Source organism: Mesorhizobium sp. M0340, from assembly GCF_040321535.1.
GTDB lineage: Bacteria > Pseudomonadota > Alphaproteobacteria > Rhizobiales > Rhizobiaceae > Mesorhizobium.
Window position 1 is genome coordinate 54,136 of sequence record NZ_JAMYRR010000010.1, and the last position, 113,682, is coordinate 167,817.

At 61.1% G+C, this 113,682-nt stretch carries 107 protein-coding genes, 1 tRNA gene and 10 pseudogenes (2 of these 118 cut by a window edge); 55 read left to right on the plus strand and 63 right to left on the minus strand.

Annotation, left to right across the window (positions count from 1 at the left end):
- The 3 genes from NKI79_RS16400 to NKI79_RS16410 form a co-directional block, all read left to right on the plus strand.
- On the plus strand, positions 1-253 hold the 3' end of the coding sequence (locus NKI79_RS16400) for an EAL domain-containing protein (RefSeq protein ID WP_352802762.1). Its footprint begins 641 nt before the window's first position; only the last 253 of its 894 coding nucleotides appear in the window; the start codon falls outside the window, past its left edge; it ends in the stop codon at positions 251-253.
- Positions 250-1,104, plus strand: a complete 855-nt coding sequence (locus NKI79_RS16405; RefSeq protein WP_352506737.1) for an EAL domain-containing protein — start codon at positions 250-252, stop codon at positions 1,102-1,104. The genes NKI79_RS16400 and NKI79_RS16405 overlap by 4 nt, the downstream gene beginning before the upstream one ends.
- A gap of 262 nt (positions 1,105-1,366) precedes the next feature.
- Entirely contained in the window at positions 1,367-1,975 is a 609-nt protein-coding gene (locus tag NKI79_RS16410; protein WP_254819266.1) for a glutathione S-transferase family protein, read from the plus strand.
- A 174-nt stretch (positions 1,976-2,149) separates the two neighbouring features.
- Here NKI79_RS16410 and NKI79_RS16415 read toward each other — a convergent pair whose 3' ends face one another.
- Positions 2,150-2,350, minus strand: a complete 201-nt coding sequence (locus NKI79_RS16415; protein ID WP_352637184.1) for a hypothetical protein — start codon at positions 2,348-2,350, stop codon at positions 2,150-2,152.
- Positions 2,351-2,622: 272 nt separating this feature from the next.
- Entirely contained in the window at positions 2,623-2,835 is a 213-nt protein-coding gene (locus NKI79_RS16420; RefSeq protein ID WP_023678332.1) for a cold-shock protein, read from the minus strand.
- 299 nt (positions 2,836-3,134) lie between these two features.
- Here NKI79_RS16420 and NKI79_RS16425 point away from each other — a divergent pair, with 299 nt between their 5' ends.
- Positions 3,135-3,461 (plus strand): hypothetical protein, encoded by a 327-nt coding sequence (locus tag NKI79_RS16425; protein WP_352802764.1) that lies wholly within the window; start codon positions 3,135-3,137, stop codon positions 3,459-3,461.
- Positions 3,462-3,513: 52 nt separating this feature from the next.
- Here the strand turns inward: NKI79_RS16425 and NKI79_RS16430 are convergent, their stop codons facing one another.
- Positions 3,514-4,083, minus strand: a complete 570-nt coding sequence (locus NKI79_RS16430; protein ID WP_352802765.1) for a methylated-DNA--[protein]-cysteine S-methyltransferase — start codon at positions 4,081-4,083, stop codon at positions 3,514-3,516.
- Positions 4,084-4,290: 207 nt separating this feature from the next.
- Here NKI79_RS16430 and NKI79_RS16435 point away from each other — a divergent pair, with 207 nt between their 5' ends.
- The 6 genes from NKI79_RS16435 (at position 4,291) to NKI79_RS16460 (ending at position 9,552) form a co-directional block, all read left to right on the plus strand.
- Positions 4,291-5,067 carry a transglycosylase SLT domain-containing protein gene (locus NKI79_RS16435; RefSeq protein ID WP_352802766.1) on the plus strand — a complete coding sequence of 259 codons (777 nt, stop codon included), beginning with the start codon at positions 4,291-4,293 and terminating at the stop codon, positions 5,065-5,067.
- Positions 5,060-5,548, plus strand: coding sequence for a GNAT family N-acetyltransferase (locus NKI79_RS16440; protein WP_352802767.1), 489 nt, complete (start codon positions 5,060-5,062; stop codon positions 5,546-5,548). Before NKI79_RS16435 ends, NKI79_RS16440 begins: the two co-directional genes overlap by 8 nt.
- A gap of 161 nt (positions 5,549-5,709) precedes the next feature.
- Positions 5,710-6,456 (plus strand): DUF899 family protein, encoded by a 747-nt coding sequence (locus NKI79_RS16445; RefSeq protein WP_352802770.1) that lies wholly within the window; start codon positions 5,710-5,712, stop codon positions 6,454-6,456.
- 258 nt (positions 6,457-6,714) lie between these two features.
- Positions 6,715-7,098 carry a DUF6152 family protein gene (locus NKI79_RS16450; protein WP_352802772.1) on the plus strand — a complete coding sequence of 128 codons (384 nt, stop codon included), beginning with the start codon at positions 6,715-6,717 and terminating at the stop codon, positions 7,096-7,098.
- Positions 7,099-7,566 carry a DUF6644 family protein gene (locus tag NKI79_RS16455; protein ID WP_352802775.1) on the plus strand — a complete coding sequence of 156 codons (468 nt, stop codon included), beginning with the start codon at positions 7,099-7,101 and terminating at the stop codon, positions 7,564-7,566.
- A 138-nt stretch (positions 7,567-7,704) separates the two neighbouring features.
- Positions 7,705-9,552 carry an ATP-dependent nuclease gene (locus NKI79_RS16460; RefSeq protein WP_352802777.1) on the plus strand — a complete coding sequence of 616 codons (1,848 nt, stop codon included), beginning with the start codon at positions 7,705-7,707 and terminating at the stop codon, positions 9,550-9,552.
- Between the two features lie 164 nt (positions 9,553-9,716).
- Here the strand turns inward: NKI79_RS16460 and carB are convergent, their stop codons facing one another.
- Together carB and NKI79_RS16470 are read right to left on the minus strand one after the other, a co-directional pair.
- Positions 9,717-13,220 (minus strand): carbamoyl-phosphate synthase large subunit, encoded by a 3,504-nt coding sequence (gene carB, locus NKI79_RS16465; RefSeq protein WP_352802779.1) that lies wholly within the window; start codon positions 13,218-13,220, stop codon positions 9,717-9,719.
- Positions 13,221-13,405: 185 nt separating this feature from the next.
- Positions 13,406-14,287, minus strand: a complete 882-nt coding sequence (locus tag NKI79_RS16470; RefSeq protein ID WP_352802782.1) for an SH3 domain-containing protein — start codon at positions 14,285-14,287, stop codon at positions 13,406-13,408.
- 262 nt (positions 14,288-14,549) lie between these two features.
- Between NKI79_RS16470 and NKI79_RS16475 the strand changes: the two genes are divergently transcribed.
- The gene (locus tag NKI79_RS16475; protein WP_352802785.1) at positions 14,550-16,988 is read left to right on the plus strand and encodes a DNA/RNA non-specific endonuclease; all 2,439 of its coding nucleotides are present in this window, start codon (positions 14,550-14,552) and stop codon (positions 16,986-16,988) included.
- A gap of 87 nt (positions 16,989-17,075) precedes the next feature.
- Here the strand turns inward: NKI79_RS16475 and NKI79_RS16480 are convergent, their stop codons facing one another.
- The gene (locus NKI79_RS16480) at positions 17,076-17,822 is read right to left on the minus strand and encodes a metallophosphoesterase family protein (protein WP_352802788.1); all 747 of its coding nucleotides are present in this window, start codon (positions 17,820-17,822) and stop codon (positions 17,076-17,078) included.
- Positions 17,823-17,916: 94 nt separating this feature from the next.
- A complete protein-coding gene (locus tag NKI79_RS16485; RefSeq protein ID WP_352802791.1) occupies positions 17,917-18,273 on the minus strand; it encodes an ArsR/SmtB family transcription factor in 357 nt (118 codons plus the stop codon).
- Between the two features lie 193 nt (positions 18,274-18,466).
- Here NKI79_RS16485 and NKI79_RS16490 point away from each other — a divergent pair, with 193 nt between their 5' ends.
- A complete protein-coding gene (locus NKI79_RS16490) occupies positions 18,467-19,645 on the plus strand; it encodes an MFS transporter (protein ID WP_352802793.1) in 1,179 nt (392 codons plus the stop codon).
- 37 nt (positions 19,646-19,682) lie between these two features.
- Here NKI79_RS16490 and NKI79_RS16495 read toward each other — a convergent pair whose 3' ends face one another.
- Positions 19,683-20,141 (minus strand): MarR family winged helix-turn-helix transcriptional regulator, encoded by a 459-nt coding sequence (locus NKI79_RS16495; RefSeq protein WP_352802796.1) that lies wholly within the window; start codon positions 20,139-20,141, stop codon positions 19,683-19,685.
- A gap of 195 nt (positions 20,142-20,336) precedes the next feature.
- Here NKI79_RS16495 and NKI79_RS16500 point away from each other — a divergent pair, with 195 nt between their 5' ends.
- Complete coding sequence (locus tag NKI79_RS16500) at positions 20,337-21,128, plus strand: SDR family NAD(P)-dependent oxidoreductase (RefSeq protein ID WP_352704206.1); 792 nt, start codon at positions 20,337-20,339, stop codon at positions 21,126-21,128.
- A gap of 18 nt (positions 21,129-21,146) precedes the next feature.
- On the opposite strand, the pseudogene NKI79_RS16505 reads toward NKI79_RS16500, so the two are convergent.
- Positions 21,147-21,745: pseudogene (locus NKI79_RS16505) on the minus strand (LysE family translocator).
- A 92-nt stretch (positions 21,746-21,837) separates the two neighbouring features.
- Here NKI79_RS16505 and NKI79_RS16510 point away from each other — a divergent pair.
- Positions 21,838-22,743: a LysR family transcriptional regulator gene (locus NKI79_RS16510; protein ID WP_352802799.1), complete on the plus strand. Its 906-nt coding sequence runs from the start codon at positions 21,838-21,840 to the stop codon at positions 22,741-22,743.
- A 14-nt stretch (positions 22,744-22,757) separates the two neighbouring features.
- Here NKI79_RS16510 and NKI79_RS16515 read toward each other — a convergent pair whose 3' ends face one another.
- Positions 22,758-23,411, minus strand: coding sequence for a dihydrofolate reductase family protein (locus NKI79_RS16515; RefSeq protein ID WP_352477810.1), 654 nt, complete (start codon positions 23,409-23,411; stop codon positions 22,758-22,760).
- 150 nt (positions 23,412-23,561) lie between these two features.
- Positions 23,562-24,929, minus strand: a complete 1,368-nt coding sequence (locus NKI79_RS16520) for an Nramp family divalent metal transporter (protein ID WP_352802802.1) — start codon at positions 24,927-24,929, stop codon at positions 23,562-23,564.
- 235 nt (positions 24,930-25,164) lie between these two features.
- On the opposite strand from NKI79_RS16520, the gene mntR reads away from it, so the two are divergent.
- The 3 genes from mntR (at position 25,165) to NKI79_RS16535 (ending at position 28,167) form a co-directional block, all read left to right on the plus strand.
- The gene (gene mntR / locus NKI79_RS16525) at positions 25,165-25,620 is read left to right on the plus strand and encodes a manganese-binding transcriptional regulator MntR (protein ID WP_254820344.1); all 456 of its coding nucleotides are present in this window, start codon (positions 25,165-25,167) and stop codon (positions 25,618-25,620) included.
- A 207-nt stretch (positions 25,621-25,827) separates the two neighbouring features.
- Positions 25,828-26,748, plus strand: a complete 921-nt coding sequence (ypfJ, locus tag NKI79_RS16530; RefSeq protein WP_352802805.1) for a KPN_02809 family neutral zinc metallopeptidase — start codon at positions 25,828-25,830, stop codon at positions 26,746-26,748.
- Positions 26,749-26,898: 150 nt separating this feature from the next.
- Entirely contained in the window at positions 26,899-28,167 is a 1,269-nt protein-coding gene (locus NKI79_RS16535; RefSeq protein WP_352704214.1) for a TCR/Tet family MFS transporter, read from the plus strand.
- A gap of 55 nt (positions 28,168-28,222) precedes the next feature.
- Here NKI79_RS16535 and carA read toward each other — a convergent pair whose 3' ends face one another.
- Positions 28,223-29,431, minus strand: a complete 1,209-nt coding sequence (gene carA / locus NKI79_RS16540) for a glutamine-hydrolyzing carbamoyl-phosphate synthase small subunit (protein ID WP_352802934.1) — start codon at positions 29,429-29,431, stop codon at positions 28,223-28,225.
- Between the two features lie 326 nt (positions 29,432-29,757).
- Here carA and NKI79_RS16545 point away from each other — a divergent pair, with 326 nt between their 5' ends.
- Positions 29,758-30,207: a GatB/YqeY domain-containing protein gene (locus NKI79_RS16545; protein WP_254820347.1), complete on the plus strand. Its 450-nt coding sequence runs from the start codon at positions 29,758-29,760 to the stop codon at positions 30,205-30,207.
- A 56-nt stretch (positions 30,208-30,263) separates the two neighbouring features.
- Positions 30,264-30,821: a GNAT family N-acetyltransferase gene (locus NKI79_RS16550; protein WP_352802808.1), complete on the plus strand. Its 558-nt coding sequence runs from the start codon at positions 30,264-30,266 to the stop codon at positions 30,819-30,821.
- Positions 30,822-30,823: 2 nt separating this feature from the next.
- Here the strand turns inward: NKI79_RS16550 and NKI79_RS16555 are convergent, their stop codons facing one another.
- The 3 genes from NKI79_RS16555 to NKI79_RS16565 all read right to left on the minus strand — a co-directional run bounded on the left by NKI79_RS16555 (position 30,824) and on the right by NKI79_RS16565 (position 34,143).
- Positions 30,824-32,005, minus strand: coding sequence for an MFS transporter (locus NKI79_RS16555; RefSeq protein WP_352802811.1), 1,182 nt, complete (start codon positions 32,003-32,005; stop codon positions 30,824-30,826).
- A gap of 128 nt (positions 32,006-32,133) precedes the next feature.
- Positions 32,134-32,343, minus strand: coding sequence for a DUF2061 domain-containing protein (locus NKI79_RS16560; RefSeq protein WP_023678301.1), 210 nt, complete (start codon positions 32,341-32,343; stop codon positions 32,134-32,136).
- Between the two features lie 135 nt (positions 32,344-32,478).
- Positions 32,479-34,143, minus strand: coding sequence for a Na/Pi cotransporter family protein (locus NKI79_RS16565; RefSeq protein WP_352802814.1), 1,665 nt, complete (start codon positions 34,141-34,143; stop codon positions 32,479-32,481).
- A gap of 377 nt (positions 34,144-34,520) precedes the next feature.
- Here NKI79_RS16565 and NKI79_RS16570 point away from each other — a divergent pair, with 377 nt between their 5' ends.
- From NKI79_RS16570 to NKI79_RS16590, 5 genes and pseudogenes are all read left to right on the plus strand, one after another.
- Positions 34,521-34,907, plus strand: a complete 387-nt coding sequence (locus tag NKI79_RS16570) for an RcnB family protein (protein WP_352802817.1) — start codon at positions 34,521-34,523, stop codon at positions 34,905-34,907.
- Positions 34,908-35,061: 154 nt separating this feature from the next.
- Positions 35,062-37,023 (plus strand): DNA primase, encoded by a 1,962-nt coding sequence (gene dnaG / locus NKI79_RS16575; protein ID WP_352802820.1) that lies wholly within the window; start codon positions 35,062-35,064, stop codon positions 37,021-37,023.
- Positions 37,024-37,398: 375 nt separating this feature from the next.
- Positions 37,399-39,420, plus strand: a complete 2,022-nt coding sequence (gene rpoD, locus NKI79_RS16580; RefSeq protein ID WP_023678297.1) for an RNA polymerase sigma factor RpoD — start codon at positions 37,399-37,401, stop codon at positions 39,418-39,420.
- A gap of 207 nt (positions 39,421-39,627) precedes the next feature.
- Complete coding sequence (locus NKI79_RS16585; protein ID WP_352450720.1) at positions 39,628-39,921, plus strand: GYD domain-containing protein; 294 nt, start codon at positions 39,628-39,630, stop codon at positions 39,919-39,921.
- A 107-nt stretch (positions 39,922-40,028) separates the two neighbouring features.
- Positions 40,029-40,408 (plus strand): annotated as a pseudogene (locus tag NKI79_RS16590) (thiol-disulfide oxidoreductase DCC family protein).
- A 45-nt stretch (positions 40,409-40,453) separates the two neighbouring features.
- Here NKI79_RS16590 and NKI79_RS16595 read toward each other — a convergent pair.
- Complete coding sequence (locus tag NKI79_RS16595; RefSeq protein ID WP_352477790.1) at positions 40,454-40,651, minus strand: hypothetical protein; 198 nt, start codon at positions 40,649-40,651, stop codon at positions 40,454-40,456.
- Between the two features lie 174 nt (positions 40,652-40,825).
- On the opposite strand from NKI79_RS16595, the gene NKI79_RS16600 reads away from it, so the two are divergent.
- On the plus strand, positions 40,826-41,506 hold the full coding sequence (locus tag NKI79_RS16600) for a PadR family transcriptional regulator (RefSeq protein ID WP_352477788.1): 681 nt from the start codon (positions 40,826-40,828) through the stop codon (positions 41,504-41,506).
- A gap of 114 nt (positions 41,507-41,620) precedes the next feature.
- The gene (locus NKI79_RS16605; protein ID WP_023678291.1) at positions 41,621-41,911 is read left to right on the plus strand and encodes an HlyU family transcriptional regulator; all 291 of its coding nucleotides are present in this window, start codon (positions 41,621-41,623) and stop codon (positions 41,909-41,911) included.
- Positions 41,912-41,916: 5 nt separating this feature from the next.
- On the opposite strand, the gene NKI79_RS16610 is transcribed toward NKI79_RS16605, so the two are convergent.
- From NKI79_RS16610 to NKI79_RS16620, 3 genes and pseudogenes are all read right to left on the minus strand, one after another.
- The gene (locus tag NKI79_RS16610) at positions 41,917-42,123 is read right to left on the minus strand and encodes a hypothetical protein (RefSeq protein WP_352802822.1); all 207 of its coding nucleotides are present in this window, start codon (positions 42,121-42,123) and stop codon (positions 41,917-41,919) included.
- Positions 42,104-42,253, minus strand: a pseudogene (locus NKI79_RS16615) (hypothetical protein); the annotation flags it as partial. The gene NKI79_RS16610 and the pseudogene NKI79_RS16615, both read right to left, overlap by 20 nt.
- 50 nt (positions 42,254-42,303) lie before the next feature.
- On the minus strand, positions 42,304-42,948 hold the full coding sequence (locus tag NKI79_RS16620) for an FMN-dependent NADH-azoreductase (protein WP_254820355.1): 645 nt from the start codon (positions 42,946-42,948) through the stop codon (positions 42,304-42,306).
- Positions 42,949-43,058: 110 nt separating this feature from the next.
- On the opposite strand from NKI79_RS16620, the gene NKI79_RS16625 reads away from it, so the two are divergent.
- Positions 43,059-44,015, plus strand: coding sequence for a LysR family transcriptional regulator (locus NKI79_RS16625; protein ID WP_352477784.1), 957 nt, complete (start codon positions 43,059-43,061; stop codon positions 44,013-44,015).
- Here the strand turns inward: NKI79_RS16625 and NKI79_RS16630 are convergent.
- Positions 43,948-44,574: a TetR/AcrR family transcriptional regulator gene (locus tag NKI79_RS16630; protein WP_352477782.1), complete on the minus strand. Its 627-nt coding sequence runs from the start codon at positions 44,572-44,574 to the stop codon at positions 43,948-43,950. The genes NKI79_RS16625 and NKI79_RS16630 overlap by 68 nt on opposite strands.
- A gap of 66 nt (positions 44,575-44,640) precedes the next feature.
- On the opposite strand from NKI79_RS16630, the gene NKI79_RS16635 reads away from it, so the two are divergent.
- Together NKI79_RS16635 and NKI79_RS16640 are read left to right on the plus strand one after the other, a co-directional pair.
- Positions 44,641-45,063, plus strand: coding sequence for a VOC family protein (locus NKI79_RS16635; RefSeq protein WP_352477780.1), 423 nt, complete (start codon positions 44,641-44,643; stop codon positions 45,061-45,063).
- Positions 45,064-45,181: 118 nt separating this feature from the next.
- Positions 45,182-46,093: an arginase family protein gene (locus NKI79_RS16640; RefSeq protein ID WP_352477778.1), complete on the plus strand. Its 912-nt coding sequence runs from the start codon at positions 45,182-45,184 to the stop codon at positions 46,091-46,093.
- Positions 46,094-46,211: 118 nt separating this feature from the next.
- Here NKI79_RS16640 and NKI79_RS16645 read toward each other — a convergent pair whose 3' ends face one another.
- Positions 46,212-47,159: a S1C family serine protease gene (locus NKI79_RS16645; protein ID WP_254820361.1), complete on the minus strand. Its 948-nt coding sequence runs from the start codon at positions 47,157-47,159 to the stop codon at positions 46,212-46,214.
- A gap of 169 nt (positions 47,160-47,328) precedes the next feature.
- Between NKI79_RS16645 and NKI79_RS16650 the strand changes: the two genes are divergently transcribed.
- From NKI79_RS16650 to NKI79_RS16660, 3 genes are all read left to right on the plus strand, one after another.
- Positions 47,329-48,198, plus strand: coding sequence for a S1C family serine protease (locus NKI79_RS16650; RefSeq protein WP_352477775.1), 870 nt, complete (start codon positions 47,329-47,331; stop codon positions 48,196-48,198).
- A gap of 7 nt (positions 48,199-48,205) precedes the next feature.
- Positions 48,206-48,838 carry a helix-turn-helix transcriptional regulator gene (locus tag NKI79_RS16655; RefSeq protein WP_254820363.1) on the plus strand — a complete coding sequence of 211 codons (633 nt, stop codon included), beginning with the start codon at positions 48,206-48,208 and terminating at the stop codon, positions 48,836-48,838.
- A gap of 114 nt (positions 48,839-48,952) precedes the next feature.
- On the plus strand, positions 48,953-49,819 hold the full coding sequence (locus NKI79_RS16660; RefSeq protein WP_352477773.1) for an SDR family oxidoreductase: 867 nt from the start codon (positions 48,953-48,955) through the stop codon (positions 49,817-49,819).
- A gap of 53 nt (positions 49,820-49,872) precedes the next feature.
- Here the strand turns inward: NKI79_RS16660 and NKI79_RS16665 are convergent, their stop codons facing one another.
- Together NKI79_RS16665 and NKI79_RS16670 are read right to left on the minus strand one after the other, a co-directional pair.
- Complete coding sequence (locus NKI79_RS16665; protein WP_254820365.1) at positions 49,873-50,388, minus strand: TIGR00645 family protein; 516 nt, start codon at positions 50,386-50,388, stop codon at positions 49,873-49,875.
- Between the two features lie 237 nt (positions 50,389-50,625).
- On the minus strand, positions 50,626-51,891 hold the full coding sequence (locus tag NKI79_RS16670) for an OmpA family protein (protein ID WP_352477771.1): 1,266 nt from the start codon (positions 51,889-51,891) through the stop codon (positions 50,626-50,628).
- 75 nt (positions 51,892-51,966) lie between these two features.
- Between NKI79_RS16670 and NKI79_RS16675 the strand changes: the two genes are divergently transcribed.
- From NKI79_RS16675 to NKI79_RS16685, 3 genes are all read left to right on the plus strand, one after another.
- A complete protein-coding gene (locus NKI79_RS16675) occupies positions 51,967-52,788 on the plus strand; it encodes a hypothetical protein (RefSeq protein WP_352477770.1) in 822 nt (273 codons plus the stop codon).
- Between the two features lie 273 nt (positions 52,789-53,061).
- Positions 53,062-53,508, plus strand: a complete 447-nt coding sequence (locus tag NKI79_RS16680) for a YcgN family cysteine cluster protein (RefSeq protein WP_254820372.1) — start codon at positions 53,062-53,064, stop codon at positions 53,506-53,508.
- Positions 53,509-53,753: 245 nt separating this feature from the next.
- Positions 53,754-54,113 (plus strand): hypothetical protein, encoded by a 360-nt coding sequence (locus NKI79_RS16685; protein WP_023678277.1) that lies wholly within the window; start codon positions 53,754-53,756, stop codon positions 54,111-54,113.
- Between the two features lie 132 nt (positions 54,114-54,245).
- On the opposite strand, the gene NKI79_RS16690 is transcribed toward NKI79_RS16685, so the two are convergent.
- Positions 54,246-54,956, minus strand: a complete 711-nt coding sequence (locus tag NKI79_RS16690) for an SIMPL domain-containing protein (RefSeq protein WP_352802824.1) — start codon at positions 54,954-54,956, stop codon at positions 54,246-54,248.
- A 180-nt stretch (positions 54,957-55,136) separates the two neighbouring features.
- On the opposite strand from NKI79_RS16690, the gene NKI79_RS16695 reads away from it, so the two are divergent.
- Positions 55,137-55,212, plus strand: a tRNA-Ile gene (locus NKI79_RS16695).
- A 21-nt stretch (positions 55,213-55,233) separates the two neighbouring features.
- Here the strand turns inward: NKI79_RS16695 and NKI79_RS16700 are convergent.
- The 3 genes from NKI79_RS16700 to NKI79_RS16710 form a co-directional block, all read right to left on the minus strand.
- Positions 55,234-56,451 (minus strand): tyrosine-type recombinase/integrase, encoded by a 1,218-nt coding sequence (locus NKI79_RS16700; protein ID WP_352646903.1) that lies wholly within the window; start codon positions 56,449-56,451, stop codon positions 55,234-55,236.
- Positions 56,452-57,117: 666 nt separating this feature from the next.
- Positions 57,118-58,431 carry an HlyD family type I secretion periplasmic adaptor subunit gene (locus tag NKI79_RS16705; RefSeq protein ID WP_352802825.1) on the minus strand — a complete coding sequence of 438 codons (1,314 nt, stop codon included), beginning with the start codon at positions 58,429-58,431 and terminating at the stop codon, positions 57,118-57,120.
- The gene (locus tag NKI79_RS16710; RefSeq protein WP_352802828.1) at positions 58,406-60,175 is read right to left on the minus strand and encodes a type I secretion system permease/ATPase; all 1,770 of its coding nucleotides are present in this window, start codon (positions 60,173-60,175) and stop codon (positions 58,406-58,408) included. The genes NKI79_RS16705 and NKI79_RS16710 overlap by 26 nt, the downstream gene beginning before the upstream one ends.
- Before the next feature lie 134 nt (positions 60,176-60,309).
- Here NKI79_RS16710 and NKI79_RS16715 point away from each other — a divergent pair, with 134 nt between their 5' ends.
- Positions 60,310-60,603, plus strand: a complete 294-nt coding sequence (locus tag NKI79_RS16715; protein WP_352802830.1) for a hypothetical protein — start codon at positions 60,310-60,312, stop codon at positions 60,601-60,603.
- On the opposite strand, the gene NKI79_RS16720 is transcribed toward NKI79_RS16715, so the two are convergent.
- Positions 60,568-61,368, minus strand: a complete 801-nt coding sequence (locus NKI79_RS16720) for a M10 family metallopeptidase C-terminal domain-containing protein (protein WP_352802833.1) — start codon at positions 61,366-61,368, stop codon at positions 60,568-60,570. The two genes, NKI79_RS16715 and NKI79_RS16720, sit on opposite strands and share 36 nt — an antisense overlap.
- 362 nt (positions 61,369-61,730) lie before the next feature.
- Between NKI79_RS16720 and NKI79_RS16725 the strand changes: the two are divergent.
- A pseudogene (locus NKI79_RS16725) lies at positions 61,731-62,237 on the plus strand (transposase domain-containing protein); the annotation flags it as partial.
- Positions 62,238-62,266: 29 nt separating this feature from the next.
- Here NKI79_RS16725 and NKI79_RS16730 read toward each other — a convergent pair.
- The 9 genes and pseudogenes from NKI79_RS16730 to NKI79_RS16770 all read right to left on the minus strand — a co-directional run.
- Positions 62,267-62,533 (minus strand): annotated as a pseudogene (locus tag NKI79_RS16730) (hypothetical protein); the annotation flags it as partial.
- Between the two features lie 8 nt (positions 62,534-62,541).
- Complete coding sequence (locus tag NKI79_RS16735; RefSeq protein ID WP_352516375.1) at positions 62,542-63,504, minus strand: LysR family transcriptional regulator; 963 nt, start codon at positions 63,502-63,504, stop codon at positions 62,542-62,544.
- A gap of 67 nt (positions 63,505-63,571) precedes the next feature.
- Positions 63,572-64,360 (minus strand): ABC transporter permease, encoded by a 789-nt coding sequence (locus NKI79_RS16740; RefSeq protein ID WP_352450738.1) that lies wholly within the window; start codon positions 64,358-64,360, stop codon positions 63,572-63,574.
- A gap of 3 nt (positions 64,361-64,363) precedes the next feature.
- Positions 64,364-65,275: a nodulation factor ABC transporter ATP-binding protein NodI gene (gene nodI / locus NKI79_RS16745; protein ID WP_352802835.1), complete on the minus strand. Its 912-nt coding sequence runs from the start codon at positions 65,273-65,275 to the stop codon at positions 64,364-64,366.
- Positions 65,276-65,318: 43 nt separating this feature from the next.
- Positions 65,319-65,564: pseudogene (locus tag NKI79_RS16750) on the minus strand (carbamoyltransferase N-terminal domain-containing protein); the annotation flags it as partial.
- Between the two features lie 35 nt (positions 65,565-65,599).
- Positions 65,600-66,196 carry a nodulation methyltransferase NodS gene (nodS, locus tag NKI79_RS16755; RefSeq protein WP_352802937.1) on the minus strand — a complete coding sequence of 199 codons (597 nt, stop codon included), beginning with the start codon at positions 66,194-66,196 and terminating at the stop codon, positions 65,600-65,602.
- A gap of 79 nt (positions 66,197-66,275) precedes the next feature.
- Positions 66,276-67,601 carry a chitooligosaccharide synthase NodC gene (gene nodC / locus NKI79_RS16760; protein ID WP_352802837.1) on the minus strand — a complete coding sequence of 442 codons (1,326 nt, stop codon included), beginning with the start codon at positions 67,599-67,601 and terminating at the stop codon, positions 66,276-66,278.
- A 14-nt stretch (positions 67,602-67,615) separates the two neighbouring features.
- On the minus strand, positions 67,616-68,275 hold the full coding sequence (gene nodB / locus NKI79_RS16765; RefSeq protein WP_352802839.1) for a chitooligosaccharide deacetylase NodB: 660 nt from the start codon (positions 68,273-68,275) through the stop codon (positions 67,616-67,618).
- Entirely contained in the window at positions 68,272-68,865 is a 594-nt protein-coding gene (locus NKI79_RS16770) for a NodA family N-acyltransferase (RefSeq protein WP_352802842.1), read from the minus strand. Before NKI79_RS16770 ends, nodB begins: the two co-directional genes overlap by 4 nt.
- Positions 68,866-69,133: 268 nt before the next feature.
- On the opposite strand from NKI79_RS16770, the gene NKI79_RS16775 reads away from it, so the two are divergent.
- Positions 69,134-70,156 carry a LysR family transcriptional regulator gene (locus NKI79_RS16775; protein WP_352802844.1) on the plus strand — a complete coding sequence of 341 codons (1,023 nt, stop codon included), beginning with the start codon at positions 69,134-69,136 and terminating at the stop codon, positions 70,154-70,156.
- Between the two features lie 93 nt (positions 70,157-70,249).
- On the opposite strand, the pseudogene NKI79_RS33235 reads toward NKI79_RS16775, so the two are convergent.
- The 4 genes and pseudogenes from NKI79_RS33235 to NKI79_RS16790 form a co-directional block, all read right to left on the minus strand.
- Positions 70,250-70,493 (minus strand): annotated as a pseudogene (locus NKI79_RS33235) (IS1634 family transposase); the annotation flags it as partial.
- Between the two features lie 414 nt (positions 70,494-70,907).
- Positions 70,908-71,939 (minus strand): LacI family DNA-binding transcriptional regulator, encoded by a 1,032-nt coding sequence (locus NKI79_RS16780; protein WP_023678260.1) that lies wholly within the window; start codon positions 71,937-71,939, stop codon positions 70,908-70,910.
- A 302-nt stretch (positions 71,940-72,241) separates the two neighbouring features.
- Positions 72,242-73,570: a dicarboxylate/amino acid:cation symporter gene (locus NKI79_RS16785; RefSeq protein ID WP_352802847.1), complete on the minus strand. Its 1,329-nt coding sequence runs from the start codon at positions 73,568-73,570 to the stop codon at positions 72,242-72,244.
- A 54-nt stretch (positions 73,571-73,624) separates the two neighbouring features.
- Entirely contained in the window at positions 73,625-74,101 is a 477-nt protein-coding gene (locus NKI79_RS16790) for a hypothetical protein (protein ID WP_352802850.1), read from the minus strand.
- A 469-nt stretch (positions 74,102-74,570) separates the two neighbouring features.
- Between NKI79_RS16790 and nifA (NKI79_RS16795) the strand changes: the two genes are divergently transcribed.
- From nifA (NKI79_RS16795) to NKI79_RS16805, 3 genes are all read left to right on the plus strand, one after another.
- The gene (gene nifA, locus NKI79_RS16795; RefSeq protein WP_352843504.1) at positions 74,571-76,343 is read left to right on the plus strand and encodes a nif-specific transcriptional activator NifA; all 1,773 of its coding nucleotides are present in this window, start codon (positions 74,571-74,573) and stop codon (positions 76,341-76,343) included.
- Positions 76,344-76,578: 235 nt separating this feature from the next.
- Positions 76,579-77,718, plus strand: a complete 1,140-nt coding sequence (gene hisC / locus NKI79_RS16800; RefSeq protein ID WP_023678255.1) for a histidinol-phosphate transaminase — start codon at positions 76,579-76,581, stop codon at positions 77,716-77,718.
- A 91-nt stretch (positions 77,719-77,809) separates the two neighbouring features.
- Entirely contained in the window at positions 77,810-78,850 is a 1,041-nt protein-coding gene (locus NKI79_RS16805) for an LLM class flavin-dependent oxidoreductase (protein ID WP_023678254.1), read from the plus strand.
- A 246-nt stretch (positions 78,851-79,096) separates the two neighbouring features.
- On the opposite strand, the gene NKI79_RS16810 is transcribed toward NKI79_RS16805, so the two are convergent.
- The 18 genes from NKI79_RS16810 to NKI79_RS16895 form a co-directional block, all read right to left on the minus strand.
- Positions 79,097-79,300: a hypothetical protein gene (locus NKI79_RS16810; RefSeq protein ID WP_352802852.1), complete on the minus strand. Its 204-nt coding sequence runs from the start codon at positions 79,298-79,300 to the stop codon at positions 79,097-79,099.
- A 159-nt stretch (positions 79,301-79,459) separates the two neighbouring features.
- Positions 79,460-81,355: an ABC transporter ATP-binding protein gene (locus NKI79_RS16815; RefSeq protein ID WP_352523376.1), complete on the minus strand. Its 1,896-nt coding sequence runs from the start codon at positions 81,353-81,355 to the stop codon at positions 79,460-79,462.
- Positions 81,355-83,223 (minus strand): ABC transporter ATP-binding protein, encoded by a 1,869-nt coding sequence (locus tag NKI79_RS16820; protein WP_352802854.1) that lies wholly within the window; start codon positions 83,221-83,223, stop codon positions 81,355-81,357. Before NKI79_RS16820 ends, NKI79_RS16815 begins: the two co-directional genes overlap by 1 nt.
- A 72-nt stretch (positions 83,224-83,295) precedes the next feature.
- Complete coding sequence (locus tag NKI79_RS16825) at positions 83,296-84,201, minus strand: SIR2 family NAD-dependent protein deacylase (protein ID WP_352802856.1); 906 nt, start codon at positions 84,199-84,201, stop codon at positions 83,296-83,298.
- Positions 84,202-84,239: 38 nt separating this feature from the next.
- Positions 84,240-84,452, minus strand: coding sequence for a putative nitrogen fixation protein NifT (nifT, locus tag NKI79_RS16830; protein ID WP_023678250.1), 213 nt, complete (start codon positions 84,450-84,452; stop codon positions 84,240-84,242).
- Complete coding sequence (locus NKI79_RS16835) at positions 84,449-84,769, minus strand: nitrogen fixation protein NifZ (protein ID WP_031256099.1); 321 nt, start codon at positions 84,767-84,769, stop codon at positions 84,449-84,451. The genes nifT and NKI79_RS16835 overlap by 4 nt, the downstream gene beginning before the upstream one ends.
- Before the next feature lie 99 nt (positions 84,770-84,868).
- Positions 84,869-85,063 carry a 4Fe-4S dicluster domain-containing protein gene (locus tag NKI79_RS16840; RefSeq protein WP_023678248.1) on the minus strand — a complete coding sequence of 65 codons (195 nt, stop codon included), beginning with the start codon at positions 85,061-85,063 and terminating at the stop codon, positions 84,869-84,871.
- Between the two features lie 31 nt (positions 85,064-85,094).
- Positions 85,095-86,573 carry a nitrogenase cofactor biosynthesis protein NifB gene (gene nifB / locus NKI79_RS16845; RefSeq protein WP_352480512.1) on the minus strand — a complete coding sequence of 493 codons (1,479 nt, stop codon included), beginning with the start codon at positions 86,571-86,573 and terminating at the stop codon, positions 85,095-85,097.
- A 238-nt stretch (positions 86,574-86,811) separates the two neighbouring features.
- On the minus strand, positions 86,812-88,575 hold the full coding sequence (nifA, locus tag NKI79_RS16850; protein WP_036238852.1) for a nif-specific transcriptional activator NifA: 1,764 nt from the start codon (positions 88,573-88,575) through the stop codon (positions 86,812-86,814).
- Between the two features lie 181 nt (positions 88,576-88,756).
- Positions 88,757-89,056 (minus strand): ferredoxin family protein, encoded by a 300-nt coding sequence (locus tag NKI79_RS16855; RefSeq protein WP_023678245.1) that lies wholly within the window; start codon positions 89,054-89,056, stop codon positions 88,757-88,759.
- An 11-nt stretch (positions 89,057-89,067) separates the two neighbouring features.
- Positions 89,068-90,375, minus strand: coding sequence for an FAD-binding protein (locus tag NKI79_RS16860; protein ID WP_023678244.1), 1,308 nt, complete (start codon positions 90,373-90,375; stop codon positions 89,068-89,070).
- Positions 90,376-90,384: 9 nt separating this feature from the next.
- Entirely contained in the window at positions 90,385-91,494 is a 1,110-nt protein-coding gene (locus NKI79_RS16865; RefSeq protein WP_352480509.1) for an electron transfer flavoprotein subunit alpha/FixB family protein, read from the minus strand.
- 18 nt (positions 91,495-91,512) lie between these two features.
- Positions 91,513-92,364, minus strand: coding sequence for an electron transfer flavoprotein subunit beta/FixA family protein (locus NKI79_RS16870; RefSeq protein ID WP_352480508.1), 852 nt, complete (start codon positions 92,362-92,364; stop codon positions 91,513-91,515).
- Positions 92,365-92,552: 188 nt separating this feature from the next.
- Positions 92,553-92,933, minus strand: coding sequence for a nitrogenase stabilizing/protective protein NifW (gene nifW, locus NKI79_RS16875; RefSeq protein WP_352480507.1), 381 nt, complete (start codon positions 92,931-92,933; stop codon positions 92,553-92,555).
- On the minus strand, positions 92,930-94,138 hold the full coding sequence (gene nifV, locus NKI79_RS16880; protein WP_352516051.1) for a homocitrate synthase: 1,209 nt from the start codon (positions 94,136-94,138) through the stop codon (positions 92,930-92,932). Before nifV ends, nifW begins: the two co-directional genes overlap by 4 nt.
- Positions 94,135-95,352, minus strand: coding sequence for a cysteine desulfurase NifS (gene nifS, locus NKI79_RS16885; RefSeq protein ID WP_352802859.1), 1,218 nt, complete (start codon positions 95,350-95,352; stop codon positions 94,135-94,137). The genes nifV and nifS overlap by 4 nt, the downstream gene beginning before the upstream one ends.
- Positions 95,303-95,548, minus strand: coding sequence for a NifU family protein (locus tag NKI79_RS16890; RefSeq protein ID WP_352480504.1), 246 nt, complete (start codon positions 95,546-95,548; stop codon positions 95,303-95,305). The genes nifS and NKI79_RS16890 overlap by 50 nt, the downstream gene beginning before the upstream one ends.
- A gap of 264 nt (positions 95,549-95,812) precedes the next feature.
- Positions 95,813-96,133: a HesB/IscA family protein gene (locus NKI79_RS16895; protein ID WP_023678237.1), complete on the minus strand. Its 321-nt coding sequence runs from the start codon at positions 96,131-96,133 to the stop codon at positions 95,813-95,815.
- 588 nt (positions 96,134-96,721) lie between these two features.
- On the opposite strand from NKI79_RS16895, the gene hemP reads away from it, so the two are divergent.
- Together hemP and NKI79_RS16905 are read left to right on the plus strand one after the other, a co-directional pair.
- On the plus strand, positions 96,722-96,826 hold the full coding sequence (hemP, locus tag NKI79_RS16900) for a hemin uptake protein HemP (RefSeq protein ID WP_352480503.1): 105 nt from the start codon (positions 96,722-96,724) through the stop codon (positions 96,824-96,826).
- A 32-nt stretch (positions 96,827-96,858) separates the two neighbouring features.
- Entirely contained in the window at positions 96,859-97,926 is a 1,068-nt protein-coding gene (locus tag NKI79_RS16905; RefSeq protein ID WP_352802862.1) for a hemin-degrading factor, read from the plus strand.
- 124 nt (positions 97,927-98,050) lie between these two features.
- On the opposite strand, the pseudogene NKI79_RS16910 reads toward NKI79_RS16905, so the two are convergent.
- Positions 98,051-98,391, minus strand: a pseudogene (locus NKI79_RS16910) (hypothetical protein).
- 447 nt (positions 98,392-98,838) lie between these two features.
- Here NKI79_RS16910 and NKI79_RS16915 point away from each other — a divergent pair.
- The 9 genes and pseudogenes from NKI79_RS16915 to NKI79_RS16955 form a co-directional block, all read left to right on the plus strand.
- Positions 98,839-100,056: a cytochrome P450 gene (locus NKI79_RS16915; protein WP_352787183.1), complete on the plus strand. Its 1,218-nt coding sequence runs from the start codon at positions 98,839-98,841 to the stop codon at positions 100,054-100,056.
- 40 nt (positions 100,057-100,096) lie between these two features.
- On the plus strand, positions 100,097-100,309 hold the full coding sequence (locus tag NKI79_RS16920; RefSeq protein WP_031195447.1) for a ferredoxin: 213 nt from the start codon (positions 100,097-100,099) through the stop codon (positions 100,307-100,309).
- Between the two features lie 212 nt (positions 100,310-100,521).
- On the plus strand, positions 100,522-101,166 hold the full coding sequence (locus NKI79_RS16925; protein ID WP_352802865.1) for a nuclear transport factor 2 family protein: 645 nt from the start codon (positions 100,522-100,524) through the stop codon (positions 101,164-101,166).
- 1,506 nt (positions 101,167-102,672) lie between these two features.
- Positions 102,673-103,329, plus strand: a complete 657-nt coding sequence (locus tag NKI79_RS16930) for an antitoxin Xre/MbcA/ParS-like domain-containing protein (protein ID WP_352571072.1) — start codon at positions 102,673-102,675, stop codon at positions 103,327-103,329.
- Between the two features lie 317 nt (positions 103,330-103,646).
- Positions 103,647-104,798 (plus strand): porin, encoded by a 1,152-nt coding sequence (locus NKI79_RS16935; RefSeq protein ID WP_352571074.1) that lies wholly within the window; start codon positions 103,647-103,649, stop codon positions 104,796-104,798.
- Positions 104,799-104,898: 100 nt separating this feature from the next.
- Entirely contained in the window at positions 104,899-105,111 is a 213-nt protein-coding gene (locus tag NKI79_RS16940; protein ID WP_352571075.1) for a hypothetical protein, read from the plus strand.
- A gap of 113 nt (positions 105,112-105,224) precedes the next feature.
- Positions 105,225-105,440 (plus strand): annotated as a pseudogene (locus NKI79_RS16945) (IS5/IS1182 family transposase); the annotation flags it as partial.
- A 357-nt stretch (positions 105,441-105,797) separates the two neighbouring features.
- A complete protein-coding gene (locus tag NKI79_RS16950) occupies positions 105,798-106,418 on the plus strand; it encodes a nitrogen fixation protein NifQ (RefSeq protein WP_352802869.1) in 621 nt (206 codons plus the stop codon).
- A gap of 180 nt (positions 106,419-106,598) precedes the next feature.
- Positions 106,599-107,314 (plus strand): annotated as a pseudogene (locus NKI79_RS16955) (ABC transporter permease); the annotation flags it as partial.
- A gap of 236 nt (positions 107,315-107,550) precedes the next feature.
- Here the strand turns inward: NKI79_RS16955 and NKI79_RS16960 are convergent.
- The 3 genes from NKI79_RS16960 to NKI79_RS16970 form a co-directional block, all read right to left on the minus strand.
- A complete protein-coding gene (locus NKI79_RS16960) occupies positions 107,551-108,768 on the minus strand; it encodes an MFS transporter (RefSeq protein WP_352571079.1) in 1,218 nt (405 codons plus the stop codon).
- Between the two features lie 58 nt (positions 108,769-108,826).
- Entirely contained in the window at positions 108,827-110,263 is a 1,437-nt protein-coding gene (gene rpoN, locus NKI79_RS16965; protein ID WP_352787187.1) for an RNA polymerase factor sigma-54, read from the minus strand.
- Between the two features lie 68 nt (positions 110,264-110,331).
- A complete protein-coding gene (locus NKI79_RS16970) occupies positions 110,332-110,865 on the minus strand; it encodes a peroxiredoxin (RefSeq protein WP_352571083.1) in 534 nt (177 codons plus the stop codon).
- A 1,336-nt stretch (positions 110,866-112,201) separates the two neighbouring features.
- On the opposite strand from NKI79_RS16970, the gene NKI79_RS16975 reads away from it, so the two are divergent.
- Positions 112,202-112,375 (plus strand): hypothetical protein, encoded by a 174-nt coding sequence (locus NKI79_RS16975; protein WP_352571129.1) that lies wholly within the window; start codon positions 112,202-112,204, stop codon positions 112,373-112,375.
- A 175-nt stretch (positions 112,376-112,550) separates the two neighbouring features.
- On the plus strand, positions 112,551-113,682 hold the 5' portion of the coding sequence (locus NKI79_RS16980) for a cytochrome P450 (RefSeq protein WP_352802873.1). Its footprint extends 71 nt past the window's final position; the window shows 1,132 of its 1,203 coding nt (coding positions 1-1,132); the start codon lies at positions 112,551-112,553; the stop codon falls past the right edge of the window.

A 113,682-nucleotide genomic window follows, 5' to 3' on the forward strand; every position in this document is an offset into this window, starting at 1 on the left:
CGAAGAGCAAGGCATCCGAACGGTATTCGAGGGCATCGAGACGGGCTGGCAGCTCGAGCTTGCCGAAAAATCGGGCGCCTCGATGGTGCAAGGCTATGTGCTGGCGCGCCCCGAGCTTGCGCCGACCAGCTTCCACGTCTTCGACAAGAGCGGGCAGGCGGCCGCGGTGTCGGCCGATGCTGAGAAGGTTTCTGCGGCCGTTTCGCCATCGCGGCGGCCGATGCGGGCCTTTGGCCGCAGGGTGACATCGTGACCGGGCGGGCCGACATGCGGCGCAAGGTCGGCGAGGCGATCTTTGCCGACGAGGTCGGCATCGAATATGGCGTCTACGGCGCATTCCGGCTGAGGAGCGCCTACCAGCCGGTCTTCGCGCCGCGCGGCAGGTTTCTCGCCGCCGTCGCGGTCGAGGGACTGATCGAGCCGCATCGTGCAGGCAGGCCGGTGGCGCCGCAAATCTTCTTCGAAGGCGTGCCGGCAGCGGATCGGCTGTTTGTCGAAACCATGTGCCGGGTGCTGCATTTGCGCAACTTCCGCAACATCGGCGTCGACGGGCTCGACCTGTTCTTCAACTACAATCCGCTGATCAACGATGACCCCGCACGGGCGCTGGCCGAAATCAGGCTGATGACCAGGCATCTGGCGGATTTCGGCCTGCATCCCGGCATGCTGGTCTGCGAGATCACCGAGCAGGCTGCCGGCGACAAGGTGCTTGTCAGCCTGGCGCGCGAGATGCGGCGCGACGGCGTCCGCATTGCCATCGACGATTTCGGCACAGGGCATTCTACCGAAGAAAGGGTCGCCCTCGTGCAGCCCGACATCGTCAAGATCGACGGCACCTGGTTCGCCGAATTCTGCCGCCATGCCGCCGCCGAGCGGTTTTTCCGGCCGCTGGTTTCGACGCTGCACGATCGCGGCGCCAAGGTGCTGGTCGAAGGCGTCGAGAACGCCACGCATCTGCGCGTCGCGCTGGATGGCGGCGTCGACCTGCTGCAGGGCTTTTATCTTGCCCGGCCGGCGCTGGCCGGAACGCTGTTCGACGAGGAGCCGCTGTCGATCGACAGGCTGCTTGGCAGGGACAGCAACGTCATCCCCTTGTTCGGCTAGGATATGCCGATATTCAAGTGATGCCGGCCTGCGAACGGGGGGGCCTGCGCTTCCGGTGCTCACGTACCCAAAAAGTACGCTCCGCTCCGGTTCTCGGAACCCGCCCTTCTCGGCTCGGCCTGACTTGAATCTCGACACATCCTGAAATGCATCAGCGGCGCTGATGGTTACGCCAAAACAAATCACTGGATGAAGCCGCCACTGCCGCGATAGAGGCTGGATCAAGCCCTGAGACGGGTGGTTGCGAGCAAGGGGAGCATCGATGATACTCTATGGAATGATCGACAGCGGCAATTGCTACAAGCCGCGCCTGTTGATGGCCAAGCTCGGCATCCCCTTCACCAATGTCGAGGTCAGCTCGCATACCGGCGACACGCGCAAGCCCGACTATGTCGCCAAGAACCCGAACGCCATGGTGCCGCTGCTCGAACTCGACGACGGCCGGCGGCTGGCCGAATCCAACGCCATTCTGCTTTACCTCGCCGAAGGCACGCGGTTTCTGCCGGCGGACAGATACGAACGCGCGCTGGCCTATCAGTGGCTGTTCTTCGAGCAATACAGCCATGAGCCCTATATCGCCGTGCGCAGGGCGCTGCTGACCTTCCCTGAAAGAGCCAAGGATGCGACGCCCGAGCGGCTGGCGCTGACGCTGGAGCGCGGCAACAAGGCGCTCGGCGTCATGGACAAGCACCTGGCCGGGAGCAGCTTCTTCGCCGGCAATGCGCTCAGCGTCGCCGACATTGCGCTCTATGCCTATACGCATACGGCCGAGACGGGTGGGTTTCAGCTCGACGCCTATCCGGCGGTCGCGGCCTGGCTAAAAAGGGTCGAGGCCGATCCGGGGCATGTGCCGCTGGAGTGGTTGCCTTAGTTCTGTCCTCACGCTTGTCGCCGCTTCGCGGCTCGCTCCGGACGGGGCGCGCCAAAAGGCGCGGCGCCCGGTCGGGCTTGTGGCCTTCGGCCGATGGCGTGAATGCTCGCACGCCTTTGCTCAACGAGGGCAGTTTTGCGTAGGCCTCCCAAAACGAGGGAGTGGCAAAATGATTCACAGAGGCCGGGTCCGGCCGGCGCGATGATCAGCCAAGGCCTGCTCGGCAAGCTTGTCCAGTCTGCCGCCCTTGGCGTCGGCTTCGAACTGACGGTCCCACATGTCGGCCTGCAGCGCCTCGAACCATGCGGCAAACGCCTTGAGCTCTTCGGGGCTTAGTTCGGCGACGGATTTCTCAATCTGTTCAAGCTTGCTCATGAATTAATAGTACCACCGCCAAAAACACCACGAAGTGGGACTATAGGCCCAAGGCAGCGGTTCACTGGAATCCAGACAGCAAAAAGGCGGGACAAAATCCCGCCTTCCCATGCTTGGTAGCCTGATCGGGAGCGTTTTGGCCGGGCCGGCAGCGATCTGCTGCTTCGGCTTGTCGGGGTCTTTCGCTCCGGCGCGCTTCTCGCGCGACCGCCAGTACATCCGTGACTTGCCGCGCGCCCCGGGCTATCGCCCGGCGCACGCCATTCGCAAAATCAGGCTGCCTTGCTCAGAGATCCAGCGGACGACTTGCCAGTGCGGCGGTCCTGCTCGATCTCGAAGTTGATCTTCTGGCCTTCGACCAGGGTCGACAGTCCAGCACGCTCGACTGCGGAGATGTGAACGAAAACGTCCGCGCCGCCGCTGTCAGGCTGAATGAAGCCGAAACCCTTGGTGGAATTAAACCACTTGACCGTACCTGTTGCCATTTCGATAGTCCTTTACGTTTGCTTTAGTTTGACTGGACCGAAACCCAGCCGGTTTGTATCGAGATTTTGGAGATAGAACGTCAGCAAACGCGAATATCGCGAGGCCCGGATCGATCGGCCGAAATATCAATGGACCGCATATAGTATGCCTTCGCGCAAAAAACAAGACGGGGCGGAAAATGGCGCGGCGGCAACGCTGCCCAACGGCCGCCCCAATCGCGTGGGAGCGTCGTCGTTGCGCGCCTGACGCGGGAGGATCGCGCCGGCTTCGGGCGCGACCGGGTTTTGGCGAGAGGGACATGAAAATTGTTCTGCTTGCCGCTTGCCTGACGCTGGTGGCCGCCGAGGCGCAGGCGGTCTCGCGCTATGACCCTACCCGCATGAGCTGCGACAAGGTGCAGGCGACGATCGCGCGCGAGGGGGCGGTCATCCTGCGCTACAGATCGGCGCGCGTGCCGGGCCTGGCGCTCTACGACCGCTATGTGCGGAGCCAGCAATTCTGCGACATCGGCGAGGTCAGGGCGCGGGCCTCGGTGCCGAGCGCCGATACGAATTCGTGCACCGTCTACAAGTGCAAGCGGGTGGAGATCGACCGGCGCTTCCGCCGGCGCCTGTTTCCGGATTAGGCTGGTCGAGATGGTGCGCGGGGATGCCGGCCTCACCTGAATATCGACACAGCTAAAACCCGAACGACACCTGCGCCGGCGGCGGCGGACCGACGCGTACGCCTTCCATTGCCAGCATCTTTTCCTTGGTGGCCGAGCCGCCGGGGGCGGAAAATCCGCCGATCTTGCCGCCGGCGGCAAGGATGCGATGGCAAGGGATGACCAGCGGCACCGGGTTGGCGCCGAGTGCCGCGCCCGTCTCACGCGCCAGCCCGGCATGGCCGGCGCGTTTGGCCAGTTCGCCATAGGTGGTGGTTTCGCCGAAGGCGAGCTTTCGCGCCGCGTCATAGATCGCCAGGCGGAACTCGTCGACGCCGCTAAGATCGACCGGCACGCCGGAGAAATCGATATCCTCGCCAGCGGCATAGGCCTTGATCGAGGCGATCAGTTCGGCAACCCATTGCGGCTCGGGCTTCGCTGCCTGGTCGGCGGCGGCATGGCGCAGCAGCCGTCGCTCGACCGCATCGCGATTGCGCTGCGGCAGGCAGAGCCGGGTTAGCCCGGCTTCGCTCCAGGCGATACCCATGTAGCCGAGCACGGTTTCGAAGACCGCGTGGCCGGCGGTGGCATGAGAGGCGTCCATGGCGTGCTCCTTTCCGGAATCCTTCGAAGTACAAATCCAGAACAATATCGCATTTCCCGGCCCGGATCGCCACCCGAAAACCACCGTCTAGCGCGGATTGCCCGGGGAAAGATGCTGGTGTAAGGACTTCTTAACACCCGACGAACCGGACCCGAGCGCCGCTTGCCAGCAAAATTCCTCTTTCCCGTTCTAGCGGCGGTGTTGGCCGTGGCCGCTCTCAGCGGCTGCACCTCGACTTCGCCGGCGACCCCGGCGCCTGCCTTCACGGAAAATTCTGACAACACCGATGAGGGCTTCACGCTGGCGCTGCCCGACACTGTTTCGGTGCTGCCGGAACCGTCCGGCCTCGCCCAGACAGCAGCACTGCCGGTCGAGCCGGCCGCCGCCTTTGCCGGGCCGACACCGCTGGCGGCAACTGCTCCCGCCGTCATGACCACCAATGCCCAGCCAGCCATCGCAACGGCCGCTGTCGCCATGCCGGTCACCGAACAGACTGCAGCCATGCCCGGCGTCCAGCCGGTTTCCTACACGGTGCCGCAAAACCCGGCCGTTCTGGCCGCGACCGACCCGGCGGAGGGCCAGTCGAACGCCGGCGCCCGCAGCGAGATCGAGCGGCTGATCGAGAAATATTCCGCGCTGTACGAGGTGCCGGTCGATCTGGTGCGCAGCGTCGTCAACCGCGAGAGCACCTTCAACCCGAAAGCCTACAATCACGGGCATTGGGGGCTGATGCAGATCAAGAACGCGACGGCGCGCGGCATGGGCTATGACGGGCCGGCGAGCGGCCTGTTCGACGCCGAGACCAACCTGAAATATGCAGTGAAATATCTGCGCGGCGCCTGGCTTGTGTCGGGCGGCAATCCCAAGCGCGCCGACCGGCTCTACCAGAGCGGCTATTATTACGACGCCAAGCGCAAGGGGATGCTGAGCGAAACCGGCCTCGGCAGCGACCGCCTGCGCCGCCGTATGCAGCCCGATGCCTGAGCCGCGCCCACCGGCGCCGAACGATATAAGACTGCGCAAGATCCTCGACGACACGCTTCTGGTGCCGCGCTGGCCAGAAGGTTTTTTCATGCGTGGCTTCGAAGCCGCCGATGCGCTCGCTTTGCATGCACTGTTGACCGCGGTGTTCGACGACGGCGCCGATGGGCCGTTCGACGAATGGTGGCCGCGCATTTCGGGCGACGCGGAATTCGATCCCGCTTTGTGTTTCCTGGTCATCGACGGCAAGGGGCGGCTGGCGGGCGCGGCGCTCTGCTGGGCGACGGGGTTCGTCAAGGATCTTGCCGTTCATCCCGAGGCGCGCGGCAAGGGCATAGCCGAGGCGCTGATGCGCCACGCCTTCGCGGTGTTTCAGGCAAGGGGCGCGGCGCATGTTGATCTCAAGACCAACACCGTCGAGAACGCGGCCGCGGTCAGGCTCTATCAGCGGCTGGGGATGATCGAGGTGGATTCGGCGGGGTGAGGAGCGCCGTTCGTCCTTTTTGAAGGCGGCAACCCGGGTTCTTGTCGCCACGGCGCCTGCGCAAAAATGTCGGAACCGTTTCGCGCGATGCGTCCTTGGGAGGCAAGGCGCGTTGCCACGAACGGCGCGCCGCCAAAAAAGCACGGCAGATGGAGATGACGATGATCACCTTTCCCAACGAGTCCCAGGAATACCGCATCGCCCGCGAAAAACTGCTGCAGCAGGAGATCGAGCTGCGCCGCGCCATGGAGGATGTGGCGGTCGCCCGCCGTGCGCTGCCGCCGGGCGGGCTGGTGCCGCAGGACTATGTCTTCGACGGCCTGGGGCCGGACGGCAAGCCCGCCAGGGTCAAGCTTTCGGAACTGTTTGCGCCGGGCAAGGACACGCTGATCGTCTATTCGATGATGTTTCCGCGCCATCCGCAGGAGACGCGCGACGTGGCGACGAGCGGCGGCACGGCGAAGCTGCCCAGACCGGACCAGCCTTGCCCGTCCTGCACGGCGCTGCTCGACCAGTTCGACGGCGCCATTGGCCACCTCGAGGCCGCCGGCTACAATTTCGCTGTCGTGGCCAAGACCGCGCTGGAAAACCTGCTGACGCTCGGCCGCGACCGCGGCTGGAAAAATATGCGGCTGGTCTCGTCGGCCGGCAACAGCTTCAAGCGCGACTATCACGCCGAGGCCGAGGATGGCGCGCAGCTCCCCATGCTGTCGGTGTTCCACCGCGACGGCGACGGCATCCGCCACTTCTGGAGCTCCGAACTCGGCTTCGCGCCGCCCGAACCCGGCCAGGACCCGCGCGCCATAGGCACCTGCGAGATCCTGTGGAACCTGATGGATTTTACCCCGGAGGGCAGGGCGCAGAGCTGGCAGGAGCAGCTGCAGTACAGAGAGGCTTGCTGCCACTAGCGTAGCTCGGCGCCGCCCTCATCGGCCTGCCGGCATCTTCTCCTCGTAGAGGGACGGGAGAGGGGGGCTGGCGGCAAACTCAGCTCCCTTTCTTCAACTCTGGAGATTGGCGAAATCCTTGGCGACGGCAACCTTTCTCCCCGTCGCTATACGGGGATAAATGCCCGGCAGGGCAATGAGGGGCGGCGCAGACCTTATGTGATTTGACGCTGCGGCGCGCTGACCTACCCTCTAATGCCGGAACCGAGGAGACGAGCGATGCGGTCACCTTACATCGGGAGCGTCATGCTGGCAGCGGCGGTGATGCTTGCCGCCGGCACCGCGGCCTACGCCCATCACGGCTGGTCGTGGACGCAGGACGGGTTTTTCGAACTCCGGGGCAGGATCACGGCCATCTATATCGGCAATCCGCACGCTACGCTCGATGTCGACGCGAAGGGAGAGGCCTGGCGGGTGGAGATGGCGCCGCCGTCGCGCACGATCGCCGCCGGCTTCACCGAGGAGGTTGCCAAGGTCGGCGACGAGGTGACCGCGATCGGCCACCGCTCGCGCGACGAGAGCGAAAAGCGCATGAAGGCAGTCCGCGTCATCGTCGGCGGCAAGACCTATGACGTCTATCCCGACCGCGTTCCGCCGGCCTGAATGGACGGGTTTTTCGCCGGCATCGAGCAACTCGCTTTGGTGCGGGGACTGAAGGCCTCCTTTTTCGCCTACCCCATGGTCAACGCGCTGCACATCATGTCGATCGGCGCACTGCTGACCAGCGTCTGGCTCATGGACCTCAGGATCCTGGGCGCCTTTCGCTCGCTGCCGCAGGCGGCATTCATCGCGTTGCTGCGCCGCACTGCATTTGCCGCGTTCGGCGGTGCGCTGGTCACGGGCTCGCTGCTGTTTTCAGTCAGGGCGAGCGAATATGTGGCGATGCCGGTTTTCCTCGCCAAGATGGCGCTCATCCTGCTTGCCGGCGCCAACTTCCTTGCGTTTGTGCGGTTCTGCCGTGCGGGAGACAGGGAGGGGGCGACAGGTGGAGTCGCTACAATCCTGGCAATGGTTTCGCTGGTGCTGTGGGTGTCCGTGCTCTTCGCCGGACGGTTCATTGGTTTTCTTTGACTAGGTGTTTGATCCCGTTTGTGCGGTCAAGCGGCGGTTTACCCGGTGCTTAACGTCCGACGCCCCCAATGTGCGTCACAGATGCTGTTTGTTGGCTAGAATGTGTAGTAGTCTCTGAGCTTCTCAGGGGGGATAGCCATGAATCTCATTCAGGAAATTGAAATTGCCTACTTTCGCAGTTTTTACAAGGTTACATTGTATAAATGTAGTGATCTAAATATAATATTTGGCAAGAACGATGTAGGAAAATCTAATATAGTCAGAGCGCTAAACTTATTTTTCAACAACAAAACAGATCATATTAATGATTATAATTTTGGTATCGATTTTTCGGACAAGCGCTTGACGGAGTCGCAAAATTCGGACGATGTCCGGAAATTTATCTATGTAAAGATTACATTTGCCACCCCAAAGAATTATCAAAGGTCTCTTGGTGAGCGGTTTTATGTAAAAAGGCAATGGACCGTTTCTCGTGGAAACGATTACCACGAAGAGGTATCTTCGCACATTCGGGAAAATCAAAGGCATATAGTTACAAGATTTTTAAATCTCTTTAGGTTCATCTATATACCGGCAATAAAGGACCCTACGATTTTTAGAAGCCTACTTTTTAACATTTATGAGACACTATCAGGCTCTGAGGATTTTGTTTCTGCCGTCGGTGATTTTGCCGGTCGAGTGCAACGTTTAACGAGTAGCCTTTTTTCAGAGCTTCCCAAAGAAATAGCGCACGAGACGAAGATATCTTCACCTAGTAAAATGGACGAGTTGTTCCAAACTTTAGATTTCGAAACGATAAGCGCTGCGGGAGGCATTTCAAAATCCCTTACTACGCAGAGAGGAGATGGAATAAAAGCTCGTCACATTCCTGAATTGCTCAATTTCATCTCAAAGAGAGACCGCTTCCAATTTCACATATGGGGCTTCGAAGAGCCTGAAAATTCATTGGATTTTGTAGCTGCGGAGGCGGAAGCTGCACGCCTTTTGAAAATTGCCACAGGAGGGGACGTTCAGATATTCATTACGACACATAGTCCCTCTTTTTATAATCTGACCTCTGAACGAATTACCAGATTTTACGTTACGAGAGAGTCGGAGGAAGGAGGTGCGACCATTGTACAAGGAAAGAACCTGGAGCGGTTTGACGCTACGACGGCGATCGGCGAAGGTTTCTATCTGCCTGCTGTAGCCAAGGCGCTGGAGTCGTATTCAGCGCAACAAGCAGAAATGATTAAGTTTAAGGATGAGATCGAAGGCGTTCGTGCTGAGTTGTTGGAAATTAGGTCGCCAATCTTGCTCACAGAGGGCAAGACTGACGAAATAATTCTTTGTGAAGCGTGGAAGCGCCTTCGAAAAGGAAAACAAACATTTCGTATTAAAAGTTGCGATACCAGCGATGGTAGCGGCGGAGGTGCGGCGGGCGCATCCAAACTTTCACTGTGTCTAAAGGCTGTTACCGCCGACAATCCTCATGTTGTAATCGGCTTATTTGACCGCGATGAGAGCGGAATTAAAGAATGGAAATTGGACAACAATTTTGTAGCAAATGATCTATTCTCTGGAGTAAAGGCCTCCAAGAACGGACGGTCGTTCGGACTTCTTCTACCTATTCCCGACTTTAGAGAACTCTGCGCATTAAATGAAAACATGCCGATCGAATTTCTGTTTGCCGATGAGTATCTGACGGTGGTCGTTGACGGGCGGAAGCTTGTACTTACTCCTCTTATGGCTTCCAGAAAGCTAGGAAGCGAAACAATCCGCGTTCCGTTGGCTGGTGGAACGGAAGTTCAATCAATAGATGAGAATTCAAAGATGGCTTTTGCCAGAGCCGTCGTGCCGAATCTGCCAGACGAGGCGTTCTCTGCATTTGGTGCCGTGTTTGAGGCAGTGGAGGCAATTATATCGGGCACCGAAATTTCTTCTCCTGCCGTGGAGCCGCGGATTAGGGCGGCGCATCGCCCAAGCATTAGAGATATGGCTGGATAAAGCACTGCCGAGCGTTAGCTCTCAAACGCTCCTTCATGGCGCAGTGGATCGGCGCGTGAGCGCCGAAACGAACGAGAGATGACGGGAATGCAACGTCGGCGAGACAGCGCCCCCCTCTGGCCTGCCGGCCATCTCCCCCACAAGGAGGGAGATTGGCTAATCACCTACGCAAAATACTCCTGCAGCGGGCGTACTTCCAGGCTCCCCGCCCTCAGCGCGGCAATCGCCTCCGCCACCGCGGCCGCACCAGACAGCGTCGTGTAATACGGCACCTTCTGCATCAGTGTCGCCCTGCGCAGCGATTTTGAGTCCGAGACCGCCTTCTGGCCGTCCGTGGTGTTGAAGACGATCTGCACCTGGCGGTTGCGGATGGCGTCCTCGATGTGGGGGCGGCCTTCCAGTACCTTGTTTATCTTCTCCGCGGCGACGCCGTTCTCGGCGAGGAAGCGGGCGGTGCCGGAGGTGGCGAGCACTTTGAAACCCTGACCGGCGAGGCGCTTGACCGCCGGCAGGATGCCTTTCTTGTCCTCGTCGCGCACCGAGACGAACAGCGTGCCCGCGCGGGGGAGATCAACACCCGCCCCGAGCTGGCTCTTGGCGAAGGCGAGCGCGAAGTCGCGGTCGAGGCCCATGACCTCGCCGGTCGAGCGCATTTCCGGGCCGAGCAATATGTCGACGCCGGGGAAACGGGCGAACGGGAACACCGCTTCCTTGACCGCGATGTGGCCGGGATTGCGTGGGTCGGGCATGGCGCCGTAATGGGCGAAGGCGTCTTCCAAGCTTTCTCCGGCCATGATGCGGGCGGCAATCTTTGCAATCGGCCGGCCGATGGTCTTGGCGACGAAGGGCACGGTGCGCGACGCGCGCGGGTTGACCTCCAGCACATAGACGGTGCCGTCCTTGATCGCATATTGCACGTTCATCAGGCCGCCGACATTGAGCGCGCGGGCAAGTGCGGCCGTCTGGCGCTCCAGCTCGTCAACGAGCTCCGAGGGCAGCGAGTGCACCGGCAGCGAGCAGGCACTGTCGCCGGAATGGATGCCGGCCTCCTCGATGTGTTCCAATATGCCGGAGACGTAGGTCGACTTGCCGTCGCAGAGACAGTCGACGTCGACCTCGATGGCGCCTGAGAGATAGGTATCGAACAGAAGCGGGTTCTTGCCGAGCAGCGTGTTGATCTGGCCGGTCTTGTCGTTGGGGTATTTCTGCTTGATGTCCTCCGGCACCAGGCCAGGCACGGTGTCGAGCAGGTAGGATTGCAGCATGCTCTCATCGTGGATGATCTGCATGGCGCGGCCACCCAGCACATAGGACGGGCGCACCACCAGCGGGAAGCCGAGCTCGCCGGCGACGAGGCGGGCCTGCTCGACGGAATAGGCGATGCCGTTCTTCGGCTGGCTGAGGCCGAGCTTGTGCAAGAGCTTCTGGAAGCGGTCGCGGTCCTCGGCCAGATCGATCATGTCGGGCGAAGTGCCGAGGATCGGGATGCCGGCCTTCTCCAGCGCATCGGCGAGCTTCAGCGGCGTCTGGCCGCCGAACTGGACGATGACGCCGACCAGCTCGCCCGAGGCCTGTTCGGTGCGCAGGATCTCCAGCACATCCTCCGGCGTCAGCGGCTCGAAATAGAGCCGGTCGGAGGTGTCGTAGTCGGTCGAGACGGTCTCCGGGTTGCAGTTGATCATGATCGCCTCGAAGCCGGCGTCGCGCAGCGCAAACGCGGCATGGCAGCAGCAATAGTCGAACTCGATGCCCTGGCCGATGCGGTTGGGGCCGCCGCCGAGGATGACGACTTTTTTGCGCGACGAGACCTGCGCCTCATTGGCGAGACTGCCGGCGAACGGCACTTCATAGGTCGAATACATGTAGGCGGTGGGCGAGGCGAACTCGGCGGCGCAGGTGTCGATGCGCTTGTAGACCGGATGAACGTCGAGCGTACGCCTAATCTTCTCGATTTCTTCGACGTCTTTCCTGACCAGGGAGGCGAGGCGGGCGTCGGAGAAACCCATCGCCTTCAGCATGCGCAGATTGGCGGCGTCCTCGGGAATGCCGTGCTCGCGGATGCGATCCTCCATGGCGAGGATGCCGGCGATCTGCTCAAGGAACCACGGGTCGATCTTGCACATGGCGTGCACGTCTTCCAGCGAAGTGCCCATGCGGATTGCCTGCGCCACCATGCGCAGCCGGTCTGGCGTCGGCGTGCCGAGTGCGGCGCGAATGGCGTTGCGGTCGTCGACGTGGCTGGCTGGCGCGCTGCCGTGGCCGATGCCGGGGATCTCGATCTCGTCCAGACCCGTCAGTCCGGTTTCCAGCCCGCGCAGCGCCTTCTGCAGCGATTCCTGGAAGGTGCGACCGATGGCCATGACCTCGCCGACCGACTTCATCGAGGTGTTCAGCACCGGCTCGGCGCCGGGAAACTTCTCGAAGGCAAAGCGCGGGATCTTGGTGACGACATAATCGATGCTCGGCTCGAACGACGCCGGCGTCGCGCCGCCGGTGATGTCGTTCTCGAGCTCGTCCAGCGTGTAGCCGACGGCGAGCTTGGCGGCGATCTTGGCGATCGGGAAGCCGGTCGCCTTGGAGGCAAGGGCGGACGAGCGCGAGACGCGCGGGTTCATTTCGATGACCACCAGACGGCCGTCCGCCGGATTGACGGCGAACTGCACGTTGGAGCCGCCGGTCTCGACGCCGATTTCGCGCAGCACCGCGATCGAGGCGTTGCGCATCATCTGGTATTCTTTGTCGGTCAAGGTCAGGGCAGGGGCGACGGTGATCGAATCGCCGGTGTGCACACCCATCGGGTCGATGTTCTCGATCGAGCAGACGATGATGCAGTTGTCCGCCTTGTCGCGGACGACCTCCATCTCATATTCCTTCCAGCCGAGCACGCTCTCCTCAATCAGCACTTCGGTGGTCGGCGAGGCATCGAGACCGGACTGGACGATCTCGAAGAATTCGGCGCGGTTGTAGGCGATGCCGCCGCCGGTGCCGCCCATGGTGAAGGAGGGGCGGATGATGGCGGGCAGGCCGACATGGTCGAGCGCCTGTGCTGCAATCGCCATGGCATGGCTGATATAGCGCTGCTTGCGGTCGCCCTCGCCTAGGTTCCAGCGGGTTTCCAACGCGTCGAGCGCGGCGTCGAGGTTCTCGGGCTTCTCAGCCTTGAGCGCGGCGCGCTCGGCCTCGTGCGTCTTGCGGTCGGCATTCTTGACGTCGGTGGCGTTGGCCAGCATCGACTTCGGCGTTTCCAGGCCGATCTTGCTCATCGCCTCGCGAAACAGTGCCCGGTCCTCGGCCTTGTCGATTGCGGTGGCGTCGGCGCCGATCATCTCGACATTGTAACGGTCGAGCACGCCCATGCGGCGCAGCGACAAAGCGGTGTTGAGGGCGGTCTGGCCGCCCATGGTCGGCAGCAGCGCGTCGGGCCGCTCCTTGGCGATGATCTTGGCAACCACTTCCGGCGTGATCGGCTCGATATAGGTGGCATCGGCCAGCTCCGGATCGGTCATGATGGTGGCCGGATTGGAGTTGACCAGGATGACGCGAAAACCCTCTTCCTTCAGCGCCTTGCAGGCCTGGGTGCCTGAATAGTCGAACTCGCAGGCCTGGCCGATGACGATGGGGCCGGCCCCGATGATCAGGATCGACTTGATGTCGGTGCGTCTTGGCATATCGAAGGTCCGTTCGGCAGGCGGCTTGCACGAAAAACCGGACGGGAAGACCCGGCCGGTTGTGCTCGCGATTCTGGTATCAGGCTAGGAGGGCCTTATAGGGAAGAGTTTTGCCGGATGTAACCCCGAAAATGCGGCAGTAGGGCAGAGGTTCGGGCGGCCTTTAAACATATTGCCCTACTGCCCTACTGCCTCATTCCCCTACCACTATCCCCCAGCGCGAACTGATCCGTAATCTCGAAGCGCTCGGCAACGCCGACGCGGATCATGTTGAGGCTGCCTTCGCGCGTGAAGCGGAATTCGCCCGGCCCATTCGAACCGGCCGGCTTGCCGGCCTGGAAGCTGATGATGCGCGTGCCGCCGTCGGGCCATGTCACCGTCACGTCGGTTTTGTCGCCGGTGCGCGCGACGCCTGCCTTGCAGTTGGTCATCGGCTGGCCGAAATAGCGCGCGCAAGGAATGACGTTGCCGGCACCTGGGAATGGTGTCCCCGGCGGCTGCAGCCGTGCAACGGTCTGTGCGTCGGCCGGAGGCGCCGCATTGGTCGCGCCGAAATTCTGGACGGGACCCACTGCCGCGGGCGCCGATCCATCAACCTGTCCAGTCGAGGGATTGCCAGCGGCAAGGGCCAGGCGGTAAGCGTCCTCGATAGCCACCCTGCCTATCGCGTCAGCGGTGTTCAGCGACGTTTCGGGAGCAGTTGCGCCGAGGCGCGTTGTCAGATCGGGCAGCGGTTGAGAGGCAGGGCTCTCCGCATTGGCCGCTGCCTGGGGCGTCACTTGCCGGGGATTGATGGGGTCGAGGTAGCGTGCGGGTGCCCATCCGCTCAGCTTCGGGTCGTCAATGTCTTCGACCTTGCACCACTTGTAGCCGCTGACGTCGCCGCAGCCGAGATTTTTCACGCTCGATCCACTCGGCAACCGCGCCTCGATCTTGCCCATGGCCGACGCCGTGGCGCGCACGTTCAGGAGGTCATCGGGAGCGAGACCCGTCACAATCGAGATGATGGGCTCCGGCTCCTGGCCGTTGGCCGGCAGCTCCGCCAGCATCAGCGGAGCGGCAACCATCGCAAGCAGCGTCGTCGGGAGTGTTACTGTGCGCCTAATCATCTGCCATGGGCGGTAGGTTCAATTGCCGAAGGCGCGGCCAGGCACGAAAGCGCCATCGCACGCCAGCCGGTTTTTATAGGCGACGAGACGGCGCTGTGTAAGCCCGAAAAGGGGCCGCGCGATGAATCGGACCAGGCCACTTCCGTGAACTAACAGTCGGCAAAATATTGCACATTTCATGTAAATATGCACTCTCTCAAGTAAGGTTGAGGAGAGCAATATGGTCGACCTTGAAATATTCGCGCAAGTGGAAAACATAGTTCGCCAGCGTATCAAGAAAACGCGCGCCGAAATTGAGGCTTCACTTGGTCACATCGCCAACGGCAATCCGCTGGCCGCCGAACAGACCCTCTCCAGGCGCCTCGACAGGTTGCAGGTAAAGGCGTCGCTCAGCCGCACCGAAGCGGAGATGATATCGGCAGCAATCGACATGAGATCTGCCGGGGAAAGAAAGGTGGCCGCCAAACAGCCAGGACCGGAGGCAATTCTCGGCCCAACGCTCGATTTCATCGGGGTCGCATTTCTGGAGCGTGGGCGCCGTGCTGCCGATGCGGTCGGCCGCGTTGCCTTTCTCAACGGCAATCCGCAAGGATCGGGTTTTCTGGTCGGGCCAAGGCTGTTCCTCACAAACAACCATGTGATTTCGTCGCCGGCGGATTCCCGGCGCTTCCAGGTCCAGTTCGATTATGAGCAGGACGGTGCAAATGCCGTGCGCACGCCGACGACGTTCCTGTTCGATCCTGAATCCTGTTTCGTGACCGATAGCATAGAAGGTCTGGACTATACGCTGATCGGGGTCGGCGAGCGGCGTTCCGGCCCAAAGGAACTGGGGGAGTTCGGTTTTATCTCGCTGTCGGACGCGCGCGACAAGCATATGCTCGGCGAAATCGCCAACATCGTCCAGCATCCCGATGGCCGCTTCAAGGAACTGGTGCTGCGTGAAAACCGGCTGGTGGCCCGCGACGAAACGGTTCAAGTGCTGCACTATGTTGCCGATACCGAACAGGGTTCGTCCGGTTCACCGGTCTTCAACAACGAATGGGAGCCCATTGCCCTGCACCATTGGGCCGGCCCGTTCCACGAGGTGACGGGCATAGCTGGCTACGCGCTTGCGCGCGAGATCAACGAAGGCATACGGATCAGCGCCATCGTTGACGATCTGGGCGCTAGAAAGTCCAGGCTGCCGGGCTCGTCGGCATCGGCGGTTTCGGAAGCTCTGGCGATTTGGTCCGGCACGCCGCGCATGATGGATGAGACAGTTCGGCTGAACGCCGATAATCGCGGAGACGTGCTGGACAAGCCGGTGCAGCGGACTGAACCGGATCGCGGCCCGCCGGCGACGAGACATAATGCCGATGGCTCGGTCACGTGGACTTTTCCCGTCGAGATAAATGTCCGGGCGCCGTTGATCGACCGCGACGGAGGCGATGCGAGACGAAACGACGGTCCAGCAAGCGAACCCGCCAAGGTCGTGGCCATCGCCGAGGCCGCGGGTTGGAAAACAGAGGATTTCGACGATCGTGGACGGTATGAGCCCGGCTTCATACCGGGCTTTGTCCTGCCAATGCCGACGGTCGCCAATTCACCCTACCGGTTGGCCAAAAACCTTCTTGCCAAACCCGGCGAGGACCCACACGAATTGCGCTACCATCATTTTTCGATCTTGATGAACGCCGATCGCAGGCTTGCCTTCGTCACCGCCTGCAATATCGATGGATCCCGTACCAAGGCGGTCAATCGTGAGGACAAGACGGTCATCGACAACCCGTCGCTTGTCGACTTGGGGGTGGAGTCGATTTCCGGGTCGGAAGCCAGCGATGCTTTCCGGCCCGATCGCCGCATCGACCTTGGCGAGCAGATGACCCGGGAATTCTATTCGAGCCAGAATGTGCCCGGATTTCCCGTCGCAAAATCCAAGGAACGAATCGCTCGAATGTTCCAGAAGGGCCATATTACACTTCGCGGCGACCCCGCATGGGGCGTCGATCAGGAGGCGGTCGCGGCAGAACGCGACACGTTCTTTTATACCAATGCTGCGCCGCAAGTCGGCTTCTTCAATCAGGGAAGCTCGCTTGACCATCCCGGCTCCAAGGGGAAGCTGAGATGGCGCGCGGTGGAAACCTATGTGCTGCGCAACGCCTATACGACGCGAGGCCGGGTCACGGTGTTTGCCGGGCCAGCGTTCCGCGAGGACGATCCTCCCTACCGCTTCGACAGCCATGTTCCGCTGAAGTTCTGGAAGATCGCGCTGTGGTCCGATCAAGCTGGCCTGCGCGCCATCGCGCTGCTGGCGGACCAGAAGCCGGTTTTGGAAGTGATGCCCGAAGCGTTCGGCGAGCGTGCCGAGGCATTCGATGACCCGCTTGAAATTGCCAGGGTATCGGAGTTTCTTTCGACGGTGGCCGAGATCGAAGAGCTGACCGGCCTGAACTTTGGCCAGCAGGTGCGCGACGCCGACATTCGGGCCGGTTCCGAATCGGCTCCAGCACAGACTTTCAACCCAAGGCATCTAACGCCCAGTACGTCACGGCCAAAGGCTTCACCGCCCAAGGCTTCGGAGACCAAGACTTCGACGCCCAAGACTTCGGCGGCCAAGACTTCGGCGGCCGGCGCCCGACGTCCTGCCAACCGATCGAAGCGATCCGCGTCCGACAACTGAAGATTGCGGCTTCTGCCGCTCGAAGGCGGTCATCGGTTCAGCCCGGCATGACCAAGCTCAGTCCGGCGGCATGAACGCGTTCCGCGTTCAGCTGGACATAAATCCGGTGCGCAGCGCGTGAGCCCATTCGGGTCGCCCCGCCTGCTCGGCCTGACGCGCCGCCGCCTCATGGTCATAGTCGACGGCGAGGGATTCGAAGCGATCGCGGTGCAAGTCGACGATACCATAGCGGGCGTGCGGTGAGCCTTGCTCGGAGACATGCGCCGGTGGGGTCGAATCGTCATAGGCCGGGCAGCCGATGCTGCCCGGATTGAAAATGACCGGACCGCCGGGAATGCGGATCAAATCGCTGCGGTGGCTGTGGCCGCAAAGCATGATGCGGCAGGCGGGATCGACCGCGCCGAGGCGCCGCTCGATTGCGGCCAGCGGGGCGCGCACCAGCCGGCCCTCGACGATCGCGTCAGTCAGGTATTTTTCGTCGTGGTCGGGCCGGGCATGGAAGGCGATCACGCCGTGCGCCACCTCCAGCGTGACGGGCAGCGCGAACAGCGCCTCGCGCTGGGCTGCCGTCAGCCGGTCCTGCGCGTAGCGGTCGGACGGCCACATGGTCTCGTCGGCAGTGTCGCGGGCAACGCGGCGGTCGTGATTGCCGCGTACCGTCGGCAGGTCGAGCGCCTCGAGCCGCTCCATGGTCTCGCGCGGCCACAGCGGGCCGGAAACGCAATCGCCGAGATTGACGATGAGGTCGGCGCCGCCGCGCTGCCGCAGATCGTCGAGCACGGCGTCGAGCGCCAGGACATTGCCGTGGATGTCGGCGAGGACGGCAATGCGCATGGCAGGCTCCGTTAATTGGAATGGCTGGAGGGCAGGTGAAGCTACTTTGCTCGTCTCGCGAAGCGGGCGAGAGCGGAACCCAGCTTCGCGCCGGTCAGGCGCGGACTTCGATCTCGTGGCCGCCGACCGCCGGCAACGATGCGTCGTCGCCGGCCGCGGCAATAACGCTGTCGAGCAAGCCAGGGAAGCGGCGGTCGAGATCGTCACGGCGCAGCGTGATCAATCGGCTGGTGCCAACCGCCTCGGTGCGGGTGACGCCGGCCTCACGCAGCTTGGCCAAATGGTAACTCAGATTGGTTTTCGAGGCGAAGTCGAGGAACCGGCTGCAATTCAGCGGCACGCCCTCCTTGCTCGCGAGATAGCCCACGATGGCCAGTCGCGTCGGGTCGCCGAGCACAGCAAGCACGTTCGCCAGGCTGATCTGGTCGGCGGTGGGATGGGGCAAGGTCATGCCCAGGAATTAAGCACATTTGGAGCCGATTTCAACGCATCTCCTCTCGTGGCCAATGGACACATAGTTTCGTCCCGTCGCCCGGTCCTGACACCGGGCTGTCAGGATGGTTCGGCTATTTTGCAGCGGCTTTATTGACATCATGCCCTGTTATGTCCAATTGTTCAATAACTTTTGAACTAAGGAAATTGCCATGGATAAGCGCCTCATCTGGCTTGCGCTCGGATCGTTCACGATTTCGACCGAAGGTTTCGTCATCTCCAGCCTTTTGCCCGATATTGCAAAGGATGCCGCCATCTCCGTCCCGCTCGCTGGCACGCTGATCACCGCGTTTGCGCTCGCCTATGCGATCGGCACGCCGATCCTGGCGACGCTGACCGGCGAATGGGACCGTCGCCGCGTCATTCTGTGGACGCTGGTGTTCTTCGTGTTGGGCAACGTCGCCGCGGCGCTGAGCTCTTCCTTCGAATTGCTGTTGATCGCGCGCATCGTCATGGCGCTGTCGTCAGGCCTGTTTGCGGCGACCGCACAGGGAACGGCCGTTGCGCTTGTCGACGATCATCACCGCGCCCGCGCCATCGCCGTGGTCGTCGGCGGCACTACGGTTGCGGTCGCGGTCGGAGCACCGCTCGGCGCGCTCGTTGCGACGGTTGCCGGCTGGCGCGGCACCTTCTTTGCCATTGCCGGCCTTGGCGCGCTCGCCGGCGCGATCCTGTGGTACCGGCTGCCGCGCGGCATCGTCGGCACGAGGCTGCCGCTCCGCATGCGGCTGGCAGCGGCACTTCGCCCCGGCGTCATGCCTATCCTGGTGACGACCATCCTGGCCCTGATCGGCGCCTTCACCGTCTTTGCCTTTGTCGCGCCGCTCGCCATCGAAGGCGGCGGACTGAACCCGATCGCGCTTCCCGGAATGCTGCTCGCTTTCGGCGTTGGCGCGGTCATCGGCAATATCGGCGGCGGTCAGGCCGCCGACCGTTTCGGCGCGACGCGCACCGTCTGCTGGTCGCTGGCGCTAAGTGCCGCCATGCTGGTCACGTTTTCGCTGATCCCGATGTTCCTGCCGCGCGAGATCGCCGGGCCGGCGCTCATGGCCTTGATGGTGCCGTGGGGCATCGTCGGCTGGGCGTTCCCGCCGGCACAGGCCAGCCGTATCATCAAGCTGGCGCCCGATGCCGCGCCCATCGTGCTGTCGCTGAACGCTTCGGCGCTCTATCTCGGCGTCGCACTGGGTGCCGTTGTCGGCGCCGCGGTGCTGCGCTATGGCGCACCGGCCGACCTCGGCGTGGTCGCGGCGGCATTCCCGATCATCGGTCTGGGCGTAGTGCTGGCGGGCCACCTGGCGGCGCGACCGGTGGCGATGCCGGCCGAATAGGGCTGTTAGCGGAGCTTGTCTGCCGGCCGCCGATAATTCAACTCGCGGCCGGCGGTACGTCAAAATCAAGTGCGGCGATTTCGTCCAGCGCCGCTCGCAGGCTTGCCGCCTGTTTTTTTCCAAACATCTCCTCGAAGCGCTGCTGAGCGACCTGCCACAGCTTCAGAGCTTCTTCGAGCTTGATCCGGCCCTGCGATGTCAGCCTGACGCGCCTGATGCGGCGGTCGGCAGGGTCGGCGAAGGTCTCGATATAGCCGTCCCTGCTCAGCGGCTTCAGCGTATGACCGAGGGCCGACAGGTCCATGACGAGAGCCGCGGCAATGGCACCCATCGTCGGTTCGTCGCCGACGTGGATCTGGTAGAGCAGGCCCTGCTGCGTGGCCTTCAGACCCGATGGGGCCAGCACATCGTCATAGAACTGGCCCAGTTTCCGCGTCGCGCGGCGCAGCATGGCGTTGTTGCAAAGCGCCAGGCCGGGCAGGGTGGTTTGGGACATTGGCGGATTTCCAATGAGGGACCGGAAGGGCCCCTCGATGCAAACCAGAAATAGTCCTTGCTTCCCGGATTGACAAGATGGTGGCATATGCCTACGTTCCGATGGTGGCATATGCCAGTAATTCGTGTGCCAGTCGAAGCAGGGGTGTTGCCCTGCGGCACCGGCATTTGGAATCGAACCAGAAGGAACAAGACAATGAGCAATCAGGACAAAGGTACTGCGGTCGTCACCGGCGCCTCGTCCGGCATCGGTGCGATCTATGCCGACCGGCTCGCCGGCCAAGGTTATGATCTGGTGCTGGTGGCGCGGCGCGCCGATCGGTTGGAGGAATTGGCGGAGAGGCTCCGCTACGCGTATGGCAAAAAGGTCAGCGTCATCGGCGCCGACTTGGCCGACGACGGCGATCTGCGACGGGTCGAGCAGGCGATATCAACCGACGACAGCGTGACGCTGCTGGTCAACAATGCCGGCCTTGGCGGCGCGCAGGTGGTGGCAACGGCTGAAGCCGATGTCGCCGAGCGCATGATCAAGGTCAATGTCGTGGCGCTGACTCGGCTGACGCGCGCGGTGCTGCCGGGGCTGCTGTCGCGCAACCGCGGCGCCATCGTCAACATCGCCTCGGTCCTTGCCTTCGATACCTCGTTCGGCGGCATCTACAGCGGCACCAAAGCCTACGTCGTCAACTTCACCGAGGCCTTGCAGCGGGAAGTCGCCGGCACGAAGGTCGCCGTGCAGGTGGTCTTGCCGGGGGCCACGCGGACAGAATTCTGGGAAGTTGCGGGAAGCGATATTGCCAATGTGCCGCAAGAGATCGTGATGACGGCCGACGATCTGGTCGATGCAGCGCTGGTTGGCCTGGCAAAGGGTGAAGCGTTCACGGCACCGGGTCTTGCCGACGTTGCCGGGGTGGATGCCTTTCTTGGCGTTCGGCAAGGCTTTTTCGGCAGTCTTCTGGCCGGCAAGCCGGCGGCGCGTTACACTGCCTGACATAGCTAAAGACTAACCTTACGCTGTCCGCCACATCGGAATGATCGAGGCGGCCAGCAGCAGGCCAAGCACGGCGTTGAGCATGCGCCACTGCCGCTCGGTTCGCAGCAACCGGGCGAGCAGCGTGCCCGCCACGCACCATGCCGCCAGGGACAGAGCCGCTGCAAGGCCGAAGACGGCGCCGAGCAGCAAGGCGAGCTGCAGCGGCCCTTTGGCGAGCGCGGCAAAAGATGCCGCCGCTCCCAGCCCCATGGCCCAGCCCTTTGGGTTCATCCATTGCAGGCCGGCGCCGCCCAAAAAGCTGTTGGCTTTGCCATGGCCACATCCAGATTGGGCGGACCGCTGCGGCCGATCTTGAGGGCAAGCCATACCAGATAGAGGGTACCGGCCATTTTCATTGCCAGTTGCAGCGAAGGAGCGGCGGCCAGCAGACCAGCGAGCCCGGCAGCACCTGCCGCAGCCACTGTGGCCAGGCCGGCCGCACTTCCGGCCATCAGCGGGATAGAGCGGCGAAACCCGAACCGCGCGCCGGACGCCGTCGACAACGTCGTGGCCATGCCGGGCGTTGAGGTAGAGACCAGCGCGAACAGGACGAGGGGAAGGACGGTTTCAAACATGCTGCTTCCTTTGAAGCCTGCACGGTAAGCTGTTTTGCTCATCAGTAAATGCGATGTTTGCTATGACATGCATTAGCAAATATAATGGCTTGATGCTCCGCAACCTCGACACTGTCCTGATCCGAACCTTTGTCACCGTTGCCGACAGGGCCAGCATGACGGCGGCGGCCAACGCGCTGCATTTGACGCAAGGTGCCGTCAGCCAGCAGGTCAAGCGTTTGGAAGAGGTTCTCGGCTGTAGGCTGTTCGACCGCGATCGGAGCGGATTGCGGCTGACCCGCTCCGGCGAGCGGCTGTTCGGCAAGGGCAAGCGCCTGCTTTCGCTCAATGACGAGATCCTGGCGGAGATGGCGGGCGATGCAGTTGCCGGTCAGGTGCGGCTTGGCGTGCCGTACGACCTTGTCGGCACCTTGCTTGCACCGGTGCTCAAGGCCTATGCCGAGGCGTATCCGCAGGTCGAGATCTCGCTTGTCTGCGCCTCGTCGCCGGAGCTGGCTGCGGCCTTGGCGGCCGGCACGATAGAGCTCGCGGTGATCGAGGAGCCGGTCGGTCGGTCGGCCGGCGAATGCCTTGTTGTCGACCGGCTGGTCTGGGTCGGCGCCAAAGGCGGCGGCGCCCGCAGCAAACGCCCCTTGCCGGTTTCGATGGTCGCCGAGACCTGCGCGTTCCGTCCGGTTGTACTGGAGGCGCTTAACGAGCACGGGCTGGCATGGCGCACCGTATTCGAAAACGGCAGCATCGACGCGACGACGGCGACAGTGCGTTCGGACTTGGCCGTCACCACCTGGTTGGCGTCGACCGTACCTGCGGACCTCGATATTTTGGCCAACGATCCGGATTTGCCGTCATTGCCGAATTTTGCAATCAATCTGCATTTGCCGAAGCACAGCGTTGCGCCTGCCGTACTGGCATTCGCGGGCCACCTCCGCGATGGATTGGCACGGCGACGAGAGGGCTTAAAACAGCAAAAAGGACGGCCAGTGTTCAGCCGTCCTTGATCGCCCTGCGGCATCTACTTCCAGTTCTTGCGCCGCTCGATCTCGGCTTCGGAAGGCTGTTCCGGGGCAAAGGACCCGGTCTTGATCTCGCCGGAGCGCTCATAGCTCGCCATGAGGACGCCGGTGGTCGATGCCTGCGAACGGGTCAGCTTGAAGGCGGCAGGCATCGCGCCGCTGCCGAACAGTTTTTTGCCCTTGCCCAGCACCAGCGGGAAAATCAGCAGGCTGATCTCGTCGATCAGGTCATTGGCGAGCAAGGTCTGGATCAGCTCGCTCGATCCCTGAATGAGCAGGTCGGGGCCGTCCTCCTGCTTCATCCGGCGCAACGTCGCCACGACATCGCTGCCGAGCGGCTGGCTGTTTTGCCAGGACAGCGTATCTGGCCTGTGCGTAGCCACATATTTGGTGACGGCGTTGAAGCTGTCGGCGATCGGGTCATTCTTCTGGTAGGGCCAATGGGCGGCGAAGATGTCGTAGGTCTTGCGGCCGAGAAGCAGCGCGAACGGTTTTGAAAACGTCTCGCCCATGGCGGCACCCATCACGTCGTCCCAGTAGTGGAACGTCCAGCCGCCAAATTTGAAGCCGCCGACAGGGTCCTCTTGCGGGCCGCCGGGCGCCTGCATGACGCCGTCGAGGCTGACGAATGTTGCGGCGATGATCTTCCTCATTGGAGCTCCCTTTCGCTGATCCGTGCCGTCATGGCCGGACTTCGAGCCAAGGACGGGCAGACAGACATTTGTCCGACAGCGGCCGGCAAATTTCCAGGGCTGGAAGGACGGATGATTGCCGACGTTGTTGGGTCAGTTTGGAGCAGACGCTCAGCCTAAACCGACGACCGTGTCGTAGAGCAGCTTGAAGTTGAGCACCAGGATGAGGGCGGCAACCACCCAGGCCAGCACGGCAACGGCGCGGGAAATGGCGAAATTGCCCATTTTGCGCTTGTCCGAGACGAACTGCACCAGCGGGACGACCGCGAAGGGAAGCTGCATCGACAGGATCACCTGGCTGAAGACCAGCAACTGGCCGGTGCCCTTCTCGCCATAGAGGGCGGTGACGACCACCACCGGGATGATGGCGATGCCGCGCGTCAGCAGGCGGCGCGCCCATTGCGGGATGCGCAGCCGCAAGAAGCCTTCCATCACGATCTGGCCGGCCAGCGTCGCCGTCACCGTCGAGTTCAGGCCGGAGGCAAGCAGCGCCACCGCAAACAGGATGGAAGCGATGCCGAGGCCAAGCAGCGGCGACAGAAGCTCGAACGCCTGGCCGATCTCACCCACGTCATGATGGCCGGTGCCGTGGAAAGCCACCGCCGACACGATCAGGATGGAGGCATTGACGAACAGCGCCAGTATCAGCGCGATGGTCGAGTCGGTCGTCGCCCATTTGATGGCGTCGCGCTTGCCGCGATCGGTGCGCTCGTAGGCGCGGGTCTGCACGATCGAGGAGTGCAGATAGAGATTGTGCGGCATCACCGTGGCACCGATGATGCCGATGGCGATGTAGAGCATGGCCGGATTGGTGACGATCTCGGACGACGGCACGAACATGGCGTGCAGGATGGAGCCGACTGGCGGCGCGGCAGCAAAGATCTGAATGGCGAAGCAGCCGAAGATGACAATCAAAAGCGCTATGATGAAGGCCTCGAGGAAACGGAAGCCCTTGTTCATCAGCAACAGCAGCAGGAAGGCATCAAGCGCGGTGATGATGGCGCCGCCGATCAGCGGAATGCCGAACAGCAGTTGCAAGGCGATCGCCGTGCCAATGACCTCGGCTAGGTCGCAGGCGATGATGGCTAGTTCGCAAGCGACCCACAGCATGAAATTGACCGGCCGCGGGTAATAAGCGCGGCACGCCTGCGCAAGGTCACGGCCGGTGGCGATACCGAGCCGGGCGGCGAGCGCCTGCAGCAGGATCGCCATCAGGTTCGACAACATGATGATGAACAGCAGCGTGTAACCGAACTGGGCACCGCCGGCGAGGTCGGTCGCCCAATTGCCCGGATCCATGTAGCCGACCGAAACCATGTAGCCCGGCCCCATGAAGGCGAACAGCCGGCGAAGCCAGATCCCCGAATGCGGCACCGCGATCGTTGCGTTGACTTCGCGAAGGCTGGGCTGCTCGTCGTCCTCCGGGCGGGCAAATCGCCACATGGACCGGGGGGCTGAGGTGGCTTCGGCTTCCGACATGAAATGGCTTTCCACTGGAACGATCGATGTTCTCTCTCTATCTATGCCACGGCTGAACATTATGCAATATGCTATATTTCATTGTCGGAGCTTTTTCGTGTAGCCGCTTGGCCGTGCGGCCGGACCGCAGTGACCGCCGGTTGCGCCGGTCACCGAATGGAAATAAACGGCCAGAACAAATAGGGTTCCGTGTTATGACTGCAATGTCGATTCAAACTGCCGGGAGGAGCGCGTATTGGCGCTGAAGAAAAGACCGGTTCCTCGCGAAAAGCCGCTGCCTGATGCAGAAATCCACTCGGAAGGCTTCAGGCAGACGCGTGAAGCGCGCCGCAGCGCGCTGGTCGAGGATTATGTCGAGCTCATCGCCGACCTGATCGAGGACGGCAACGAGGCGCGCCAGGTCGATATCGCGGCACGGCTCGGCGTCGCTCAGCCGACGGTGGCGAAAATGCTGACGCGGCTGTGCGCCGACGGGCTGGTCTCCCGGAAGCCTTATCGCGGCGTGTTCCTGACCGAGGCCGGCCGCAAGGTTGCGGAAGAGAGCCGCATTCGCCACCAGACGGTCGAGGCCTTCCTGCGTTCGCTCGGCGTCAGTGCCGAGACGGCGCGCATCGACGCAGAGGGCATCGAGCATCATGTCAGCGCCGAGACGCTCGAAGCCTTTCGCAAGGCAATAATCGCCGCCCGCTGAAAAACACGTGGCGCGACTCGCTTCCCACGAGCAGGGCGATCGCCACAGACCTTGCGATGTTCGGCCAGAGCAAACAAGCGTCAGCAAGCATTGCTTGTTCGCACCAAAAATACTGTGACTTGGCGTAACCGTTGAGATAATTGTGGTCGTGTCCGATCGAACCGGGATACGGCCGATCGGCCGGAAAATTGCATCACGGGGGTTGCCATGCTCTGGAAGGGCCGTCGTCAGAGTGACAATGTCGAGGACGAGCGCGGCCAGAGCGGCGGGCTTGGCGGTGGACCGGGGCAGTTTCGCATCCCGATCGGCGGTCGCGCCGGCGGCGGCGGCATGTCGGGCATCATTATCGTAGGGTTGATTTTCCTGGCGGGGTGGTATTTCGGCTTCGACCCGAGCCAGATCCTCGATGACAGCGGCTTGCAGCCCGGTGGCGGCGGCCAGATCACCGACAATAGTGGCAGCCAGGGCGGCGGCACCGGTGCGCCCGCGTCCGACGAGATGAAGCAGTTCGTGTCGACCGTGCTGGCCGAGACCGAGGATACCTGGACCGGTATTTTCCAGTCCGAGGGCCTGACCTATCAGGATCCAAAGCTGGTCCTGTTCAGCGGCCGGATTCGCTCCGCCTGCGGCTCTGCCTCGTCAGCGGCCGGACCATTCTACTGTCCCAACGACCGCAAGGTCTATCTCGACACCACCTTCTTCCAGCAACTCGATCAGCAGTTCGGTGCCTCCGGCGATTTCGCACAGGCCTATGTGATCGCGCATGAGGTCGGCCATCACGTGCAGAACCTCGTCGGCATCCTGCCCAAATTCGACCAGATGCGGCAGAATATGAGCGAAGCCGACGCCAACCACATGTCGGTGCAGGTCGAGTTGCAGGCCGACTGCTTTGCCGGCATCTGGGCGCATTTCACCGGTCAGAAGGGCATCTTGGAACAGGGCGACATGGCGGAGGCACTGAACGCCGCCAAACAGATCGGCGACGACACGCTGCAGAAGAAGATGCAGGGCTACGTCGTGCCGGAAAGCTTCAACCACGGCACGTCGCAGCAGCGGCAGACCTGGCTGGCGCGAGGTTTCCAGAACGGCAAGCTTTCGGACTGCGACACGTTCAACAACCCGATCTGAGCCGACGGTTTTCTCGTAATCCGAGAGACTGGATCGCAGTCAGGGGATGTCAGGATGAAAGCACTCTGCCCGTTCCCTCATTGTTCCCAGCGATGTGCTCGCCTATAAAGTGTGTCCCCGTTCGCTCGGGCGGCCCGAGGAGATACCATCATGATAGACCCCAAAACCGCCAGGCGGGGCCTTGCGCTTGTTTTCACCACCCTGCTGCTCGACGTCATCGGCTTCGGCATCATTATGCCGGTGCTGCCGGCCTATCTCAGGGAATTGACCGGCGTCGGCATCAGCGAGGCGGCTATCGAGGGCGGCTGGCTGTTCTTCGTCTATGCGGCGATGCAGTTCGTTTTCGCACCAGTGATGGGCGGGTTGAGCGACCGGTTCGGTCGGCGGCCTATCCTGCTCGCCTCGGTGCTGACGTTCGCTATCGACAATCTGATCTGCGCAATCGCCTGGTCCTATCCGATGCTGTTCATCGGCCGCGTGCTGGCCGGCATTTCCGGCGCCAGTTATTCCACGACATCGGCATTCATCGCCGATATCTCGACCGACGAAAATCGTGCGAAGAATTTTGGGCTGCTCGGCATTGCTTTCGGCGTCGGCTTCGTCATCGGGCCGGTTCTGGGCGGGTTGCTCGGCACGTTCGGGCCACGTGTGCCGTTCTATTTCGCTGCAGGGCTTGCGTTCGCAAACTTTCTGATCGCGCTGTTTCTGTTGCCGGAAACACTTGATAACAAGCACCGTCGCCGCTTCGAGTGGAAACGCGCCAACCCGGTCGGCACGCTCGTCCAGATGCGCAACTACGAAGGTATCGGCTGGATCGGACTTGTCTTCTTTCTGATGACGCTGGGGCACATGATGTATCCTGCGGTCTGGTCGTTCGTCTCCAGTTATCGCTATGGCTGGAGCGAACAACAGATCGGCTTCTCGCTCGGCGCTTTCGGCCTGTGCGGGGCGATCGTCATGGCGACAGTCCTGCCGCGCGTGATCCCTAAGCTTGGCGAGTGGAAGACGGCGGTAATCGGTCTGGCATTTACCGCACTCAGCGCCTTAGGCTACGCCTTCGCGTCACAAGGCTGGATGATCTATGCAGTGATCGTCGTCGGGTGTCTCGAGGCGTTGGCCGACCCGCCGCTCAGAAGCCTTGCGGCCGCCAAAGTGCCACCTTCCGCCCAGGGCGAACTCCAGGGCGCAATGACCTCGATCTTCTCGATCACCTCGATCATCACACCGCTGCTTTATACGGCGATCTTTTCCTGGTTCACGGGGCCGAACGCGCCCGTAGCTTTCGGCGGTGCCCCGTATCTGCTCGGCGCGATTTTCCTCACGCTGGCGCTCGTCGTCTTCGTCACCAGGGTGGCCAAGCCGACGCCGAAGGAAGTCAAACGCATGCACGCGCAGGAAGCGGTGACGGACGGGGCTTGATCGGCGCCGGGAGCCCGGCCGGCGCCGTCAGTCAAATCCGTTTTTACGCAATGCGCTAAACACGCTCGACCAGTGCCGGCTCGCCGCGCTTTTCGCGGATCAGGTTGACGAAGCGGCGAAACAGATAGTGCGAATCCTGCGGCCCGGGCGAGGCTTCGGGATGATGCTGGACCGAAAAGACCGGTCTGCCGGTGAGCGCAATGCCGCAATTCGAACCGTCGAACAGCGAGACATGGGTTTCCTCGACGCCGCTCGGCAACGAGTCGGCGTCGACGGCAAAGCCATGGTTCATCGAGACGATCTCGACCTTGCCGGTGGTGTGGTCCTTGACCGGATGATTTGCGCCGTGGTGGCCCTGATGCATTTTTGCAGTCTTGCCGCCCAGCGCCAGCGCCAGCATCTGGTGGCCGAGGCAGATGCCGAAGAGTGGGATATCGGTCTTCAAAAGATCCTGAATGACCGGCACGGCGTAGTCGCCGGTTGCTTCCGGATCGCCAGGGCCGTTGGATAGAAAAATGCCGTCGGGCCGCATCGCCAGGATCTCGTCGGCGCCGGTTTTTGCCGGCACCACGGTTACCTTGGCGCCGAGGCCGGCCAGCAGGCGCAATATGTTGCGCTTGACCCCGTAGTCGACGGCAACGACGTGCATCGACGGGTCAGCCTGTTCGCCAAAGCCCTCGTTCCAGGCCCAGGGCGTCTCGCGCCAGACCGAGGATTGGCCGGAGGTGACCTCCTTGGCCAGATCAAGCCCGATAAGCCCCGACCATGCGGCGGCGCGGCGCTTGAGATCATCGACGTCGAAGATACCGTCGGGCGCGTGCGCGATGACGGCGTTTGGCATGCCCTTTTCGCGGATCAGCGCGGTCAGCGCCCGCGTGTCGATGCCTGAAAGTGCGACGATGCCGCGCTTCTTCAGCCACTGGTCGAGACCGGTTCCGGCGCGATAATTCGATGGGTTGGTGACGTCGGCCTTGAACACGGCGCCGACGGCGCCGGCGCGGGCCAGCGGGTTGAGGTCCTCGATATCTTCGTCGTTTGTGCCGATATTGCCGATATGCGGAAAGGTGAAAGTGACGATCTGGCCGGCATAGGATGGGTCGGTGAGGATCTCCTGATAGCCGGTCAGCGCAGTGTTGAAGCAGACCTCGGCGACGGCGGAGCCGGCGGCACCCAGACCGCGACCCTCGATGACGGTGCCGTCGGCCAGCACCAGCAGGGCAGTCGGCTTGTCGGTGGCCCAAGGGGGGGGCGATGCGGCGGTCATCGTTGCCACGGCGGCACTCCTAAAGGTGCGCCCTCAGTCGGCGCAACAAAAAGCGCGAAGCGGCGATCTCACAGCCTCGGCGCGCCAAGTTTTCACTTGTGCATGTCGTTGCCCCAAACAGCTACGCACTTTTGGGCGACGTGCACTAGAATTCAGTTCATGCAAGGCCCAGTACATAGGGGAAGGCGCCAAGACGGTCAATGATGCCAGGAAGTGCGAGCCCGGATTTATTTCGTCGAACAATATCAGGGATTTGCCGGTAGTATCGCATTTGCGTTGGGCTTTCGGCACGGCTATTGTCCGCCGCATTCGAAGGAGAAAGCACTATGCGAGGCAAAATCGCCGAATCCCTGAAGAGCGCGATGAAGGCGCAGGACAAGCGCCGGCTGCCGACATTGCGGCTGATCCAGGCGGCCATTCACGACCGCGACATCGCCAATCGCGGCGCCGGCAAGGAGCCGGCCAGCGACGACGAGATCCTGCAGATCCTGGCCAAGATGGTGAAGCAGCGCGAGGAATCGGCCAAGGCGTTCGATGACGGCAAGCGGCCGGAGCTTGCGGCGCAGGAGCGCGACGAGATGGCCATCATCCGCGACTTCCTGCCGACGCAACTGGGCCAGGTTGAGACGGAAAGCGCCGTTCGTTCCGCGATTGCCGAGACCGGCGCCAGCGGCGTCAAGGACATGGGCAAGGTGATGGCGGCGCTCAAGGAGAAATACGCCGGTCAGATGGATTTTTCAAAGGCGAGCGGCATCGTCAAGAGCCTACTCCAGTAAGCTGCCGAAGGCCCTTGCCGTCGCGCCCGCAATCCGGCAGCCAAAAGCTCGCGCCCGTGATCGAACTCGTCAAACCGGCGCTTGAACACCTGCCGTCCTACAAGGCGGCTCTCGAGCGCGGCTGGTCGCCGGACAATGTGCGGCTGCTCGACGCGACGCGCGAGCAGCTTGTGGCTATCGAAAAGGATCCAGCGACTTTCCTTGGCGATCTCGACGATTCCGATGGCAAGGGACCGCCGATCACCTTGCCCGACGGTTCGACGGTGCCGCGGCTGCCCGGATTCCGGCGCTGGATCTGGGACGGGGAAGTCGCAGGCTCAATCGGCTTGCGCTGGCAACACGGCACCGCGGCGCTGCCGTCGCATGTGCTCGGCCACATCGGCTATGCGGTGGTGCCGTGGAAACGGGGACGCGGCTATGCGACCGAGGCCCTGCGGCTGATGCTGGTGGAGGCGAGGGCTGTTGGCCTGCCCTTCGTCGAAATCACCTGCAAGCCTCACAATGTGCCCTCGCAGAAGGTCGTTCTGGCCAATGGCGGCCGGCTCGTCGGGCGTTTCTTCGAGGACGCCGCCTATGGCGGCGCGGAAAGCCTGCGCTACCGGATCGATCTGTAGCCCTATTCGGCGGCAGCCGGCAGCGGCGGCGCAGCCCGGCTTCGCCATTCCCAGACATGCGAGGCAAGCGCAACCGCGACCGCGACCAGCATGGCGACCGCGCCAACCACCGGCAGGCTGCGATAGCCATAGCCGGCATTGAGCATGGCCGCGCCGAGCGATGCGGCGAGCGCGATGCCGACATTGAAGCCCGACGGAATGAGCGACGAGGCAAGATTGGAGGCGTCCGCGGTCCAGGTCAGTATGCGGGTCTGGATCGGCGTGCCGATGGCGAAGTTGAGGGCGCCCCAGACGAAGATCGCTATCACCATCGGCAGTGGGTAAGAACTGACGGCATAGATCAAGGCGAGCATCACCGCCTGCAGGAAAAGCATGGCCATGAGCGACGGCATTAGCTTCCAGTCGGCGAGCCGCCCGCCGACGAAGACGCCGATCGTTGCGCCGACCCCGTTGAGCAAGAGCACCCAAGGTATCCATTTCTCGTCGAGGCCTGTGACCTCAAGCAGCGTCGGCGTGATATAGGTGAACAGGCCGAACTGGCCGATCATCAGCATCAGCATGATAATGAGCGAGGTCCAGACCTGCTGACGTGCGAGCACGCGGACCTCGCTTCCAAGGCTCACTGACGGGCTCGACGATCCCGTCTTGCGCGGCAGCAGGGCGCCGATTGCCGCGAAGGCCACCACACCGAGCGCGCACATCACCCAGAATGTTGCACGCCATCCCCAGATGTTGCCGATTGCCGTGCCGGCCGGAACGCCGATGACGTTCGATACGGTGAGGCCGGACAGGATCAGCGCCACCGCCATGCCGCGCTGGTCCTCGCGCACGAGGCCGACGGCCACCACCATGGCAACGCCGAAATAGGCGCCATGCGCCACGGCCACCGCTATCCGCAACAGCAGCATCGAGGCGAAGTCGGGCGCCAGCGCGCAGGCGGCCTGGCCGATGGTGAAGGCTGCAGTCAGTCCAAGAAGCAGGGCCTTGCGGGAGAACCTTTTTGTGGCGAGCGCCAGCAGCGGGCCGCCGACTGCAATGCCGCCGGCATAGCCGGAAACGAGATAGCCGGCGGTCGGAATCGCGACGCCAAGGCCATCCGCCACCTGCGGCAGCACGCCGGCGATGACGAATTCGGTGGTGCCGAAGGCGAAGGCAGCTATGAACAGGGCAATGAGGGGCAGCATGGCGCGAAGGAGATCCTCGGATAAGCTGGCCTCAAACCACGGATGCGGGCAGCGGGCAATCCAGAAATTGTCGACGCCGCTTTAGCTTTTCTTGATCGTCGGTCTGGCGCCAGCCGCGGAGGCAAGAGCTAGGCGGCTGCCTTCCTCCCGTAAGGAATTTTCAGCCACGCCCGTTCGTGAAGATAATAGAGCAGCGACTTGGTGACGACCTCGGTCAGGCCGATGGCCGCGGCGAGCTTGATGCTTCCGGTCACGACGAGCGAGATGATCATCGTGTCGATGGTGCCGGTGACGCGCCAGGAAAGCGCCTTGGCGAAACTGCGAGAATGGGTGTCCATCGACTTTCCTCCCGGTAGATATGGGACGATCCTTTAGCCGACAGACGGGAAAACGCGCAAAGATAATTTTTGCGCATTAGCCCACAGCAATTTTCATAGGCGATGTTCTTAAGCTACCTGGCCTGTGGACGCAATCTATCCAGCCTTCAGCCGCGAACCGGTGAGCAGACCGCGCTCCTCAAGCACGGGATAGGCCATCGAGGCGAGCAGCGAGTTGATCTGCTTGAGGTCCCGAATGGTGTCGAGATGGATGGAACTGGTCTCGACACTCTTGGCGGTGCCGTCGCGCAGCCGCACGAAATGGCTCTGGCTGGTTTCCTTCTCGCGGTCGCGCAGCCGGTCCTTTTCCAGCACCAACTGGCGAGCGGTCTCCGGATCGCGAGATACCAGCACGTTGAAGGCAAGCCTGGCATTGGCAAGCACCAAGGCATGGAAGGCGCAAAGCTCACGCCATCCTTCCGGCGTAAACTCCAGCCCGCGCTCGAATTTCTTCTTCACGTGGACCAGCATGTTGCGCACAATGATGTCGCCGACCTGCTCCAGCTTGACGCAGGCGCCGATCAGCTCCTGGCAACGCAGGGCCTCGTCCTCGCTCAGCGGGTTCTTGGTGACCCTGGCCAGATAGAGCTTGATTGCCGCGTGCTTTCTGTCGACACGGTCGTCGAGTGCGGCCAGCGCGCCAATCTTGTCGGCATCGGCGCTCTCATAGAGCTCGATGATCCGTTTCAGCATGATCTCGACCGTTTCGCAGACCCGCACCACCTCGCGGGTGGCGTTGGCTAATGCCTGGCTCGGCACGTCGAGCGCACTTTCGTTGAGCGCGGAAAGCTCAACGACGTCGAGCGCGTTGGCGGGCTGCGGCTTGGTGCCCAGCGCCACGATCTTTTCCGAGGCGCGATAGACCAGGCGCGCCAGCGGCACGCCGGCGATCAGGATCAAGATGTTGAAGGCGATGTGGGCATTGACGATCTGCTCGGGCACGGTGCCGCCCAAGAAGGCGACCGGCGGCTTGAACGTCAGGAACAGGATCAGCATGATCAGCGAACCCATGCCGCGCATCAGGAGATTCCCGATCGGCACGATGCGAACGCCGGGCTCTGCGTTGCGGGTTAGAAGCGGCGCGATGATCGAAGAGCCGAGATTGACGCCGAGCACCAGCACAATGCCGAGTTCGGGCGGGATGAAACCGCGGCCGGCGAGCGTCACCATCAGCAGCACCGCGGCAATCGAGGAATGGAACAGCCAGGTGACCAACGCTGCCAGAAGATAGGCGGTGACCGGATCGCCGGAGAAGTAATCAACGATGAGCGGCATCAGCGTGCTCTGGCGCAGCGGCTCCGACGCCTGGCCGATCATCTCCAGCGACAGAAGCAGCAGGCCGATGCCGACCAGGATGCGGCCGAACTGGCGCCAGTCGCGCCGCTCGGTGGCCATGAACATGACGGTGCCGGCGACCAGGCAGACCGGCACCAGCAGCGACAGATCAAAGGTAAGCAGCTTGACCACCAGCGCCGAGCCGATCTCGGCGCCGCGCACCGCAAGCTGGCCCGACATGCCGCTGACGATGCCGGAGCCGGCGAATGAGCCGACCAGCAAGGTGACGGCGGTCGAGCTTTGCAGTGCGACCGCCAGGCCGCAGCCGGCCAGAACCGCCATGAACGGATTGCGCATGGTGGCGCGCAGTTTGTGGCGCAGCACATCGCCGTAGGCGCGCTCGACGCCGGTCTTCACCAGACGGGTGGCAAACAGCATCAGTGCCACCGCACCGGCAAGGTGCAGCAAGACGACCGAGCCACTCATGCCAGGCCCCGCAACGCGACAGGTGCCAGCGACGCGGGCGCGGTGAAGTCAAAAGGGCAAAAGTGGGCGCGAATCGTGGACATTGCAGGGGTTGATACTACTCCGACTTATTTTAGCCGAATAATAAATTTTGCCCGATTCGGACGCGTGTTGCCACACGACGGGGCGTGTCGGAAATGGATGGCTGACAAAATGGTTGCATAGCCTGCGGGGTTGCGGAAGGTCATGCGTCCATTCTCGAACGGTCACTTTAAAGGTATCGCTGAATTAGTCGTGCTAAATATAAGAAATCATTACGAAAACGTAATCTATGCATTCAGTTTCGGTTCATCCTTCCGGCTCTATTCCGAGGCATCGACAACCAAGGAGTACCCGCCATGAAACGTATCATTCTTTCCGCCATTGCCTTCTCGATGCTGGCTGCAACCGCCTTGCAGGGCCAGGCTGCACCCCTGAACACACCAAACGCGCCGCAGTCGAACTACAGCCAGGTCGACTGGCAGAAGCCCGGCAGGCATGTGAACAAGCATGTCGACGTGACCAAGCGCGTCGTAGTGAAGAAGACGAAGATCGTCGTGAGGCGCAGCCATTGGCGCAACGGCCAGAGATATTCGAGCTGGAAGCGTCATCAGCCGATTCGCGATTATCGCCACTATGGCCTGCGCCGTCCGGGTCCCGGTCAGGAATGGATCCGGGTCGGTAACGACTATCTGCTGGTAAGCGTTCTCTCCGGCGTGATCTTCGGTGCCATCGCCGCGCAGTGAGCGGAACGGCTGACCGGCGCTGCGCCGGTTTAGATCACGAAGGCGGTCCGCGGGCCGCCTTCTCTTTTTGACCTGTGAAAACCGGGTATGGTCGCCATTAGGAGTCGTCGGGCTTCGCCCGTGTGATTATATGAAGCCCAAACGAGCTGTCCCCATGCGCTTTCCGCCTGCTTTCCTCGACGAGATACGCGACCGCATACCGATTTCTTCGGTGATCGGCCAGCGCGTCGCGTGGGACAGGAAGAAGACCAACGCGCCGCGTGGCGATTATTGGGCGTGCTGTCCGTTCCATGGCGAGAAGAGCCCGTCCTTCCATTGCGAGGACAAGAAGGGCCGTTATCACTGTTTCGGCTGCTCGGTTTCGGGCGACCATTTCAAGTTTTTGACCGAACTCGATGGGATAAGCTTTCCCGAGGCCGTCGAGAAGATCGCCGACATGGCCGGCGTGCCGATGCCGGTTCGCGATGCCGATGAGGAACGGCGCGAAAAGGAACGCGCCAGCCTGACCGATGTCATGGAGATGGCGACGGTGTTCTTCCAGGAACGGCTGCAGGGACCGGAAGGGGCAAAGGCCCGCGCCTACCTGCGCGACCGGGGGCTGACACCGGCGACGCAGCAGTCTTTCCGCCTCGGCTATGCCCCCGACAGCCGCAACGCGCTGAAGGAGCACCTTGCCGCCAAGGGTGTCCCCAAGGCCGACATCGAGGCGTGCGGGCTGGTGCGACATGGCGACGACGTGCCGGTTTCCTATGATTGGTTTCGCGACCGCATCATGTTCCCGATCCCGGATTCCAGGGGCAAGATCATCGCCTTCGGCGGGCGGGCACTGGCGCCGGATGCGCTGGCCAAATACATGAACTCGCCCGATACGGAGCTCTTCCACAAGGGCAACGTGCTCTACAATTTCGCCCGTGCGCGCCAAGCGCTCGGAAAGGGAGCGCTGGCCAAGGGCGGCACGGTCATTGCCGTAGAGGGCTACATGGATGTGATCGCGCTGGCGCAGGCCGGCTTCGAGAACGTGGTGGCGCCGCTCGGCACCGCATTGACTGAAAACCAGCTCGAACTTCTGTGGCGCATGGCCGGCGAGCCGGTGCTGTGCTTCGACGGCGACCAGGCCGGGCTGAAGGCAGCATGGCGCGCCGCCGACATGGCGCTGCCGGCGGTCCAGGCGGGCCGCTCCGTGCGCTTCGCCCTGCTGCCGGAGGGCAAGGATCCCGACGATCTGGTCAAGGGTGACGGACCGGATGCGTTCCGCGCCGTGCTTTCCGAGGCGCGGCCGCTGGCCGACCTCTTGTGGATGCGCGAGACCGCCGGCGGCATCTTCGATACGCCGGAACGGCGGGCGGAGCTCGAAAAGACGCTGCGCGAACTGACCAGCCGCATCCGCGACGAGAGCCTTCGCTATCACTACCAACAGGAAATGCGCGAGCGCGTGCAGAGCTTCTTCGGTGCCCAGCGCGGACGCCGGGGACGTCAGGACGGACGGCCCGGTGAGCGCTTCCCGGGCAGGGTCTCAGCACCCGGCGGACAGTTTGCACGTGGCGGCGGTGCCGGTGGGCGCACCGCGATCACCGAAAGCCTCGGCCGCTCGGCGCTGGTCAAACGCGGCGGCGAGGGCATGTCGGTGCGCGAGGCGACGATCATTACGGCCCTCGTCAACCATCCCGTGCTGATCGACGAGAATTTCGCCCATGTCGAGTTCCTCGATCTCGCCAATTCCGATCTGAAGCGGCTGCACGCGGCCATCCTTGACGCCATGGCGCACGATATGGCCAACAACCGCGAGGCTGTAATCGCGACGATCGAGCGGGCCGGCTGTGGTGAGATCTGGCAGCGCGCGGTGGCGCTGATCAAACGTGCGCGGCAATGGCCGGCGCTGGAAACGGCAGCACTCGACGATGCTCGTGATGCGTTCAGCCAAGCTCTCCACTTGCAGCGCAGCGCGCGCACCTTACATAAGGAGCTGAAGCAGGCGGAAGCAGCGCTCGCCAGCGATCCCACGGACGAAAATTACCGGCACCTGGTCGAAATCCAGGCGCAATTTCGTGATGTGCAGGCAACGGAAGCGCTGATCGAAGGGTTTGGCGTATCGTCGGGCAGAGCTGGGCGCGTTTAGATCGAAGCCTCCAGAAGACTGAAATGTAAGGACGTGCTTGCGCGTTGGAATCAAGCGTGCGGTGCTCTAAGTCGGGTAATTGATTCGCTTTTTTCATGCGAATCATGCGAGAGGCGCTTGACCTTCCGGCAGAATGGCGGAATCAGGTCGATTCGAAACGTTAACCCGCCCCGGCATCGACGGGAATGCAGCGATGTAAGGTACTGATCACTGGACAGGCAGTCTGCTTGCCACAGATATCAGGGTTAATCTGGACTTAACGAGAGATGCAGTTACTGGCCCGGTAAAGCGCGTTCTGGAAAGAGCGCATCCATTTTGACCGGACCGGCAGCTTACGCGGCTTTGATACTCAGCCGCTTGGAGAAAATAAAGACTATGGCGACAAAGGAAAAGGAAGAAGTCGAGACCGAACGCGAGGCCGCGACCGATGGCCCTCTGCTCGACCTTTCCGACGATGCTGTCAAGAAGATGATCAAGGCCGCCAAGAAGCGCGGCTATGTCACCATGGACGAGCTGAATTCGGTGCTGCCCTCGGAGGAAGTGACCTCCGAGCAGATCGAGGACACGATGGCCATGCTTTCCGACATGGGCATCAACGTGGTCGAGGACGACGAGCAGGGCGAGGAGCCCGAAGCCGCCGATACTGCCGCTGACGCCGAGGAAGACGCGAACGAACTCGCCGAGCAGACCGGCACCGCCGTCGCCGCCACCACGACCAAGAAAGAGCCGACCGACCGCACCGACGATCCGGTCCGCATGTATCTGCGCGAGATGGGCTCAGTCGAGCTTCTGTCGCGCGAGGGCGAAATCGCGATCGCCAAGCGCATCGAGGCCGGCCGCGAGACGATGATCGCGGGCCTGTGCGAAAGCCCGCTGACCTTCCAGGCCATCATCATCTGGCGTGACGAGCTCAACGAATCGAAGATCCTGCTGCGCGAGATCATCGACCTCGAGGCGACCTATGCCGGGCCGGAGGCCAAGCAGGCGCCGGTTGTCGAGCGTATCGAGGAAGCCAAGACCGAGGAAAAGTCGCGCCGTTCGCGCGAGGACGAGGACGACATCACCAACGTCGGCGGCGACACCCGTGGCCTGGTGGACGATGACGAGGAAGACGATGACGAGGCGAGCCTGTCGCTTGCGGCGATGGAAGCCGAACTGCGCCCGCAGGTGATGGAGACGCTCGACGTCATTGCCGACACCTACAAGAAACTGCGCAAGCTGCAGGACCAGCAGGTCGAGAACCGGCTGGCTGCCGCCGGCACGCTGTCGCCCAGTCAGGACCGCCGGCTGAAGGAATTGAAGGACCAACTGATCAAGGCGGTGAAGTCGCTGTCCTTGAACACGGCGCGCATCGAGGCGCTGGTCGAGCAGCTCTACGACATCAACAAGCGCTTGGTGCAGAACGAAGGCAAGCTGCTCAGGCTGGCCGAAAGCTATGGTGTGCGCCGCGAGGAATTCCTCAAAGAATATCAGGGCTCGGAGCTCGATCCCAACTGGACTCGCTCGATCGGCAATTTGACTTCACGCGGCTGGAAGGAATTCACCAAGAACGAGAAGGACGCCATCCGCGACCTGCGCGCCGAGATCCAGAACCTCGCCACCGAGACGGCGATTTCGATCCAGGAATTCCGCAAGATCGTCAACCAGGTGCAGAAGGGCGAGCGCGAAGCCGCGATCGCCAAGAAGGAAATGGTCGAGGCCAATCTGCGCCTCGTCATTTCCATCGCCAAGAAATACACCAATCGCGGCCTGCAGTTCCTCGATCTGATCCAGGAGGGCAATATCGGCCTGATGAAGGCGGTCGACAAATTCGAATACCGCCGCGGCTACAAGTTCTCGACCTACGCGACGTGGTGGATCCGGCAGGCGATCACCCGTTCTATCGCCGACCAGGCGCGCACCATCCGCATTCCGGTGCACATGATCGAAACGATCAACAAAATCGTGCGCACCTCGCGCCAGATGCTGCATGAGATCGGCCGTGAGCCGACGCCGGAAGAGCTGGCGGAAAAGCTCGCCATGCCGCTGGAAAAAGTGCGCAAGGTGCTGAAGATCGCCAAGGAGCCGATCTCGCTCGAAACGCCGGTCGGCGACGAGGAGGATTCGCATCTCGGCGACTTCATCGAGGACAAGATGGCGATCCTGCCGATTGACGCGGCGATCCAGGCCAATTTGCGCGAGACGACGACGCGTGTATTGGCCTCGCTGACGCCGCGCGAAGAGCGCGTGCTCAGAATGCGCTTCGGCATCGGCATGAACACCGACCACACGCTTGAAGAGGTCGGCCAGCAATTCTCGGTCACCCGCGAGCGCATCCGCCAGATCGAAGCCAAGGCGCTGCGCAAGCTCAAACACCCGAGCCGGTCGCGCAAGCTGCGGAGCTTCCTCGACAGCTGAGGCCGGGTGACGGAGAAGCAGTTTCAAGGGCGCCGGTGGCGCCCTTTTCCGTTTGGGCACAGGCGATCACGATTGAACGCGCCGCTCTTGCGGGTCGTGCACTACGAGAGGATAATTCCGCGACGGACGCATTCTCTGGGCGACAAACCCGGATGCCCGCCCCGGCGGTTGGACGCCGCGCTCCGTGGCACCGGAGGGAGGTGTGCCATGACAACTTACATCGTGCTGATCAACTGGACGGAGCAAGGCGCCAAAAACGTGCGCGAATCGCCGAAGCGGCTCGATGCCGCCAAGAAGCTGCTGGGCGACATGGGCGGGTCCTTCAAGGCATTTTATCTCACCATGGGGGATTGCGACATGGTGGCCGTGCTCGAAGCGCCCGACGATGCCGTCCTGGCTCGTTTCTCGCTGATGCTGGCGACGGCCGGAAACGTCAGGACGCGGACACTCAAGGCTTTCCCGGAGGATGCCTATCGCGAGATCATCACCTCGCTCGGGTAAGTTGCGCTCCAGGCCTAGCCGGCCATTTCGCGGCTGTCGTGTTGCGTTGCGGCGCAATGGCGTTTGCCGGATAGTCGGTGCGCGCCCCTCTGGTGCCGTTTCGAAACATGAGCAAGCCTCTGCTGACCGTCTGGTATAATACGCGCTGTCCGGTCTGTGATGCCGGCATCAGCCGGCAGAAACGGCGGCTGATCGAGGCGGTCAAGGCCGGTCGGATCGAATTTCGCGACATCAATACCGAACCGACGGCGTTGGCCCGCTACGGCATAGGGCTGGAGGATATCCGGCGTCGGCTGCATGCGACCGACGCCGGTGGCAAATTGCTGGTCGGCGCCGATGTTGCAGTTGCGGTGTGGCTGATAACGCCGGGCGAGGGCTGGTTGGCGACGCTGTTCGGCAATCCCGCCGCACTGCCGTTGACGCGCTATGCCTATGATCGTTCGCCGATCTGCTCTATGCCTGGAACCGGCGCAAAGGCCGCTGGTAACAGGTATCCATTCCTCCCGCACCGAGCGTTTCGCATGCCCCGCTATCAAGCCGCGGGGTCGCGAAGCCAGCCGACGATGCGGCGCACCGCAGGCAGCACCAGCAGCAGCGTCGGAGGCAGCTTTCTGCGCGAGGTTTTCACATTCGTCTGGGATTTCGCCGAAGCATCCGGTTCGTCACCTTTGCATCCATTCGCCGGTCTTCGGCGTAACTGCCCGGAACGGGGGTGGATGCGTTGCTTCACGTTAGACGCCTGGGGAGTGGCCTTCGGCCCCTCGCGCGCTTCCTAACCGCCCTTGCCGGCGAAAACCAATCCTGCTGGCGCTTATCTTCAGATACATCGTAAGATATATCTTGACCCCGCCGCTGTGAATACGTAGGTGAGATATATCTTAAGACATAACTCAAGGAGCAAACAATGCACAAAGACAGTCATTTCGGGGGTGATCGTTTTGGCGAACACGCCGAGCGCGTTTTCATGCATATGGCCGGCAAGTTCGGCGGACGCGGCGGCGGCTTCGGCCCGTTCGGGCATGGCACGAGAGGCGGACGCGGCGGGCCGGGCGACATGTTCCGCGCCGGGCGCATGCTGGCCGACGGCGACCTCAAGCTGATCACGCTGTCGCTTCTGGCCGAGGCGCCCCGGCACGGCTACGACATCATCAAGGCGCTGGAGGAGCGCACCAGCGGCTTCTACAGCCCGAGCCCCGGCGTGGTCTACCCGACGCTGACCTTCCTGGAAGAGGCCGGCTACGCCGTTTCTGCGGCGGACGGCAACAAGAAGGTGTTTTCAATCACCGAGGCTGGGCAGGCGCACCTCAACGAAAATCGCGAGATGATCGACCACGTGCTCGAACATCTCGAGCGCTTCGGCCGCAAGATGGCAAAGGCGCGCGACTGGTTCGGCTGGAACGATGACGGCGACGGTGGCCGGCGCGGCCGCGGCCGCTCGGAAAAGCGCGACAAGTTTCGCGCCGTGCGCCACCGGCTGCGCGCCGCGCTCGGCGAAATCGTCGATGCGCCTGAAGCAAAGCAGGCCGAGGCAATCAGCATATTGGAAGCTGCCGCAGAGGCCTTGGAAGCGTTGTCGCGCGACTGACCTCTGAGTGCCAAGCCAGTTGCGGCCCTTGCCCGCTCGGCCAAGGACCGGTACTGAAAATCATCCTGCACCGCGCTATGTGGTGCAGGATGATTGCCGTTGGAGGATACCCCCATGTCTTTTCTGAAGCGTCTTTTCGGCGGAGGCAACGAAGCCGCCGAGCCAAAGACAGCGGCGCCGGCAAAGCAGATCGAGCACAAGGGCTTTTTGATCAGCGCCACGCCCTACAAGGCGGAGGGCCAGTACCAGACCTGCGGCGTGGTTTCGAAGGAGATCGACGGCGTGATGAAGGAGCACAAATTCATCCGCGCCGACCGCTTTGCCGGGCTTGACGACGCTGTCGACATCTCGATCAAAAAGGGCATCCAACTGGTCGACGAGCAAGGCGAAAAGATCTTCGGGTAGATCGGCTACGACAGCCTTGGGTCGATTGGCCCGCTTTCCAACGCCAGCACGGCGAAGACACACTCGTGAACCCGTAGCGGCTGCTTGGCGACAAATCGCGTTAGCGCTTCGTGGCCAAGCGCGAACTCTCTGAGCGCCAAGGCTGCGCTTGCCGGCCAGGCCGCGTTCTCGGAGGCGCACGAGATTGTTGGGCGCGTCATATTCGGGACCATAGATGATGCGCAAATATTCCGGGCCGCGGACCTTCAGCGCCGGCTGGATGAGCCCCTTCTTGCCACGGCTGACGAATAACCAATGGCAGTTGTGTGGCCCACCACAATAGGTTGTCGCCAACGACAACAAGGGCAGGCGCCGGGCGCCTGCTCTTGTACAATTCAGACGATGCTGACGCTTTACGCCGCGGTGGCGACGCGCTCGGCATTACCGGTCGCGGCCACAATGGCGTCGACCTTGGCCGAGGCCTTGGCCAGCGCTGCTGCCACCGCATCGGCGCCCATCCCGACTCCTTCGATGCGGATGACCTCGACATCGTTCATGCCGAGAAAGCCGAGTACGCTGCGCAGGTAGGGAATGGCGTGATCGAACTGCACGGCCGCACCTTCGGAATAGATGCCGCCCGAAGCCAGCACGATATAGACCTTCTTGCCGGTGACGAGGCCCTTGGGGCCGTTCTCGCCATAGGCAAAGCTCTTGCCGGAACGGGCAATGTGATCGACCCAGGACTTCAGCGTCGAGGAGATGTTGAAGTTGATGAAGCCGGTGGCGAGAATGACGGTGTCGGCCGCAAACAGCTCGTCCAGCACCGTGTCGGAAACGCCGACGACCTCAGCCTGGCGCTGGCTGCGTGCTTCGACCGGCATATATATGCCGGTCGAATAGTCGGGGTCGATATGCGGCAGCGGGTTGGCTACGAGGTCGCGGGCGACAAGCCTGGCCGAGGGATTGGCGGCAAGCAGCTTCTCGGCGAGTTCGGTGGCGATGCGGGTCGAGTGCGAGGCGGCGCCGCGTGGGCTGGATGTGACAAGAAGGATCGACATGATGGGTCTCCGGGGTTGGACTTAAAATCTCCCGGCAAATATGTGTGCGCAGACCCATTTGAAAAACTGGTATATTTTGTATATGATCCATCTAAATTGTGGATTGAACGATGCAACCGAACCCGACGCTTGACCAACTGCAGATACTGGTTGCGGTGGCCGAGACCGGCAGCTTCTCGGCCGCCGGGCGCAAATTGAATCGCGCGCAATCGGTGATCAGCTACGCTATCGCCAACCTCGAAGCGCAGCTCGGGCTGAAGCTGTTCGAGCGCGAGGGCACGCGTGAACCGCAACTGACCGATGTCGGCAAGGCGACGCTGGAAGATGCGCGACGCATGGTCGGCGTGCTGCAACGCATCCGCTCGCGTGTCGACGGATACCGGCAGGGATTGGAGGCTGAAGTTACGCTGTCGGTCGACGTGACACTACCGTCGCCGGTGCTGGTTCGGGTGCTAAAGGCATTCGAGGCGCAGTTCCCGGCAGTGACGCTGCGTCTGCATATCGGCTCGCTTGGCCTGATCCTCGATCATGTTGTCGGCGGACAGGCCGATCTCGGCATCGGGGGGCTTCTGGGTGAGACGGACGTGAATCTGCTTCGCATCGGCTTCATCTCCCTGGTGCCAGCTGCAGCGCCTGAACACCCGCTGGCGCTGCTGCCGAGACCAGTGGCGCTAGAGGATGTCCGCGAACACATCCAACTGGTCGTCTCGGACCAATCCGAGCGTACGCGCGGGCGTGACTATGGCGTCTTCGCCTACCGCACGTGGCGGCTGACGGATGTGCGCACCAAGCACGTGCTGATGCGCGAGGGGCTGGGCTGGGGCGGGCTGCCGCGATGGCTGATTGCCGATGATCTGGCGAACGGCCGGCTCGTCGAACTCGATCTCGAGCCTTACAGCGAAGTCCGCTCGCCGCTCTATGCCATGCATCGCGCCGATCGCAGCCCGAAACCGGCGGCCGCCTGGCTGATCGACCAGTTCAAGCGCCAGCTCGGCTGTTTCAACGAGTTCGAGCCGGGTGAGATGCCTGCGAAGGAGCCGGAGACAGGCCGTCGATCAGCGCCATGAGAACGGCGCGATAGTCCTCGATCGAGGCTCCAGCTTCAATGGCGAGCGCTGCGCGGTCGAAGGCAGCGGCGAGCAAAGCGGTCAGTGCTTCCACAGGCAATCTCTTCATGGAGTGCGACCGCATCGCGGCGATAAGGCCCTCGCGCAGCGAACGGTTGCCATGGCGATTGTCGATCGCATCCATGGCGGCGCGGCCGAGCACGGCCGGGCCATCAAGCAGCAAGAGTCGAGTTCGGCCGGGGGCACGCATGGCAGCCAGATAGGCATCCGAGCCGGCAATCAGTGCATCGCGGGCAAATAGCGAAGGCGGCGACGCCCGTTCGATCTCTTCCGAGACGGCTTGCGCCTCCTGTTCGACCACAGCGGCAAACAGCGCCTGCTTGTCGGTAAAGTGATGATAGAGCGCGCCGCGCGTGACCCCGGCAGCGGCGACGATCTCGGGTGTGCTGGTCTCGGCATACGATTTTTCGGTGAACAGTTTTCGCGCCGCGGCGATGAGCTCGGCGCGTGTCGCCTCGGTGCGATCGCGGTTGGAGCGGCGAGCGGATCCCTGTTGCATACATGCAGCCTGTATGTTAGTTCAATTTAGATGCAGACTGTATGTTATTCGCCGGGAGAAGGAAAGATGAGGACGACGAGCTATTATCCGGTGCTGATGACGAGCGACGTTGCCGGCACGGCAGCCTTCTATGTTGCGCATTTCGGCTTCAAGCCGCTGTTTGAGGCCGACTGGTACGTGCATCTGCGCTCAGCCGAAGACCGCCGCGTCAACCTCGGCATCGTCCAGGGCGATCATGAGACGATCCCGGAGGAAGGGCGGGGCCGCACGTCTGGCCTGCTGATCAACTTCGAGGTCAGGGATCCGGATGCCGTCTATGAGCGGATCACCGCCGCCGGGCTACCGATCCTGCGAACGCTGTGCGACGAACCCTTCGGCCAGCGCCACTTTATCACCAGGGATCCCAACGGCGTGCTGATCGACGTCATCAAGCCGATCCCGCCGAGCCCGGAATTCCTAGCGCAATATGCCGATGGCGCGGCGGGCTGAGCGAGACAGCGGCCGCTGGCAGGAACTGTCCGCAGACGCGAGGTGAGGGCTTTAGCCGCGTGGCCGGTCACGCCTTTGCGGTTTATGCTTAGGGGTTAATCAACCCTGGGCCTTCTCCATGCGTGAAATCTGCCTTGTCCGCGCACCCTCCAACCTTGGCCTCCGCCCGCTCCGGCCGGGGCATATTCCGGGGACCTGGCGCGCGCCGCAGGCGCTTACCGAAGCCGGCTTGGTCGAGATGCTTTCGCCCGCCAAAGTGGTTGATCTTGATCGGCCCGCCTATAGCACCGAGCCACAGCCGGGCACCCGGCTGCGCAACGGCAACGCCATACGCAGCTTCAATCTCGCACTCGCCGAAATCGTTGCCGGCGCGCTGGGACGAGGCGAGTTCCCGCTGGTCGTGGGCGGCGACTGCGCTGTCCTGCTTGGCGCGCTGGCCGCAGCACGGCGATCTGGTCCGGTTGCGCTGGTCCATGTTGATGGCCACAGCGATTTCCGCCATCCGGGCAATTACGACGTCAACGCCTCACTCGGCTCGGCCGCCGGCATGGACCTTGCGCTCGCAACCGGACGTGGTGAGCCGTTGCTGACCGACTGGCCCGGCATCGCAAGACCGCTTGTCGCGGACGAACAGGTGATACAGATCGGCGAACGCGAGAACCGCAACGCCAACTTCGCCTGGCCGGACATCCATTCGACCGCGATGACGTTGATCGACGTCTTTGCCGTGCGCGAGCTTGGCGCGGCGAAGGTCCTGGACAAGACCTGGAGCACGTTGGCGCGAACCGGCTGGCCCCACTGGGTGCATTTTGACGTCGATGCGCTCGATCAGACAGTAATGCCGGCAGTGGATTCACCGGGCAGCCCCGGCATCGATCCTGACGATCTCGTCGACATTCTCACGGCGCTGGTGGCGGATCCGCGCTGCACCGGAATGGATATGACCATTTTCGATCCGGATCTCGATCCGACCGGCGAACTGGCCGCGCTGCTGGTTTCGCTGCTTGGCCGGATCTATGCGCCGCGATAGAGCCTGCCCATCCCGATAGGTTCGGGATGGGCTCTATCTTGTTTGACCATGATGTTGTCCGAAAAACCGGTTCCCACTTTGCTGCGCTGACCTTCGGTTCGGGATCAAGGTCGAGCACTCAGCTTCGCGCCACTGGCATTACCGTGACCTGAGTAATGCCGGAGCGGCGCACCACCGTGCACAGCGTCTCGTGGCCGATGCGCTCGGCGTCGAGCATGCGCACCAGATCGTCGACACCGGTGACCGGGCGGCCGTCGATGGCGGCAATGATGTCGCCTTCCCTGAGGCCGGCCTTGTCCGCCGGGCTGTTCTTTTCGACGGTGCGCAGGCGCACCGCCGTGCGGCTCGATACTTGCGACAAAAGAGCTGCGCGGCGCGGCAGGTTGGTGGTGTCGGCTGAAACGCCAATGAAGGCACGGCGCACGCGGCCGAAGCGGATGATTTCCGAGATGACGAAATTGGCCGTGTTGGAGGCAACCGCGAAGGCGATGCCTTGCGCACCATGGATCATCGCGGTGTTAACGCCGATCACCTCGCCGGCCGACGACACCAGTGGTCCGCCGGAATTGCCGGGATTGAGCGCGGCGTCGGTCTGGATGACGTCGTCGATCAGCCGGCCGGTGGAGGCACGCATCGAACGGCCGAGTGCCGAGACGACGCCAGTGGTGACGGTCCATTCGAAGCCGAGCGGGTTGCCGATGGCAATTGCAATCTGGCCGCGCCTCAAACGCTTGGAATCGCCAAGCGGCGCAACGTCGGCAAAGTCACCGTCGGCGCGCACCAGCGCAATGTCAGTGTCGGGATCGCGGCCGAGCACGCGGCCTTCCCTGGAGGCGCCGTCCGGCATAGATACGCGCACGCTGCGCGCATCGCCGACGACGTGGAAGTTGGTGACGACCAGCCCGTCCGGCGCGATGACGAAGCCGGAGCCATGGCCGCCCGGGCCACCGATGCGTTCGATGCGGCAGACGGCGGGCCCGATGCGGTCGACGGCATCGGCGACCGTCGCCGAATAAGCATCGAGAAGGGCATCGTCATATTGCAATTGCTGAGCAGGCAGGGCCACCTGAGAACTCCGTTTGGAACAAGATGAACAATGCCTATATGTGCGGAGCGGCCGGACCGGCCGCGACCTGACCAGATGGCCAGTCAAATGCTCAACTAGCCGTCAGGCGAGTATCCGCCAACACCCTGCCGGGCGATATCTGGGTCACGAAGAACCCAGGAGACAAATCATGAGCGATTTCAATCTGAGCACGTTATCCGACGCCATTGCCGACATCGCGGCAGCTGCGGCACCCGCGACGGCCAGCTTCGCGACGCACCACCGGACGTCAACTGCTTTCCACTGGCGGGACGGCTATTTCGTCACTGCCGAGGAGGCGGTCGAGGCCGGCGAGGAGATCGAGCTGACGTTTTCTTCGGGCCAAGCCGTCAAGGCCGAACTGGTCGGCCGCGACCCGTCCACCGGCACGGCCGTTTTGAAACCGGCCGGCGCGCCGAGCGCCCCGTCACTGGTAAAGGCGGAGGCGGTGCGGCCGGGCAATCTGGCAATCATCGCGGGCAATAGTGACGGTACGTCACTCGCCACCTTCGGCACGGTCGGCGAGGTCGGTCCGGCCTGGCGCTCGATGCGGGGCGGCACGATCGACCGGCGCATCAACCTTGCCGTCAATGCCGGCGGCCGTTTCGAGGGCGGCCCTGTGCTCGACGCCAAGGGCGGACTGATCGGCATGCTGCTGTTCGGGCCACGCCGGCGGGCACTGGTCATGCCTTACGAAACGATCGAACGGGCAGTCACGACGCTGCGCGAGAAGGGTCATGTGGCGCGCGGCTATCTTGGCGCCGGCCTGCATCCGGTCCGCAATGGTGATACGCAGGGCGCCATGGTGATGAGCCTGGACGATAACGGCCCGGCGAAAGCAGCCGGTCTCAGCCTCGGCGACATTATCGTGTCGTGGAACGCAGAGGCGGTGCATGGCCCGCGCGAGCTGATCCACAAGCTCGGGCCAGACAGTGCCGGTGCCTTGGTGACACTCGGCGTGGTGCGCGGCGGCGAGAATCGTGAGGTTTCCCTGACCATCGGTGAAAAGCCACTGAGCTGAGGGATAGATGGTAAGCGGTGAGGTCGCTGGCAGACGGCTGACGGTGCTGATCGCGCTCGCTGACGCCGAGCGCGCACGAAGTCTGTCCGCGGCTCTCGCCGCGACCGATGATCTGCGGCCGGTTCTGGCGGGCGACGTCGACGGGCGCGGGGCGGCGGATGTCGCCATCGTCGATGACCATGGAGTACAAGGCGGTCTCTTCGACGCGGCTATGCCTCGCGTGCTGCTATTATCGCGAGCGGCCCGTGAACGGCCGGCCGATACAGTGTTTGCCGTGCTGCCGGTGCAAGCGGACGAGCTGCTGATCGCCGCCGCCGCGCGGCTGGCGGCGGCGGGCTACCGGATTTCGCGCGACAGCCATGCTCTATCCGATCGGCACGATTTTACCTTCCATGACAGCGACCGGTTCGATGAGGAACCGACTGATGGGCACATCGCCCGGCCAACACTTTCGCCGCGCGAAAGCGAGGTGCTGGCGCTGCTGGCCGAGGGCGCGCCCAACAAGGTTATCGCGCGACGGCTGGACATCTCCGTGCACACGGCGAAGTTCCACGTCGCGGCTATCCTGACCAAGCTCGGTGCCGCCAACCGCACCGATGCGATCGCCATCGCCATGCGGCAGGGCTTAGTGCTGGTCTAGCTCGAATTGTCTCAAGGCCTACGCAGCGTAACCCGCATGCGGTGGCTTGGGCCTTGCGCGGCGGTTCTCAGCCGCGCAAGGATCGTGTCTTTCATGTTGCAAGGAGACGCAACGATGTCGCTCAAGGGAAAGACACTATTTATCTCCGGCGGGTCGCGCGGCATCGGGCTGGCGATTGCGTTGCGCGCGGCGCGCGACGGCGCCAACGTGACGATCGCGGCCAAGACCGCCGAGCCGCATCCGAAGCTGCCGGGGACGATCTACACGGCGGCGCGAGAGATCGAGCGGGCCGGCGGCAAGGGGCTGCCAGCGCTGTGCGACATCCGTGAGGAAGCGCAGGTCGCCGAAGCCGTCGCCAAAACCGTGGAGAGGTTCGGCGGCATCGATATTTGTATCAACAACGCCAGCGCCATCCAACTCACCGGCACGCTGGAGACCGACATGAAACGTTACGACCTGATGCACCAGATCAATACGCGCGGCACTTTTCTCGTCTCCAAAATGTGCATTCCATACTTAAGGTTGGCGGAAAATCCTCACATTTTGAACCTGGCACCGCCGCTCGACATGAAGGCCAAATGGTTCAAGAACCATGTCGCCTATACGATGGCGAAGTTCGGCATGTCGATGTGCACGCTGGGCATGAGCGCCGAGTTCGCCAGGGACGGCATCGCGGTCAATTCGCTATGGCCGATCTCTACCATCGACACGGCGGCGGTGCGCAACCTGCTGGGCGGAGCGACGGTGGCAGCGATGAGCCGTTCGCCCGACATCATGGCCGATGCGGCATACGCCATCCTGGTCAGGCCGTCGCGTGAGGCGACCGGCAATTTCTACATCGACGAAGAAGTGCTGCGCGCCGAGGGCGTCAGCGATTTCTCGGCCTATGCGCCGGGCGCGACAGGCCCGCTCGCCGGCGACTTTTTTGTGCCGGACGAGGTGTTCGGCCGGACTGATACCAAAATCAAAGCTATCTACTGACGGAAGCATCTACCTACAGAAGTATCCCTCAAAAGACCGGCACAGACGCGTGCTCACTCCCCGGCTTTCTTGGCTTTGCCCAGGCCCATCAGCCGGTCGATATAAGCAAGCATGAATGCCGAGGCGACGAAGGCCAGATGAATGATGGTCAGCCACATCAGCTGGTCGGTCGTGTAGGAGACCGAGTTCAGGAACACCTGCAAGAGGTGGATCGAGGAGATCGCTACGATTGTCGAGGCGACCTTGACCTTCAGCGAGCCGACATCGATCGTGCCCAGCCAATGCACCTTGCCGTCATTTTCATCGAAGCGGCTGACGAAGTTTTCGTAGCCCGAGATGATCACCATCACCACCAGTGAGGCGACCAGCGCGGCATCGATGAGGCCGAGCATTTTCAGGATGGTGTCGGTGTCATCGAGCGTGAAGGCGACGGGAACGAACTCGAACAGCTTCTTGCCGAAGGACACGGCATAGATGGCAAGTGCCGCGCCCAGTCCGAGATAGAAGGCGACCAGCAGCCAGCGCGAGGCGAGAATGATCGATTCGATGGCAAGTTCGATGCGCTTCATGTGACGGTTCCGGGCTTCTTTGCGGAGCGCCGTATTTCGGGCAGGCTGCGGCGGTTTGCAAGGTCCTAAAAAAACGAAACCCCGCCGGGAGGGGACCGGCGGGGCTCGCGTGTCCCGCTGGAGTCGGGACAGGGCAGGGAACGCCCTGTCCAGAATTTGGGATTGGTAGCCGCGCGTTTCAAGATTGATGACCGCGCGACTCAATGGTTGATCAAATCGCGCGGTTCACATTGCGGTTTATTGGGCGCTGGCCACCGGCGCCACTAGGGGGGTAATCCGGCGGATGGCGACGCGCCGGTTCTCGCGATTGGGTCCCGACGTGTTTACCTTGAGATACTCCTCGCCATAACCCTGCGTCGTCAGGTTCTCCGGCGGGATGCCAAAGGCGTTGGTCAAGGCTTCGGCGACCGCCTCGGCGCGGCGGTCGGACAGAGCGAGGTTCGCTTCCGGCGTGCCGACTGCATCGGTATGGCCTTCGATCAGGAAGGTCTCGGCCGGGTTTTTCTTCAGCAGCTTCTCCATGGCGTTGGCAACACCCTCCAGCTTCTGGACCTCGGTGTCGGAAATCGAAGCCGAACCGAACTCGAAGTTGAGCGTATCGAGGTCGATCCGGCGGGCGATGTCACGCACGCGGGCCGAGCGCTTGACCTCGTCGACCGAATAGAGGCGCTGGACCCTCTCCACCGGCGGCCGTTCGAGGAAGGTGTAATAGTCGTCCGGATCCTCGACCTCTTCGGAATCCAGAATGTACTCCTCTTGCGGAATGGCAAGGCGCATCGGCGGCAGGTCGTCGCCCGGGTCGCGCCAGTCTGCATCATCGTCATAGTAGCGCTCGTCGACATAGCTCAGCACATATTCGCGCCCGTCAGGCGCGATGCGTGAACGCTGGATGACGTCGCCGTAGCGGTTGCGGATAGTGACGATCCGGACACCATTGTCACGCTCGACGATTTCCCGGGTGCGATCGCCCGACAGGTCCTCATAATAGACATTCCTGGCGCCGCGGTGCATGCGCGGGGCATCGCTGCTTTCCACGAAGGTCTGGTTGTTGAACTGCAGGATGACGCGGTCGCCGAATTCCCTGACGACGTTGGCGCCCTGCGGGCGCGGACGGCGGCGAACATCCTCGATGTCGGGCGCACGCTCGACGCGCTTGCCTTTTTCCTCGGTCACCGGAACGATCTTTTCAGGCTTGATCTCCTGCTGGGCTGCCTTGTCGTCGGTAGGTGGCGGTCCCTCCTCGATCGGAGCAGGCTTCGGGGCTTCCACCTGGTTCTCGCCCTGCTGGGCTGGCTGGTTGCCCTGCTGCTTACCGGCATTTTGGCCGCGCTCCTTGCCGGCCTTGCGCTTGCGCAAGACATCCTTCTGGCTGTCCAGTATGGGCGCCTCGTTCGGGTTGGCGGCGGCTTCGCCCTGAGCAGGGAGCCCACCCTCGGCGGGTGCTGCCTGTTCGCCCGTCGTCGTGGGCTGCTCACCGGTTGCGGGCTGCTGTTCGCCGGTCACCGGCTCTTCCACAACGGGCTTCTTGCCACGCTTTTTCGCCTGGTTCTCGGGCTGTTCGCCTTGAGCAGGAGCCGCTTGCTTCTCGGTTGGAAGTGGCTCGGCCTGTGGGAGAGGCTCACCGGCGGGGCGTTCCTTCTTGCGCGGCGCCTGTTCGGCCGGTGCCGCCTCGATCTGCTGGTCTTGCTTGTTCTTCCTCTTGCGCGGATTGACTTGCTCGTTGTTGTCGTTCGCGGGTGCAGCCTGCTCGGCCGGCTGTTCGGCAGGCGCGGCCTCCTGCTGTTGCTGGTCGCGCTTCTTTCCCCGCGGCTTGAGCTGCTGCTGATCGTCGTTCGCGGGCGCAACCTGCCTGGCGGGTTGTTCAGCAGGTGCAGCTTCCTGCTGCTGGTCGCGCTTCTTCCTGCGCGGTTTGAGTTGCTGCTGATCGTCGTTCGCAGGCGCGGCCTGCTGGTCAGCCGGAGCGGCTTCGATCTGCTGCTGGTCGCGCTTCTTCCTGCGCGGTTTGAGTTGCTGCTGATCGTCGTTCGCAGGTGCGGCCTGCTGGTCAGCCGGAGCGGCTTCGATCTGCTGCTGCCTCTTCTTCCTTCGTTGATTTCCTTGCTGCTCTTCGCCGGAAGGCGCGAGCTGTTCGGCAGGCGCGGATTCACTCTGTTTTTGCTGCTCGCGCTTGTTCCTGCGCGGCTTCTGCTCGGGCTCGCCCGATTGTTCGGCGGGCGCCGCTTCGGATTGTTTTTGCCGGTCGCGCCTCTTGCCGGGCTTCTGTTCCGGCTCCGACTTTCCGCCTTGAGCGCAAGCTTCGGCCGATTCGCCCTCGGCACAATTCGACTGCGCCGGGATAAACATTGCGCTGTTCCGGGCGGGGCCGAATGCAGCATTGCCTTGCAGCGGGAACGCGCCTAACGGCGCGGACGCCATCAACAGGCCAAGCGCCGTGCCTGCCAGAATCCGTGGTTGGCGTTTCATCATAAACACTCCTTGTGGCCTCCCATCCGTGCCCAAACTTTCAGCAATCATGTTTGGTTCCTGTTTGTAGGTCTTAGCGGTGGCACAGGGCGATTGACCGGCGTTTTGAAGGCGACTTCGTGTCATTCGTATGTTCCTGGCGTATCGTTCGGACGAGGCGCAAGGGTTGCCGTGCTTGACCTTGAGGCGTCCGAGGGCCACATGCCGACAATGGACAAGCCGTTCTGGAAGACCAAGACGCTCGAGGCGATGACCCCGGCCGAGTGGGAATCACTCTGCGACGGCTGCGGCAAATGCTGCCTGTCCAAACTCGAAGACGAAGACACCGGAGAAATCTACTGGACCAGCGTCGGCTGCCGGCTGTTCGACGCTGGAAGCTGCCGCTGTTCCGACTATGCCAACCGGCTGGCGCGTGTTCCGGATTGTGTCGGGCTGACGCCGCAGAATGTGCGCACCATCAGCTGGCTGCCCAAGACTTGCGCTTACCGGCTGGTCGCCGAGGGCCGCGATCTCTATTGGTGGCACAGGCTGGTGTCGGGAAGCGATGAGACCGTGCACGAGGCCGGCATCTCGATGCGCGGCCGGGTCAGCGCCAGCGAGACCGACCTTGCCGAGCCGGACGACTATTTCGACCATATTCTCGCCGACGAGCCTTAGGATTTTATCGCAAATCGAGAATCCGGAACCGACGGCAAAATGGACGATGTCCATCCACCATGCTATCCACCCTATGTAGCACCGCCGTCTATAGCACCGCCTTCAGAAGCGAGAGACTATTCCGGTTCTGCCTCATGAACTGGAGATGAACGGCCGGTTCGCAAAAAATTCAGACAGACGGGTGCATTCTCCTCCCATCGGTTCGACGAAAACGAGTTGAAACCCCTCAACAAGGAGAGAAGACAATGTTCAACACCATCAAGACGGCGGCTCTTTCGGCTCTTGTCGGCCTTGGCACGCTTGCTGCCATCCCCGCTCATGCTGACAGCATCTATCTCGGCTTCGGCAACAACCAGGATCCGCGCGTCGGCGTCTATACCGGCGACGAAGATGATGGTTACTATCGCGAACACCGCCGTCATGGCGGCTGGCGCCGGTCCTGTTCGCCGGAGCGTGCCATCGACAAGGCCGAACGCATGGGCCTGCACCGCGCCCGCATCATCGACATCAACCGCCGCACGGTCAAGGTCGCCGGCCGCCAGTATGGCGACCGTGTCGTGATCGTATTCGCCAACGAGCGCGGCTGTCCGATCATCTATCGCTAAGGTCTTCGGGCCTGCGGCCGGTTGACTTGCAGCCGGTAGAGTAGCGGAGCCCTTTCCGCCAGGACGGAAAGCGCGGCTTAAAAAAAACCCGGAGGATCGATCCTCCGGGGTTTTTCACGCTGCAAGCGATGATCATTTCAATTCGAAAGTCACCGTCACCTGTGCGGTATAGGAATTCTCGCCGGCTTGCACCGGGACCGACGCGCCGGCGGCATCGAATGCCTTGGCGTTGATCGGCATCGGCGGTGGTGCGAAATTCTGGTCGGTGATTTCCAGGACCCGGCCGATGCCGACGCCGGCTGCTTCGGCCAGCGTCTTGGCCTTGGCCATGGCATTGGCGACGGCCTTCTTGCGTGCCTCGGTGACGGCTGCCCCCGGATCGTCGTTGGAGAAGGAGATGCCGCCGCCCTGGTTGACGCCGAGCGACACCGCCTTGTCGAGAATGTCGCCGGTCTTGTCGATGTCGCGGATGCGCACCGACAGCGTGTTGGTCACCTGATAGGCGACAAGCTCGGCCTCCTGGCTGCCGTCGGGCTTGTTGGTGTAGTTATAGCGCAGGTTGATCTGGATGCCCGCGGTCTGCAGGTCGCGCTCCTTGATGCCGGATGATTTCATTGCAGCGATCACCGCGGCCATGGCGTCGTTATTGGCATCGAGCGCTGCACGTGCCGTCTTGGCTTCGCGCATGACGCTGAGCGTCAGCAGAGCCAGATCGGGTGCTATCGCCGCCTCGCCTTCACCGGTGACGACGATACGCGGCGGCGGTGGTGAATCGGCGGCGGCCGCGATCGCCGGAAATGCGACTGCGGCGGCAATCGCCAGGGGCAAAATACGTCTGGTCATAAAATCTCCTCGATCTGGGATCCCAAGGCAGCCGAGTAGGCCGCGTCCAATGGGCGACGTGCAATAGGTTATCAATATGGGCTGATTTGGGCGATCTCTGCCAGCCCCTTGGAACGCCTGCTCGGAAAGCCCTCGGAAAGCCTTGTGCGGTTCAGGGAAAAACACTAATCCAGCGCCGTGGGGCCTGTAGCTCAATGGTTAGAGCCGGCGGCTCATAACCGCTTGGTTGGGGGTTCGAGTCCCTCCGGGCCCACCATTGGCTTTTGTGGCCGTTGATTTAATTGGATTTTTTGGCCATTTTTGTCCCACCTCTTTCAACCCTCTCAGAAAGTGGGACAATTTTGTTCTCTTTTCGATCGATAACCAGCAGGTATTTCGCCGCTCTCGCTACCTTCCGGCGACGCGCTTTCTTAATGTAGTGGTCGGGCTGCTGGTACGTAGTCCACCCATATATCGCCTTCAGCTGCTCGTGCGTCGCGCCGTTCTCAGCGGCGATCGTCGCGCCGGCCTTGCGAATTCCATGAGCACTGCAGTGCGGCAGCTCAGCTTGATCACACCACTGGCGCATCTTGTTGCCCAGACCGTTCTCCGAGAACGGGCGACCATACTCATTGACCAGGAAAGTCATCTGGTCGGAGGGCGTGTGCTCAAGTTCCGCCTCTAGTTCGGGCAGAAGCGGGAGCTCCACCAACACCGCATCCTTGTTACGACTGGTCTTCCCAGGCTTAATTCTGATCCACTTCTCCCACTGCTCGGTCTCCTCGTTGTAGACGAGCGTGATGTGCTGTCGACCGAAGATCGCGACGTCGGACAACCGCAGGCCAGTAAACATGAAGATCGAGAGCGCACGTCTGGCTGCGGTACCCAGCGGATGCCGCTTCTCATATTGAACGATCTCCGACACGTCCCATGGGTGCCAGCCGTCGCCGCTCTTTAGCCGTCTGATGCCGCGGGCGGGATTGGAGTCGACGCCCGGAATCTCTGTGTCCTTTGCCCACTCAAACATCGCGCTGATGGCTTTTACGATATTGTTTGCCGCGCCAAGGGCGTCGAGCCTGGTGTCCCTGATCTCCTTAACATGAGACCGTTTCATACCGGCGAATGGCAGAGATCCCTTGGTGGGATACTGAGGATCCGGGTCACCTTCGAGGGGATGAGGTAATTCGCATACGCGCTCCAGAATTGCTCGTCGGCGCGCCATAGTGTCTTGGGTGATTTCCGTGCCGCCCCGACGGTAATACTCCTGGCAAAGCCACAGCAACGTGCCTTTCTTCGCTGGCTCGGAAGGCTTGGGGAGGCGCCGGCAAATCTCGGGAAGAGTGCCGGGCCGAACATAAGTGACCTCGGCGCGCGCGCACCGCAGTTCCTCGAGGAACTCGTCGCTGCCGGTCGGTTCACGGAGCCGGACCTTCTTCCGACCCGGTGCGCGAAAATAGTACCGATCATTGCCGTGGCGATCAGTGTCCTTCACTACGCCCTTAAGATCGACCTTCACGGGCTCATCCGTCATGTTCGTGGTTTTCGATCCCAAGGATTGTCTAGTGGCGGCGAATCTTCGTCAAGCTTTGGTGCTCCTCCGATTTGGCGGTGAGGGAGCTTTCGAAACGCCAATACAAGTTCCTCGACGTCCCAAACAATGCGCCCCTTGCTCGGCATTCGTGGCTGCGGCATCCGGCCGTCCTGGACCATTTCATCAAAGGTCGTTGAGCTAACGCCGATGAACGTCGCAGCCTGCTCGCGATTGATTCCTACCGGCGGGAGCGAGGGCGGCAAGACGCTCGGGGTGCGCAGCATTTAGTGCGTTGAAAGCGCGTCTTTGGCGCCTGCCTGTCTTTCTATGCACCTGTCCGAATATTGCAGACGCTCAATCATGTCCTGGCCCTGTGCTTGCAGGCTCACCCTAGGTCTCCAGACCTAGGATCGCTCAAGACACCGGACTCTTTTCCAGCCTTTGTGTACGATGATGGGTATCTTAATGCGCTCGAGGCCAAGAACTGAATGGGCGGCGACTTGCAAGGGCAAAATGACCGCGGAACCACGTATCTGAGTCAGAGGCGCAATCCAACTGAGGAACGCATGGTTGTGTTTTCAGACGGTTATGACTCTCATGCATGCGTAACAACCAACAAGAATACCAACAAAATATTTCTGTGGATCACTCTCATTCCTCATGGAATGCGCGACTGATTTGGTCCGACAGCGGCTTCACAAAGTAAGAAAGCGCCGTACGCTCGCCCGTCTGGATCATCGCTTCGGCCGGCATGCCGGGCACGAGCGTCAGGTCCTTGAGCTTCGTCAGTTCCGCATGCGGAACCGACAGACGCACCAGGTAATACGAAACGCCGTTTTTTTCGTCCGTCGCCAGATCGGCTGCGATCCGGCTGACATATCCGTTCAATACCGGCGTGGTCCTCAGATTGAAGGCTGACATCCGCAGCACGGCCTTGTGACCAAGCTGGATTTGGTCGATGTCCTTCGGGGTGATTCGTGCTTCAAGCGCAAGATCGTCGCCTTCCGGAACGATTAGCATAATCGGATCGGCGGGCGTGATCACTCCTCCGACCGTATGAACTGCGAGTTGTTGAATGGCGCCTGACTGCGGCGCGACAATATCGATCCGTCGCAGTTCCTGTTCAGCCGCCACCTTGCGCTCAACATACTCCCCAACCTGCGCCTGAACCTCTCTGAGCTCCTGGCCGACTTCCGTCTTGAAATCCGGATCGATCTGCAGGATCTGCAGGCGCGTTTCGGCTATGCGGGCTGCCGTCTGTGCCTGATGTGCAATCTTCTCACCGCGTTCGCCGCCGAAAGTGGCAACCTGCGTCTTCAGGCTGTTCAAGCGTTGGTCCGAGACAATGCCTTGGTCGCGCAGCCCACTCAGGGCAGCAACTTCCTTTTGGAGAATCTCGGTGCTTTTCTCAGAAGCGATTTCCTGCGCCTTGAGCCCCTCGATCTCGTGCTCATACTGAGTGATGCGTTCCGCTAGCTGCGCCTGCCTTCCGTCGCGGGATTGTCTGCGGAATTCGAACAGCCGCGTCTCGCCATGTACTGCCGAAGCTACGTCCGGAACATCTCTGCGGGCGAGCAGCCAGTCCGGGAAGGCGATCTCCGCCAGGTCGTCACGCTCAGCTTCGAGTCGTGCCAGGTTGGCGGCCAGCTCATCGAGCCGCTTGGTGACTACAGCGAGAGTGGCGCGCGTCTGGGTGGCGTCGAGCCGCATGAGGATGTCGCCGGCTTTTACTTTATCACCTTCGCTCACCAGGATTTCTCCCACCACCCCGCCGGTCGGGTGCTGCACCGTCTTCACATAGGAATCGACGACAAAGTGTCCGGACGCGACAACCGCGCCGGAGAGATTCGTGAAGGCCGCCCAGGCTCCGGCTCCTCCCACAAAGATCACGCTCGCCAGCAGGCCCGCCACCAGGTGCCGGCGAATGGACCTGGAAACGTCATTGTTCTGATGAATGCCGGACACCGGGATCCTCCATGTCAGCGCGCTCGTTATCCTGTGTAGACTCGATGGCCTTGACCCCAGCGCCTGATGCCATCGCTGCCCCCTTAAGGACTTTGGAAAGCGCTTCATCACGCGCACCGAATGCTCGCTGCCGTCCACCTTCCATCACCAACACCAAATCCACGGCGCGGATGGCGCTCGGCCGATGGGCAACGACAACCGCAATGCCCTTGCGCTCGCGCACGGAGGCGATCGCCTTAACGACCGCAGCCTCGCCTTCCGCATCGAGATTGGCATTGGGTTCATCCAGCACAACAAGGAAAGGGTCTCGATAAAGAGCACGGGCAAGACCGATACGCTGGCGCTGCCCGGCGGAAAGTGCCGATCCGGCCTCACCAATCGGAGTTTCGTAGCCGTGCTCAAATCGGAGGATCAGTTCGTGCGTGCCCGCTGCCTTCGCCGCGGCGACAATAGCCTCAGGGTCAGGATCGTCTTCAAAACGAGCGATGTTTTCGGCAATGGTGCCGTCGAACAGTTCAACACCTTGCGGCAAATAGCCGATATGACGGCCTAGCGCTTCCCGGTCCCATTGATCGAGGCTTGCGCTGTCGATGCGAACCTTTCCGGCGACCGGCGCCCATGCGCCGACGATGGCGCGCGAGAGTGTCGACTTGCCCGAACCCGATGCACCGATGATCCCGAGTGCGCTTCCCGCCTGAACGGCAAACGCAAGGCCGGTCACGGTCGGCTTCCTTTCGCCGGGCGGAACGATTGTCACGCCTTCGAGGCGGAGTTCGCGTTCAGGTGCAGGCATTGGCATAACAGGAGCGGTTTCAGGAACCTTTCCTAGGAGGTCCTCCAGCCGCGCCCAACCCTGGCGCGCCATGAGGAAGGGTTTCCAGCTTGAAATGGCCAGATCGACCGGAGCCAGCGCACGCCCCATCGTGATCGAACTGGCAATCATGACCCCGGCCGTAGTCTCCTGCCTGATGACAAGGTACGCGCCGACGGCAAGAATGGCCGATTGCAGCAGCACGCGCAGCGACTTTGAAATGCCACCCAGCCCACCTGCCACGTCCCCGACTTTCCGGTTGGCGGCCAGATACTTGGCATTGGCCTTGTGCCATCGGGCAGCGATCCGCTTTCCGAGACCGAGAGCTTGCACGACCTCGGCATTGCGGCGCGCTGCTTCCAGTAGACCATTGCGTACCATGTTGTGGTCAATGGTATCGCGTATCGGCCCTTGCGAGAGAGTGTTGGTAAGGAGTGTCAGAGATGTGAGACCGATCGCCCCGATAAGTGCCGTCATGCCGATCCAGAAATGAAAAAGGAAGCAAATGCCAAGATAAAGCAGCATCCATGGCAGATCGAAGAACGCTGTCGGACCGTTTCCACCTAAGAATCCGCGAATATTGTCGAGATCGCGAAGCGGCTGCAAGCCGTCGCCCGGCATGCGCGTTAAAAGCGGAAGGCGAACGATCGCATCGTGAACGCGTCCGGAAAACTGTTCATCGAAACGCTCGCCAATCCGCAGCAGCACGCGGGCGCGCAAAACGTCGAGCAGGCATTGGAACGCATAAAGCCCTGTAGCAAGCACGACGAGCCCCACTAGCGTCGATACGCTGCCACTTGCCAGAACGCGGTCATAGACCTGAAGCATGAACAGCGGCGAGATCAGCGCAAGCACGTTGACCACGCCGCTGATCAACACAATACCCCAGATTGCGGCAGTCAGAGGGAAGGGTCTCAAAGCTGAATCCTTCAAGGAATGGTTATTCAGGTAGATCTTCGTGAGGATCTGGCACCCAGCTCCCTATATTGCTTCCCGAACGGCGATCGACTGCATCCGCTCGCTGAGTCAGGATCAGTGCTCCCGCCAAATATGTTTGGTCCCGGCGTTTGATAGAGCGGGTCAACAACACCGTCCGGCTGAAGGTTTGGAAGGGCAACGTCATCGTGGCCGGCCGCAAGGGCCCGAACACGCTTACCGCCCACGCCTTCAGGGAGATTTCGGTGTACGACCAGCGCGACGTGCAGGGCTTCGTCAAGCTGTACACGCTGCGACTGCTCCCGGGCGCCCCGGCCCATCGCAAGTGGCGGAAACGGAAAGCGCCCGCCCCGGGGGGGCGGGGCGCTGTTCCGTATGGGTCTTCTGGATCAAACGAAGGTGAAGTCCGACGCGGTCAGGCCTAGGTCGGCCACGGTGACCACACCGCCCAGGTGGGCGAACTCATGCGCGCTGTTGTCGGCGGTGACATAGGCCAGAGTTGCGACTCTGTCGGTGTAGCTGCTTTGGTAGACAATGATGTCGCCGGCGTGCTCGCCGGAGATCGCACTCGCGGCTTCAGAAGCAGAGTTGAAAGATTCGCCAGTGATTACCACGACGTGTTCGCCGTTCGCACCTGAGGCCGCACCACTGTAGAAGCTGCTCACCGGGTAGCCGGACTGTATGCTGGCGTTGTTGACGAAGTTCGCGCCAAACCCGTCATTGTAGAGGCCCACCGCATCGAAGGCGAACTTGTCCTCCGCCGGGTTGAAATCGGTGATAGTGGTAATGTCCGGCTTCGACCCGACACTCGGGTCGACCCCAGGCACCGGATTGTGGAACTGGAACACGAACGTGTCATTGTCGGTGCCCCCGGTCAACGTATCCTGGCCGTCACCCACGTAGAGGACATCCTGGCCGGGACCGCCGCTGAGCCTGTCATTGTCGTCACCGGAGATGCGCGCGTTGAAGCGGCCGTTGTCGCCGGAGAGATCGTCCCAGCCATCTCCGCCGAAGATGCGGTCGTTACCCTTGCCGCCAATGGCTCGGTCACTGCCCTGGCCAGCCGAGATCTCGTCGTTGCCGGCACGACCGTCAATCCAGTCACCGCCCTGGAAACCCTCCATCCAATCTTCACGCTCGGTGCCGAGGAGTGTTTCGGGACCCGGGCCACCCTCGATAATGTTTGCCATCGAAAAATACTCCTAATGATGCACCCTGCCTGACGCGTTCATATTGCTCATCGGATAATTAGAGAAATCGATTGCTTGGATAGACACACATTTACGAAATGGATGCACTCACGTTCACTTCCTTCTGCTGAGCAGTTGCGGGCTCGCTGGCGGCGGGGACGCTGGTCGCCCAAGCAATCGATCTGAAGATTCGACACTCAAACCACCAGGACAACACTTCGTAACGGGGCCGACCTGGTTCGGCCCCAAACTTCTCTCTGTTTGCTCGACGCCGGCATACCCGCACCGTAAGCGCTGGACGAGGACAAGTTCCGCTGGCCGCGGGTGGAGAACGGCGTGATCCGGCTTGCCGCGCCGAACTGATGGCGCTCGGAAGGCATGGACTGGCTCGTTTGAGCCGAACGGAGACGGCGTCCGACGTCGGCCGGATAGGCCGTGGCGAAGTGACTCAGGCGCAAAAGGCGGGCTTCAGGCCGTGCACAATAAGCTTCTGTCGGCGTCATGACGAGAAGCGCTTCGGCCCTTCCCGCGGACATCGATACGCTCAAGGCGATATTCGTCGCCATGGCGGCGGAGAAGGCCGAACTGCAACAACTCCGGAGCGAAACACTCAAGGCCGAGATCGTCCGGATGGCGACACTCAACGAGCCTGCCCAGGAGCGGATCGCCGACCTTCATGGGATCGTCAAGCAGCTGGAGCGCGCCGCTTCGGTCGCAGCTCCGAGAAGCTCGAACGTGCCCAGCAGGCCTTCGCCTTCGAAATCCAGACCGGGCTCGGCGCGATTGAGTCCGAGCTCGAGGCCGCAAGACCGACAGGCGAGCCGCGACGTGCTGCGCGACCGCGCAAGGCGTTCCCGGCGCATCTGGAGCGGGTCGAGATCGTCATCCAGCCCGAGCCATGGGGGAAGAAGCGCTCCCGCAGCCAATCGTCCAGTCCGTCAAACGCGGTCGGCCGCACAGGCTTGCGAAACGGAACAGTCCCGCCCTCGCTTAGATACCGAGGCACCGTGTTGCGCGCGCACCCGAATTCTTTCGCCCGTCGGTTCATTCCCCAGCCAAGCTCATGCAGCCGCAGCATCGCTGCCACCTCTTCATGCTGAAGGATCTGCTCTCCCTGCATCGTTCTCGACAATGCAGGAATCGCCCAATCCCAATCGCCATCCATGCCTCCTCTCATAACCGAGGGGTCGTCGGCCGACAACTGAGACGTCCGGTGCTCTTAGGCGGGGTAATCATACGAGATGCCTCCTGCAACATCATTTCCCGCATCCATAGGCTTGCCGGATCATTATTGTGAAGCGCAGGCCATTGGACGGCCTCCGTGAATGCGGCAGGAAGTGGCGGCGGAAGTTCGACAATCCGCAGGGGTGTTAATTTTGCGAAATGCTGCGCCAGCCGTAAGGGCATTGTCCCGATGCGGTTGGTGCCTGATAGAAGGGGCGGGATCATGCTAAAGCCCTGTACGACGACCTCGATACGTCTCTCGAAACCGTTCTCGAGCAAATACCATTCCTCGATGGAGGGCTGCCGGGTGTCCCCGAATTTAAGCACAACCTGCCCCATCGACAAGTATCGGTCGAATGTAAGTGGCTCTGACAGCTGCTTGTTCGTGCCGCAGCCTACGCATACGAGCATATCTTCGAACAGGGCTGCGCGAGGATGTTTCGACATGAACACTTCCGGCATAATCAGAAAATCAACGTCGCCGCGCCGGAGAAGCTCCTCGGGGTCGTCGGAAATAAGCAGACATTCGAAGCGGACAGCGGGAGCTTCCCGCGCAGCACGCTTTACGATCTTCTTAAAAAATACGAGTGTGAGGTAATCGGAAAGGATGATGCGGAAGCGACGATCCGATCGGGCCGGGTTAAAGGCGTCCCAGGAAATAATCGACAGCTGGATGTGCAGCAATGCCTCCCGGACTGCTGTGGCGAGCCCCTCCGCGCGCGGTGTCAAAATGAGTTCGCGGCCGTTCATCGTAAATAGCTCATCGCTAAAATAGGCGCGTAACCGACCGACGGCGGCGCTCATGGCCGGCTGACTCAGGTTAATACTGCGGGCCGCGGCGGTGACTTTACGCTCCCTGATCAAAGCGTCCAGCACAACGAGGAGATTTAGATCGAGTCCCTTAAAACGCATGTATTGACCTATCCGACGCGTGGATGGGTATCGCCCAAAGAATCAATTTTACGAATGGTGAGTAGCGTCAACGCATCAGCCGACGACGAAATAGAGCAACCGATAGGAAGAACGGCAAAACCGTGTATATGCAAAGCGCGCCGATATGCAGGCCCATGCTGCCGGCCGGACGGCCAAGCATCGCCGGACGAATGAGGTCAATTGCATGTGCGAGCGGCAACAAGGAGGCGACGTCCTGAAAAGCGCCGGGCAATTGGTTGACCGGAAACATCGCGCCGCAAAGGAACAGCATGGGTGTTATAACAAGCGTATTATAAAATATGAAATATTCATAACTGGGCGCAAGCGCCGTGACGACCATCGCTAGACTCGCGAAGGCGAGGCCACTGAGAGCGATGACTGGCAGCAAGCAGAGGATGGATGGCCACGATGTGTAGCCGAGCGTGGTGGCAACAATAGTGATTGCTGTGCCCGCCATCAGGGCCTTGGTGGCTGCCCACGCCAATTCGCCGAGTAAGATATCGCCGAGCGTCAGCTGAGTGCATAGCATTCCTTCCCAGGTGCGCTGGTTGTCCATGCGGCCGAAACTCCCGTAAACCGTTTCAGCGGTCGCCGATGCCATCGCGCTTGTGGCAACCATGCCAGCCGCGAGAAACGCAATGTACGAAGTGCCCTCAACAGGACCTATCATTGTTCCGATGCCAAAGCCGAGACCGAACAGATAGATCATCGGATCGGCGAGGTTGCCGAGAACCGATGCAAGCCCGATTTTCTTCCATCCAAGATAGTTGCGGCGCCAAACCGCGACCCAATTCCACGCATTGGCGGGCATGGCCGCCGCATAACGTTCGCCCATTGTTCAGTCCTCCATCTCGCGCCCGGTTAGCCGCAAGAACACATCCTCGAGATTGGGGGGACGCTGCAGAAGGCGCAGACCCGCGCGCCCGCGTAGCTGCACCAGCACCTGCTCCGGATCGGGTGCATAGCAAAAAAGCGTCTCACCGCTCACCTCGATGCGCTGTGCGTACGGCCGGATCAGCGCACCCAGTTCATGCGGATTGCCGCCGTAGACCTCGACCACGTCACAGCCGATCTGCTCGTCAATGAGTGCGGACGGGCGGCCTTCGGCGATCTTGCGCCCCTCCTCCATAACGCACAGCCGATCGCACAGCCGCTCGGCCTCTTCCATGAAATGGGTAGTCAAAAGAATAGTCTTGCCCCGCGCCAGCAGCGATCGCAGCCGTTCCCAGATCAGGTGGCGGGCCTGCGGATCGAGGCCGGTGGTCGGCTCGTCCATCACCAGCAAGTGCGGGTCATTGATCAGCGCACGCGCGAGCGTCAGGCGCCGCTTCATGCCGCCGGACAGTTCGGCGACGCGCGCACCCGCTTTGTTCTCGAGGCGGGCGAACTCAAGCAGCGACGGTATGACCGCTTCGATCTGGCGTCTGCTCATCCGGAAGTAGCGCCCGAACACCAACAGGTTCTCGCGTACAGTGAACGCGGTATCAAGATTGTCGAACTGCGGGACCACGCCGATGCGCATACGTGCCAAACGCGCGCGCGCCGGCACTGGAGCGCCGAGCACAGTAATCTTCCCCGCATCAGGCGATGTCATGCCGAGGACCATACGCGCAATCGTGCTTTTGCCCGCGCCGTTCGGTCCCAAGAGCCCGAAGCATTCCCCCGCCGTAACGCGGAACGACAGTCTGTCGACAACGAGCTTGTCATAAGTTTTGCTTACGTCAGTAAGATCGATCGTTACCGTGGACATGGGTTCATTTTACCGAGAGCGTCGCCACGACTGGCGGTTGCTTGGTTGCCTGCCGGACCTGAAACTGTGACTCGTCTTCGCCATCCCAGCCGTCGATAACGAACTGATCGACATCACAAGCATTTAGCCCCTGTTCCGCCAAAGCGGCGACAATTGCGTCGAGATTATCGATGGTTTGATAACGAGGATTGTTGTGCCGCTTTTCCTGCTCAACGCAGAAGACGAGCCGTCCATCCTCGACAAGGGCGATCGCCCCATCATGGGTCAGCTTGGTACCACAGATGCGCATAGTGTCTCCACGTTAACGGCGATAGATTCGATTCATCAGGAAGCGGAAAGCGGGTTCCGGAAACGGACGAGCAAGCAGTCTTCGTTGACCGACTCGCCCCGACACTCAAGACGCTCTACCTCGATCAACGTTTCGTTCAGCATGGCGATGACCGGCTCAGCACCAGCGGCGTGACCCCAGCGACGGCAATTAGCATCCCTTGCCGATCCGAAGATCAGATGCCCGCCTGGCGCAAGCACCCGCACCAGGTTTTTGACGGCCGCGCGCATCTCGGCTATGTCTTCGAGGTAGTATAGGACCTCCGCCACAACGATCAGGTCAAACAACTCGCCGGTCGAAAACTGTTGAACATCGGAGACTATCCAGTTGATGCGCGACGGCTCCTTTATCCGTTGACGTGCTCGAGCAATCGCTTGCGCCACGACATCGATGACGGTGAGCCCTTGGCAGTAGGGAGCTAGTTTTTCCGTGAATGCGCCGGCAGCGCACCCGACTTCGAGGGCATTTGTAATGGAGCCTTGGGCAAGCGCCAGCTGGAGCATTTGCGTGTGGCGCTCCCGCTCGAACGGATTGCCGTCGAGGTGCCACGGATCGTCTGCGGCCAATTCCCGATCGAGCAACTGATGATTCATGTTCTGGGTCAAACTCGTCCACCTCTCGTCCACCTAGGAAATTAGCGATCACTCGTCGCCGCAGATGTTGCTCGAAGCGCTAATCCCGAAGAATCCGCGCAAGATTGAGCCTGCGAAGCGGAGCCGCATGCGGTGAGAATTCTGCCCTGCTTGATCCAGTGATCGGAGTTTGGGTGGGGGCCTGTTTTCCCCCAGTGTTCGATGTAACGACAGCAGAGCTTCGCGACAGCCAATCGCTATTGCTCAATGTACACAGCGCGTAGGCCTTCAAGGGAAGTAAGAGAAAGATGTTGATGAACGTGTGCAGGGAAAAGCCCAGAAATCGAAACTGTCGAGCACGAACTGCTACCACGCTGCATCGGACCATGGTCATGGACACAATCATCAGTCCTGTCCACCAAGGCACAGTGCCTGTCAGTGCGAAATGTGCGAGGCCCGTTAGTACCGATAGGGCGAGGAGTAGCGCCCCGAGATTCTGTCCGACCACGTCCAACGTGAGATAGCTATTGAGGCCGGGCAGCAAGCGCAGCCCAAGCAGCGTGTCCCGGAATGTGCTTCGTGCCCAACGGAGTTGTTGGCGCAGATACGGTCCGAGTCTGTTCGGAACGACTGTGGCCGCGATGGCGCTCGGAACGTACTCGGTTCGAAAGCCTGCTTTCAGCATGAGGATAGTGAGATGGCGATCCTCACCGAAGTCGCTTGGCTTGCCCCGAAAAAATTGCGACTCGTACTGGTCCAGTAACAAAAGGAGCGCAGACCGGCGGTACATGGCACATGGGCCGCAACAGCACATAACGGCACCGAAGCGAGCCTGTGCCGCGCGCTCCTCGTTGCAAGCCAGCCAGTACTCCATGTCTATCAGCCTGGTCAGCCAGCTCTCGCTCCGGTTACTGGCCGTCAACTGACCCATGACTGCGCCGACCGCTGGATCCCGCATCTTCGGTACAAGCTTGGTAATGACGTCGGACGCGAGTATCGTGTCTGAATCAACGTTAAGCACCAAATCCCCGGATGAGCGGCGTATCGCGGCGATCTGCGCCTTGCGCTTTCCAACATTCTCGGGAAGCAAAATGATGTCGAACCTAGGGTCGCGCGCGTAGGTTTCGTGGACAGTTCCTACGGCTTCGCGATTTTCAGAACCGTCATCAACCACATAGACCCGAAGTCTTCCGGCGTATTCTTGGTCTGCAATGGAAGCCAGGCACTCTGAAAGCGTGCGCGGATCCTCGTTGAAGCAGGGGACGATGACATCCACGCTGGGCAGTTGATCGGAGCCGACGAGATCCTCCAACGCCGATGAGTCGTTTGTCGGCAGAGCATAAATCCCCTGCATGCTCTTATAAGCAGTCGAGAGCAGTGCATAAAGCGAAATGGCCACAGTGCTGGTTGTACCAAGAAGAGTCATGGGATCTCGTTTGTTCAGTGATGTTGAGGAAGTGAGCGGATTACAAATCCGCGCTCATGAAGTGCTGGAATCAGCCGGGACAGCGCCGTGACCGTCTGGTCGCGCAGACCGGCGTGAGCGCCCTGGCTCAACTCGCCGGGAGGGCATCCGTCGTGCAAGAGTACGATTGCGCCCGGCCGGACAGAGGCGAGCACGGTATCGATAATCGCGTCGACCCCAGGGCGAGACCAATCTCGAGGGTCGACGGACCAATGGAGGGCCGTCAGCCCGGCGATCTGTGACGCTGTGAAGACTTCTTCGCTCCAGGCGCCGTAGGGCGCGCGAACATAGCGCACCGAGGCCTGAGGGCACGCCTTCATGATGGCGCCGTTCGCTTCAAAGATCTCACGTTGCACTTCGCCGAAGCCGCATTTGTACAGTTCCGGATGAGTCATCGTGTGGTTGCCTAGCTCGTGCCCTTCTGCAAACATTCGTTGGATTAGATCCGGGTGCTCTAAGGCGTAGGCGCCGATGACGAAGAAAGTCGCCGGCACCCGCTGCTCTGCCAACACATCCAGAATCTCCGGTGTGAAAAGTGGATTGGGACCGTCGTCAAACGTCAGATAAACGCTGCGACGGCCGGTGCCGTCAGAGCACTCACGGCGCACTTCGTACAAGCAATCGGGACGGCTCATAGCTCTGGTCCGTTCCGATCGATCATCGTGCCCGTGGGCCATTCGCTGATCGGCCGTCCAACTGGCAGAACAATGGTGAGTGCGTCATCGATGCGTGTGGGCGGCAGGTCGAGGCGCGCCTCTGGTCGGGTGGAGCGCACGCGAATTCCCGACAAAACGGCCAAAGGGCTGTATCGCCGTCCGAACCTCTCAACATGATTCCGCAGCGCGTCCCGGACGGTTCCGAAAGCGAATGGAACGCCAAGCTCCTGCAGTATTGGAAGCATGACATGGATTGAATGGGCGATTCCGAGACCCTCAAGATCCGGACGTACCCCGTACAGGCCCAGCTCAGCGACCAACAGGTCGACCGCGTCAACCTTGATGAAACGGCGCAGTATGCCCATGTGAGCCGCTACACCGCTCGAATCATAGGCGATTACGCGGAGTTCAGGCCTGGCTCCGGCCCAGCTTCGACTACCTTCGAACGGTTCTGCGTTGGACGCCCCAGTCGGCCCGTAGGTATTACGAAAGAACTGGGCGAGCTCGACGTGGTCCGAGAGCTGCAACTCGTTTTCCCAGCACAATTTCCACTGCACCTGAGGGCGCATTCAGGACCTCTCTTCAAAATAGTTTCTTGCGGGCCGCATTACCCGGCCAAAGCGGCGGCGTTGTTGGCTGCACTCAACCGTTGTCGTTAGCGACGGTGAGCCAGCCGGTGGGGCTCGCCAATGAGCTCTCTCGATGTTCCCGCCCGTGTCGCGGCGCCGTCGATTTGAGCTTGACGTCGGTCATTTACGTTCCTCTAATGCATGGTTCGTAAATTCGTAAAATTGATTGTTTAGATGATGCCCATCCACATGCTGGATAGATCAGGATATGCGGTTTAAGGGGCTGGATCTGAATCTCCTCGTTGTGCTGGACGCTCTGATCAGGGAGCGTAAAGTCACTGCCGCGGCCAACAGTATTAACCTGAGCCAGCCGGCCATGAGCGCCGCCGTCGCTCGGTTACGCGCCTATTTCAGCGATGAGCTATTTGCGATGAACGGCCGCGAGCTCATTTTGACACCGCGCGCGGAGGGGCTCGCCCCAGCAGTCCGGGACGCATTGCTGCACATCCAGCTATCGATTATTTCCTGGGACGCCTTTAACCCAGCCCAATCGGATCGTCTCTTCCGAATCATGCTTTCCGATTACCTCACGCTCGTATTTTTTAAGAAGATCGTAGAGCGTGCTGCGCGGGAAGCTCCCGCCGTCCGCTTCGAATGTCTGCCTATTTCCGACGACCCCGAGGAGCTTCTCCGGCGCGGCGACGTTCATTTTCTGATTATGCCGGAAGTGTTCATGTCGAAACATCCTCGCGCAGCCCTGTTCGAAGATATGCTCGTATGCGTAGGCTGCGGCACGAACAAGCAGCTGTCAGAGCCACTTACATTCGAGCGATACTTGTCCATGGGGCATGTTGTGCTCAGATTCAGGCACACCCGGCAGCCCACCATGGAGGAATGGTATTTGCTCGAGCACGGTTTCGAGAGACGTATCGAGGTCGTCGTACAGGGCTTTAGCATGATCCCGCCCGTTGTATCAGGCACCAACCGCATCGGGACCATGCCCTTACGGCTGGCGCAGCATTTCGCAAAAACAACACCCCTGCGGATTGTCGGACTTCCGCCGCCACTTCCTCATCCCGCATTCACGGAGGCCGTCCAATGGCCTGCGCTTCACAATACTGATCCGGCAAGCCTGTGGATGCGGGAAATGATGTTGCAGGAGGCATCTCGCCTGGCGCCTTTGCTTGAAACTATTGAGCGTCTCGGGCACGCCGGATCCGACCTTGCCGTTGTTGGTACCGAATTGAATGCCGCCTCCGATTTCGCGTGCGAAGTCCCAGAAGAGATTTAGCCCCACTTAAACACCGGCTGTAAGAATAATGTCATTAATCAGCATGTTAGGCGCGCGCCGGCGCGTGTTACCACTACCTTTTTGGGGGTGATCTCAGGCGAGTTGTTTGTCGAGCTGTGTCGCAGAGCGATGCCAGCTGCCTTCAAGACGTTGCCCACTTTTGCCGTGACGTGGTGGTGACGACGCGACCATCCTTTCGATGGTGGCTCCTGGAGGCGGTCGCGGAGGAGCGGTTGCCATTCGGGGCAGAGCGGCGCAGTTCCTTGCTGAGTACGAGGGCCAGGAACGAGCAGAACACATGCCCGGTTGGTGCTGAGTTGACTGCCGCCTCCGATTTCGCGTGCGAAGTCCCAGAAGATGTTTAGCCCCACTCAAATGCCAACTTTGCCGGCCTTGCCGCGGCTTTTCGCGCGCGGCCAGGCGAGGAGATGGCGGTCGACGAGGTCGATCCCAATGGACTGTGCCGGCCTCGCTCGGCTACTGGCGTGAGGCATCCTTGACGACACCGCCCTGCACCGACAACGTCGAGATGTTGGCAATGAAGCCGGTCGAGGTCGACGCTGCGGATGTAGGGAATTTACCTCGCGCTTCCGCCTGAACGCGCGGCCGATCCGTTCACTCAATCGGCGCTTTCATCCTGGGCCGCGGCTGAGGCCTGTGGGGTGCGGCTACCCCGCGTGGATCGGATCATCAATCAACTTTCTCTCATTTATGAAAGGAAACTCCCCGCTTACGATAGAATCCATCAGCTTCATATATTTTCCGGCAGATGGATGTCGAACGGCAGAAATGTCTGTCCTGGTGTTTCAGCAGTGCCGGTCTCGATAGCCCGCGTCATCAGCGTTATCAGCTCCTGGGAAAGCCGGCGCATTGGCGTGGCGACCGCCATCGTGATGATGTTATCTGCGAGTGCCGCCCGAGATTCCGGCGTGATTTCATTCACGATCGCGACGAGATCGCGACTTTTACCCTCTTCCCGGACCGCGGAGATGGCGCCCTCCATGCCGCCGCCGGCGACATAGAAGCCGACGAGCTCGGGTTCCCGCTGCATGAGATCAAGCGTTGCCTCGTAGGTGACCTGCCGTTTCTCCAGGTTCACAAGCGGATCGAGTACCTCGAACGTCGGCGCGTTCTCACGGCAATAGGAGCGAAAGCCGACGTCACGGAGCTCGTGCCCCTGGAAACGATGGCTGCCGACAAACACCGCCACCTTGCCGGGCCGTTTTGCGACCTTGGACACCATCCAAGCGGCCGTGCGCCCCACCTTGCGGTTGTTGAGGCCGATATAGCCCTGTCGCACGCCGGCGGCGAAGTCGGAAAGCAGCGAGAAAACCGGAATGCCTTTGGCCTTGAGGTCCTCAACCGCTGCTGTAATTTTCGGGTGGTCCGGTGCCACCATCGCGATTGCATGGCAGCGTGCGCCCAAATCCTTGAGCGGTGCGATTAGGTCGCTCGGCATATGTGACGGGGCGAATTGGATGAGCGGAATGCCGTGGAAGGACTGGGCCAAATTGACCGACGCTTCGACCTCGCGCGCAAAGTCTTGGTAGAAATGCTGGGCCGGTTTTCTCAAGATGAAGCCCAGACGGTAGCACGGTAGGTCTCGCCGCAAGCGCTGCTTGATGAGCCCGGCAGCATGATAGCCGATCGCGTGGGCGGCGTCGTGGACCCGCCGCGCGGTCTCCTCGCGCACCGGATGGCGGGCGTTCAGAACCCGATCGACCGTTGCTACGCTGACTCGGGCTTCGCGGGCGAGATCGGCAATTGTGGGGCGCTTGGTCATGGGTCCTATTCTGATTGGTTTTTGACGCAGGCTGGCTCTCTGTCACCTAGCGCGATTCGACAATGGTTTCGGGTGGGCAAAGTGGAGACGCCCGCATACTGAATGATCGACAGCGTATTGGACTACTCCAGATGTAGACCGGCCGGGTATAACGGAAGGTTCATTCGCTTAGGGCGGCGATGATTTGCACTCACACATATTGCGCTTCTGATACATGGTCCGTGAGGCGCCGTTTAGAGCCTGCGAGTCGATCGTTCAGGTCATGTGACCAGCTTGGCGAAACCGGTCGCGGTGCGTCGACCTTACTCGGCGGAGGATAGCCGGTTTGATGCCTCGGCAAGCTGATGACCGCAGAAGGCGGCTTTCATCTGCGCTCGGTCCAATTCTCCTTCCCAGCGGGCAACGACGAGGGATGCCACTGCGTTGCCGACGCAATTCGTCAGCGCCCGGCATTCGGACATGAAGCGGTCGATGCCGAGTATCAGTGCCATCCCAGCAACGGGAACACTCGGAACTACGGCGAGCGTAGCAGCCAGGGTGATGAAGCCCGCACCTGTCACACCTGCAGCGCCCTTGGAGGAAAGCATCGCAACGAGCAGCAGCAGCACCTGATCGCCGATTGACAGATCCGTGTTCGTCGCCTGCGCGATGAAGAGGGCCGCCAGGGTCATGTAGATATTCGTGCCGTCCAGATTGAACGAATATCCGGCCGGGATGACGAGACCCACAACCGAACGCCTGGCGCCCGCCTTCTCCATCTTCTGCATGAGCGAGGGGAGCGCGGCCTCCGAGGAGGACGTTGCGAGGACAAGCAGCAGCTCTTCCTTGATGTAGCGAATAAGAGAACAGATCGAAAAGCCGTTGTAGCGGCAGACCGCGCCGAGAACCCCGAACACGAAGAGGAAGGCGGTGAAATAAAACGTCGCGACCAGCATCGCGAGGTTGACGACCGAACCGATGCCATATCTACCGATGGTGAAGGCCATTGCGCCGAAAGCGCCGATCGGCGCGGCTTTCATCAGAATGCCGACGAGCTTGAAGACAGGCGCGATGAGCGCCTGAAGGAAGGAAACGACAGGCTTGCCCGTCTCTCCGGCCATCGCGAGCGCCATGCCGAACAGAACCGAGAAGAACAGCACCTGCAGGATGTCGCCTTCCGCGAAGGCACCGACAATCGTTGGCGGGATGATGTTCATCAGGAAGCCGGTGACCGACTGCTCGTGGGCCTTTGCGGCATAGGTATTCACGGCGTGGACATCGAGCGAGGCCGGATCGATGTTGAGGCCGGCGCCAGGCTGGACGACATTGGCGACGATGAGGCCGACGATCAGCGCCAGCGTCGAGAAGGTGAGGAAATAGACCATTGCCTTGCCGGCGACCCGGCCGACCTTGTGAAGATCGTTCATGCCGGCAATGCCGGTCGCAATTGTCAGGAAGATGACAGGCGCGATGATCATCTTGACCAGCTTGATGAAGGCATCACCCAGCGGCTTCAGGCTCTCGCCGGTCCCCGGATAGAAATAGCCAATTGCGACGCCTAGGGCGATGGCGGCAAGCACCTGCGCGTAAAGCTTGGCATAGAAGGGTTTGCGGGGTGCGGGACTCGCGCCGCGGACTTGTGCAGCTGACACTGTTTCTCTCTCCCTGACCGGATCGAGGTGGCGTGACTTCTCCCGGGCTTCTCCCTATCGCGGCGCTCCGGTCGAACGCTGCACCAACGCCGCCGCAATACCCATGCCAAATGGATCCGCATGACCTGAACTGACGTTGGGCTCGCCAATGATGGGATGAATGCGGTGGCACAAGACGGGAATGACAAGGCCGCCGTCCAGCACGCGCTTGATGTTCTCCGGCAGATTGCCGGTCGATCTCTCTGGGTTGCGGTTTTGCTGCACATCGTGGCGGGCTCCTCGGTTTGCCGACTTTGGGAAGGGCCGCATCGCTGGCACCCAGGGCGCAGAATTGCCGTGTTCTTTGCCGCGCTCCCGCTGCAGCGACAGCTTGAAAGCGACGTCGAGACGTAGGGATTGACGCCGCTGGTGCTGACCTCGACGATGCGGTTCAGAAGTTCCGAGCACCGCCGAGAAAGCCGCGCTCGACCGCCACCTTCGCGCCTTCACACGCGACGCCGCCGCCTTATCTGCGTCATCAATATCGAGCAAATGGCGGTTGCCGCGACCGACCAGTGTCGTCGGCAGTGATTATCGCTCCCGCCCCTGGTTCGCAGGCGCTGGTGACTGGCACGGCCCGGCAACTCGGCGCGGTCAGCCGCTCGGGCACCGCATCGCCGGCGCCGTATTTCTGTCGTTCAACATCGCCGACAAAAATTAGAACTGATGAATTCTATCATAGGCCGCGAGGTTTCCTTTCACGAATGAAAGAAAGCTCGATTGACTATCCCGCCTCGCTCCAGTCTTTTGAAAATCAACGTGTGGTTGCCCCCGTGCAAGCCGAGAACGTGGCCAAGCTTCGTGGAGGGAGAGCCAAGCGATGCGTCAGGGGTCGACCCGCTTTGCACTCGACCACACGGCGGTGGCACGAGTTCACGTCAGAGCATTTTCGCGCTTGCCCGCGACGTCGCGGGCGCACATGCCGCCGGCATGCATTTCATGGCGCGAGATCGAGGATCATATGCACCACAACATTCCCAAATCAGAACAAAATGCCAGCGAGTGCCGCATTTCGCTTCCGGATGCGAAAAGGGCTTACCCAAAGTCCGAGATGAACACCGCGGTCCCTTTTGTGCCATCGCACGAGCACGCGCTTACCGGCATCTTCGAAATATCGAAAGTACTCACCGACCCCGCCCGGCTCGAAGTCACGTTGGCCAAGGTCGTCGATCTCCTGCCCTCGTTTGTGCAGATGCGGCACGGCATCATCGCTCTCTTCGACGCTGAGGGCGTACTGGACATCACCGTAGTCACCGGCTGCGACGAGAACAGCGATGAGCGCTCCCGCATGCGCCTGCCGCGCAAGGCAATCGATCTGATTGTGACGACGGACACGCCGCTCGTCGCCGAGAACATAGCGGTGCATTCGGCCTTCACTGCCGCTGACATAGAGGTGCTTGGGGCCTCCGACACCGTATCCTTCATCGGCGTTCCCATTCGTGTTGATGGGAACGCCGTAGGCACGCTGACTATCGACCGCGCCTTGGACAGCAGGTCAACGTATCGGCTCGATTATGATGTCCGGCTGCTCACCATGATAGCCAACATGGTGGGACAGACAGTCAAGTTGCACCGCTTCTCCGCGGGCGACCGCGAACGACCGACGGAGGTGGAAGATCGGCTGCAAACGCAATTCTCTGATGTCAAGCACCCTGCACCGCAGCGCAAGAAGGTTCACGTCAAGGGAATGATTGGCGATAGTCCGGCGCTAAGCGCGCTGCTCGAGAAGATCGCAGTGGTAGCTAAGGCAAAGACCACGGTTCTGTTGCGAGGCGAATCCGGTACCGGGAAGGAGCTGGTCGCCAAGGCAATTCACGAGTTGTCGCCGCGCGCCAAGCGGCCCTTCATCAAACTCAATTGTGCAGCGCTGCCAGAGACAGTCCTGGAATCCGAATTGTTCGGTCATGAGAAGGGTGCCTTCACAAGCGCGTTCAATTCCCGCAAGGGTCGCTTTGAGCTCGCCGACAAGGGGACGTTGTTTCTGGATGAGATCGGCGAGATCTCGGCCTCCTTCCAGGCAAAGCTACTGCGCGTGCTGCAGGAGCAGGAGTTTGAGCGCGTCGGCAGCAACCAGACCATCAAGGTCGACGTTCGCGTGATTGCCGCCACGAACAGGAACCTTGAAGAGGCGGTTGCAAGGAATGAGTTCCGCGCCGACCTATATTATCGCATCAACGTGGTTCCCTTGCTGGTGCCGGCGTTACGCCAAAGGCGCAGCGATATTCCGCTCCTCGCAGCTGAGTTTCTCAAGAATTTCAACGATGAGAACGGCCGTACGCTGACCTTCGATCCGCGTGCGATTGAAGTACTGATGAAATGTGAATTTCCCGGCAACATTCGCGAGCTTGAAAATTGCGTGCACCGGACAGCGATCCTGGCGGAGGGACTATCAATCGGGAGAAACGACTTTGCGTGCTCCCACGACCAATGCTTTGCCGAGGCGCTGCGGAAGAGCAGATCGGGCAAGGCCGCGCTGCAACCAGCGCCAATCCTGCCAGAGGCAGTGAATCCGGCCACGCCGCCGGATGCGGCCGCTCGTTCGGCCGCCACCACAGTCCCGCCTGCCGGAGCAACCCACTCATTGGGCGCGAGGACCACCGACGCCGAGCGCGTCATTGCTGCCATGGAAAGATGTGGCTGGGTGCAGGCAAAGGCGGCGCGCCTGCTTGGACTGACCCCGCGCCAGATTGGCTACGTGCTGAGGAAATACGGCATCGAGGTCAAGCGTCTGTGAAAGCATGACTCAGGCGGATTAGCTGAGACCGCTTAGCGGCTTGGCCCGCGCAGGGATGCAGATCCGCGTCCGCGTCAAGTCGATTCGACCGAGGACAGCCTGGCCGAATTCCCGTGGCAGCCGGCGTTGCGACCATCTTGTGAAAGGCGACGCTGCCATCGTCAATCCGTCCGCCATGTTGCTCTCGTTGCGAGCTCATACGGATGCCCCTGTGCGACTGAAACGGAGATAAAATATGTCCGATGCAAAACTGCAAGCTGTGCTTTCGTCTCTTCCGCAAGGGACGCGACAGTTAGATGCTCTGCCGTCCAACGGACCAGCGCCGGACAAAAGTTTTGTCAAGCTGAATACGAATGAGAACCCGTTTCCGTTGCCGCCAATCATAATGCAAAGTGCAGTGGCGGCCCTAAATCGCCAGTATCTGTATCCGGACGACGATAACATCAGCTTGAGGGAAGCAGCGTCCAATACCTATGGGGTATCCACGGATCAGGTCATCGCAGGCAACGGGTCGTCTGAACTGCTCGGACTCATCTACAGAGCTTTCCTCGCCCCTGGCGACAAGGTGGCGATGATATCGCCAGGGTTTTCGTTCAACCGCAAACTTGCCATGTTGCATGGTGCTGAGTTTCTCGAGATCGGATGTCAAACTCATTCGCTGCCAATGGAGCAATTGCTTTCCGGTCCGGCAAAAGACGCCAAGTTCATTCTGGTGGCCAATCCAAACAATCCGACCGGAACATTCCTCTCGATAAGCAATATCGAACGCCTCGTGGCACAATCGGATCGCCTGGTCGTCCTTGATGAGGCCTATGTCGACTTTGCACCCGATCACGGGCTGCGCCTCATCAACCGTTATTCGAACCTTCTGATCTTGAGAACATTTTCGAAGAGCTATGCCGCCGCCGGCATTCGCGTCGGTTTCGGTTTCGGTCACCCTGAGATTATTGGCAGGCTGCGCAACATCCAGAACGTCTTCAACATGAACGTGATCGGGCATGCGGTTGGTATCAGCGTGCTTGCGCATCGCGGCGCCTACGCAGAGAACCACAAGCACATCAGACATGAACGACAGCGAGTGACAGCCGCACTGTCGCAACTTGGATTTTCCGTAACGCCCTCCCACGCAAATTTCTTGCTAGCCCGTGTGCCAGCGGGACAGGACGGCTCATGGTGGCAAGCAGCCTTGGAAAGGCAAAAGATACTCGTTGCCTACTTTCCGGACAATGGTTTGGAACATTGCATCCGCGTCAGCATCGGCACAAAAGAGCAATTGGATGCATTTCTTGCTGCCGCTCGCGATATAGTTGGAAGCTTAAACATACCAAGCACCACGGGCAGGGGAGCGTCAGGCTCTGCTCGTTCGGTACGCTGACGCTAATCCGATATCACACATTGCTATCTTTAGGCTTGCTTGGTCACCCAAGCACGACAACATTTTTCTTTAAAATCGGGGACAATATCGAGTGACAAACGTCTTTCCTTCAAACCTAGCCTTCGGCATCTTCGATCATCTGGACGAGGACGGCCTCGATATCGCCCGGCAGTACGAAGATCGCCTGATATTAGCAGAGGCGTGCGATCAGCTAGGGTTCTATGCCTATCATCTCGCAGAGCACCACTGTACCCCCCATGGGAGAGGTCCATCGCCGAATCTGTTCTTATCGAGCGTCGCCCAGCGCACCCGGCGCCTGCGTCTCGGACCCTTGGTGATGCTGCTTGCGCTTTATCATCCGCTGCGTGCGTTCGAAGAGATCTGTATGCTGGACCAGTTGAGCGGTGGCAGGCTCGAACTGGGCATAGGGCGCGGTGCTCTCCCGATCGAATTGGGTTACTTCGGGATTGGTGCGGACGCGGTGCCGGGCCGCTATGCGGAAGCCAGCGAAATTCTTGTTGAAATACTTGTTAATGCCATGAAGGTTGGCACGCTGTGCTATCAAGGCCGCCATTTTGAGCTCAATGACGTTCCTTTGACGCTACGACCTCATCAGCGTCCACATCCGCCGACATGGGTCGCCGCCAATCGACCCGAGTCCGCAGCCTGGGCCGCTGCGAATGGAGCAAATATCGCGTGTGTAGGACCTTCCTCTTCTGTTCGCAAAACTACTGATGCGTTCCGCGCCTATCAAGAGGACAACACTGGCGCGGGCGATCGAGCGCCATTTATTGGATTGCTCCGCATGGTCGTGGTTGGGCGTTGTGACACACATGCCTATTCGCTCGCGGCACCTGCTTACGAACGATGGCTCAAGAGCTTCCAATTCCTTTACGAGCTTAACGCTATCCCCACTCCACCCAACCTGCCGCTGACCTTCGATGCGGCAGTCGAGAGTGAATTGTGCGTGGTAGGATCAGCAGCGTCTGTGCGAGAAGCTCTGCTCAGTCAGTTGGAAGAGGCAGGTGCTAACTACCTTCTTTGTCAACTGGCATTTGGGAATCTGCCGCTCGATGCTTCCCTATACACCGCGACGACCATTCAATCCGAAATCATGGCTCGACTTGGCTGACCATGAAGTTCGCGGTCTGATCCGAAGGTAAATCGTTGTAACAGCGCTCCCTCACATTGCTCGAGCGTGCACGTGGTGGGGATTGGGAAATCGTGAGGGAGGCCAAACTGACGACGAGCCGGCGGCACAGATTACCAGGTTTGTGCGTTGGCCGGCATCTGGGCACGGTGTGAGACTGCACGATCCTAAGGAGATGATGGCCGAGCGCGTCACGATGCCGGCACGCATCTGCTCGTCGCGCTCGCGCTAGTCGTTGCCCATAGCCCGCCGCAAGAGGTTCTTCTCGACCGGGGCGGCGCCGGTGGCGGCTCCCGCATCCAGCTTCATCAGCGGCTCGGCGGTAGCAAAGCCGTCACTCGCTACGGCGCTGTTGAGGGCGCGCTCGCGAGCGGCTTTGCTACGCCGAACGACACCACCTGGAGCGAGTTCGCCCGATGTCGCGGCGTGCACCGCGGTCGGATAACGACGCTGGAGGAAATCGTTCGCAGCCGGTCTTCACGATCCGCGCGAGTGCTTTGCATGAATGCTGCCTGCTTCCTCGTCTGCGGCGGCCTGAGTGTCCGCCGGCACGCCCGAAGTCAATGTCAGTACCACAAGGCCGCCAAGACGTCAGGTCTGGGAGCCGGCTTGTACGGTCGTATCGTGTTCTGGAATATCGTCAAAGGAGGCGTAGTTGAGATTGTAGAGTTTGGAATACAGACCCCCCATGGCTATTAGCTGATCGTGGTTGCCAGTCGCAATAACTTGGCCATTCTGAAGCACGATGATGCGGTCGGCACCCCGGATCGTGGCAAGACGGTGGGCGATGACGAGGCCAGTGCGCCCTTCAAGCAGCTTTATCAGAGCCTTCTGAATCTGCATTTCCGTGTAGCTGTCGATGTTGGCGGTAGCTTCGTCGAGCACGAGGATCTTGGCGTCGGCGACGAGGGCGCGGGCGAAACTGATAAGCTGGCGCTGGCCGAGAGATAAGTTGTCGCCGCGTTCGCCAAGTTGGGTGTCATACCCGTCGGCGAGGCTCATTATGAAGTCGTGGGCGCCGACCGCCTTGGCGGCCTCGATCACCTTGTCGCGCGTGGCTTCCGTCTTGTGGTATCGAATGTTCTCGAAGACCGTCCCGGTGAACAGGAACGGCTCCTGCAGCACCATGGCGACCTGGCGGCCGAGCGATTCCTGGGTGAGATCGCGCACATCATGTCCGCCGACCAGCACTTGGCCCTGCTGAACATCATAGAAGCGGTGGACCAGGGCCATCGCGCTCGATTTGCCAGAACCGCTCGGCCCGACCAGTGCGACCGTCTCGCCGGGATTGACCCGGAAAGAGACATTTTTCAGCACCGAACGGTTCGGATTGTAGCCGAAGGTGACGTCCCTGAACTCGACCGAGCCGTCCATTTCGGGCGAAAGCACCTCGGCATTGGGTTTGTCCTGAACATCGATCTTGACGTCGAGCACATCGGTCAGGCGCTTGCCTGAGGCCATGGCGCGCTGCATGACCGAATATTGCAGGGTGAGTGAGCGGATCGGGTCAAAGAAGCGCTGGATGTAAAATAGGTAGGCAACCAATACGCCCACATCTATGCGGCCATTCATGACCATCGAGCCGCCGACCACAATAACGGCGGCCATGGCGAGGCCGGTGAGGCCATCGACGATAGGCACCATGACCAGTGCATATTTGGCAGCGATCAGGTGGGTCCTGAGGTTGGCATGGGCCTTGTCGTCAAAAAGGATGAAATTCACCTGCTGGCGGTCCATTGACTGGACGGTGCGCACGCCGTGAATGGCTTCGGCCAGCGCGCCGTTGACGACGGAATTAGTCTCGTGTGCGGCCATGAAGGCGTCGCGGGCACGCGGCAGCCAGACAATGCGGACGATCACCAGGACCGGCAGAACCGAGAGCGTCAGGAGGCCGAGGCGGAAGTCGAGCCACAGCATTACGAAAACGATGCCGAAGAGAAGCGCAACATCGCCTACGGAATATACCGAGGTTTCGAGGAATTCCTGTATGGAGTTGACGTCGCCTTGCAGGCGCGACATGAGGCGTCCGACCTCGGTCTTGTCCATGAAGGAGAGCGAAACCTTCTGCAGATGGCCAAACATGGCGCGGCGGATGTCGAACAGGACAGTTTCGGCCACTTTCCCAACCACGGTTTCCTGCATGTAGCCGGCAGCGAAATTGACCAAAATCGCCAAAACGAACGCGCCGACGGCCGCGAGCTGGGCTGAGCGATCGGTCCTTGCCGGGTTCATGCCCTGGTCGAGCGCGTAGCGGATGATCAACGGGATGAGAAGCTGCGTCCCGGTGAAGATCAGCATTGCTGCAATCGTGATGACTACCCTGGCCCGATAGGGACGGACGAAAGCCCAGATGCGCCGGAGGATGCTCTTGTCGAAAGCCCGGCCGAACATCTCCTCCTCGATGCGGTGCGAGCCGACAACCGCGCGCGGAGGGCGTCTACCGTCGTCACGTTCGGCTTCGACTTCGCCGGCGCGGCCCTGCGCCATCAGCGGGCGCCCCCATACTGGGTCATATTGTCATCACCCGGGCGCGTCTGGAGATCGTAAAGGGCCCTGTAGCGTCCCCGCTTCGCCAAAAGCTCTTGATGCGTGCCGCGTTCTACGATTTCGCCGTTATCGACAAAAAGGATCTGATCGGCATGCACAAGCGCACTCAGCCGGTGCGCGATGATGATCGTCACCCGATCCTTGGCGAAGCGCCGCATCGCCGCGCGGATGCGCTGCTCGGTGCCGGCATCGATCGCGGCCGTAGAGTCGTCGAAAACGACGACGGAGGGGCGCAGCATCATGGTGCGAGCAATCGTGAGACGCTGGCGCTGGCCGCCAGAGAGAGAGACGCCGCGTTCGCCCACGACCGTCTCGTAGCCCGCTGGGAGCCCGAGGATGTAGTTGTGGAGCTGGGCGAATTCGCCAGCGCGTTCGATTCGCTGTCTCTTCGCCCAGGGATCGCCATAAGCGATGTTGTTCTCGATCGTAGTGGTGAATAGGAATGCATCCTGCTGTACGACGGCGACCGCCTTGCGAAGCGTCGCGAGGGTGACATTGCGTATGTCCTGGCCGTCCAGCGTGATGGCGCCACCGGTCACGTCATAAAAGCGGGGGACCAGATGAGCTATCGTCGATTTGCCCGAACCCGGCGGACCGACGATCGCGATCGTCTCGCCTCTACGGGCCTCAAAGCTGAGGTTCTTCAGAATGGCGCGGTTTTCGGCGCTGGGGTACGCAAACGAGACATTGTGGAAGCGCAGAGTGCCGTCGCTTATCTCGAGCGGTCTGGCCTCGAGAGCATCCCTGATTGTGATCTCCTGGTCGAGGAGACCGAAAAGCCGCGAACCGCAGCTAGAAGCGCGGGCAAAGGCATTGACCATGAGGCCGATCTGGCGGACTGGCATTTGCAGGATTGTCATGAAGGTCAGGAAGGTCGCCACCGTTCCGACGCTTATCTCGCCAGCGACGAGCTTGCTGCCACCGATCCAGAGCACCAATCCCATTGCGAAAAAGAAGGACAAGGTCATCGCCGACGTGCTGGGCACGTAGATGTCAACTCGGTCGTGGGCGAGGTCGAGCGCGTTCTTGGAAGCGCCGTCGAACTTCAGCATCTCATAGGCTTGAGCCGCAAAAGCGCGGACCACGCGGATGCCTGCGAGATTTTCCTCCATCACGCGGCTTAGTACTGAAAGCCGCTCATGCAGGTCGAGCCAGGTGGCGCGCAGCCTAAGCTGTGTGGCCGATGAGCGCCAGGCGACAAAAGGCACGAAGCTCAGCGCGACCAGGCCGAGCATGGGATCGGTCGAGATCATCATGTAGGCGCCGATCCCGATCAGCATGGTGAGCAGGAGCACGCGAATGAGCGCGGTGGAAAAATACATCCGCACGCCTTGGAGATCGAGCATTCCGATGGTGATCAGATCGCCTGAATGGACCCGGTCGTGAAAGGAAAAGCTGAGACGCTGGATCTTGTCGTAGTAGGCGAGCCGCAGTTCGTACGCGACATGATGCCCGACGGCTTCGGCAAAATAGTTCTGCGCCATCGTGAAAAGGCCGCGTAGCGCGCTGACGGCGAGCAGCAGGAGAGCCGGGGTCCAGAGCGCTTGTCCTGCCGCGGTCCCCGCGACACCGCCCCCAATGGCTGTCTGGGTCTGGTCGACAGCCCGGCCGAGAAGCTGGGGAATGAGCAACTGGAGGATTGCCGCCATGATCGTCGAGCCCATAGCGAAGGCGACCTGCCAGGGATGCCGCAAATTCATACGCGTGATGCGCAACAGCGTACTCAAATCCCGGCCCCAGCGCGCCGCTTCCACATCGGTCAACGAATTCAGAGCGTTCGTTGCGCTGTCGATAGCATCACTGCTCACGGGTGTATTCCCGACTGCATTTTGCGCCTTCGAGGCAAGCCGAAGGACCAACATCAAAGGGGCCCGCCATTGTTAATCCTGTCCACCACCTGCAGCAGTACCCGTTCCTATAAGCCGAGCCGCGGCTTCACTTACTGGCATGTCGATCACCGTGATTCCGCTTGCCGCAAGGAAACGCGATTCGTTTCTGGTCAGCGTTTCCGCGTCCATTACCGCGCAATGTGGACCTCGGGAGCGCTTCATGATCTGCCTGGCGTAGGTGCGCAGCATCTGATCGTTGAAGCGGCAGCCAACGAAGAAAAATCCGCGGGTGATGCGCCGTTCCTTCACCACGTCTGGGATCGGTGTCTGGATATCGATTTCGGTCAGGACTTCGACATAGTCGGAATCTGCGACGAGAAAGTTTTGCGCCGGCCTAATACTCCCGTGAGGTGTATAGAGAACCGTCTTTGCCCCCGATCGGGGGTCGAGTTCCCTCCCGGACAAATCGTAGGTTTTCGTCCAAATGTTACCGATTTCGTTCGCCCGCGTGACGCCTTGTATCTCAACGACGTCCGTTCGGCCGGTCTCTACGAGAGCCGTGCGCATCGCGCCGTCGTACCAGCTGTCGACGATGAGGGAGAGCGGCAGCCTTGCGAGCCAGGCGTGGAGGAGGGTCGGCGCCACCGGCGCTGCGAATATGTCGATCATCCAAGCTTGAAGCGTCCGGCGATGCCGGCGCTGTTCGATGAACTGCGCAACCGACCACATATTGGTGCGGATCCTGGAAGGGGCTGGCGCCCGTGCATTGAGTGCCGCGGCAACGACCTCCGGCGTATGTGGCACAGGCGGTTCCGCACAGTTGAACCCAAGAAGACCCGGACCGAGATAGGGGATCACCTCATCGGCGGCGAGCGCTTCCTTCGCCAGGTCAAGCAGCTTTTCGGCAAAACTGTCCCGCACGATGACGAGGTGGCCCGATGTCAGGATCGTGTTCATGCTCGTTTCCTCGCGACGCACCTTATCAAGGGGCAGCATCAGTCCTCTTCGGAAACCTTCCTTGCCTCGACGGTGATCGGCAGACGCGTATCCCGTGGAAGATCGGGGAGGAGGAGCCGCCACCCGTTCCTGAGCGTCACAGTTCCGCCCCACAACTCTTCCTTCTCGAGCTTGATGATCGGCTCTTCAAGGTCCTTTTTGGGGACATACGCCGACAAGCCAGCATCGGTCCTGCGGATCATGACTTTCATCTGGCCGTCCCTTCATTGGTATTGCTTTCAGCACTGCAGGGCGCCTCGGCTTTGTCGAGGCTCATCAGTTCACGCGCTCGCATGCCGACGACCGTGCCACGGTCGATCCATTCGACCGCATAGATGAAGAACTGCTGGAGAAAGGTGCCAATGTCGCGCACATATCCCTCGTCGCCCTTCCGCACGAGATTTTCGCCGATCTCCCTGCCAGGATAGGTGCCGTCATTCTTTATGTGGCGAGTGGCACGTACCCGCTCTCCCGGCATGAATCGTGGAGGCCTGCGGATTTCGACCTCCTCTTCGCGTCCGAGCGACATGTCCGTTCCCTGATTTCTCTTGAGGCTGCAGATTGTGAACAAAGGCGTTCCAGGCGTCCTGCGAAGGCATCCCCGACCATGTCGGCAGCCCAATGTTCGTCACGCAGGAACGCAGGTCTTCGGCACCGGGCATACCGAGGCACATTGCTGCGCATCGAAGACCCCCTCGCATTCGGTGCACTTTTGCGGCTCGATCACATAGCTCTCGCCTTTGAACTTGATCGCGCCGGAGGGACACTCGAATTCGCAGGCGCCGCATTGGGTGCATTGGGATGCGATGATCTTGAAAGCCATTTTAACTCCTGGTCCGAATGAATGAGACAGCTCAGGCCGTCGCCGAGAGTGCGGGGGTCCCACACGCGGCGGCATAAATCGCGCTGATTGCGGTCTCGATATAGTCGTGGGCATATGCGTCGGTGGCTTGGATTCCAGCGTCGGCGAGCTGATCCTGCGGGCAGTTTCCGATCTTGGCGCACAGCACGATATCTATGCCTTCAAGCGCTGCGATGACGCCATCGAGGGCGGCTTCTCCGCCCCAGCCGCCGAGGCAATACTGCTCCACCTTCCGATGCCCGACAAAACTGATCCCTCTCGGCGAGGCTTGATAAACCTGGAATTCCTTCGCATGGCCGAAATGTTCATTTACGCGGCCGCCGCCCTTGGTCGCCACCGCGAAGAGAAGGGACTTGCCGGGGCTCGCTGCCTTGACCAATCCGATCGCTTCTCTCCTAGCCGCCACGTGATCACGGCGCTCCTCCGCGACCAGCTCCCGATAGGCCTTGCGATTGCTGGCATCGTAGGTGACCTCGCCGGGAATCCGGTCGACTGTGAATTCCTGGCCACGATCCTCTCCGAGCAGGCCGACGGCATCTGCCCGGCACTGCCGGCAGTGGCGCATCAACTGGGCGCCGCCTTCGACACGATCCTGAAGAGCCTTCAGCTCCATTGCGTTTGGGCCGCGTTGCCCGCTCAGTCCGTAGTGCGTGCCGTGCGCCGGGTCCGAAATCAGCGGCATGAGGTTGTGCAGGAACGCGCCTCGCTCCTTGACCCATCTATTCACCTTGATCAGATGCTCATCGTTCACGCCGGGGATCATCACTGAATTGATTTTGGTGAGGATGCCGCGCGCGGTCAGCATCTCCAGACCCAACATCTGCCGCTCGTGCAGGATCCGGGCGGCTTCGATGCCGACGTAGCGGCGATGGTCGTAAAAGATCCAAGGATAGATCTTTGCACCGACCTCAGGGTCGACCATGTTGATGGTGATCGTCACGTGATCGACATTCATGTCGGCAAGCTCATCGACATGGTCCGGCAGCGCGAGCCCATTCGTGGAGATGCAAAACTTGATGTCTGGGATTTCCCTGGCAACTCGTTCGAACGTTGCCTTCGTCTTCTTCCAGTCGTAACAGGCATCGCCCGGTCCGGCGATGCCGAGCACGGAGAGTTGCGGCACCTCGTTGGCGACCGCGACCACCTTGCGTAGCGCCTGGTCGGGTGTCAGCTTTTCGGAGACCACCCCAGGCCGGCTTTCGTTGGCGCAGTCATATTTGCGATTGCAGTAGTTGCACTGGATATTGCAGCCGGGCGCGACCGCGACGTGCATGCGCGCGAAATAGTGATGCGCCTCTTCTGAAAAGCAGGGGTGATCCTTGATCTTCTCCCAGATAGCCGGATCCGTGTCGTCCGGCTTTATCGACGAGCCGCAGGACGAAGACGCGCAGCCACCGGCTTTCACGGTGGCAAGCAACTGGTCACCGAATGTCGTGCTGAGGCTCTCAAGCGAAATTGCCGGTGCGGACATCGAACGGCTCCGTTGCTGGGTGAATGTCGCAGTTCAAACCGCAAGAGCTATGCCAGCTCAAAGAGCGGTTTTGGTTCACGAATTGGCTTTCGTGTCGGATTCCGTCGGATTGCTCCGACACATCTTTGTCGGGCTTCCGACAGTGGACAAGCAAATCGGGTCGCGAAGGCTACCAGCCTTGGGCGCGAAGGGTGTGAGGGAGACTACTCCGGACTTACGTTTGACGTCATCACGACGTCTAGAATTTCTTCACCTCGATGCCATATCGGCGCAGCGCGTAGCCGATTTGCCGCGGCGTGAGGCCGAGGATACGAGCCGCCCTGGCCTGAACCCAACCGGCCTTGTCCATCGCGTCGATCAGCCGGTCGCGTTCCGTCAGACGCGGGGGACAAGCGGGATCGTTTGGATCGCCGGCCGCAAGGGGAGATACGTTGCCTGCGGAGGCACCGATGCGACTGGCCGGCAGCCGCAATCCGACCGGCACTGCGTTGACCCGTGCGAGATCGTCGATGGTATTGCCGCCATTCGAGCGGTCGGCTCGCTTCCAGAGGAGCCAGGAAAGGCACTGGCTCTTCTTACAGGCGAAATCGGATGGCGTGATCGTCCTTGAACGCGCAAGTGTGGCCGTCCTTTGGACGCAGTTCTCCAGCTCGCGGACGTTACCAGGGAAGTAGCATTGCGAGATCAGGTCAAGCGCCGACGGCGCGAAGGCGAGTGCGCGATCGTTCTCCTTGTTGAATCGGTTGAGGAAGGCGTTCGCAAGGCGTGGAATATCGCCGGGTCGCTCTCTGAGCGGAGGCAGGATAATTGGCACCACATTGATGCGGTAATAAAGGTCGGCCCGGAACTCCCCTTTTATGACGGCCGTCTCGAGGTCCTTGTTGGTGGCGCATATGAGGCGCACGTCGACCTGTAGCGTTTTGGTGCCGCCGACTCGCTCCAACTCGCCTTCCTGCAAGACACGCAACAGTTTGGCTTGAAAGGCCGGCGAAATCTCGCCGATTTCATCAAGTAGCAGCGTTCCCTCATTTGCCAATTCAAAACGACCGGCGCGCTGGGAGATAGCACCCGTGAAAGCGCCCTTTTCATGCCCAAACAGTTCTGACTCCAGAACGCTTTCAGACAGTGCGGCGCAGTTCAATTTGACGAAAGACTTCTTCCTCCGACGTGAGAGCTTATGGATGGCTTGCGCAAAGAATTCCTTGCCGGTGCCGCTTTCACCCCGCAGTAGCACGGTGGAATTGGTCCCTGCTACGACCGAGACGGTTTCGAGCACCTGCTTGAGTGCGGGGCTTTCCCCGATGATCCCGTCGATTTTGACATCCGCATGCCGGGCAGGGTCGTAGGTCCTCCCCTCGTTGGGCGATTTCTCCGGTCTCCATTGCTCATGGACAGACCGCTGACGATCTGTACTCAGGATGCGATGGAGACGGATCGTCCGGCCGACAAGGTTGGCGACCATCGTCAGGAAGTATGTGTCCTCGTCGTCGCGAAAGTCGGTGGCGCCGTCTCCGGCGCGGTCGATCGACAATGTCCCAAGGATTTTATGATCAGCCTTTAGCGGGATACCGATAAAGGCAATTGGGATGGTGCCGCTGCTCGAAGATGTTTGAAGGTCAGCCTGAAATAGTTGGGACTTGCGGACGTCCGGTATGAAGAGCGGCGTCCCCGTAGCGACGATTTGATCTGTTATGGCCTGTGGTATGACGCGGCGAGTGCCTGATTGAGGTGCGTGGGTATTGCCGGCAGTTGCGGCAATCTCCGGCTCTCCTTCAGCGTCCAGGACGACGATTGCTCCGTGACGCATCTGCAGAAACGAAGGCAGGATGTTCACGACATTGGCGAGCGTAATCTCCAGCTCGCTGGGGGCGGTCAGCACCTTCGATATCTCGTAGAGTCCCCTGAGCGCGATATCTGCTTGGGGCATGCTTTTGATGGGCGGTTCAGGGCGGGTATCCCGAGGTGCTACCTCGTCGACCCGATCTTGCGGTACGTGAGCCATGGAAACACCTCAGCGGTTGTCGTCCAGAGTGCTCCTCCTTTTGTGTCTGAGTCTGAATTGTGAAAGCACAGTATTCACGAGCTTCTCTTCGTGGCGCGGCAATTCAAGCAAAGATAGACTTGGCGTTGGTCGCGACCTCAGGTGTACCAAGATTGACCCTCTTGATACGGTGCGTGCGTCCTCATCCGAATTTGAAGAGGACTCCGAAGCCGCCGCGTGGATAGTTCCACTCGATCTCGCCACTGGTCTCGCACAAAATCCGGCAGGTGCCGCACTCCATGCAGCCGTCGGCAGTGATCTCCACTTGACCTTTGTCGTTCAACTCATAACATTTCGCCGGGCAGACGTGGGTCAGCGCGAGCAAGTTCGCGCTTGGCCTCTCGTGCGGTCGCACTTTGATATGCGGACGGCCGGAATCCACCAAGTAGCGGTTCTGGTAAAGCTTGTCCTCGACACGTGACTTCGTCACTGCGATCGTCATTTCGTCTCCCCTCAGCGCCACGCCAATGCAAGGCGGACCGCGTCGCTGACCAGCCCCCAGCGCGAGCGCGCCTTGATGAAGGCCGCCGTGGTCGCCTTTTCCTTCTCGATCTTCGGCGTGCCGTCGACACGCATGAAGTTCTGCGCGGCTTGCGACATCAACCGCGGATAAGCCGTGAAGTAATTGCAGGAATTGGTGTGGAGCAAGGCCGGCATGTCTTTGTATTTCCTTAGGTCCTTGACCACGAAGGACTTGTCCAGCATGGCTTTGTAAAGGGCGAGATTCCGTTTGGTCATAGGACCGTTGCGGCTCTTGACCTCGATGATTGCCTCAGCCGCGATGCGGCCGGAGGTCATGGCGAGGTTCGAACCCTCGCGGTGAATGGCGTTGTTCAGTTGCGCGGCATCGCCGACCACGACCCAACCGTCGCCAAAGAGCTGCGGAATAGCCTTGTAGCCGCCTTCGGGAATGAGATGCGCGGAATATTCTTTCACTTCCGAGCCGGCGATCAGCGGCCGGATCGAAGGATGGGTTTTTAAGGCGTCGAGGAGGACGTAAGGGCTCTCGACCATCGCGGCGAAATCGGAGACGAGGCAGCCAATGCCCAGTGAGATCGACTCCTTGTTGGTGTAGAGGAAGCCGAGCCCGGCCATGCTGCGGGAGGTCGTGCCCACCGCCTCGATCACGCAGCCTTCATCGCCTTTGAGGCCGAACCGCTGCTCAATGACCTCTTCGGGCAGGAAATGCATTTCCTTGACGGCGAGCGCCACGGTTTGCGGCTTCGGCATCTCGCGCAGGCCGGCCCGCGTGCCAAGCAGTCCGCATACACCTTCTGCGAGGACGACCACGTCCGCGTAGATGGCCCCGCCGGCCCGGTCTGTGCGGACGCCGATCACCCTGTCCTTGGCGTCACGGATGAGTTCCGTCACGGTCGTCTCGCACAGAACCGTCGCGCCGGCCTCGCGCACCTTACGCGAAAACCATTTATCGAACTGGGCACGGATGATCGTGTAGCGGTTGGGCTTCGCCTCATTGAAGTCGTCCGACCGATAGTGAATCCCGGTATGGGATGTGTCGTCCATCACCCAAAGCCGCTGTTCAACCAAATGCCGCTCGAGAGGCGCATCGTCCCGGAAATCCGGGATGATCTTCTCCAGCATGTTCGCGTACATGATGGCACCCTGGACATTCTTGGAGCCCGGATATTCACCCCGCTCCAACTGCAGCACCTTCAGGCCGTGGCTGGCCATGGTGTAAGCAGCTGCGTTTCCGGACATGCCGGCCCCAATAACAATGGCGTCGAATTGTTCCTCAATCATGTCCATCCCTTAGCTCGCAAGCTTATCGCGACTGTGGGGCGACAGCCGCCGGGTGAAGGCTTCCGTCAGTGCGGGCAGGAAGCGGATCGCGTCGGTGACGATCCCGAGGTGAGCGAAATCGAAAATCGGCGCGTTCGGGTCGGTGTTGATGGCCACGATGAGATCCGCCCCCTCGACGCCAACCCGATGCTGGACGGCGCCGGAAATCCCGGCCGCTATGTAAAGCTTCGGCCGGATGGTCTTGCCAGTTTGGCCGATCTGCCGATCAGCTGGCATCCAGCTCTTCTGGACCAACGGGCGCGAACAGCCATGCTCGGCGCCGATTGCCCGCGCGAGATTCTTCACAAGCTGCAGGTTCTCCGCCGCGCCTAGACCGAGGCCTCCCGCAACCACGACGTCGGCATAGGCAAGATTTGCCTTTGCCGACTGACTATCCGGCAGGAAGCCGAGGATTTTGGTAACGATCTCGTCCTCGGCTACCGAGAGCTTGTGCCGGATGACACGCCCGACCGGTTTATCCGCCCGCTGCGGCATGGGCATGACCCTCGGTCGCACTGTCGCCATCTGGGGGCGGAAATTGAGCGTATAGATCGTGCACAACAAGGAACCGCCGAAAGTCGGACGGGTGGCGGCGAGCGAACCGTCGGTATCCACATCGAGTTCGGTGCAGTCGGCCGTGAGCCCTGTCTGCAAGGTCGTCGCCACGGAGCCGGCAAGATCCCTGCCGAGTGTGGTGGCACCGAGAAGAAGGATCTCGGGTTTGTGGGTATCGACCAGATCCGTCATCGCCTTGGTGAAAGGCTCGTTCCTGTAGTCGGCGAGCAGCGGCTCCTCGACGATGTAGACCAGGTCGGCACCATAAGCGAAGGCTTCGGCAACGGCGTTCCCGATGGCCTCTCCCGGCGGTCCAAGCACGACGCCCGCAAGCTGGACCTGAAGCTTGTCTGCTAACTTGCGGCCTTTGCCGAGCAGTTCGAATGATACGGGATGGACCTGGCCGCGTTCGAGCTCGATGAAAACCCAAACGTGCCGGTAGTCCTTGAAATGCGCGGGCAGCTCCTTCTTTATGCCGGCACGGCCGGCGGCAGGGCGAGGGGTTTCTCGGTTCGCGTTCGACATCGTCTGATCCTTGCCCTCTCACGCGCCGCCGTTGAAGGCGAGCTCATGTTCCAATGCCGGCTGGCGGGTGAAGATTGCCGTGATGAGTTCGTCAGCGACATCGCGCAAAGCCATCTCGGCGGTGTCGATTTTTGCCGCCTTTTCCGCTCGCGCAGGAGGCGCGAAAACGCGCTTGACGACCGTCGGTGAACCGCGCAGGCCGCATTTGGTGAGATCCTCAATGCCGGCGTCGGCGGCACTCCATTTCAAGACCTGGCTGCGCGCGGCGCACAGGGCGTCCTGGATCGAGCCCCGGCGGATCTCGTTTGTGCCTTCCAGCATAGTGATGAGGCAAGGGAGCCTGCTCTTCAGCATCTGTGTGCCGCCTTCGGAGCGGCGCTCGACCTTGATCTCGCGTGCAGCAAGGTCAATAGAGGCGATCTTCGCGACATAGGTCAGTTGCAGGAGTCCGAGGCGCTTGGCGATGCCGGGCCCGACCTGGGCGGTGTCGCCATCGATCGTCTGCTTGCCGGTGAAGACGAGGTCTGGCGTGCCGAACGTCTCGCCAACTTTTGCGATTGCCTGGGAAAGGGCGAACGAGGTCGCCAGCGTGTCGGAGCCGGCAAAATAGCGGTCGGTCAAGAGCACCGCTCGGTCGGCGCCGTAGCCGAGCGCCTTGCGCAGCGCGTCCTCTGCCATGGGCGGACCCATAGTGAGCACGGTGACTTCGCCACCATAGGCGTCGCGCAGTTTGAGAGCTTCTTCGAGGGCGAACAGGTCGTAAGGGTTGATGATAGTCGGAACACCCTGGCGCATGATCGTGTTCGTCACCGGATGGACCCTTATCTGTGCCGAGTCCGGCACCTGCTTGATGCAGATTACGATGTGCATTGGCGGTTTCTCCAGGCTCCTGTCCGGATGCGGGCTTGGCGGTTTATCTCCTTGGTTTGCATCATTCGTGCCAACTGTTTTGGGCTGCCCCCTATCCCTAGAACTTCGCTTGGTTGCTTCCGAGGGCGCCGTGGTGATGACGGATTTGTCGGCTTCTCGACATTGTCGCGTCGCAACCCGTGTCGCGGTCATTCCTGTCCGAACCGCTTCAGTACGGAGTCGAACGGGACAAAGGTGCGGCCCGGCGTGGCAGGTTTGTTCGGATCGTGGTCTTTGAGCACCTTGAAGACCCGATGCGAGAGCGGCGAGGAAATCGCGAAGTCTTCGTAAGCGCGTTCGAGCGTCGCGCGCACCCGCGCGGCAATCACCTGGTCGGGCAGACCGGAGAAATCTTCTTCGGCAAGGTATTGGCCCACGCGCTTCATGATATGGAGCCGCGAGACATTCAGCACCTTCGGATCATAGGAGACGCCAAGGACTGCGAAGAACTCCTCCGCAGCCGACAGGCGCTTCAGTCGTGCGAGGATGTCGGTGACATCGATAGGGCGGCTGTCAGCGGAACAATTCATTGCATTCTCCCTGGTCGGAAAACTGTGGTGTCGGTGCGCTCGCGCACGGCTGACCTGGACCCGCACAGCTCCGCGAGGGATGCCTCGCTGCACATTCCATCGTAGAGCTCGACCAGTTGAGTTGCAGTGACGGTCGATTTGGTCTCGGTCGCCTCGCGCCGGGCGCGGGCCACCATCGCGGCTGCCAGATCCGGGTCGAGATCGCGGCCGCTTTCGCTCAGCACATGGGCAATCGCAGTGGCGCCGGAATGCTTGCCGATGACGATACGCCGGCAGCGGCCCACGAGAGCCGGATCGAGCCCCTGATAAGTACGCGAGTCCTTCAGCAGCCCTGCGACGTGAATGCCGGATTCGTGCGTGAAAACATCGGCGCCGACGACCGGTTTAATGGCCGCGGTCTGCCGGCGGGCGGCCCAAGCCACCTGGGCGGCGAGGTCGGGCAATGCGGTCAGCTCGATGCCGGTATCCGCGCCGTCGAGGACCGCCATCGCGGCGGCCACCTCTTCCAGCGCGGCATTGCCCGCACGCTCGCCGAGCCCCAGGACGGTGACGGACGCATGGCGCGCGCCTGCGCGGATCGCGGCCAGCGTGTTGGCGGCAGCAAGTCCGAGATCGTTGTGCGCATGAAATTCAAGCTCGATTGGAGACTGCGGCACGAGCTGGGCGACAAGTTCGAAGGTCGAAAACGGGTCGAGAACGCCGACTGTGTCGGCTAGCCTGACGCGGCTTGCGCCGGCGCGTGCAGCCGTCTCGATGACGCGGGCGAGATGATCCCGATTGGCCCGCGAGGCGTCCTCGCAGCCCACCGCGACGAAGAAGCCGGCGGCGGCTGCGCGCCTGACCATACGTTCGATGACCTGGAGCGCTCCCGCCTTATCGAGGCCGAGCTTGGCGGCAAGTTGGATGTCCGACGCAGGCAGCGATAGATTGATGGCGTGGACGCCGCTCTCGATCGCTGCATCGAGATCCAGCGACGTCATCCGGCACCAGGCCATGAGCCGAACCGGGAGACACCGCGCGACCACGGCGCGAATTGTTTCGATCTCGTCGGCGCCCATGACCGGCGTGCCGATCTCGATCTCTGTGACGCCGGCCGCCGCAAGAGACTCGGCGATCTCCAGCTTTTCCGTCGTGGTAAAGGCGACGCCGGGCGCCTGCTCGCCATCGCGCAAGGTCGTATCGTTGAGAAAGACATGACGGGTCATGAACGGTAGCCGGTTCTGCTGCCGCTCAGGCATAGACCGGATTGACCGTCTTCGGAGCTTCGCTTACCCGGCCCAGAACTGGGAAAGCCACGCAGCTTCTCCACGATTGCCGGCATGACCTCGAGCACCCGGTCGACGTCCGCTTCGCCGTTGTCCCGCGCCAAGGAGAAGCGGACTGCCGCGTGTGGCGTTTTCATCGCGCTCAGGACATGGCTCGGTTCCAGAGAGCCGGAGGTGCAGGCAGAGCCGGAGGAACACGCGATGCCCACGCGGCTGAGGAGGAGTGGAATTCCATCACTTTCGACATCTTCGAAGGAGATGTTTGCGGTGTTGGGCAACCGTTCCAGGGGATCACCGGTGACACAGGTGCTTGGGATGCGCTGGAGAATCCCGTCCTCTAAACGGTCGCGGAGCGACTTTACCCGTGTGGTCTCGTCGTCCATGAATTTCAAGGCGAGTTCGGCCGCCATGCCGAGCCCGACTATGCCGGGCATATTCTCGGTGCCAGCACGCCGGTTGTGTTCTTGGTGGCCCCCCTTGATCAGCGAGTGGAAATTGACGCCACGTTTTACGAAAAGCGCGCCGATCCCTTTCGGCCCGTGCAGCTTGTGGCCGGAGAGCGACAGCATGTCGATTGCGGTCGACTTCAGGTCCATCGGAAGCTTGCCGACCGTCTGCACAGCATCGGTATGGAAAAGGGCGCCCACTTCCTTGGCCAACTCGGCAAGCCTGGCCACGGGGAAGATCACACCAGTCTCATTGTTCGCCCACATTATCGAGACGATTGCCACCTGTGGGGTGAGGGCGGCCATATAGGCGTCGAGGTCGAGCCGGCCACGGCAATCCACCGGGATCCTGTGCACCTTGACGCGGCGGGTCTTCTCAAGATGCGCGCAGAGCGTCAGCACGGCGGGATGCTCGACCGCGGACGTCACGATTTCGGTTCGGTTGGGCGCCGCCTCGAGCGCCGAAAGAAGCGCTGCATTGTCGCTTTCTGTCCCACCCGAGGTGAAGGTGATCTCATCGTCGAACTCCGCGCCGATCAGAGCTTGCAACTGCCTCCGCGCCTTTCTCACCGCCGCACTGACTGAGGCGCCAAGAGCGTGCGCCGACGAAGGGTTGCCGAATTGATCCCTAAAGAACGGCAACATCGCTTGCACGACCTCAGGATCGACCCGTGTGGTTGCGTTGTTGTCGAGGTAGACAGGTTTCATGTGCGATCCTCAGTTGACCGGAATGACGCGAGCGCGCGACCGCCTCATTGAGCCTCTGGCGTATGCCGTTGATGATGATGGGCCCGAACTGGCAGCCGGCGCGGACGCCCGAGAGTTTGACGTAGACCGGATCGGCGTCGGCATGGCCAAGTCCGCAGTCGCCGCCGTCAGCCCGCAGGTAAGGACGCCCGAACACGACAACGTTATCGATAAGCCGAATTTGGCGCAGCGGCGCGATTTGGCCGCCAGCAGCTTGGGTGCCACCAGGAACCGAACTGTTTCGGGAGGCGACGTTCTTTGCATCCTACCTGAAGCGATTGCCGGTCCCAAGATCGGCTTCGACCTTGCCTTGTTCTTGAGGACAGGGACATCTGTTGTGCCGGCCATATAAGCCTCCTCTGCCGCAAATGAGTCCGTCGGCGGCAATCGCTTCATGGACCCGCACAGGCGCTTCGGGCGATCAACTGAAGGACTTGCCGCAGCCGCACTTCTCGCGCGCGTTGGGGTTATCGAAGACAAAGCCGGAAGATTCGAGCCCGGTGAGGAAGTCGACGGTCATGCCGGCGACATGCGGTTGGGAGCCCGCGTCCACGAACAGCTTGATCCCATCTGTCTCGGTGATCGCGTCGCCCTCGCGCGACACGCTCTCCAGGCCCATTAAGTATTTGAAGCCGGCGCAGCCGCCGGCCTGGACCATGATGCGAAAGCCTTCCGCCGGCTCGCTGGCGCGGGAAAGAGCAGTCTTGATGGCGGCAACAGCGTTGTCGGTGAGCGTAATCATGGCTCCATTCTCCTCAGTCCGGGACCTGCTTGCGCATCACGTTGCATGCACCGTGCCAAAGCGAAAAAATGTTTCAACACAGCGCGGCATCTCTGACCCTGCGGTGGTTCTTGTGAGTCCATTGCTGCGAAGGTGTCGGCCAACCGACACGTACTGTCGGGTTTGTCGGGTCCGCCACGCGGGATGTTGGGCCTGAGTTGTTGGCTGAACTCACATTAAACCAATGACCATTACAGAAGACTCCTTCTGGGCTTGCTTCGGCGCAATTGGCACAGTTTTTGAAGCTCCACTGGCGAGGCGGCAAGAGACTGCCGATCCACAATCGTGTCGTGGGTGCCCTCGCGATCGATGCGGCGAAGCAAGGGAGCAACATGTCAGGACTGGGTCAGACACGCTTTGTTTGGCGAAGCAGCGCCGCCCGTGGCATCCGAATGACCGATTGGCCGATTGCGACAACACCCACAATCGCTCACCACCGCCCGGTGGCCACCGACCGGCTCGATAAGATTCCATCGGCATGTGCCTGCACGTGTCACTCGGGTCTCGCCGCTCCGATAGCACCCCCGGTTTTCGCGCGGGTGCGACGACGTGCGCACGCTGTCCAGCGACACTTTGTTCACGGGCCAGCAGCAGATCAGGGTCGAGCATTTCGGCGCGCCTTATCGGCTGAAGATTCCCGGGCAGTGCAGCTGATCCTCACACGTAGGTGGAAGCAGGGGTAAGACATGGACCAGCGCGAGAAACCATCGCCGGACGAAATCCGGCGGGCGTGCGAAGACAATCCGAAAATCCGGGAGCATGATCTCGCCGCTCGATTGGGCATTTCGGAAGCCGAATTGGTCGCGGCGCATTGTGGTCACGGCGCGGTGCGCATCGAGCCGCGCGTCGATGATCTGCTGACCGGCCTCGAAGCGGTCGGCGAGGTGATGGCGGTCACCCGCAACCAAAGTGCCGTGCACCAAAAGATTGGCGTGTACGACAAAGTGGTCACCGGCAACCCGCATGCCATGGTGCTCGGCGACGAGATCGACCTGCGCATCTTCCCGAAAGCGTGGGCGTATGGCTTCGCCGTCGAGAAGCGCGAGGGAGCCGAGATCCGCCGCAGCCTGCAATTCTTTGATGCCACCGGCGAGGCGATGCACAAAGTACATCTCAGGCCCGCCTCGAACCTGCACGCCTATCAGAATCTGGCGGCAGAGCTCGTATCCTCCGACCAGGAGCCGATCATATCGGTCGAGGCGAGCGGGGCGCGCGATAACGCAGTGAGTCCAGACCAAGCCGCCACGGTCGACGACCTACGCGAGCACTGGAGCCGGCTGAGCGACGTGCATCAGTTCTACCATATGTTGAAAACACTGAAGCTCAGCCGCTGCCAGGCGATGCGTATGGCCGACGAGGATTACGCCTGGCTGCTCGACAATGATGCCGTTGGCGCCCTGTTCCAACAGGCGGCCGAAGACGAGATGCCGATCATGTGCTTTGTCGGCAATCGTGGTTGCATCCAGATCCATTCCGGCCCGATCAAGTCGGTCAAGCAGATCGGGCCGCGGATCAATGTGCTAGACGAGACCTTCCATCTGCATCTTAGGACCCATCACATCCGCGAGGTCTGGGCCGTGCGCAAGCCGACGAGGGACGGTCACGTCACGTCCGTTGAAGCCTATGGCGCCGACGGCAAGATGATCATCCAGTTCTTCGGCACGCGCAAGGAAGGCGAACGCGAGCGCAGCGACTGGCGGTTTCTGGCCGAGAGTCTGCCACGCGTTCCCGGTCCGAGCGACAGGGACGTGTAGAGTGCCGACAGGCCCTCGGATTGAACCGGCCGCCATAGGACTCGGCACCACGTTCCGACAGCGGCGCGCGAGGAAATATAGGTCCATGTGCGATAGAGCTTGCCGTCGTAGCGCATACGGACGGTCAGGTGTGCACGCCGGAATTGACCTCATCGATAAAGTCAAGCTCGTCGTCGGCCGGACCGCTGCGCACAAGTGCATCGCCGTCTAACCGGAAATCCTTGCAGCGGCTGCGAGCGAGACAACGCATACGCCATCAGTGCCGAACCGAAGCGCGGCTCGACCTTGTTGATAATTTCGATCATCGCGCGCAAGCGCCGCCGGGTCTTGTCGGACCGCACCCGATCCTTGCGCTGGATCGCGTCGTTGCTCAGTCCGGGCCGTGCGAGCGATCTCCTCGCTCGTCGACCGGAAGGCAGTGCAGCAGCAGCAAGGTCGAACAGCCCGATGTCGCGGCCTCGACAAAACCAACCGTGGATGTCGGTTGTCGGACGTTGTCGTAAGAATGATGGACAGCTGATCATCAACTTAGCGGCGGCGGGCCCAGTGCAGGCTGGCATCGCTTGGTGCAGCGCCATGGGTACGCCTATCCGGCACGCGACTTGCTTTGACAATTTGATCAGCAGGGCATCAGCAGGGCATCAGCAGTGCGTCACGGAGCTCAGCGGCGATTGACCAGCCTCTCAACCCTAACGGGATAAGCGGCGGCTTTGCTTCATGACCGCAGCGCGGCGGAGATGCCCCTTCTGATTGAATTCGCAACCGATCTCATCCGCGCTGGTGCAGGTGGGCTGTATCGGGCGACAGAATCTAGAAGGCGCCCGACAAGAGACGTACCCATGCTGGAAATCGACTTTATGAACAGCGGTGCAATCTCAATCGAGCCATGAACGCCAATGTAGAGAAAGCAAAATGGCGACCAACCCCGTTCCAGATCATGTCCCGCCCGAAATGGTGAGGGACTTCAGCCTGTTTACGTCACCAGGGATGTCACCGACGCCCAACGGGGATCCACACGCAGCTGTCGCTTGCGCCCATGACGGGCCTCCGATCTTTTATTCCCGCTACAACACGCAAGATGGCCGGGGTACCTGGGTCATCACCCGTGCCGCGGACCAGCGCAAGGTGCTGCAGGACGCTGAGACTTTTTCCAGCCATCGCAGCATCTTCTCCTCCATACTGGGTGAAACCTGGCCGACGATCCCGCTTGAGCTCGATCCACCGGCCCATGGCGTCTTTCGCTCACTGCTCAGTCCGCTGCTTTCGCCAAAGCGGGTGAGGGTGTTGGAGCCGGCTGTCCGCGAGCAAGCGATCATGCTGATCGATAGGATTGTCGCATCGGGCACAAGCTGCGACGCGATGAAGGATTTTGCCTTTCCTTTCGCGGTGAGCACCTTTCTTCGCTTTCTGGGGTTGCCGGATGACCGACTCGATACATTTGTCGGCTGGGGGAAAGATCTGCTCCACGGCGACGATGTGGAACGACCTGTGGCTGCCCGGAGGATCGTGGCATTCATCGACGAACTTGCAGCCATGCGCCGCGAGCAGGCGGTTGACGATTTCATGACCTTTATCGTGCAGGCACAGGTCGAGGGCCGACGGCTGACGGACACCCAAGTCCGCGGCATCGGCGTGCTTGTCTTCGTCGCTGGGCTCGACACGGTCGCAGCAGCTATAGGCTTTGACTTGGCGTACCTCGCGCGCAACCTCAAAGATCAGCAATTGCTGCGGAGCGAACCGGACCGCATCCCGCTCGCAACCGAAGAATTGCTGCGGGCCTATCCGCCCATTCAGTTGATCCGTGTGGCTACGAAAGATATCGACTTCGAAGGCGCGCCGATCCGGAAGGGAGACTATGTTTCCTGCGCCACGATGATTGCCAATCGTGACCCGGCGGAATTCGAATGCCCCAACACGATCGATTTGGAGCGGGAGGACAACCGCCACGCAGCGTTTGGCTATGGTCCCCACCGTTGCCTTGGCTCACACCTTGCCCGGCGGGAGATTGTCATTGGCCTGGAGGAGTGGCTGGCGCGCATCCCCGCTTTCAGGATCAAGCAGGGTACGGCACCCATAACCTCTGGCGGCCATGTGTTCGGGATCGAAAATTTGATCCTGGACTGGTCTTAGGCCCGCCCCGAGCCGGGGCACAGACAATGGAGGCAGCGCCATGCGCATCATCGTCCAAAATTCCAAATGCCAAGGTCACGCGCGATGCGCGGCGCAAGCGCCCGACATCTTCAAGCTTGATGACGAGGGTTACATCCTGCCCGGTGACATTGAAGTTGCGGAAGGGGAGGAGCTGCCTGCATCGCGAGGCGCGCGATCCTGCCCCGAACGGGCGCTGGAACTCGACCGTACACCGGCTGCGCGGGTTGAATAGGACGTCATTCAAGTCGAGAGTCTGGCGGGCTTGAATGGGATCGACCATGTGGCCGCACACTGGGAAAAGGACGGCGCGCGATCCCTGTCCCGGCACCGTCCTCGTCCAACTGCGCAGGGGGGCATCTCCGGCGTTGAGGTGCTCTGATGCGCAAACTGCAGGGCGCGGGTTGGCGAAACACCTCTTCCAATCACAGAATTGGGACAGAGCCGATGGACCAGGCGAAAAAAATTGCCGAACTACTTGACCGTGAGGCGATCCGCGACTGCCTCTATCGGTACTGCCGCGGAATAGACCGCGCGGATGAAGCGGCGCTCCGCAGCGCGTACTGGCCCGATGCGCATGACAATCACCGGGCCAATTGCGGCTCGGCAGAGGGCTTTATCCGGTTTGCGCTCAGCGTCTTCAAGAGCGGACCCCGCAACATCCATCAGATCACGAACGTCCTGATCGAATTCATCAGCTCGGCAGAGGCTGCGGTCGAGAGCTATTTCACCGCGCTGCAACGCGGACCGGACAACGACGGAGAAGTACGCCAGGCGCTCCTCTGCGGCCGATACTGCGATCTGTTTCACAAGAGGGAGGGGGAGTGGCGGATTGCCGAACGGACAGTGGTCTACGATTGGCTCGAGGAGCAGATCCCACCAGCGGTCGTTGAAACAGAACGGTTCGGCCCGCGACAGCCTATTGGAGCACCGCATCCGCACGATCCGGTTTACACGCTTAAGAAGCGTCGCATTCCTTCTCGCCCTGATGCCGTCAGAGGTTTCGAGTGGGAGGCCGCATCGGCAGTGGGGACAAAAGAGTATAACAATTTTGCAATGCCACAGCGATCCCGGCGAAAGCCTGCCGGGTGAGGATGCGGCCGATAGGAGTGCCCTTTTCTCCCCGCGACGGCGTGACGGTGACAGCGTTCTTCTCTGTCGCCACGAGCCCGCCGACGACGCTGGTGTGCATCGATTTGCGGGACCTCCGCAGAGCCGCTCATCGGGGCAAGCGCCTGTCCTCGGCGGATCCCTCACCAGCTTCGGCTGTCAAATCGAGAGTTGGACCGCTGCCGGAACCCACGAACAGCCCATATGGGCCTGCAACTGGCCGTTACCCTAGAACAACGCACCGGGTCGGCTCGGGGCATCAGGTGCTCGTCTTTGCTGATACGTCTACACAGACGTCACCGGCGTGCAAGCGTCGCGCAGTGCCGCCAGGGTAGCAATTGCGTAAAGGCGCCGATGCGGTTTGCCTTCCAAGAAGATCAGTCTCCGGGTCTGTTCCAGCAGTCAACTGGATGCTCGGGTACCCTGCAGCTAGACTATTCTGCGACTTCAGCGAAGGGGTACGCGCTTATCCAGAAGCGGGGCGCATATGTCGTCGGGGACCGAGGACGATATCCTGGCCGCGGCCGTTCGAGAAGAGGCGCACCAGATCTGATCAAGCAGATCAAGTCGCACCACTTTAAACGCAAGACGATCGGGTCCGTCGTACTCGCTACGCGGCGGAGTGCTTCATTCCGGACGTCCTTGCGAGCGTCGAAGCAGCCGCAGTTCCCCATGGGACGCGGCCATCTGCAAACGCGATGGTATCGTCCGGAATATTATATTGGCGAACTGAACACCACGTCGCGCATACTAGCAGCTAGCAGGACAAACGCCCATGCGGCCTGTAGAGATATCCTCGGGTGCCTACAATGAGCGAAATACCACACCTTCCTTCGATCTCGATACCACTCGTGATCAGCGGGCCTGCTGGTCGGTGGTGACGAGGACGCGGCGCCTGGTCCTTCGGCTGAGATAGTCCGCTGAGGCACCGGATAAAACCTGCTCTCCCTGCCGGGAAGCCCGTATGAGTGGTTCGAGTGATCTTGCAAATGAAACCTCCCGAGGACGGGCTTTCAAGCTTTGTCATGAAGGAGGTGCCCTGCACCTGGCCAATGCGATGCGGCAACGGGGAAGCATGTATGTCGCCAGTAAATGCGAGCGTCGAAGTCGTGGTCGAGTATACAGCTTGTCTAAATGTGCAATACGTTCGATTTGTGCAAGTAACACTTGGAAAATAGTTGCATAAAAGCAACGTCCAAACTATATAACGATACAAAGATAAACTTTTAACTTGCCAAAACGAGCGTTGCGGATAGCGTCACGTTGCTAAGGATGCACTGAAATGTGCATCTGTTTCGATCGTGTGGACAAAGACGGATCGTCCATCGACGTTCTTCCCGTTTTTTATTGAGAGGCACAAGTTGAAACCGCAAGACGGTTGCTAGGTCGCGGGCAAACGAAGACGCAACACATCGCCGTCCTCCAAACTTCATGTCTTCAACGCTCTTTCGGCGGCTTGCTGAGGGAATGCTATTGGGAAAGCCACATATGTCCGCGTCGAGTGATCTTGGGGATGAAAAGCGCCAGACCGAGCTTTCAAGCTTTGTCATGAGGGAGGTGCAGCGCATTCTTGCCCAATGCGATGAGGCGAAGCAGGGTGACAAGGCTGCTGTTGCGCCTTCGGGTTCTCCTTCCAACGAATTGACCGCCGTGGCCGCCGAATTTCTTGGTAGGCTCGAGGCCGAAGCAGCGCGACGGCTAAACGCCCAGGCGGGTGAGATCGCTTCGCGACCCCGGCCAGCCGATCATCCGCTCGGGCATCCGGTTCTGAAAGATTGCCCGAGAGAAGGCGCGCGCATTGCAGAATGGGCCGGTCCAGTTGCCGGGTCGACGCATCTCGAGAGACGTTTTGGAATACCGCGATCCACGTTGTATTGGTGGCAGCAACACAATGATGTGGTTGCCTTTCGGAGAGGCTCCCGTAAGCATGTATTTCCCCTGGCTCAGTTCATCGACGGCAGGCCTATGCCCGGAATCAGGCAGGTTCTTTCCTCGATCTCCGATCCCAGATTGGCTTGGCTGTGGCTGATCAGCCCCTCGCCGCTTCTCAAGGGTCGCGTCCCTATCGAATTGCTCAGAGAAGGTATGAACACAGAAGTTGTTTCATCGGCCGCCCAGGCTATTTCTCTGATTGAACCTATCTGACGATTGGCCGGACGCCGGTGGCTGCTCGCGCACATTCTATACGTGCGTAAACACCAATTGTACCAATTGCGCGATTTGTGCAAATGTATAGTTGTCCAATTTGTGCAAGTAATATTGAAGATTCAGTGATAAAAATACAACTGTACTTCGTTATGTGGCTGACAAACGGGATTTGAACTTGCACTAATTCCCCCGGTGAATAGCGTTCGAGCCGGGAAGGATGCATCGCGATGCGCATCTTTTTCGATCGTGGGGACCGGGAGCGGTTCGTCCATCGACGTCCTCGCCCTTTTCAAATCATTGAATGGAGATAAAGTATGAACATCAAGAGCCTTCTTCTCGGCTCAGCTGCGGCTCTGATCGCAGCTTCCGGTGCTCGCGCCGCCGACGCGGTGACGGTCGCCGAGCCGGAACCGGCTGAATACGTCAAGATCTGCGACGTATATGGCTCGGGCTACTTCTACATCCCCGGCACCGAAACCTGCCTGCGCATCGGCGGCTATGTCCGTTACGACATCAGCGCTGGCGACGTTGGCTCCTACGACGGGGCGCGGACCCACGACGTCCAAGACGGCAGCGACCAGGGCACCTGGCGCAAGAACGCCCGCTTTGACCTAAGGACTTGGACCGGCCAGGAAACCGAACTCGGTACTTTGAAGACATACACCGAGACCAAATTCAATTTCGGTAACCGCAACGCCTATTCGGGTCCCGACAGTCCCCAGAACTATGCCTTCAACAGGGGCATCACACTAAACTTCGCCTGGATCCAGCTCGGTGGCCTTCGCGTCGGCAAGGACGAATCGGCGTTCGATACGTTTATCGGCTATGCCGGCAACGTCCTCAACGATACGCTCGTTCCCTACGGCGATTTCGACACCAACGTCGTGCAGTACTACTTCGACGCCGGCAATGGCTTCTCCGCCGTGGTATCGCTCGAAGAGGGTTCTGGCGTCGTCGGCACGATCGACAGCTACGTTCCGCATCTTGTCGGCGGCGTGAAGTACACGCAGGGCTGGGGCGCCATCAGCGGCGTCGTGGCTTACGACAGCAACTACGAAGAGGTAGCCGGCAAGGTCCGCTTGGATGTGAACGCCACCAACGAACTGTCCCTTTTCATTATGGCTGGCTATGGGACCGACGACAACCTAACCGATGGGACCTACGCCATTCCTGCCGGCGGCCGCGGCTTCTACAAGCAGTGGGGTGGCAACTGGGCCGTCTGGGGCGGCGGCACCTACAAGTTCAACGAGAAGACCTCTTTCAACCTTCAGGCGGCGTATGACGAGTGGAAGAACCTCGGCATTGCCGCCAATGTCGCCTACGATATCGTTCCTGGTCTGACGATCACGGCCGAAGTCGACTATCTCCACGCTGGCAAGTTCGGGGATGTGGACTTCTCTAACTGGACCAATGCCGACAAGAAGAACAGCGTCGGCGGTCTCCTCCGCTTCCAGCGCTCGTTCTGAGGATTGAAGAGCCCGTTGCCGCGTTCGAAGCGGTAACTGCGAGCCTTCAATTCGCGGCTGAACCATTGTGGTGAGGCTTGTAGAGGTTTCGGCGAATTGCTTGATCACGGACCTCCAATCCGAGCATTTCGTCGATGAGAAGGGCGCCCTGTTCCCGGGCGCCCTTTTTTTAACGGTTATCATCAGACTCTCTCCCGGGGGAACTGTGGGTAAGAAACAACGCATCGTCCTGCTGGCAGCTGTTTTGGCGTCTGCCTTTGGCTTTTTTTTGCTGATCCTGATCCTGCAGATGGTCAGTTTTTTGGTTGACTAGGCACGCGCAAGCGGGATGGATCGCGCAGAGACACGCGGAAGTTTTTTTCGCCAGCGAAACCCAGACGACCTGATGGGGAATCGCGCCAGCAGGTGGGCGCCACGTCCAGTGCCACCGACAAGGCCTACGATGCGCAGGACTTCACGAGTTACGCTTGATGAAGGTGACGCCGCACGTGGCGCAGAACACCAACGGGCGCCGTTCGGCGATCGACGGTCGCACGACGCGGCACAGCGACTATGCGGTCAGCCAGCGCATCCGCAAGCGCATTGAGGAGGCGGTTCGGATGGATCAAGACGGTCGCCGGACAGGCGAAGACGAACATTCGATCAGACATGCCTTGCCCCGGCTTCAATCGCTGTTCCTATGGCCTCCGGCCGGAGCGCAGCGTTCACCTTGCTGTCGCACACCTTGTGAGGGCTTCAGACGGATGCGCAATATCTGACCGCTATCGATGGCAGGACCTGGATCGGCTGCGCCCGCTCGGTGAAATCCTCAGCGTCTGCGGCGGCGAGGATACGATTTCGACGGCGAGCTCGATCGCATGATCATGGTTCTCGACCATTGCCGACCTTTGCATTGGCTGCGGAGCCTGGCGCCCGCTTCTGCCCGAAGAACTGCCCGACCCATGTTGCGGCCGCCCGGTCGCTGCATGACTTGATAGGACAAACCAGGAGAACGGCACCATGTTTGCCCAACACTATGCCCGGCTCAGCACTGGCCAATGGCCGCAGATCGAGCTGGAGAGGAGGCTCGACCAGCATGTGCTTGCCTGTGTGCTTTCAAGTGCGCTCGAGGAGATCGAGGCCGGCGAGGCGACGGCGACGGAGGCAACCGGCCTTTCGCGCGCCGAGCTGCGCGATGTCCTGGCCCGCAGTTTCCCTGCTATTCCAATCAACGCGTTTGCCTTGGAAGAGGTGAGCGAGCCCGAGCCGGATCTGGAGGAAGAACTTCTGCGTGGACTGCTGCTGGAGCATGCCCGGCCGGGCGACAAGGCGAGCGCCCGCTTCGCCAAGATCATCGCCCGGCGTGCCATGCGCAATGACCATCTCTGGCAGGACCTCGGCCTTTTTAATCGGACCGAGCTCGGCCGCCTGCTCGCCTCGCATTTTCCGACGCTGGCGGCCGGCAACACCCAAAATATGAAATGGAAGAAGTACTTTTACCGCAAGCTCTGCGAGGCCGAAGGTTTTTCGCTGTGCAGCGCGCCCAGTTGCCGGGAATGCAATGATTTCGAAAGCTGCTTCGGCCCGGAGGAAGGCGAAAGCCGCCTCACACGGATCAAGAACCGCATGGCCTTGGATTAAGAGCCGCTTTCGTCAGTCGTACAAGCGCCTGGGCTCGCGCCGCGCCATATGTCTCTTGTCGAATGTCGACCGACGCCTTCGAGGATTTGAATCTGCTGTCCGGTTGCTTGGATGCTCCCTTCGGCGGTGCCGTCATCATGGCGGAGCAGGACCCGACCCGCACCATCGGCCGCCGAGCAACTGGTGTTCTCCGTGCCGTTGCTGCTCGCCTGCCTGGCCGGGCTCTATTCGGAGCGGGCCGGCGTCTTCGACACCGGGCTCGAGGGCAAGATGCTGGCCGGCACCTTTGCCGGCGCCTCGGCGGCCGCGGTTACAGGCTCGGCTCGGCCTGGGCGCCGCCGTGGCCACCGCCGTGTTTTTCGCGCTGGTGCACGGTTTCGCCTCGATCACCCATCGCGGCGACCAGATCGTCTTCGGCGTCGCCATCAGTTTCATCGCTGCCGCGCTCCACCATCATTCTCGTCCAGGCCTGGTTCCGGCAGGGCGCGCGCCGGCGCTCTCTGAAGACTCGCGATTCGATCGTTGTGCCCAGCGCCGAAGCGGTGCGCAGCGTGCCGGTGCTCGGGCCGGTCTATCCGACCATTCGCTGCTGGTCTATGTCGCGTCCCTGATGGTGCCATCTACCTGGTTGGTGCTGTTAGCACCCGCTTCGGCCTAGGGCTTCGCGCGGTCGGCGAAAATCCGGGCGCCGTTGATACCACTGGCATTTCGGTGACCTGGCTGCGCTATCGTGCGGCATCTTCATCGGCGTTCTGACGGGCATGGCCGGCGCGTAGCTGTCGCTCCCCCAGAATGCCGGCTTCGTGAAGGATATGACCGCCAGCAAGGGTTCCATCGTACTGGCAGCGCTCATCGTCGCCAAATGGAAACCGGTGCCGGCGAGGTTCGCCTGTCTGGCGGCGAAGGTCGCCATGGCCCGGAGGTGAAGCCAGTGGGGCGCTGGCGCTGGTCCATGCGAGATCGGAGGCCGACCTCGGAACAGGCTGCCGCGGCGGCGATCCAGTCGGCCTATACGCTCGGCGAAACGAAGCCTGCAACCGCCAAAGTAATCATGCGGAGGATCGCGCCGCGCCGTGCATGCGATTGCATCTCTCGTCCCGCTGCGCTGCTGAGATCTCTCCTGTCAGGCGGTCTAGGTTTCGCGCTTCGGGCCGAGCAGGAACACTATGAGGGCAGCGACGAAGGTGGCAACAGCACTGTAGGCAATGGCGCTGGTAATCCCCGCATTCTCCACCAATAGTCCGCCGAAAATCGCGCCGGCTGCGATTGCCACTTGGAATACTGTGACCAGCAGCACACCGGCGCTTTGGGCCTGCTCGGGAACGGCCCTCCGTACCATCCACGTCTGCAATCCCACTGGCACCGCGCCGAAGGCAAATCCCCACGCGGCAACAGCAATCGCCGAGGCCAAGGCCGATGCTCCCGCCGTCAGCAGCGAAACAGCGGCTATCGCTATGAGCAGCGGTGCAAGGGCCGCGACTGCCTTGAGACTGTACTCGGCCAGAAGCCCGCCGGCCAAATTGCCGAAGAATCCGCCGATGCCAAAAGCCAGCAACACGAGGGAGATCGTCTCGACATCCAGCGCGGGAATCTTCTCGAGGAAGGCGCGGATATAGGTGATTCCGGCGAAGTGGCCGGAAGCGACCAGCAGGACGACCAAAAGCGCAATTTTGACCATCGGAATCTTGGCCACATCCAGCAGGCTGCGGAAGCTAGCCACTCCAATCGGAGGCAGTCTCGGAATGGTTATGAGTTGCACGAGCAGTGTAGCGCCGCCGCCGGCTGCGGCGAGCATGAAGGCGCTTCGCCATCCCCAGATATCGCCGACATAAGCGCCGATTGGAGCTGCGCAGACGGTAGCTACGGAAACGCCGGTGAGGATGATCGACATAGCGCGCGGCAGGAGGTGGCTTGGAACGAGCCGCATCGCCAGTGCTGCCGACATCGACCAGAAGCCTCCGAGCGCAATGCCGAGCACGACGCGTGCAGTCAGGAGAACCGCCAGCGACCACGCGCCGGCCGCCAGAACGTCCGACAGGATCAGCAGCAGCGTCATGGTCCACATGACGGTCCTGCGGTCCAGGCGCTTTGTGATGATGGCCACCGTCGGCGCCGAGATCGCCCCGACGATAGCTGTCGCCGTCATCGCCTGTCCAGCCGCTCCCTCGCTGATACCGAGATCATGCGCGAGGGGCGTGAGCAGGCTGACAGGCAGAAACTCTGCCGTTACCAGCCCGAAGGTGCCCAAGGAAAGCGAAATGACCGCACCCCATGCGGGACCAGACGGTGGGACGGGCTTTTCTGGGTCGTGCAGAACAGCGTCCATGACGCCTGCTGCGGATTGGGTCATGAACGAAGTCTCCACTTTGATGCAATGCAACGTGATGTTGGCTGCCTTGACCCAAAATCTAAAAACACAAGCGCATTTCCCGGCGGCGTTGCACGGAGGAGGGGATGTTCATTGCTTCGCGATATTTTGTGACGGTGCGGCGCGCAACATCGATGCCGGTTTCCTTCAGCCGGACAGCGATGTCATCGTCGGAAAGCACGGCACCGGGAGATTCTGCGGCAATTATCGCTTTGATCCGATAGCGGACAGCTTCGGCGGAGTGCGCATCGCCGCCTTGGCAGGACGCGATCGCGACGGTGAAAAAATACTTCAGTTCAAAGACTCCGCGCGGGGTAAGCATGTACTTGTTGGAGGTCACCCGGCTTACCGTCGACTCGTGCACGCCGATCGCGTCAGCGACGGTCCTGAGATTGAGAGGCCGCAGGTGGGCGACGCCATGTTCAAAAAAGGCATCCTGCTGGCGCACGATTTCAGCCGCAACCTTAAGAATCGTCTTGGCGCGCTGATCGAGGCTGCGGATCAGCCAGTTCGCGTTTTGCAAGCATTCGTTGAGAAATGCTTGATCTTTCGAATTTTGGGCGGTGTGACGCGAGACTTCGGCATAGTAGGCTTGGTTGATCAGCAGCTTGGGCAGTGTGGCCGGATCAAGTTCAATCTGCCATCCGCCTCCCGGCGAGGGCGTGACCCACACGTCGGGTATGATGGATTCCGACGCACCAGACTGGAACCGGTTTCCAGGCTTGGGATCGAGCGCACGAATCTCATGCAACATGTCGAGAAGGTCGTCTTCATCGACGCCGCAATGCTGCTTCAGTGCCTGAAAATCGCGTCGCGCAAGCATTTCAAGATTGGCAACCAAAGCTGCCATTGCCGGGTCGAACCGGTCTCGCTGGCGCAACTGGATCTCGAGGCATTCTCTGAGAGTTCGCGCAAAAATTCCCGGTGGATCAAAGTGCTGCAAGGTTCCGAGAACCCGTTCCACATCAGCCTCCCGGACGTTCAGGCTCTCGGCCAGCTCCAAAAGGTTTGCCCGAAGATAGCCAGTGTCTTCCAGATCGGCGGCAAGCTGGCCAGCGATCAGCCGCTCCTGTGGTGTGAACGCAGTGAGGGCGATCTGACGCGCGACATGGTCGTGCAATGTTTCGGCGAGGGTGGCAAACTCGTCGAGGGAAGGGCCATTACCCGGCGGGTTGTTGGTCGTGTTGCGAAGTGATTTCCATTGCCCGAGCCGTTCAGGCGACCCGCCCCCGGTCGGTCCGTCAACGGCGTTTGCGCGTGGGCCGATAGGCTGATCCGCTCCCGAACTCGAAACATCGCCAAAAGGCCCGCCATCGTTTGACGCAGATTCCAAGAGCGGGTTCTTCTCGATTTCCCGCTCCACGAACTGATGCAGTTCAGTATGCGCCAGTTGCAGCAAGCGAATCGACTCAATGAGTTGAGGCGATGCGACCATGGATTGCTTCTGGCGCTGAAGCAGGCTTGCTGAGGATTGCATGGTGAGCGCGATATCCTATCGATGAGCCTCTTGGGGTGGGTAATGGCACGAGTGAGACGTTTTCTAGGTCATGCGGCGGCCTTCAGCGTTTCGAGAACGTTTTGCGGGGATGAGACGCCATAGGGGTCGGCCTCGCAGTTGTCGGAGAAACCTTCCTCCTCGAACCACTGCTCCACCACGCCATTGTTGATCAGGGCGGCATAGCGCCAGGAGCGCATCCCGAAGCCGAGATTGTCCTTGGCGACCAGCATGCCCATCTTGCGTGTGAACTCGCCTGAGCCATCGGGGATGAGCTCGACCTTCTGCAGGCCCAAGGACTTCCCCCACGCATTCATGACGAAGGCATCGTTGACGGAGACGCAGTAAATCGCGTCAATTCCCTCCTTCTCAAACTCATCATAGAGCTTTTCGAAATTGGGGAGTTGGTAGGTCGAGCAGGTCGGAGTGAATGCGCCAGGCAGCGAGAACAGGATGACGCGCTTGCCGGCAAAGTAGTCGTCAGATGTCTTTTCTTCCCAGCGATATGGATTTGGGCCCTGGACTGACTTATCGCGAACACGCGTGAGAAATGTGACGAAGGGAACCTTCTTTTGAACGGTCATCAACTTGCTCCTGAGGAAAAAACTGGCGCGCCGGACTCTGGCAGAGGCTGGCGCAATACCGAGCAAAGGCTCGTATGCCGGGCATGAAATGAGGCCCTCGCGGCTCGCCCCCTCCTTTTTCCATCCCGATGCAGGGGAACGTCTTGGCTGCTGGTCTTCGTCACCCGAACGCCATCGATCTGAGCAAGTGGAGGCTGTCGAGCCGCTGGGGCAATCTTTCCACGGCTATGGCGCCGGAAGCGGCATCCATCGCTCGCGCTCGTGCCCGGGAAAAAGTGATAGCGGGCCCGAAGTAGCCAATATCGGAAGCATGTGGAGGCCTCAAATGTGACTTTCCGCAAGAGACCCGCGTTACTGAGCTGGTTCGGCGTATTGTCGATATTTGCCAGTGACCTGCCGACCTTGGCTTCGGTGGCTCTTTGATGGGGCTCTTGGGCACTCAGATGCTGATCAGAACCGGTAAACGGCAATTGCGCGAGCGCCATGTGTTGGCGTGCCGGCATCGGACCAGCCGTGCGCAAAGCGGCTACCGAGCACGGACCACCGGAGGAGACGATGTCCCGATGTTCAGCGGGAACGGGCACCGTCTCCTCAGGCCACGGTCTAGAGCTTCGTGTGTCAGGCATGGCGCAAGTCGCTTTCATCGTGGTTTGATGGGCTCTAACCAGGAGCAGCAAGCGGCGTGCCATTTCGAATAGAGATGCTTTTGGACCGCCCCCTTTCTCTCGGAGGCCGTGTCTTCGCCGAGATCGGGCGCGCGCTATAACTGCCCCGTCACCACACTTGACGACGGTGCTGTATGGTGCGGAGATTCGGCGCTTCCGCACCGGCTGGGCAAAGACGAACCGGAAGCCGAGCCGATGCACTACTCACACTGGCGGGGACTGCAGCGATTGCGTAGCGTCTGCCCGCTAGCGCGTTCTTGCGTGCGCAGGCACGGTCTATCGCGAACACGCGCTGTTGCAGCAACCATGAGCGTGCGGTCTTGGGCAAGCGCTCTGTTCTGAGAGGATCGAATTCCCCAATCGTGTCTATTTGCCACCCTCTTATGTTCGAAACTGGACCAGAATGTCGCAAGCCCGACCGAAAGGTCGCCGAGGCGTACTATCCGACACTGTTCTGTCGCCTTTGTTGGCCCGCGACACCGGCCTATTTCGCCGAGCTCTTGTCTGGCCTCAGGCTAACCCGATGAAAAGCAATCACAATTTTTTTCTTCTGCTGGGTCGGCCAAATTGGCACGAGTTTTGAAGCTCCTTCGTTGCGGGCCGGGAGCTGCCGACCGACCTTCATTTCGTGGATGGCACCGCGATCGATGGAACGAAGAAAGAAAAGCAAAATGTCAAATCCGCATCAGATAGCATTCTATGGGAAGGGGGGCCTTGGCGAGACCGCCCCCTACCAAACAGGCTCGCCGCCCTTGTCGACCCTTGCGCAGGAAATTTTGATGGCCGGCTGCGACTCAAAGGCCCGCCACACTCGCCTTTATCCTGAACTCGAAGGCGCAGGATAACGTTCTGCATCTCGCCCCGCGGTATGCCTAGGCAGTTACACGTTGGCCGATCTTGATAATCGAATCGGGCTACGCTGCGGAGGACGTCGTCTACATGCCTTCCTAAGCCATTCGCTGCCCGCAGCGCCTGCCGGTCACCTTCCGCCCTTCCATCGCTTAGAGATCAAGTGCCACCATGTCCGAACAACCCCTGCCGACGCTGCCGATGTGGCGCGTCGATCACATCGAGCCCTCGCCCGAGATGTTGGCGCAACGCGCCAACGGTCCGATCCACCGCGTGCGCTTCCCGTCCGGGCACGAAGGCTGGTGGGTGACAGGCTACGATGAAGCCAAGGCGGTGCTGTCCGACGCGGCGTTCCGGCCCTCGGGAATGCCGCCCGCGACATTCACCCCGGATTCGGTGATTCTCGGATCGCCGGGGTGGTTGGTCTCGCACGAGGGGGGCGAGCATGCCCGGTTACGCACGATCGTGGCGCCGGCCTTCAGCAACCGCAGGGTGAAGCTGCTCGCGCAGCAGGTCGAGGTGATCGCCGCGCAGTTGTTCGAGACACTGGCGGCCCAGCCCCAGCCCGCCGACCTGCGGCGCCACCTCTCCTTTCCACTTCCGGCCATGGTCATCAGCGCGCTGATGGGCGTGCTCTACGAGGATCACGCCTTTTTCGCCGGACTGTCCGACGAGGTGATGACGCACCAGCATGAAAGCGGCCCGCGCAGCGCGTCGCGCTTGGCCTGGGAAGAACTGCGCGCCTACATTCTCGGCAAGATGCGGGACAAGCGCCAGGATCCTGGCGACAACCTGCTGACGGATCTGCTCGCGGCGGTCGACCAGGGCAAGGCGACCGAGGAAGAGGCGATCGGCCTGGCGACGGGCATGCTGGTGGCGGGGCACGAGAGCACCGTCGCGCAGATCGAATTCGGCCTGCTGGCCATGTTCCGCCATCCGCAACAGCGCGAACGCCTGGTCGGCGATCCATCCCTGGTGGACAAGGCGGTGGAGGAAATCCTGCGCATGTACCCGCCGGGCGCGGGCTGGGACGGCATCATGCGCTATCCGAGGACCGACGTGACCATCGCGGGCGTGGATATTCCTGCGGAGAGCAAGGTGCTTGTCGGCCTGCCGGCGACGTCGTTCGATGCGCGCCATTTCGACGACCCGGAAATCTTCGACATCGGACGCGACGAAAACCCGCACCTGGCGTTCTCCTACGGGCCGCACTACTGCATCGGCGCGGCGCTGGCCAGGATGGAACTCAAGGTGGTGTTCGGTTCCATCTTCCAGCGCTTTCCCGCGCTGCGCCTGGCCGTGG

Coding starts and splice junctions, on each gene's coding strand:
- NKI79_RS16735 (WP_352516375.1), bottom strand. CDS start 63,504: ATGCGTTTTAAGGGACTCGATCTAAATCTCCTCGTTGTGCTGGACGCT.
- NKI79_RS16895 (WP_023678237.1), bottom strand. CDS start 96,133: ATGATTACGCTCACCGACAACGCTGTTGCCGCCATCAAGACTGCTCTT.
- nodS (WP_352802937.1), bottom strand. CDS start 66,196: ATGAATCATCAGTTGCTCGATCGGGAATTGGCCGCAGACGATCCGTGG.
- NKI79_RS16450 (WP_352802772.1), top strand. CDS start 6,715: ATGCGGTCACCTTACATCGGGAGCGTCATGCTGGCAGCGGCGGTGATG.
- NKI79_RS16535 (WP_352704214.1), top strand. CDS start 26,899: ATGATAGACCCCAAAACCGCCAGGCGGGGCCTTGCGCTTGTTTTCACC.
- NKI79_RS16975 (WP_352571129.1), top strand. CDS start 112,202: ATGTCAAATCCGCATCAGATAGCATTCTATGGGAAGGGGGGCCTTGGC.
- NKI79_RS16970 (WP_352571083.1), bottom strand. CDS start 110,865: ATGACCGTTCAAAAGAAGGTTCCCTTCGTCACATTTCTCACGCGTGTT.
- NKI79_RS16930 (WP_352571072.1), top strand. CDS start 102,673: ATGTCCGCGTCGAGTGATCTTGGGGATGAAAAGCGCCAGACCGAGCTT.
- nifV (WP_352516051.1), bottom strand. CDS start 94,138: ATGACCCGTCATGTCTTTCTCAACGATACGACCTTGCGCGATGGCGAG.
- NKI79_RS16915 (WP_352787183.1), top strand. CDS start 98,839: ATGGCGACCAACCCCGTTCCAGATCATGTCCCGCCCGAAATGGTGAGG.
- NKI79_RS16855 (WP_023678245.1), bottom strand. CDS start 89,056: ATGACGATCGCAGTGACGAAGTCACGTGTCGAGGACAAGCTTTACCAG.
- NKI79_RS16905 (WP_352802862.1), top strand. CDS start 96,859: ATGGACCAGCGCGAGAAACCATCGCCGGACGAAATCCGGCGGGCGTGC.
- NKI79_RS16480 (WP_352802788.1), bottom strand. CDS start 17,822: ATGCGCATTGCCGTCCTCGCCGACATCCACGGCAATGTCCTGGCGCTC.
- nodI (WP_352802835.1), bottom strand. CDS start 65,275: ATGTCCACGGTAACGATCGATCTTACTGACGTAAGCAAAACTTATGAC.
- nodB (WP_352802839.1), bottom strand. CDS start 68,275: ATGAGCCGTCCCGATTGCTTGTACGAAGTGCGCCGTGAGTGCTCTGAC.
- NKI79_RS16470 (WP_352802782.1), bottom strand. CDS start 14,287: ATGGTTGCCGCTCCGCTGATGCTGGCGGAGCTGCCGGCCAACGGCCAG.
- nifA (WP_352843504.1), top strand. CDS start 74,571: ATGCACCACAACATTCCCAAATCAGAACAAAATGCCAGCGAGTGCCGC.
- NKI79_RS16475 (WP_352802785.1), top strand. CDS start 14,550: ATGGTCGACCTTGAAATATTCGCGCAAGTGGAAAACATAGTTCGCCAG.
- NKI79_RS16680 (WP_254820372.1), top strand. CDS start 53,062: ATGGACAAGCCGTTCTGGAAGACCAAGACGCTCGAGGCGATGACCCCG.
- NKI79_RS16625 (WP_352477784.1), top strand. CDS start 43,059: ATGCAACCGAACCCGACGCTTGACCAACTGCAGATACTGGTTGCGGTG.
- nifA (WP_036238852.1), bottom strand. CDS start 88,575: ATGGCTCACGTACCGCAAGATCGGGTCGACGAGGTAGCACCTCGGGAT.
- nifW (WP_352480507.1), bottom strand. CDS start 92,933: ATGAATTGTTCCGCTGACAGCCGCCCTATCGATGTCACCGACATCCTC.
- NKI79_RS16430 (WP_352802765.1), bottom strand. CDS start 4,083: ATGGACGCCTCTCATGCCACCGCCGGCCACGCGGTCTTCGAAACCGTG.
- NKI79_RS16865 (WP_352480509.1), bottom strand. CDS start 91,494: ATGTCGAACGCGAACCGAGAAACCCCTCGCCCTGCCGCCGGCCGTGCC.
- rpoN (WP_352787187.1), bottom strand. CDS start 110,263: ATGCAATCCTCAGCAAGCCTGCTTCAGCGCCAGAAGCAATCCATGGTC.
- NKI79_RS16740 (WP_352450738.1), bottom strand. CDS start 64,360: ATGGGCGAACGTTATGCGGCGGCCATGCCCGCCAATGCGTGGAATTGG.
- NKI79_RS16500 (WP_352704206.1), top strand. CDS start 20,337: ATGAGCAATCAGGACAAAGGTACTGCGGTCGTCACCGGCGCCTCGTCC.
- NKI79_RS16950 (WP_352802869.1), top strand. CDS start 105,798: ATGTTTGCCCAACACTATGCCCGGCTCAGCACTGGCCAATGGCCGCAG.
- rpoD (WP_023678297.1), top strand. CDS start 37,399: ATGGCGACAAAGGAAAAGGAAGAAGTCGAGACCGAACGCGAGGCCGCG.
- NKI79_RS16485 (WP_352802791.1), bottom strand. CDS start 18,273: ATGACCTTGCCCCATCCCACCGCCGACCAGATCAGCCTGGCGAACGTG.
- NKI79_RS16920 (WP_031195447.1), top strand. CDS start 100,097: ATGCGCATCATCGTCCAAAATTCCAAATGCCAAGGTCACGCGCGATGC.
- NKI79_RS16455 (WP_352802775.1), top strand. CDS start 7,099: ATGGACGGGTTTTTCGCCGGCATCGAGCAACTCGCTTTGGTGCGGGGA.
- nifT (WP_023678250.1), bottom strand. CDS start 84,452: ATGAAAGTCATGATCCGCAGGACCGATGCTGGCTTGTCGGCGTATGTC.
- hisC (WP_023678255.1), top strand. CDS start 76,579: ATGTCCGATGCAAAACTGCAAGCTGTGCTTTCGTCTCTTCCGCAAGGG.
- NKI79_RS16520 (WP_352802802.1), bottom strand. CDS start 24,929: ATGTCGGAAGCCGAAGCCACCTCAGCCCCCCGGTCCATGTGGCGATTT.
- NKI79_RS16440 (WP_352802767.1), top strand. CDS start 5,060: ATGCCTGAGCCGCGCCCACCGGCGCCGAACGATATAAGACTGCGCAAG.
- NKI79_RS16565 (WP_352802814.1), bottom strand. CDS start 34,143: ATGAGTGGCTCGGTCGTCTTGCTGCACCTTGCCGGTGCGGTGGCACTG.
- NKI79_RS16870 (WP_352480508.1), bottom strand. CDS start 92,364: ATGCACATCGTAATCTGCATCAAGCAGGTGCCGGACTCGGCACAGATA.
- NKI79_RS16585 (WP_352450720.1), top strand. CDS start 39,628: ATGACAACTTACATCGTGCTGATCAACTGGACGGAGCAAGGCGCCAAA.
- NKI79_RS16665 (WP_254820365.1), bottom strand. CDS start 50,388: ATGAAGCGCATCGAACTTGCCATCGAATCGATCATTCTCGCCTCGCGC.
- NKI79_RS16925 (WP_352802865.1), top strand. CDS start 100,522: ATGGACCAGGCGAAAAAAATTGCCGAACTACTTGACCGTGAGGCGATC.
- NKI79_RS16610 (WP_352802822.1), bottom strand. CDS start 42,123: ATGGTCCCGAATATGACGCGCCCAACAATCTCGTGCGCCTCCGAGAAC.
- ypfJ (WP_352802805.1), top strand. CDS start 25,828: ATGCTCTGGAAGGGCCGTCGTCAGAGTGACAATGTCGAGGACGAGCGC.
- NKI79_RS16420 (WP_023678332.1), bottom strand. CDS start 2,835: ATGGCAACAGGTACGGTCAAGTGGTTTAATTCCACCAAGGGTTTCGGC.
- NKI79_RS16685 (WP_023678277.1), top strand. CDS start 53,754: ATGTTCAACACCATCAAGACGGCGGCTCTTTCGGCTCTTGTCGGCCTT.
- NKI79_RS16780 (WP_023678260.1), bottom strand. CDS start 71,939: ATGACCAAGCGCCCCACAATTGCCGATCTCGCCCGCGAAGCCCGAGTC.
- NKI79_RS16510 (WP_352802799.1), top strand. CDS start 21,838: ATGCTCCGCAACCTCGACACTGTCCTGATCCGAACCTTTGTCACCGTT.
- NKI79_RS16630 (WP_352477782.1), bottom strand. CDS start 44,574: ATGCAACAGGGATCCGCTCGCCGCTCCAACCGCGATCGCACCGAGGCG.
- NKI79_RS16835 (WP_031256099.1), bottom strand. CDS start 84,769: ATGTCGCTCGGACGCGAAGAGGAGGTCGAAATCCGCAGGCCTCCACGA.
- NKI79_RS16775 (WP_352802844.1), top strand. CDS start 69,134: ATGCGGTTTAAGGGGCTGGATCTGAATCTCCTCGTTGTGCTGGACGCT.
- NKI79_RS16410 (WP_254819266.1), top strand. CDS start 1,367: ATGATACTCTATGGAATGATCGACAGCGGCAATTGCTACAAGCCGCGC.
- NKI79_RS16545 (WP_254820347.1), top strand. CDS start 29,758: ATGCGAGGCAAAATCGCCGAATCCCTGAAGAGCGCGATGAAGGCGCAG.
- NKI79_RS16425 (WP_352802764.1), top strand. CDS start 3,135: ATGAAAATTGTTCTGCTTGCCGCTTGCCTGACGCTGGTGGCCGCCGAG.
- NKI79_RS16655 (WP_254820363.1), top strand. CDS start 48,206: ATGGTAAGCGGTGAGGTCGCTGGCAGACGGCTGACGGTGCTGATCGCG.
- NKI79_RS16770 (WP_352802842.1), bottom strand. CDS start 68,865: ATGCGCCCTCAGGTGCAGTGGAAATTGTGCTGGGAAAACGAGTTGCAG.
- NKI79_RS16600 (WP_352477788.1), top strand. CDS start 40,826: ATGCACAAAGACAGTCATTTCGGGGGTGATCGTTTTGGCGAACACGCC.
- NKI79_RS16460 (WP_352802777.1), top strand. CDS start 7,705: ATGAATCTCATTCAGGAAATTGAAATTGCCTACTTTCGCAGTTTTTAC.
- NKI79_RS16490 (WP_352802793.1), top strand. CDS start 18,467: ATGGATAAGCGCCTCATCTGGCTTGCGCTCGGATCGTTCACGATTTCG.
- NKI79_RS16605 (WP_023678291.1), top strand. CDS start 41,621: ATGTCTTTTCTGAAGCGTCTTTTCGGCGGAGGCAACGAAGCCGCCGAG.
- NKI79_RS16815 (WP_352523376.1), bottom strand. CDS start 81,355: ATGGCGCAGGGCCGCGCCGGCGAAGTCGAAGCCGAACGTGACGACGGT.
- NKI79_RS16935 (WP_352571074.1), top strand. CDS start 103,647: ATGAACATCAAGAGCCTTCTTCTCGGCTCAGCTGCGGCTCTGATCGCA.
- NKI79_RS16660 (WP_352477773.1), top strand. CDS start 48,953: ATGTCGCTCAAGGGAAAGACACTATTTATCTCCGGCGGGTCGCGCGGC.
- NKI79_RS16415 (WP_352637184.1), bottom strand. CDS start 2,350: ATGAGCAAGCTTGAACAGATTGAGAAATCCGTCGCCGAACTAAGCCCC.
- NKI79_RS16620 (WP_254820355.1), bottom strand. CDS start 42,948: ATGTCGATCCTTCTTGTCACATCCAGCCCACGCGGCGCCGCCTCGCAC.
- NKI79_RS16825 (WP_352802856.1), bottom strand. CDS start 84,201: ATGAACACGATCCTGACATCGGGCCACCTCGTCATCGTGCGGGACAGT.
- NKI79_RS16635 (WP_352477780.1), top strand. CDS start 44,641: ATGAGGACGACGAGCTATTATCCGGTGCTGATGACGAGCGACGTTGCC.
- NKI79_RS16640 (WP_352477778.1), top strand. CDS start 45,182: ATGCGTGAAATCTGCCTTGTCCGCGCACCCTCCAACCTTGGCCTCCGC.
- NKI79_RS16560 (WP_023678301.1), bottom strand. CDS start 32,343: ATGGACACCCATTCTCGCAGTTTCGCCAAGGCGCTTTCCTGGCGCGTC.
- NKI79_RS16515 (WP_352477810.1), bottom strand. CDS start 23,411: ATGAGGAAGATCATCGCCGCAACATTCGTCAGCCTCGACGGCGTCATG.
- nifB (WP_352480512.1), bottom strand. CDS start 86,573: ATGTCCGCACCGGCAATTTCGCTTGAGAGCCTCAGCACGACATTCGGT.
- NKI79_RS16555 (WP_352802811.1), bottom strand. CDS start 32,005: ATGCTGCCCCTCATTGCCCTGTTCATAGCTGCCTTCGCCTTCGGCACC.
- nodC (WP_352802837.1), bottom strand. CDS start 67,601: ATGACTCTTCTTGGTACAACCAGCACTGTGGCCATTTCGCTTTATGCA.
- carB (WP_352802779.1), bottom strand. CDS start 13,220: ATGCCAAGACGCACCGACATCAAGTCGATCCTGATCATCGGGGCCGGC.
- NKI79_RS16650 (WP_352477775.1), top strand. CDS start 47,329: ATGAGCGATTTCAATCTGAGCACGTTATCCGACGCCATTGCCGACATC.
- NKI79_RS16570 (WP_352802817.1), top strand. CDS start 34,521: ATGAAACGTATCATTCTTTCCGCCATTGCCTTCTCGATGCTGGCTGCA.
- NKI79_RS16840 (WP_023678248.1), bottom strand. CDS start 85,063: ATGGCTTTCAAGATCATCGCATCCCAATGCACCCAATGCGGCGCCTGC.
- nifS (WP_352802859.1), bottom strand. CDS start 95,352: ATGAAACCTGTCTACCTCGACAACAACGCAACCACACGGGTCGATCCT.
- NKI79_RS16445 (WP_352802770.1), top strand. CDS start 5,710: ATGATCACCTTTCCCAACGAGTCCCAGGAATACCGCATCGCCCGCGAA.
- NKI79_RS16960 (WP_352571079.1), bottom strand. CDS start 108,768: ATGACCCAATCCGCAGCAGGCGTCATGGACGCTGTTCTGCACGACCCA.
- NKI79_RS16720 (WP_352802833.1), bottom strand. CDS start 61,368: ATGGCAAACATTATCGAGGGTGGCCCGGGTCCCGAAACACTCCTCGGC.
- dnaG (WP_352802820.1), top strand. CDS start 35,062: ATGCGCTTTCCGCCTGCTTTCCTCGACGAGATACGCGACCGCATACCG.
- NKI79_RS16495 (WP_352802796.1), bottom strand. CDS start 20,141: ATGTCCCAAACCACCCTGCCCGGCCTGGCGCTTTGCAACAACGCCATG.
- NKI79_RS16860 (WP_023678244.1), bottom strand. CDS start 90,375: ATGATTGAGGAACAATTCGACGCCATTGTTATTGGGGCCGGCATGTCC.
- carA (WP_352802934.1), bottom strand. CDS start 29,431: ATGACCGCCGCATCGCCCCCCCCTTGGGCCACCGACAAGCCGACTGCC.
- NKI79_RS16690 (WP_352802824.1), bottom strand. CDS start 54,956: ATGACCAGACGTATTTTGCCCCTGGCGATTGCCGCCGCAGTCGCATTT.